The following is a 115,066-nucleotide window of genomic DNA, read 5'->3' on the forward strand; positions in this document are numbered from 1 at the left end:
TTCGCGGCCGCGGTCGTCGAGGCGGGCGCGGTCGCCGTGCTCGCCTCCCGCCCGGTGGGCGTGCCCGCGATCGTGGTGGACGACGTGCAGTCCGCCCTCGGCGCGCTCGCCCGGCACGTCGTCGAGCGACTCGGCGCCACGCTCGTCGCGCTCACCGGCTCGGCCGGCAAGACCAGCACCAAGGACCTCATCGCCCAGGTGCTCCAGCGCAAGGCGCCGACCGTCTTCACCCCCGGCTCGCTCAACAACGAGATCGGTCTGCCGCTCACCGCGCTCACCGCCACCGCGGAGACCAGGTACCTCGTCCTGGAGATGGGCGCCCGCGGCATCGGCCACATCCGGTACCTCACCGGACTGACCCCGCCGAGGATCGGCCTGGTCCTCAACGTCGGCTCCGCGCACATCGGCGAGTTCGGCGGCCGCGAGCAGATCGCCCAGGCCAAGGGGGAACTCGTGGAGGCGCTGCCGTCCGCCGAGGACGGCGGCACGGCGATCCTCAACGCGGACGACCCCTACGTACGGGCCATGGCCTCCCGTACGAAGGCGAAGGTCCTCCTCTTCGGGGAGTCCGACGAAGCGGACGTTCGGGCCGAGAACGTGCGACTCACGGACACCGGACAGCCCTCCTTCAGGCTTCACACACCCTCCGGTGCAAGCGATGTGACCATGCGCCTGTACGGTGAGCACCACGTGTCGAACGCGCTCGCCGCGGCCGCCGTCGCCCACGAGTTGGGCATGTCCGCAGACGAGATCGCCCTCGCGCTCTCCGAGGCGGGCTCCCTCTCCCGCTGGCGGATGGAGGTCACCGAGCGCCCGGACGGCGTGACGGTCGTCAACGACGCCTACAACGCGAACCCCGAGTCCATGAAGGCCGCACTGCGTGCGCTGGTGGCCATGGGCAAAGGGCGCAGGACGTGGGCGGTGCTCGGCAAGATGGCCGAGCTCGGGGACGAGGCGCTCGCCGAGCACGACGCGGTCGGACGGCTCGCCGTCCGGCTCAACGTCAGCAAGCTCGTCGCGGTCGGGGGCAGGGAAGCCGCCTGGCTGCAACTGGGCGCATATAACGAGGGTTCGTGGGGTGAGGAGTCGGTGCACGTGTCCGACGCACAGGCGGCGATCGACCTGTTGCGCAGCGAGCTGCGCCCGGGGGACGTCGTACTCGTGAAGGCGTCCCGTTCGGTCGGGCTCGAGAGTGTGGCGCAGGCGCTGCTCGAGACCGGTGCCGAGGGTGAGGTCGCCGCCCGATGATGAAGCAGATCCTGTTCGCAGGAGTCATTGGCCTCTTCCTGACGCTGATCGGCACCCCCCTGCTGATCAAACTCCTGGCCCGCAAGGGCTACGGCCAGTACATCCGCGACGACGGACCGCGTGAGCACGCCAGCAAGCGCGGTACGCCGACCATGGGCGGTATCGCCTTCATCCTGGCGACGGTCGCCGCCTACTTCCTGTCCAAGGTGATCACCGGCTACACCCCGACCTACTCGGGTCTGCTGGTGCTCGGCCTGATGGTCGGCATGGGCATGGTCGGCTTCCTGGACGACTACATCAAGATCGTCAAGCGGCGTTCGCTGGGTCTGCGCGCCAAGGCGAAGATGGCCGGACAGCTGATCGTCGGTATCGCCTTCGCCGTGCTCTCCCTGCAGTTCGCGGACGCCCGCGGACAGACCCCCGCCTCCACGAAGCTGTCGTTCATCACGGACTTCGGCTGGACGATCGGCCCGGTGCTGTTCGTCGTCTGGGCGCTGTTCATGATCCTCGCGATGTCGAACGGCGTGAACCTCACCGACGGTCTGGACGGTCTCGCCACCGGCGCCTCGGTCCTCGTCTTCGGCGCCTACACCTTCATCGGCGTCTGGCAGTTCCAGGAGTCCTGCGCCAACGGCGAGACCCTCACCAACCCCAACGCCTGCTTCGAGGTGCGCGACCCGCTCGACCTCGCCGTGGTCTCCTCCGCGCTGATGGGCGCCTGCCTGGGCTTCCTGTGGTGGAACACCTCACCGGCCAAGATCTTCATGGGGGACACCGGTTCGCTGGCGCTCGGCGGTGTGCTCGCGGGCCTCGCGATCTGCTCGCGCACCGAGCTGCTGCTCGCCATCCTGGGCGGTCTGTTCGTCCTCATCACCATGTCGGTGGTCATCCAGGTCGGCTCCTTCCGGCTCACCGGGAAGCGGGTCTTCCGGATGGCGCCGCTCCAGCATCACTTCGAACTCAAGGGCTGGTCCGAAGTCCTTGTGGTGGTCCGCTTCTGGATCATCCAGGGCATCTGTGTGATTGTCGGACTGGGCCTCTTCTACGCGGGATGGGCAGCGGAAAAGTGACCTCCTCGGTGCCTGGGGAATTCCAGGGCAAGCACATCACCGTCGCCGGGCTCGGCGTCTCCGGCGTCCCGGCGGCCAAGGTGCTGCACGGCCTCGGCGCGAAGGTCACCGTCGTCAACGACGGCGACGACGCACGCGCGCGTGAGCAGGCCGCCGAGCTCGAGGCGCTCGGCGTCACCGTGCGCCTGGGTGACGGCGACACGCTCCCCGACGGCACCGAGCTGATCGTCACCGCCCCCGGCTGGAAGCCGGACAAGCCGCTGTTCGCCGCCGCAGAGCAGGCCGGCGTCCCCGTCTGGGGCGACGTCGAGCTGGCCTGGCGGCTGCGCGGGCGGGACGGCAGAGAACCCGCCCCCTGGCTGGCGGTCACCGGCACCAACGGCAAGACCACCACGGTCCAGATGCTCGCCTCCATCCTGAAGGCGGCCGGCCTGCGCACCGCCGCCGTCGGCAACATCGGCGTCTCCCTGCTCGACGCGGTACTCGGCGAGGAGAAGTACGACGTGCTCGCCGTGGAGCTGTCCAGCTACCAGCTCCACTGGGCGCCCTCGCTGCGCGCCCACTCCGCCGCCGTGCTCAACCTGGCCCCGGACCACCTCGACTGGCACGGCTCGATGGAGGCGTACGCACGCGACAAGGGCCGTATCTACGAGGGCAATCGGGTCGCCTGCGTCTACAACGTCGCCGACAAGGCCACCGAGGACCTGGTGCGCGAGGCCGACGTCGAGGAGGGCTGCCGCGCCATCGGCTTCACCCTCGGCACCCCCGGACCCTCCCAACTCGGCGTCGTGGACGACCTCCTGGTCGACCGTGCCTTCGTCGAGAACCGGCAGAAGAACGCCCAGGAGCTCGCCCAGGTCTCCGACGTCAACCCGCCCGCCCCGCACAACATCGCCAACGCCCTTGCCGCGGCGGCCCTCGCGCGTGCCTTCGGGGTGCCCGCCACGGCGGTGCGCGACGGGCTGCGGGCCTTCACGCCGGACGCCCACCGCATCGCGCACGTCGCCGACGTGGACGGTGTCGCCTACGTCGACGACTCCAAGGCCACCAACACCCACGCCGCGGAAGCCTCGTTGGCGGCATACGAGAAGATCGTATGGATTGCGGGCGGTCTGGCGAAGGGGGCGACCTTCGACGAGCTGGTCGCCAAGTCGGCGAAGCGGCTTCGCGGTGCCGTCCTGATCGGCGCCGATCGCGCGCTGATCCGCGAAGCCCTCGCGCGACACGCGCCGGAAGTACCCGTCGTGGACCTCGAGCGGACCGACACTGGGGCGATGCTCCAGGCTGTCCAGGAGGCGCAGCGGCTCGCACGGCCCGGCGACACGGTCCTGCTGGCCCCGGCCTGCGCCTCGATGGACATGTTCGCCAACTACAACCGGCGCGGTGAGGCGTTCGCACAGGCGGTGCGTGAACTCGGCGCCTGACCCGGCCCGCCTGCGCCGGGCGACCTTGGGAGGGACGCGTGGGACCTAGGGGGCTGCTGACGGATCTCCGCGGCGTCGCGACGCCCGGCGTACCGCGGAGGTCATGATGTCCAGTAGCCGTACCGGCCGTCCGCCCGTGCAGCGGGCCGCGCGCAGGCCCACCGGAGTGCGCGCCCCGCGCGAGAACCCGGCCCTCGGCCTGGTCACCCGGCTGCGCCGGGCCTGGGACCGGCCGCTGACCGCGTACTACCTGATCCTCGGCGGCAGCGCGCTGATCACCGTGCTCGGTCTGGTGATGGTCTACTCGGCCTCCCAGATCACCGCGCTGCAGATGTCGCTGCCCGGCTCGTACTTCTTCCGCAAACAGCTGCTGGCCGCCGTGATCGGCGCCGTACTGCTGCTGGTGGCCTCCCGGATGCCGGTCAGGCTGCACCGGGCGCTGGCCTACCCCATCCTCGCGGGCGCCGTCGCCCTGATGGCCCTGGTGCAGGTGCCGGGGATAGGAGTCGCGGTCAACGGCAACCAGAACTGGATCGCCCTCGGCGGCTCGTTCCAGATCCAGCCCAGCGAGTTCGGCAAACTCGCCCTCGTGCTGTGGGGGGCCGATCTGCTCGCCCGCAAACAGGACAAGCGGCTGCTGACCCAGTGGAAGCACATGCTGGTGCCGCTGGTGCCGGCCGCCTTCATGCTGCTCGGGCTGATCATGCTCGGCGGCGACATGGGCACCGCGATCATCGTCACGGCGATCCTGTTCGGCCTGCTGTGGCTGGCCGGAGCGCCCACGCGGCTGTTCGTCGGCGTGCTGTCCGTCGCCGCCCTGCTCGGCGCCTTGCTGATCCGCACCAGCCCCAACCGCATGGCCCGGCTCGCCTGTCTCGGTGCCACCGAACCCCAGTCGGGGCCGGTGGACTGCTGGCAGGCGGTGCACGGGATCTACGCCCTCGCCTCCGGCGGAATCTTCGGTTCCGGACTCGGTGCGAGTGTGGAGAAATGGGGCCAACTCCCGGAAGCCCACACCGACTTCATCTTCGCCGTCACTGGTGAGGAACTGGGCCTCGCGGGGACGCTGTCGGTGCTCGCTCTCTTCGCGGCTCTAGGCTATGCGGGTATCCGCGTGGCCGGACGCACGGAGGACCCCTTCGTGAGGTATGCCGCGGGAGGCGTGACCACCTGGATCACGGCCCAGGCCGTGATCAACATCGGTGCGGTGCTCGGTCTGCTGCCGATCGCCGGTGTCCCGCTCCCGCTGTTCTCCTACGGGGGATCCGCCCTGCTGCCGACCATGTTCGCCATCGGGCTGCTGATCGCCTTCGCGCGTGACGAGCCCGCTGCGCGGGCGGCGCTTGCGATGCGGCAACCCCGCTTTGGTAGAAAGCGGAACGGGGGTTCTCAGCGGCCCCGGAGATGGAACACGATGCGACGGCGCGCCACGGTGGCGCGTACGTCCGGAGAGCGGTGAATTTCGGTGCATGTCGTACTCGCCGGCGGAGGAACCGCGGGCCATATCGAGCCCGCGCTCGCCCTCGCGGACGCCCTGCGCAGGCAGGATCCGACCGTGGGCATCACGGCCCTGGGCACGGAGCGCGGCCTCGAGACACGTCTCGTACCCGAGCGCGGGTACGAACTGGCGCTGATCCCCGCCGTACCGCTGCCACGCAAGCCCACCCCCGAGCTGATCACCGTCCCGGGCCGGCTGCGCGGCACCATCAAGGCCACCGAGCAGATCCTGGAGCGCACCAAGGCGGACGTCGTGGTCGGTTTCGGCGGCTATGTCGCCCTGCCCGGTTACCTCGCCGCCAAGCGCCTCGGGGTGCCGATCGTCGTCCACGAGGCCAACGCCCGCCCCGGCCTCGCCAACAAGATCGGCTCCCGGTACGCGGCCCAGGTCGCCGTCTCCACACCCGACAGCAAGCTGCGCAACGCGCGCTACGTCGGGATCCCGCTGCGCCGCTCCATCGCCACCCTGGACCGGGCCGCGATGCGGCCCGAGGCGCGCGCCGCGTTCGGGCTCGACCCCAACCTGCCCACGCTGCTGGTCACCGGCGGCTCGCAGGGCGCCCGCCGGCTCAACGAGGTGGTCCAGCAGGTCGCGCCCTGGCTGCAGCAGGCCGGCATCCAGATCCTGCACGCGGTCGGTCCGAAGAACGAACTGCCGCAGGTGCACCAGATGCCGGGAATGCCCCCGTACATCCCGGTAAGTTACCTGGACCGGATGGACCTCGCGTACGCCGCGGCCGACATGATGCTCTGCCGCGCGGGCGCGATGACCGTCGCCGAACTCTCCGCCGTCGGGCTCCCGGCCGCCTATGTCCCGCTGCCCATCGGCAACGGCGAACAGCGGCTCAACGCCCAGCCGGTGGTCAAGGCCGGCGGCGGTCTGCTGGTCGACGACGCGGACCTCACCCCGCAGTGGGTGCAGCAGAACGTCCTGCCCGTGCTGGCCGACCCGCACCGGCTGTACGAGATGTCCCGCGCCGCCGCCGAGTTCGGCCGCCGGGACGCCGACGAACTGCTCGTCGGCATGGTGTACGAGGCGATCGCCGCCCGTGCGCATCGTTAGACGCGTATGACGGAAGGCAGGAACGGTGGCCGGATCGACGACCGAAGAGCGTGCGCCACGCGGTGAACGCCGGCAGGAGTCGTCCGGCCCGCCGCCCGTACGGCGTCTCGGGCGGCGGCACCTTCGTGTGATCGTCGTCCTGGGCATCGCCCTGGCCTTCACGGGCAGCGGCGCCTTCTGGCTGCTGTACGGATCGGACCTGGTGCGCGCGGAGAAGGTGTCCGTCTCCGGCACCCGGATCCTCACGCCCGAGCAGGTCCGCGAGGCCGCCGACGTGCCCCTCGGGGAGCCGCTGATTTCGGTGGCCACCGACGCGATCGCGTCGCGCGTGAGCCGGAAATTGCCCCGAATTGACACGGTAGATGTGGACCGTTCCTGGCCCCACGGAATCGTGCTGAAAGTGACTGAGCGCACTCCGGTTCTTCTTGTGCAAAAGGGCGGAAAGTTCATCGAAGTGGACGAGGAAGGTGTCCGATTCGCTACGGTTTCTCGGGCTCCCAAAGGCGTTCCCACTCTGGAATTGACCGTCTCGCGAACCGGTTCCGCCGCCGCCGGCCTGCGCCGCTTCGGCGAGGACCGGCTGGTGCGCGAGGCGGTGCGCGTCGCCCGCGCCGTACCGGACTCCGTCGCCCGCACCACGCGCAGCGTCAAGGTCCGTTCCTACGACGACATCTCGCTGGAGTTGAAGGACGGCCGTACGGTCGCCTGGGGCAGCAGTGAGAAGGGCGCCGCCAAGGGCCGTACTCTCACCGCACTGATGAAAGCGGCGCCCCACGCGCGGCACTTCGACGTCAGCGTTCCCACCGCCCCTGCATCATCGGGGAGTTGACGGGCATCAGTGCAGGCCAGCACCCTGGTTGGGCAGCGCTACGCCTGATCACATAGGGTGAAAAGAAAAACGGGAGGTTCGGCGTGTTCGTTGAACGTGCGCCACTTGTCGACTTAGTGTCCTGTTCAGAAGACTCCAGGGAACAGACACACTGGTAACCCTAAACTTCAACGTTAGGGTTCGGGTCGGCGATACGGACCGTCCCATTCGGCATCAGTCGTCGGATCGCGGCAACGCCGTGAGGCGGCGACACGTAACTCGAGGCGAGAGGCCTTCGACGTGGCAGCACCGCAGAACTACCTCGCAGTCATCAAAGTCATCGGTGTCGGCGGCGGTGGTGTCAATGCCATCAACCGGATGATCGAGGTCGGTCTCAAGGGCGTCGAGTTCATCGCCATCAACACCGACGCGCAAGCTCTGTTGATGAGCGACGCCGACGTCAAGCTCGACGTCGGCCGCGAACTCACCCGCGGACTCGGCGCCGGAGCCAACCCGGCCGTCGGCCGCAAGGCCGCCGAGGACCACCGCGAGGAGATCGAGGAGGTCCTCAAGGGGGCCGACATGGTCTTCGTGACAGCCGGTGAAGGCGGCGGCACCGGCACCGGCGGCGCGCCCGTCGTGGCCAACATCGCCCGCTCGCTCGGTGCCCTCACCATCGGTGTGGTCACGCGCCCGTTCACCTTCGAGGGACGGCGCCGCGCCAACCAGGCCGAGGACGGCATCGCCGAGCTCCGCGAAGAGGTCGACACCCTCATCGTCATCCCCAACGACCGGCTGCTGTCCATCTCGGACCGCCAGGTCTCGGTCCTCGACGCCTTCAAGTCGGCGGACCAGGTCCTGCTCTCCGGTGTCCAGGGCATCACCGACCTCATCACCACCCCCGGCCTCATCAACCTCGACTTCGCCGACGTCAAGTCGGTCATGTCCGAGGCGGGTTCGGCCCTCATGGGCATCGGCTCGGCCCGCGGCGACGACCGCGCGGTGGCCGCCGCCGAGATGGCGATCTCCTCGCCGCTCCTCGAGGCCTCCATCGACGGCGCCCGGGGCGTGCTCCTGTCCATCTCCGGCGGCAGCGACCTCGGCCTGTTCGAGATCAACGAGGCCGCCCAGCTGGTCAGCGAGGCCGCCCACCCCGAGGCCAACATCATCTTCGGCGCGGTCATCGACGACGCCCTCGGCGACGAGGTACGGGTCACCGTGATCGCCGCCGGCTTCGACGGGGGCCAGCCGCCCTCCCGCCGGGAGAACGTGATCGGCTCGTCCTCCACCAAGCGCGAGGAGCCGACCCCGGCGCGGCCCGCCGAGAGCCGCCCGTCCTTCGGCTCGCTCGGCAGCGTCACGCCGAAGGAGGAGGCGGAGCCGGTCGCAGCGGAGCCCGTGGCCGACCTTCCGCCCGCCCAGACGCCGGTCCCGCCGTCGCGGACCTACGCGGACAGCGCGGCCGAGGAGCTGGACGTACCGGACTTCCTGAAGTGATAGGACAGCGCGAGTGCGTGAGCGGCGCGCACTTCGCCTTCACCGACCGGTGGGGCGGGGTGAGCGCCGCTCCGTATGAGGAGCTCAATCTTGGCGGGGCGGTCGGCGACGATCCCGACGCCGTGCGCACGAACCGTGAACTGGCCGCGAAGTCCCTCGGGGTGGACCCGGCCCGGGTGGTGTGGATGAACCAGGTGCACGGCGCCGACGTGGCCGTCGTCGACGAGCCCTGGGGAGACCGCCCGGTCCCCGAGGTCGACGCGATCGTCACCGCGCGGCGCGGTCTCGCCCTCGCCGTGCTCACCGCCGACTGCGTACCGGTGCTGCTCGCCGACCCGGTGGCCGGCGTCGCCGCCGCGGCCCACGCGGGGCGGCCCGGCCTGGTCGCCGGGGTGGTCCCCGCCGCCGTGCGGGCCATGACGGAACTCGGCGCCGATCCGGCCAGGATCGTCGCCCGCACCGGACCCGCCGTGTGCGGCCGGTGCTACGAGGTGCCGGAGGCGATGCGCGCCGAGGTGGCCGCCGCCGAGCCGACGGCGCACGCCCGGACGAGCTGGGGCACACCCGCGGTCGACGTGAGCGCCGGAGTGCACGCCCAGCTCGAACGGCTCCAGGTGTGCGACCGGGAGCAGGCGCCGGTGTGCACGCTGGAGTCGGACGATCACTTCTCGTACCGCCGCGACCGCACCACCGGTCGGCTCGCGGGCTATGTGTGGCTGGACTGATGGGGCATGACGGACCGTAAGGACGAACTCGCCGCGAATCTGGCGAGAGTGGAGGAGCGGATCGCCGCCGCGTGCGCCGCCGCCGGACGTACGCGCGACGAGGTCACCCTCATCGTGGTCACCAAGACCTTCCCGGCGAGCGATGTGCGGATCCTGTCGGAACTCGGTGTGCGCCACGTCGCCGAGAACCGCGACCAGGACGCCGCCCCCAAGGCGGCCGCCTGCTCGGATCTGCCCCTTTCCTGGCACTTCGTCGGTCAGCTTCAGACCAACAAGGTGCGCTCCGTGGTCGGTTACGCCGATGTCGTGCAGTCGGTCGACCGCGCCCGGCTGGTCACCACGCTGTCCAAGGAGGCGGTGCGGGCCGGGCGTGAGCTGGGCTGTCTCATCCAGGTCGCGTTCGACGCGGGAGTCGGCGGCCGGGGGGAGCGCGGCGGCGTGGCGCCCGAGGGGATCGCGGAGTTGGCGGACCTGGTGGCGCGGTCCGAGGGGCTGCGTCTCGACGGGCTGATGACCGTGGCGCCGCTCACCGGGGAGTACGCGGGACGCGAACTGGCGGTCTTCGAGCGGTTGATGGATTTGTCGACCGACCTGCGCAGGAACCATCCGGCTGCGAACATGGTCTCTGCGGGGATGAGTGCGGACCTCGAACAGGCCGTTGCCGCCGGAGCGACACATGTACGCGTCGGCAGTGCGGTACTCGGAGTCCGCCCCAGGCTCGGGTAACGTCGCCAAGAAGTCGGACCACAGCAGAAAATATGGTCATTGCCGCCGAAAGGTGGACATGAAGACCACGTGGATCGCGGGCACTTGGCGGTCGTCAGCGAATCCACCACAGAGCGGAGGACTCAGAGCATGGCCGGCGCGATGCGCAAGATGGCGGTCTACCTCGGCCTCGTGGAGGACGATGGTTACGACGGCCGCGGATTCGACCCAGACGACGACTTCGAACCGGAACTCGACCCGGAGCCCGAGCGGGACCACCGGCGGCACGAATCGTCCCACCAGTCCCACGGTTCGCACAGCGCCCACGGGGCACACCAGTCCCAAAGGGACGAAGAGGTACGAATCGTACAGCCGCCCGCGCCTCGCGAACCGGTCGCCCGTTCCGCTTCGCTTCCCGCGGAATCCGCCCGCCCGGCACGCATCGCGCCCGTGGCGTCCATCACACAAGAACGCGCAAGCCTGGAGAAGAACGCACCGGTGATCATGCCCAAGGTCGTGTCGGAACGAGAGCCTTACCGGATCACCACGCTTCACCCGCGGACCTACAACGAGGCCCGTACCATCGGGGAACACTTCCGTGAAGGCACCCCGGTGATCATGAATCTGACTGAGATGGATGACACAGACGCGAAGCGACTTGTCGACTTTGCGGCCGGTTTGGTGTTTGGTCTTCACGGCAGCATCGAGCGGGTGACGCAGAAGGTGTTCCTGTTGTCGCCTGCTAACGTCGATGTCACGGCGGAGGACAAGGCCCGCATCGCAGAGGGCGGGTTCTTCAACCAGAGCTGAAGACGCAGGACCGGATCGAGCAAGGCACAGGGGAGAGGGAAAGACAGACCATGAGCGTGTTCGCGCAGGTGATCTACATCGCGCTGATGGTGTTCCTCATCGTGCTCATCTTCCGTCTGGTCATGGACTACGTCTTCCAGTTCGCCCGCTCGTGGCAACCCGGCAAGGCGATGGTGGTCGTCCTGGAGGCCACCTACACTGTCACCGATCCACCGCTGAAGCTTCTGCGGCGGTTCATCCCGCCGCTGCGTCTCGGGGGCGTGGCGCTCGACCTGTCCTTCTTCGTACTGATGATCATCGTCTACATCCTGATCTCGATCGTGGGCAATCTCGCGAGGTGACTGTGGACGATACGGTCTTGCCGACTGCCGATGACTACGTTGAGGTGAAGAGATGCCGTTGACCCCCGAGGACGTGCGGAACAAGCAGTTCACGACCGTCCGCCTCCGAGAAGGCTATGACGAGGACGAGGTCGATGCCTTCCTCGACGAGGTCGAAGCCGAACTGACGCGCCTGCTCCGCGAGAACGAGGACCTGCGCGCCAAGCTGGCCGCGGCCACGCGCGCCGCCGCGCAGAACCAGCAGAACATGCGCAAGCCCCCGGAGCAGCAGGACCAGCAGGGCCCGCCCCAGGGCATGCCCCAGCAGGGCATGCGAGGTCCGGGCGCTCCGGTGCCCGCCGGGATATCGGGCCCGCCGCAGCAGCAGATGGGTGGCCCCATGGGTGGTCCGCCCCAGCTGCCGAGCGGTGCTCCCCAGCTGCCCGCCGGCCCCGGCGGTCAGGGCGGCCCGCAGGGTCCCGGCCCGATGGGTCAGGGTCCCGGGCCGATGGGCCAGGGTGGCCCGATGCAGGGGCAGATGGGCCCCGGTGGCCCGATGGGCGGCCCCATGGGCGGCCCCGGTCTTCCCGGTCAGGGCGGCCCCGGCGGCGACAGCGCCGCCCGCGTGCTGTCGCTGGCCCAGCAGACCGCCGACCAGGCGATCGCGGAGGCCCGTTCCGAGGCCAACAAGATCGTGGGCGAGGCGCGTTCGCGTGCCGAGGGTCTCGAGCGGGACGCCCGCGCCAAGGCCGACGCCCTGGAGCGGGACGCGCAGGAGAAGCACCGCGTCGCGATGGGCTCCCTGGAGTCCGCCCGCGCCACGCTGGAGCGCAAGGTCGAGGACCTGCGCGGCTTCGAGCGCGAGTACCGCACGCGGCTGAAGTCCTACCTGGAGTCGCAGCTGCGTCAGCTGGAGACCCAGGCGGACGACTCGCTCGCCCCGCCGCGTCAGGCGCCCTCCGCGCCGTCGCTGCCGCCGTCCCCGGCGCCCTCCATGGCGTCGGCCGGTGCCGGTGCGCCGTCCTACGGCGGCAACCAGACGATGGGCGGCTCGCCGAGCCAGTCCGGTCCGTCCTACGGCGGTCAGCAGCAGATGCAGCCGGCGATGACCCAGCCGATGGCGCCGGTGCGGCCGCAGGGGCCGTCGCCGATGGGGCAGGCGCCCTCGCCCATGCGGGGGTTCCTCATCGACGAGGACGACAACTGAGGCAGTCTGCGGCCTTCGTGGCCATGAGTACGGCGTAGCAGTCGGCAGCGTTCAGGGCGGGGCCCCGGGTGAGAATCCGGGGCCCCGCCCTTTTGCTGCGCCGGCTGTTCGAGAGTGGGTGGTGTGTCCGTAGGACACAACGCCGAAGGCCCGGGGCCACCAAGATTCTTGGTGGCCCCGGGCCTTCGGTGCCTGAGCGTCTGCCGGGCGGGGGCGTCGGGTGGCTGCGGGTGCGGTGTGGCTTGTCGCGCAGTTCCCCGCGCCCCTGGCGGTGTCAGGCCCTGCGGAGTCGGAAGGTGAGGGACAGGCCCTCGTCCGTGAACGGGCTGCCGTACGTGTCGTCCGCTTCACCCTGGGCGAAGTCCGTGGCCAGGACCTCCTCGGCGATCAGGTCCGCGTGCGCGGTGAGCGCAGCGACCGTCGCCTCGTCCGTCGCCGTCCAGCGCAGGGCGATGCGGTCCGCCACGTCGAGGCCGCTGTTCTTGCGGGCCTCCTGGATCAGGCGGATCGCGTCACGGGCCAGGCCCGCACGGCGGAGCTCCTCCGTGATCTCCAGGTCCAGGGCGACCGTCGCGCCGGAGTCCGAGGCCACGGACCAGCCCTCGCGCGGCGTCTCCGTGATGATCACCTCGTCCGGGGCCAGAGTGATCGTCTCACCGTCGACCTCGACCGACGCAGTGCCCTCGCGCAGGGCCAGGGACAGCGCGGCGGCGTCCGCGTTCGCGATGGCCTTCGCCACGTCCTGGACCCGCTTGCCGAACCGCTTGCCGAGCGCGCGGAAGTTGGCCTTCGCGGTGGTGTCCACCAGCGAGCCGCCCACCTCGGACAGGGACGCCAGGGACTCGACGTTCAGCTCCTCGGTGATCTGCGTGTGGAGCTCGGGGTGCAGGGCGTCGAAACCACCGGCCGCGATCAGCGCGCGCTTCAGCGGCTGGCGCGTCTTGACGCCCGACTCCGCGCGCGTGGCCCGGCCCAGCTCCACCAGGCGGCGCACCAGCACCATCTGCCTCGACAGCTCCGGGTCGATCGCGGACAGGTCCGCCTCCGGCCACGAGGACAGGTGCACCGACTCCGGGGCGCCCGGGGTGACCGGAACGATCAGGTCCTGCCAGACCCGCTCGGTGATGAACGGGGTCAGCGGCGCCATGAGCTTGGTCACCGTCTCCACGACCTCGTGCAGCGTGCGCAGCGCGGCCTTGTCGCCCTGCCAGAAGCGGCGGCGCGAGCGGCGGACGTACCAGTTGGACAGGTCGTCGACGAACGCGGACAGCAGCTTGCCGGCGCGCTGGGTGTCGTAGCCCTCCAGCGCCTGGGTCACCTGGTCGGTCAGCGCGTGCAGTTCGGACAGCAGCCAGCGGTCGAGCAGCGGGCGCTCGGCCGGGGCCGGGTCGGCCTCGGACGGGGCCCAGCCGGACGTACGGGCGTACAGGGCCTGGAAGGCGACCGTGTTCCAGTACGTGAGGAGCGTCTTGCGGACGACCTCCTGGATGGTGCCGTGGCCCACCCTGCGGGCCGCCCACGGCGAGCCGCCCGCCGCCATGAACCAGCGGACCGCGTCCGCGCCGTGCTGATCCATCAGCGGGATCGGCTGCAGGATGTTGCCCAGGTGCTTGGACATCTTGCGGCCGTCCTCGGCGAGGATGTGACCGAGGCAGACGACGTTCTCGTACGAGGACTTGTCGAAGACCAGCGTGCCGACCGCCATCAGCGTGTAGAACCAGCCGCGGGTCTGGTCGATGGCCTCGCTGATGAACTGCGCGGGGTAGCGGGACTCGAACAGCTCCTTGTTCTTGTACGGGTAGCCCCACTGCGCGAACGGCATCGAGCCCGAGTCGTACCAGGCGTCGATCACCTCCGGCACGCGCGTGGCGGTCTTGCCGCACCCGTCCTGCGGACAGGCGAAGGTGACCTTGTCGATGTACGGGCGGTGCGGGTCGAGGCCTGACTGGTCGGTGCCGGTCAGCTCGGTCAGCTCCGCGCGGGAGCCGACGACCGTGAGGTGGTCGTCCTCGCAGCGCCAGATCGGCAGCGGGGTGCCCCAGTAGCGGTTGCGGGACAGCGCCCAGTCGATGTTGTTGTTCAGCCAGTCGCCGTACCGGCCGTGCTTGACCGTGTCCGGGAACCAGTTCGTCTTCTCGTTCTCCTCGAGCAGACGGTCCTTGATCGCCGTGGTGCGGATGTACCAGGACGGCTGCGCGTAGTACAGCAGCGCGGTGTGGCAGCGCCAGCAGTGCGGGTAGCTGTGCTCGTAGGGGATGTGCCGGAAGAGCAGACCGCGCTCGTCGAGGTCGGCCGTGAGCTTCTCGTCGGCCTTCTTGAAGAAGACGCCGCCGACCAGGGGCACGTCCTCGGCGAAGGTGCCGTCGGGACGGACCGGGTTGACCACGGGCAGGCCGTAGGCGCGGCAGACCTTGAGGTCGTCCTCACCGAAGGCGGGGGACTGGTGGACCAGACCCGTACCGTCCTCGGTGGTCACGTACTCGGCGTTGACCACGAAGTGCGCGGGCTCCGGGAACTCCACCAGCTCGAAGGGGCGCTGGTACGTCCAGCGCTCCATCTCGGCGCCGGTGAAGGTCTGGCCGGTGCTCTCCCAGCCCTCGCCGAGAGCCTTCGCGAGCAGCGGCTCGGCGACGACGAGCTTCTCCTTGCCGTCGGTGGCGACGACGTAGGTGACCTCGGGGTGGGCGGCGACCGCCGTGTTGGAGACCAGGGTCCAGGGGGTCGTCGTCCAGACGAGCAGCGCGGCCTCGCCGGCCAGCGGGCCGGAGGTCAGCGGGAAGCGGACGTAGACGGACGGGTCCACGACCGTCTCGTAGCCCTGGGCCAGCTCGTGGTCGGACAGGCCCGTGCCGCAGCGGGGACACCAGGGGGCGACGCGGTGGTCCTGGACCAGCAGGCCCTTGTTGAAGATCTCCTTCAGGGACCACCACACCGACTCGATGTACTCGGGCTCCATGGTCACGTACGCGTCGTCGAGGTCGACCCAGTAGCCCATGCGGGTGGTCAGCTCGGCGAAGGCGTCGGTGTGGCGCAGCACGGACTCGCGGCACTTGGCGTTGAACTCGGCGATGCCGTACGCCTCGATGTCCTTCTTGCCGGAGAAGCCCAGCTCCTTCTCCACGGCCAGCTCCACGGGCAGGCCGTGGCAGTCCCAGCCGGCCTTGCGGGCCACGTGGTAGCCGCGCATGGTGCGGAAGCGGGGGAAGACGTCCTTGAAGACGCGCGCCTCGATGTGGTGGGCGCCCGGCATGCCGTTGGCGGTGGGCGGGCCCTCGTAGAACACCCATTCGGGGCGGCCCTCGGACTGCTCCAGGCTCTTGGCGAAGATCTTCTGCTCACGCCAGAACTCGAGCACCGCGTGCTCGAGGGCGGGCAGGTCGACCTGGGCGGGTACCTGGCGGTACGTCGGCGTTGTCATCAGCGAGCTTCCTCCGGCGGACTTGCTGCCTTCCGTCCGGAGGGACGAGAGCCGTGTCTTTCCGTACGCCGGTTTCGGCGCGCTCCCGCGGTACCACCCTCCTTGGCCCCCGGTGCGTCGTGTGCGCCGGTGAGCCCCCTCATTGAGGTCGCGATGCCGGTTCTACTCGCCGAGGTCCCCTGCGGGGCTCCTGCGGCTTTCTTCCGGCGGCTCCGGGGTGATCTTCACGTCGCGCTCGCCCCCGGGCTCACACCGTCCCCGGGTCGCTCTGGGCTGCGTACGCCGCTACTCGTCCCCATCCACGCTTTTCGCTCCGCCCAGTGTACGGCGAGGCGGGGACGGCGGCCGACCGGTTTTCGTGGGTGACATGCCCCGAATGGGGCGGTGGGCCGCATCGAGTGCAGCGACGTCCGGCTCGGCGGCATACCCGGCGGGGAGCTGGGCACAACGCATGCAGGTTGGCCGCGCGTCGTTCCGGGGCGAGGGAATCGGGCGGTGTGCCCCGTTGCCGCGGGACTCAAGTCGATTTATCGTCCCAGCACGATTCGCGAGCAAGATCACAATATGTGAAGGGGCCGCGGCCATGGTGGCGAAGAAGACCGCCGACCAGCAGTCGGCGTCCGGCAGGCCCGGACCCGTGCACGGCGGTGGGGCCAAGGGGGTGGGTGGGAAGAAGACGGCGGTGGCCGAGCGGGCGGCGGCGAAGAAGGCGACGGCAGCCGCGAGGAACGGTGTGGCGAAGGGCTCCGCCGGGAAGAAGACGCCGACGACGTCCGGGACGACGGCCCGCGGGAAGGCGGCCGGTGAGGAGGCCGCCGGCCAGGAGGCTGTCACCAGGAAGGCGGCCGGCAAGAAGGCCGCCGCGAAGAAGGCGGTCGACAAGAAAGCCGTCGCGAGAAGGGCGGCAGGCACGACAACTGCCGCGGGCGAGAGGACCGACGACAAGGAGACCGACGGCAGGAAGGCCGTCACCGAGAAGGCCGCCGGTGGGACGGCCGCCGGTGGGACGGGCGGCGCGGGCAAGAAGGCCGCGGCCAGGAAGGCGCCCCAGGGCAGGAAGGCCGCAGCGAAGACGGCGGCCGCGGCCGGGAAGCCCGCAGGCAGGAAGGCCGCTGCCAAGGACATGGCTGCGGGTGGGAAGGCCGCAGGCGAGACGGCGGCCCCGGGCAGGAAGGCCGCAGCCAAGACGGCGGCCCAGGGCGGGAAGGCCGCAGCCAAGACGGCGGCCCAGGGCGGGAAGGCCGCAGCGGAGACGGTGGCCGCGGCCGGGAAGCCCGCGGGCAGGACGGCCGTCGCGGGTGGGAAGGGTGCCGCGGGCAGGACGGCGGCCCCCGGCAAGAAGGCCGCGCGGAGCAAGGCCGCCGCGGGCAGGAGGGCGGCAGCCGTCGGTGAGGGAGCCGCCGGTGGTGGCGTAGGGGAGGTTCCTCAGCGGAGCGCGGGGGCGGGCAGCGCCGGGGACCGCGGGGGGACACAGGACATGGCCGGGCGTGGCACGGCCACTGGCGCGGACGCGGCCGAGGCCGCGACGCAGACGGGAGCGACGACGGTGGGTGCGAAGAAGACTCCTGGCACGGCCACGGCGGCGAAGGCGACCGCCGTACCCAAGGCACGGATCGCCGCGGCGGAGCCGGGCGATCTCGCGGTGCGCCCGGGCGAGGAGCCCTGGACGCCGGAAGAGGTCGAGGAGGCCAGGACCGAGCTGATGGCCGAGGTGATGCGGCTGCGCGAGGAGATCACCTCGTCCGAGCAGTCGCTGGCCGGGCTCATGCGGGACTCCGGTGACGGAGCGGGCGACGACCAGGCGGACACCGGCACCAAGAACATCACCCGTGAGCACGAGCTGGCGCTCGCCGCCAACGCACGCGAGATGCTCACCCAGTCCGAGCGCGCCCTGCAACGCCTGGACGCGGGCACCTACGGCCTGTGCGAGAACTGCGGGAACCCCATCGGCAAGGCCCGCATGCAGGCCTTCCCCAGGGCCACCCTCTGCGTCGAGTGCAAGCAGAAGCAGGAGCGCCGATACTGACCGGCCGACGTGCCGTACCCTCGTCCTCAGTCAAGCACCTAGGGCTGAGGGACTCACGTGGCAGAGGCGGAGCGCATCATCGGTACGCCGGACACCCCGGACGCGGACCGGGACGGGCAGGAGCGGGCCGACGCCCAGGCGGCCGAGGCCGCGACCGGTGGGTCCGGCGCCGAGGAGACGGCCGCGGCTGCGGAGCGCCCGCGCGGCAAGCGGCGGGTCTTCGTGCTGTTCGCCGTCGCCGCGCTGGCGTACGCCCTGGATCTGATCAGCAAGATGATCGTGGTCGCCAAGCTGGAGCACCACGAGCCGATCGAGATCATCGGGGACTGGCTGAGGTTCGAGGCGATCCGCAACGCGGGTGCGGCCTTCGGCTTCGGTGAGGCGTTCACCGTGATCTTCACGATGATCGCGGCCACGGTGATCGTGGTGATCGTCCGGCTCGCCCGCAAGCTGTACAGCCTGCCCTGGGCGATCGCGCTCGGCCTGCTGCTCGGCGGCGCCCTCGGCAATCTCACCGACCGGATCTTCCGGTCCCCGGGCGTCTTCAAGGGCGCGGTCGTCGACTTCATCGCGCCCAAGCACTTCGCCGTGTTCAACCTGGCCGACTCGGCGATCGTGTGCGGCGGCATCCTGATCGTGCTGCTGTCCTTCCGCGGCCTCGACCCGGACGGGACCGTCCACAAGGACTGAGTGCGGCGCCGACCGCCGTACTGAACGCGCGTACGGGGTTGTCCGGCCCGTCCGGCATACTCGACGGGTGAGCACGATTCCCGAGATCCGTACCCTGCCCGTGCCCGACGGCCTGGAGGGCGAGCGCGTCGACGCCGCCATCTCCCGCATGTTCGGCTTCTCCCGTACCAAGGCGGCCGAGCTGGCCGCGGCGGGGAAGGTCACGGTCGACGGATCGGTGGTCGGCAAGTCCGAGCGGGTCAGCGGCGGCGCCTGGCTCGAGGTGGAGATGCCGCAGGCGCCCGCGCCGGTGCAGGTGGTCGCCGAGCCGGTCGAGGGCATGGAGATCGTCCACGACGACGAGGACGTGGTCGTCATCGTCAAGCCCGTCGGGGTCGCCGCGCACCCGTCGCCGGGCTGGACCGGGCCGACGGTCATCGGCGGCCTCGCCGCCGCCGGGTACCGCATCTCGACCTCCGGCGCCGCCGAGCGCCAGGGCATCGTGCACCGCCTCGACGTCGGCACCTCCGGGCTGATGGTCGTCGCCAAGTCGGAGCGGGCGTACACCTCGCTGAAGCGCCAGTTCAAGGAGCGCACGGTCGACAAGCGCTACCACACGCTCGTCCAGGGCCACCCCGACCCGACCAGCGGCACCATCGACGCCCCGATCGGCCGCCACCCGAACCACGACTACAAGTGGGCGGTCACCGCCGACGGCAAGCCGTCCGTCACGCACTACGACCTCATCGAGGCCTTCCGCGCCGCCTCCCTGCTCGACGTCAAGCTGGAGACCGGCCGCACCCACCAGATCCGCGTCCACATGGCCGCCCACCGGCACCCCTGCGTCGGCGACCTGACCTACGGCGCGGACCCCACGCTCGCCAAGCGCCTCCGGCTCACCCGCCAGTGGCTGCACGCGGTGCGGCTCGGCTTCGAGCACCCCGGCGACGGCCAGTGGGCCGAGTTCTCCTGCGACTACCCCGAGGACCTTCAGGAAGCCCTCGACCAGGTGCGCGAGGAGACCTACGCATGAGCCGGTCCTACGTCGTACGGGAGGCGCGTGAGCCCGCCGACCGCGAGGCGTGCTTCGCGGTGCGCAAGGAGGTCTTCGTTGCCGAGCAGGGCGTCGACGAGGACATCGAGTACGACGCGTACGACGCCGGGGCCGTGCATGTGCTGGCGGTGCGGGAGGACGGCGTACCGCTCGGCACCGGGCGGCTGCTGCACGGCGAGGCCGCCGCCGCGAAGAACGGCGGGGACGCGTCGGTGGGCGCCCTGGGCCGGCTCGCGGTGACCCGGGAGGCGCGCGGGCTCGGCGTCGGGGCGGCGCTGGTGCGCGCCATCGAGGAGGCGGCACGCGCACGCGGGCTCACGGCCGTCGACCTGCACGCGCAGACCCACGCTCTGGGGTTCTACGAGCGGCTCGGCTACACGGCGTACGGGCCGGAGTTCCCGGACGCGGGCATACCGCACCGGGCCATGCGGCGCGTTCTGTAGCCGGGCGTTCGAACGCCCTGGTGAGGGCGGCGGCGTGGCAGGCTGGAGGTCGGCCGCCCGACCGTCGAACCTCCCGGAGCGCTGACCGTGGATCAGTTGGCCCTGCTGTTCGCCCTGTTGCTCGGGGCCGTGGTGAGCGTCCCGGTGGGGGACCGGCTGGGACTTCCGGCGCCGGTGCTGATGACGGTCCTCGGGATCGTGCTGGCACTGCTGCCCTTCGTCCCGAACGTCGACATCCCGCCCGATCTCATCCTGCCGCTGCTGCTGCCGCCCCTGCTCTACGCCGCCGTCCGGCGCACCTCCTGGCGGCAGTTCGCGGCGAACGTCAGACCGATCTTCCTGCTGGCGGTGGCGCTGGTCTTCGTCACCATGCTGTGCGTCGCCGCCGTCGCCCACGCGATCGTGCCGGGTCTGCCGCTCGCTGCCGCGCTGGCTCTCGGTGCGCTGGTCGCGCCGCCCGACCCGGTGGCGGCCACCGCGGTCGCCGGGAAGTTGGGGCTGCCGCGCCGGCTGGTGTCGATCCTCGAGGGCGAGGGGCTGTTCAACGACGTCACCGCCATCGTCCTGTACCACGTGGCGATCGCCGCCGCCGTGAGCGGCACGTTCTCCGTCTGGGACGCCGGGCTGGACCTGGTGCTCTCGGCGGTCGTCGCTGTCGTGATCGGGCTCGCGCTGGGCTGGGGCGCCAACAAGCTGATGGACGTGCTCGGCGACCCGACCCTGCAGATCGGGCTGAGCCTGCTCGTGCCGTACGCCTCGTACGTCCTGGCCGAGGAGCTGCACGGCTCCGGGGTGCTGGCGGTGCTCACCACCGCGCTGTTCCTGATGGAGTACGCCACCGACGCCGACGATGTGATGACGCGGCTGGCCGGGCACACGTTCTGGGACATCGTGGACACGCTCGTGACGGGCGTCGCGTTCGGGCTGGTCGGGCTGGAGCTGCACAACGCGATCCGGACCGCTTCGGGGCGGTGGGGCGAGCTGCTCGGCTGGGCGGCGGCGATCGTGGGCGTGGTGATCCTGGTACGGCTGCTGTGGCTGCTGCCGGCGACCTGGCTGACCAAGCGGCTGCACGCCGCGCGGGACGTCGACGAGGAGATCCCGGTCAGCTGGCGCGAGACGGTGGTCATGTGGTGGGCGGGGATGCGGGGGGTGGCCTCGGTGGCGCTGGCCCTGGCGATCCCGCTGGAGACGGACGCGGGGGAGGCCTTTCCGGACCGGAACGAGATCATTTTCATCGCCTTCGGCGTGATCATGACGACGTTGTTGCTGCAGGGGCTGACGCTGCCGTGGCTGGTGCAGCGGCTGGGGGTGGAGGCCGACACCGAGCGGGAGCAGGAGTTCGAACGGCAGCTGGCGGTGCGGGCCGCGAAGGCGGCGAAGCGGAGGCTGCGGGAGATCGAGCAGGTGGAGGAGCTGTCGGAGGAACTGTCGGAGCGGATGCTGCGGCGGGCCTTCGACATCGGTGTGCGGATCAGTCCGGAGCTGGCGGAGGACGAGCGGCGGGAGGCGTACCGGCAGCGGGCACAGCGGGTGAAGCAGGTGCGGCGGATCGAGGGGGAGATGCTCAGTGCCGCGCGGCACGAGGTGCTGGCGGCGCGGAGTGAGCCGGGGGCGGATCCCGAGGTGGTGGACCGGGTGTTGCGGCATCTGGATGTGCGGAGCTTGCGCTGACGTCGATCTCCCGCCCGCGCACCGTCCGTTTCCACTCGGCTGAGAGGTGGGCGTTTCCCGTGGGGCTTGAACGCCGTCGGCGGCTTTCTGTTCGTAGGGTCTGTTCATGACTCGGAACGTTGTGATCAGTGGGGGCGGTACCGGGATCGGGCTGGCCGCCGCTCAGATGTTCGCCGCCGATGGGGATCAGGTGTTGCTGATCGGGCGGCGGGGGGACGTGCTGGAGCGGGCCGGGGTGCCCGGGGCGCTGACCTACGCCGCCGATCTCGCCGATCCGGAGGCCGTGCGCGGGGTCGCCGGTTTCGTGGGACGGGAGTTCGGGGCCGTGGACGTACTGATCCACAGCGCCGGGGGCAACGGGTTGCTCGAGCCTGCTGTCGGCGGGGACGATCCGCTGGACGCCGTCGCCCGGCACTGGACGGTCAACTTCCGGCTGAATCTGCTGACCGCCGTCCTGCTCACCGAGGCCCTCAGGAACCGGCTGGCCGAACCGGGCGGGCGTGTGCTGTTCCTCAGCTCCATCGCCGCCTACCGCGGTTCCGGCCAGGTCGCCTACGCGGCGGCCAAGGCGGGGCTGCACCCGTACGCCCACGCCCTGGCCCGGCAGCTGGGCCCGCACGGCATCACCGTGAACGTCGTCGCACCCGGCTATGTCGAGGACACCGCGTTCTTCGGCGACGGCATCGACGAGGAGCGGCGGGCGCGGCTCGTCGCCGAGACCTCCGACAAGCGGGCCGGGACGCCCGGGGACATCGCCTCGACGCTGCACTGGCTGGCCTCCCCGGGCGCCGCGCACATCACCTCGCAGATCATCCAGGTCAACGGCGGCGCCGAGCGCGGTCACTGACGGTGCGTGGACTGCCTCACTGCTCCATGGGTGACCCCTGCGCGTGCCGCGCCGTCGGTACGCCGTCGGGGGAGGGGCCGTGTCCGTCGAGGCTCCGCCGCAGGACCGCGTCCGCCGTGTTGATGCGGGGCAGGGCGTAGGGGTGCTCGTCGGCCAGCCAGCGGATCATCTGCTCGCGGACCGTGACCCGTACCGTCCAGATATCGTCCGCGTCCTTCGCCGTCACCAGGGCCCGCACCTGCATGGTGTGGGGGGTGGTGTCCGTGACGGTGAGGTCGTAGGCGCGGCCGTCCCAGGCCGGGCACTCGCGCACGATGTCGCGGAGCTTGTCGCGCATCGCGTCCAGCGGGGCGGTGTGGTCGAGGTGCCAGTAGACGATGCCGGTCATCTGCGGTGTGCCGCGCGACCAGTTCTCGAACGGCTTGGACGTGAAGTACGACACCGGCATGGTGATCCGGCGTTCGTCCCAGGTGCGGACGGTCAGGAAGGTCAGGGTGATCTCCTCGACCGTGCCCCACTCGCCGTCCACGACCACCGTGTCCCCGATGCGCACCATGTCGCCGAAGGCGATCTGCAGCCCGGCGAACATGTTGCTCAGCGTCGACTGGGCGGCGACACCGGCGACGATGCCGAGGATGCCGGCCGAGGCCAGCAGCGAGGCGCCGGCGGCGCGCATCGCCGGGAAGGTCAGCAGCATCGCGGCCACCGCCACCACGCCGACGATCGCCGAGACCACCCGCCTGATCAGCGTCACCTGGGTGCGCACCCGGCGGACCCGCGCCGGATCGCGGTGGGCGCGGGCGCTGGCGTAGCGCGTGTACGACGTCTCGACCACGGCCGCGGCGATACGGATCACCAGCCAGGCGGCCGAACCGATCAGCACCAGGGTCAGCGTCTGGCCGATGCCGACCCGGTGCTCGGGAAACACGCGCGCCTCGACGTACGACCCTCTGAGCAGGGCCGCGCACAGGACCAGCTGGTAGGGGATGCGACCGCGGCGCAGCAGCCCCCACAGGGGGGTCTCGGGGTGCCGTTCGTCGGCCTTGCGCAGCAGCATGTCGGTGGCCCAGCCGAGCAGCAGCGTGAGCACGACCGAGCCGCCGACCACGATCAGCGGGCGAAGCACGTCATCCATGCCTGCGAACCTAACCGGCCCCGGGCGGGTATGAACATGTGACTTCCGCGGGGCGGGGGGTAGTGCCGCGCACCCGGCACTGTCACACCCGGCTGGCACCATGGTCGGCATGAACATCATGCTCTTTCACTCGACCTACGGTCTGAGGCCCGCGGTGCGGCAGGCCGCCGACCGGCTGCGCGCGGCCGGACACGAGGTGTGGACGCCCGACCTCTTCGAGGGCCGCACCTTCGAATCGGTCGAGGAGGGCATGGCCCACAAGGACGCGATCGGCAAGGACGAACTGCTGAAGCGGGCCGTGCTGGCCGCCGCTCCCTACTCGGAGAGAGGGCTGGTGTACGCCGGATTCTCCTTCGGTGCCTCCGTCGCCCAGACGCTGGCCCTCGGCGACGACAAGGCACGCGGCCTGCTGCTTCTGCACGGCACGTCGGACATCGCGGCGAACGCCCAGGTGGACGAGCTGCCGGTGCAGCTGCATGTCGCCGAGCCGGACCCGTTCGAGACCGACGACTGGCTGAGCGCCTGGTATCTGCAGATGCGCAAGGCCGGAGCGGACGTCGAGGTGTACAGATACGCCGGGGCCGGTCATCTCTACACCGACCCCGACCTGCCGGACCACGACGCGGAGGCCGCCGAGGCCACCTGGCGGGTGGCGCTCGGCTTCCTCGACTCGCTGGACTGATCCGGGGAGGGATCAGACCGGGTCGTAGCTGCGCTCGACCTTCTGGGTGCCGCTGCGGGTGCGGTAGGAGCGGGCCCAGGTGGCGGTGGCGCCCGCCGTACGGCCGGACAGCACGTAGTAGTCCATCTGCGCCCGCTCGGCGGTGATGTCCAGCACGCCGTAGCCGTGGCGGTCGGTGTCGACCCAGTGGACGTGCCGGTTGGCGGCCTTGATCAGCGGCGAGGCGACGGCGGAGACCGTGCCCTCGGGGACCTTCACGATGTCGTCCAGGTTGTCGGAGGTGACCGACGTGACGACGAACTCCGTGGCTGCGGAGGCGGACAGCGGGTACGTGCCGGCGTTGACGGGCACGTCGTTGGCCCAGGCCATGTGGATGTCGCCGGTGAGGAACACCGTGTTGCGGATGGCGTTGGCCCGCAGATGCGCGAGGAGTTCGCGGCGGTCGTCGGTGTAGCCGTCCCACTGGTCGGTGTTGAGGGCGAGGCCCTCCTGGGGGAGCCCCAGGAGCTTCGCGAGCGGCTTGAGCAGGCTCGCGGGGAGGGAACCGAAGGCGAGCGGCGAGATCATCACCGAGGTGCCGACCAGTCGCCAGGCGGTGTCGGAGGCCGTGAGGCCCGCCTTCAGCCAGTCGAGCTGGGCGCGGCCGGTGAGCGTGCGGTCCGGGTCGTCGACCTCGCCGTCGCCGAGGGAGACCTGCTGGGAGCGGAAGGAGCGCAGGTCCAGCAGCGACAGGTCGGCGAGCTTGCCGAAGCGCAGCCGGCGGTAGGTGGTGCCCTCGACCGCGGGGCGCACCGGCATCCACTCGAAGTACGCCTGCTTTGCGGCGGCCTGACGGGCTGCCCAGGCGCCCTCGGCGCCCTCGGTGTGGTTCTCCGCGCCGCCCGACCAGGTGTCGTTGGCGAACTCGTGGTCGTCCCAGATCGCGACGACCGGTGCCTTGGCGTGCAGGGCCTGAAGGTCGGGGTCCGTCTTGTACGTGGCGTGACGGAGGCGGTAGTCGGCGAGGGTGACGATCTCGTGGGCGGGCGTGTGCGGGCGGACGACCGTGCCGCGGGTGCCGTACTCGCCGGTGCCGTACTCGTAGATGTAGTCGCCGAGATGCAGCCAGGCGTCCAGGTCGCCGCGGGCCGCGAGATGGCGGTACGCGGCGAAGTGGCCGGCCTCCCAGTTGGCGCAGGAGACCACGCCGAAGCGCAGACCGGTCACCGCGGCGTCGGCGGCCGGGGCGGTGCGGGTGCGGCCGACGGGGGAGTCGGTGCCGCCGGCGGAGAAGCGGAACCAGTAGTCGGTGGCCGGGCGCAGGCCGCGTATGTCCGCCTTGACGGTGTGGTCGGAGGCGGCGGTGGCGAGGGTGGACCCCTTCGCGACGACGTCGGTGAACGCTTTGTCCCGGGCGACGGTCCAGCTCACCTCGGTGTCCGGGCCGGTCCCCGAGCCCGGGGTCGCCTCCGGGACGGGCGTCACCCGGGTCCACAGCAGGATGCCGTCCGGCAGCGGATCGCCGGAGGCCACGCCGTGCAGGAAGGCGGGGGCCTCGGTGGTGGCGGCGCGGGCGGGCAGGGCGGCGGCGAGCGGTCCGGCCAGCACCGCGGTGGCGGCGGCTGCCTTGACGACCGTACGGCGGCGCGGCGAAAGGGAGTTGGCGTCCGCGGTGGCGGAGACGGCGCTCTCGGATGATCTGTATCGACTGGTCACAGCCGATCAGGTTACTGGCAGGTACATGCAAGAGCGGGCGAACTCGCCAAAGTTCGCCCGCTCGTTCGCCGTCCTTCTGTCCGACGTCACCCGCCGACGCGGGTCACTTGGTGACGCCGGCGTCCTTCAGTGCCTTCTGCCACTCGGCGACGGTGCCCGGGTTCTCGATCACCTTGTCGTTGATCTTGATGGTCGGGGTCGACTGGACGTCATCGGTGTTCTGGAAGGAGTCGCTCATCTTCATCGCCCAGGCGTCGTAGGTGCCCTTCTTCACGGCGTCCTGGAACTTCTTGTTGTTCTTCAGCGCGTCGACCGTGTTCGCCACCTTGATCAGGTAGTCGTCCTTGGCGAACTCGTCGGTCGACTCCGAGGGGTGGTACTCGGCGGAGTAGAGCGCGGCCTTGTAGTCGAGGAACGCGTCCGTGCTCACGTTCAGCGCGGCGCCGAGCGCGCTGAGGGCGTTCTTCGATCCCTCGCCGCCCAGGTTGCCGTCGAGGAACGTGCCCAGCGTGAAGGACAGCTTGTAGTCGCCGTCCTTCATGCCCTTGTTGACGGTCTCGCCGATGTTCTGCTCGAAGGAGGCGCAGGCGGGGCAGCGAGGGTCCTCGTAGAGGTGGACCACGTTGTCGGTCCCGGACTCGCCGATGGTGACCGTGGTGCCGTTCTTGCCGGAGGTGTTGGCGGGGGCCACCACCTTGGCCTCGGCGGCCTTCTCCCAGCCCGAGGGCTCGTTGCCCTGGACGACCGCGTAGCCGATGCCGCCGGCTATCGCCAGGACGGCGACGATCGAACCGGCGACGATGATCTGGCGCTTGGCCTTCTCCCGCTTGGCCTGGCGTTCGCGCTCCGCGCGCAGGCGCTCTCGGGCCGCGGACTTGGCTGCCTGGCTGTTTCGCTTGCTCATGGGTGTTCTCCACGGGGACGCACACGTGAGACGTGTGGGATGTGTACGGGGGGACTGTCGTGCTCGGGTCAGGTCACGCGAAGGTGAGCGAGCACGGGGGTCCCCGGCGTCCCAGGGAGTGCGACAGGAGGAGCCGGCGGGCCGTCGGCGTGTGGACCGCGGGGCGCGACGGGCGGTGGACGCGGGGCGCCTGCGGCGCGGAGACCGCCGCCACCGCCAGCAGGAGCGGGCGGAACGTCGTCGCCGCGACCGCTCGCAGCAGCTGGGCCAGTGCCCGCTCGCCCCGGCGCAGCCATGCCGCCGCGAACAGGCCGACCCCGATGTGCGCGCCGAGCAGCAGCCAGGCGGTGCTCGGGTCGGCCTGCGCGAGCAGGCCCGCCAGCCGGTCGCCGCCGGTGTCCGCGGTGCCGGTCATCCGGGCGAGCGGCGTGCCCACGCTGGTGCCGTCACCGCACAGCACGTCGAAGCCGACCGAGCGCAGCGGACCCGCGACGGGCCCGCCCGCCCGGCCGTAGCAGACGTGCTGGCCGGTGGTGAAGACCGTGTCGGCGGCCAGCTCCAGCGGGATCAGCAGCGCCGCGATGTGCCCGAAGGAACGCTCCCGGCCGGCCAGCGCGTACGCCAGGACGAACACGGCGGCGGCGATCGCGGCCACCGTGTTCAGCGGCAGGGGAGCCCCGGACAGCAGCACGTGCGACGCGGTGCTGAGCGTCACGACCACTGCCGTGAACAGTGCCGCGCGGACGGCTCTGAGCTGGGTTCCGGATATGTCCATGGCGGAGAAAGTGTGTCACGTGCTCCGGTAAGGGATCCCTAAAGGGTTTCTGTGAGGGTGCGCGACCTCACAGACCCGGGATCCTGCCGTTGCGGAACAGGTCCAGGAAGATCTGGTGGTCGCCGCGCGCGCGTGCGCCGTAGGTGTGGGCGAAGTCGACCAGCAGCGGGGCCAGGCTCTCCTCGTCGGCGGCGATGGCCGCGTCGATGGCGCGCTCGGTGGAGAACGGCACCAGCGACTCGCCCGAGGTGTCGTCCGCCGCCGCGTGCATCGTGGCCGTGGCCCGGCCGAGGTCGGCCACCACCTGCGCGATCTCCTCCGGCTCGTCGATGTCGCCCCAGTCCAGGTCCACGGCGTACGGCGAGACCTCGGCCACCAGCTGCCCGGCGCCGTCCAGCTCGGTCCAGCCCAGCCACGGGTCGGCGTGCGCCTGCAGGGCGCGCTGGGAGATCACCGTGCGGTGCCCCTCGTGCTGGAAGTAGTCCCGGATCGCCTCGTCCGGGATGTGGCGGGAGACCGCCGGGGTCTGCGCCTGCTTGATGTAGATCACCACGTCGTTCTCCAGGGCGTCGCTGTGGCCCTCGAGGAGGATGTTGTACGACGGCAGCCCGGCCGAGCCGATGCCGATGCCGCGGCGGCCCACCACGTCCTTCACGCGGTAGGAGTCCGGGCGGGCCAGCGAGGCGTCCGGCAGGGTCTCCAGATAGCCGTCGAAGGCGGCGAGCACCTTGTAGCGCGTGGCCGCGTCCAGCTCGACCGCGCCGCCGCCGGAGGCGAAGCGGCGCTCGAAGTCGCGGATCTCCGTCATCGAGTCCAGCAGCCCGAAGCGGGTCAGCGAGCGGGCGTCGCGCAGCGCGTCCAGCAGCGGACCCTGCGCGGTGTCCAGGGTGAACGGCGGGACCTCGTCGCTCTTCGCGCCCGTGGCCAGCGCGTGGATGCGCTCGCGGTACGCGCCCGCGTAGATCTGCACCAGCTCGGTGATCTGCTCGTCGCTGAGCGCCTTCGCGTAGCCGATCAGCGCCACGGAGGCGGCGAAGCGCTTGAGGTCCCAGGTGAAGGGGCCGACGTAGGCCTCGTCGAAGTCGTTGACGTTGAAGACCAGGCGGCCGTTCGAATCCATGTACGTGCCGAAGTTCTCCGCGTGCAGATCGCCGTGGATCCACACGCGCGAGGTGCGCTCGTCCAGGTACGGTCCGGTTCGCTTCTCCGCGTCCAGGTCGTGGTAGAAGAGGCACGCCGTCCCCCGGTAGAAGGCGAAGGCCGAGGCCGCCATCTTCCGGAACTTCACGCGGAACGCGGCCGGGTCGGCGGCCAGGAGCTCGCCGAAGGCGGTGTCGAGGACGGCGAGGATCTCCTCGCCGCGGTGCTCGTCGTTGAGCTGCGGGACCGACATCGCTGGGTGCCTCCTGGTGCGGGACGTCTCGTCGGACGGCTCGGGCCGTCCGGGGGTCTAACGTGTGACGGTTCGCGGGAGTGCCCGTGACCCCCGCTCGAAGGTACGCGTGGACCGGCCCACCCGTCTCCCGACCACCGCCCCCCACGGAGGCGCTTCGCGCCGCAGAATGCATTCGGAGTGTCAGTGCCGGGGCATAGACTTCGACGCTGACCACAAGACTCGCCGCCCGTCCGTCACCGGCTGTTCTCCTTGGAGGCCGCACCGTGTCAAAGCCGCCGTTCACGCACCTGCACGTCCACACCCAGTACTCGCTGCTGGACGGTGCCGCGCGGCTGAAGGACATGTTCAACGCCTGCAACGAGATGGGCATGACGCACATCGCCATGTCCGACCACGGCAACCTGCACGGGGCGTACGACTTCTTCCACTCCGCGCAGAAGGCCGGAATCACCCCGATCATCGGGATCGAGGCGTATGTCGCCCCCGAGTCGCGCCGCAACAAGCGCAAGATCCTCTGGGGCCAGCCGCACCAGAAGCGCGACGACGTCTCCGGTTCCGGTGGCTACACCCACAAGACGATGTGGGCGGTGAACAAGACCGGCCTGCACAACCTCTTCCGCCTCTCCTCCGACGCGTACGCCGAGGGCTGGCTGCAGAAGTGGCCCCGGATGGACAAGGAGACCATCGCCCAGTGGTCCGAGGGCATCGTCGCCTCCACCGGCTGCCCCTCCGGCGAGGTCCAGACCCGGCTGCGCCTCGGCCACTTCGACGAGGCCCTGAAGGCCGCCGCCGACTACCAGGACATCTTCGGCAAGGACCGCTACTTCCTGGAGCTGATGGACCACGGCATCGACATCGAGCACCGGGTCCGCGACGGCCTGCTGGAGATCGGCAAGAAGCTCGGCATCCCGCCCCTGGTCACCAACGACTCGCACTACACCTACGCGCACGAGGCGGGCGCCCACGACGCGCTGCTGTGCATCCAGACCGGCAAGAACCTCTCCGACCCCGACCGCTTCAAGTTCGACGGCACCGGCTACTACCTCAAGTCCACCGACGAGATGTACGCCATCGACTCCTCGGACGCCTGGCAGCAGGGCTGCGCCAACACCGCCCTGATCGCCGAGATGGTCGACACCACGGGCATGTTCGAGAAGCGCGACCTGATGCCCAAGTTCGACATCCCGGAGGGGTACACCGAGGTCAGCTGGTTCCGCGAGGAAGTCCTGCGCGGCATGCACCGCCGCTTCCCCGACGGCATCCCGGACGACCGCATGAAGCAGGTCGAGTACGAGATGGACACCATCATCTCGATGGGCTTCCCCGGGTACTTCCTCGTGGTCGCCGACTTCATCATGTGGGCCAAGAAGCAGGGCATCGCGGTCGGCCCCGGCCGAGGCTCCGCGGCCGGCTCGATCGTCGCCTACGCCCTCGGCATCACCGACCTCGACCCCATCCCGCACGGCCTGATCTTCGAGCGCTTCCTCAACCCCGAGCGCATCTCGATGCCCGATGTCGACATCGACTTCGACGAGCGCCGGCGCGTCGAGGTCATCCGGTACGTCACGGAGAAGTACGGCGCCGACAAGGTCGCCATGATCGGCACCTACGGCACCATCAAGGCCAAGAACGCGATCAAGGACTCCGCGCGCGTGCTGGGCTACCCGTACGCGATGGGCGACCGCATCACCAAGGCCATGCCCGCCGACGTCCTCGGCAAGGGCATCCCGCTGTCCGGCATCACCGACCCCAGCCACCCCCGCTACTCGGAGGCGGGCGAGGTCCGGGCGATGTACGAGAACGAGCCGGACGTGAAGAAGGTCATCGACACCGCGCGCGGCGTGGAGGGCCTGGTCCGGCAGATGGGTGTGCACGCGGCCGGCGTGATCATGTCCAGCGAGACCATCACCGAGCACGTCCCGGTCTGGGTCAGGCACACCGACGGCGTGACCATCACGCAGTGGGACTACCCGAGCTGTGAGTCGCTCGGCCTGCTGAAGATGGACTTCCTGGGCCTGCGCAACCTCACGATCATGGACGACGCCGTCAAGATGGTGAAGGCCAACAAGGGGATCGACATCGATCTCCTCAGCCTCCCGCTCGACGACCCCACGACCTTCGAACTGCTCCAGCGCGGCGACACCCTGGGCGTGTTCCAGTTCGACGGCGGCCCGATGCGCTCCCTGCTCCGGCTGATGAAGCCGGACAACTTCGAGGACATCTCCGCCGTGTCGGCCCTGTACCGGCCGGGCCCGATGGGCATGAACTCCCACACCAACTACGCCCTGCGCAAGAACGGCCAGCAGGAGATCACGCCGATCCACCCCGAGCTGGAGGAGCCGCTCAAGGAGGTCCTGGACGTCACCTACGGCCTGATCGTCTATCAGGAGCAGGTGCAGAAGGCCGCCCAGATCATCGCCGGCTACTCGCTCGGCGAGGCCGACATCCTCCGCCGCGTGATGGGCAAGAAGAAGCCGGAGGAGCTGGAGAAGAACTTCGTCATCTTCCAGGCCGGCGCCCGCAAGAACGGCTACAGCGACGAGGCCATCCAGGCGCTGTGGGACGTGCTGGTGCCGTTCGCCGGCTACGCGTTCAACAAGGCGCACTCCGCCGCGTACGGACTGGTCTCGTACTGGACCGCCTACCTCAAGGCGAACCACCCCGCCGAGTACATGGCGGCGCTGCTCACCTCGGTGAAGGACGACAAGGACAAGTCGGCCGTCTACCTCAACGAGTGCCGCCGCATGGGCATCAAGGTGCTCCCGCCGAACGTCAACGAGTCCGAGGCCAACTTCGCCGCCCAGGGCGACGACGTGATCCTCTTCGGCCTGTCCGCCGTGCGCAACGTCGGCACCAACGTCGTCGAGTCGATCATCAAGTGCCGCAAGGCCAAGGGGAAGTACACGTCCTTCCCGGACTACCTCGACAAGGTCGACGCGGTCGTCTGCAACAAGCGCACCACCGAGTCGCTGATCAAGGCCGGCGCCTTCGACTCCATGGGGCACACCCGCAAGGGGCTCACCGCCCAGTACGAGCCGATGATCGACAACGTGGTCGCGGTCAAGCGCAAGGAGGCCGAGGGGCAGTTCGACCTCTTCGGCGGCATGGGCGAGGAGGAGGCCGGCGAGCCCGGATTCGGGCTGGACGTGGAGTTCACCACCGAGGAGTGGGACAAGACCTACCTGCTGGCCCAGGAACGGGAGATGCTGGGCCTCTACGTCTCCGACCACCCGCTGTTCGGCCTGGAGCACGTGCTGTCCGACAAGGCCGACGCGGGCATCTCCCAGCTCACCGGCGGCGACTTCGGCGACGGCGCGGTGGTCACCATCGGTGGCATCATCTCGGGCCTCCAGCGCAAGATGACCAAGCAGGGCAACGCCTGGGCGATCGCCACGGTGGAGGACCTGGCGGGCTCCATCGAGTGCATGTTCTTCCCGGCGACGTACCAGCTGGTGTCGACGCAACTCGTCGAGGACGCAGTGGTGTTCGTCAAGGGCCGCCTCGACAAGCGGGAGGACGTGCCGCGGCTGGTGGCGATGGAGCTGATGGTCCCCGACCTGTCCAACGCGGGGACGAACGCACCCGTGGTGCTCACCATCCCGGCGACCCGCGTGACCCCGCCGATGGTCAGCCGCCTCGGCGAGATCCTCAGCCACCACAAGGGCGACAGCGAGGTCCGCATCAAGCTCCAGGGGCCGACGAAGACCACGGTGCTGCGGCTCGACCGGCACCGGGTCAAGCCCGATCCGGCCCTGTTCGGTGACCTGAAGGTCCTCCTCGGGCCGTCCTGCCTGGCCGGCTGACCGCACAAGCGCGCGAGGGGCGCTCCCGATGCCGGGGGCGCCCCTCTTGATGTGCCTGGGTCTCAACAACCCGTTATGAAGGTGTCAGTTGTGGCCGAAGCGCTTCTGCCGGCCCTTGCCCCGGGCGACCTCGCCGGGGGCGGCCTGCGTGGTGCGCTGCTCGTCCGGCGTCTCGATCGCGGACGGCTGCGGTGCCTGCTGGGCGCGCTGGCTCTGCGGCTGCTTGCGGTCACGGTTCTTGTTCTTGGCCATGGTGATGCCTCCTGTGGGGGATCTAGGGGCCAGGGCCGGAACCAGATTCACATAGTCGTATAACCGGCGCATGTCGGACAATTACCGTGTGTGACAGGGGTGGTCGGAGGAGGAAGTGTGGAAACGCCACGCCGAAGATCGAGTTCGGGCCGTTAACCCCGGCGTGGTCGGGCAGACTCGAAGCAAGCCCGAAGCAAACCTCCCGGAAAGAGGGTGGATCGCGTGGACCGCTGCATCGTCCTGGTGGATGCCGGGTATCTGCTGGGGGCCGCCGCCAGTCTCCTCGCCGGGGAGCCCTCGCGGTCCCGCATCACCGTCGATCACGCCGCCCTCATCCAAGGGCTGCGCGAACGCGCCGAGTCCGACACCCAGCAGCCGCTGCTGCGCATCTACTGGTTCGACGGTGCCCCCGACCGCGTCCCGCAGCCCGAGCACCGCCGGCTGCGCGTCATGCCCCGCGTCACCGTCCGGCTCGGCGCCCTGACCCGCAGCGACGGCCGCTGGGCGCAGAAGGGCGTGGACGCCGCCATGCACGCCGAACTGACCGAACTGGCCCGCAACCGCGCCTGCTCCGACATCGTGCTCGTCACCGGCGACGGCGACCTGCTGCCGGGCATGATGGCCGCCAAGGAGCACGGCGTCGCCGTCCATCTGTGGGCCGTACAGGCGGCCGACGGCGACTACAACCAGTCCGAGGATCTCGTCGCCGAGGCCGACGAGCGCCGGGTGCTCGACCGCGCGTGGATCATCAAGGCGGTACGGGCCAAGGAGTTCACCGGCGTGTGCGCGCCGCCGCCCGCCGCCCGGCCCGAGATCGCCGCGATCCTCTCCGCCCCGCTGCCCGAGTCCGCGCTCACGGCGACACCCGACCGCACCGCCCAGGAGACAGCGCACCCGGCCGACGCCGCGCCGAACGGCACGGCGGAGCGGACACCGGCGGCCAAGGGTGTGCCCACGCCGAAGGACCTGGCCGCCCTGCGCGCCCCCGGCACCGCGGCGCCGCCCGCGCCGCCGGCCTCCGCCACGCTGCGCTGGTCCTCCGACAAGGGATGGGTCGACCGGCCCGTCGCCGAGCCCCCCGACGCCGCCTCCATGCCGACGCTCGCGCAGCTGACCACGGCGGAGCAGCGGTGGGCCGACCGCGAGGAGGACATCACCACCGTCGGCGGCGACCCGTACGAGGTGGGGCAGGTCTTCGCCCGGCGCTGGGTGGAACGCCTCGGCGACCAGAGCCATCTGCAGAAGCTCTCCGGGATGTATCCACGCATCCCGCACCGCATCGACGGTGAGCTGCTGCGGTACGCCGCGCGCTTCGGTCTTCTCGCCCACAAGGACGACCAGATCGACGAGCGCGACCGGTACGCCATTCGAGCGGGGTTCTGGCGGGAGGTCGATGTGCGGACGGGGACGGAGCGGGCGGCTGCCGCCGAGTGAGCGTGGGCGCTGTGTCTGGTTGGGGCGCCGTGTGCTTGGTGGCTGACCCTCGTGAGTGCTGGGCGGGGGTGGGTCGCGCAGCCCGGCGCTGACGGGGCACCGTCCGCGCCCACCCTCCCCCACTCTCGGCTTCGCTCGAGCGGGGGGACCCCCATCGCCCCTGCGGCACGACTGCCCGCGGGAGGGGCGGGTACGGCTGTCCGCGGGAGGGCCCGGGGTGCGGCTGCTCGCGGGAGGGCCGAGGTGCGGCTGGTCGCCGTAGCGGCGGGTGGGGTGGGGTCTTGGGGTGGACGATTTGCCGGGTACGGGCGCCCCGGGAGTGGGGTGGGCGTGGGGACCCCGTAGTCTCGTGCCTTGTGAGTACGCGCGCGGCACAGGGATTTCGGCACGGCGGTGATGTCGTGTGTGCGGTGCGCGGGCTGACCAAGACCTACCCGGCGGTGCGCGGACGGCGCGGGGTGCCGGCGACGCCCGAGGTCAGAGCCACCGACGATGTACGGCTCGACATCCGGCGCGGCGAGATCTTCGGACTGCTCGGACCGAACGGCGCCGGCAAGTCCACCCTCGTGCGCCAGCTCACTGGCCTGATGCGGCCCGACCACGGCACCGTGGAGATCCTCGGCCACGACATCGTCCGCCACCCCGAGCGGGCCTCGCGCATCCTCGCCTACCTCGGCCAGGAGTCCACCGCCCTGGACGAACTGACCGTGTCCCTCGCCGCCGAGACCACCGGGCGGCTGCGCGGCCTGGACGTACGGCGGGCGCGGGCCGAGCGGGACGCCGTGCTGGAGGAGCTGGGGCTCACCGCGCTCGCCGGCCGCCCGCTGAAGAAGCTGTCCGGCGGCCAGCGACGGCTCGCCTGCTTCGCCGCCGCACTGGTGGGGGAGCGGCCCCTGCTCGTCCTCGACGAACCCACCACCGGCATGGACCCGGTGGCGCGGCGTGCCGTGTGGTCCGCCGTCGACCGGCGCCGCGCCGAGCACGGCACGACCGTGCTCCTGGTCACCCACAACGTCATCGAGGCCGAGACGGTCCTCGACCGCGTCGCCGTGCTCGACCGCGGCAAGGTCATCGCCTGCGACAGCCCCGCCGGACTGAAGGAGCAGGTCGCGGGCGAGGTCCGGGTCGAGCTGGTGTGGCGCGAGGCGGCGCCGCTGCACGTCCCCGAGGTCGCCGCGCTGCGGGACCGGGCGGTCGAGTCGGGCCGCCGCTGGACACTGCGGCTCGGGCCCGAGGAGGCCCGTACGGTCGTCGCCACCGTCACCGGCGGGGCCGCCTTCGCCGCCCTGGACGACTTCACGCTCGCCACGCCCAGCCTCGAGGACGTCTATCTGGCGCTCGGCGGTGCCGTACGGCAGGGGCTGGTGAAGGCGTGAGCGGCACGGTGAGCACGCGGGACGTGGCATCCGTACGGAACAGGGCGACCCAACCTCCGAGCGAAGGGGAGCAGCACGACGTGAGTGTCGTACCCGCCGATGTTCTGCCGGGCGGCGTCCTGGCCGTGGAGGAGACCGCCGCCCCGCCGGCCGAGCTCGGCCCGCGGGCCCGGCTGTGGCCCTCGCTCGCGGCCGTGTACCGGGCGCAGCTGTCCCGGGCGCGGGTGGCGCGCATCCCGCTGCTGTTCGTGGCGACCTTCCAGTCGATCGGGATCATGATCCTGATGCGCGGGGTCGTCGACGGCGGCGGTGAGGCGCAGGCGGTGGTCGCCGGGTCGTCGGTCCTGGTCGTCGCCTTCGTCGCGCTCAACCTGCTCGCGCAGTACTTCGGCCAGCTGCGCGGGAGCGGCGGGCTCGACCACTACGCCACACTGCCGGTGCCGCCGGCGGCGGTGGTGCTGGGGGCCGCGGGCGCCTACGCGTCGTTCACCGTGCCGGGGACCGTGGTCACCGCCGTCTTCGGCTGCGTGCTGTTCGGGCTGCCGCTGGCGCACCTGTGGGTACTGGCCGCGGTGATCCCGCTCGCGGGGGCTGCGCTGGCCGGGCTGGGCGCGGCGCTGGGGCTGCTCGCGCCGCGGCCGGAACTGGCGACGCTGCTCGGGCAGCTGGGCATGTCGGCGGCGCTGCTGCTGGGTGTGCTGCCGGCCGAGCGGATGCCGGAGGCGGTGCGCTTCGCGCGGGATCTGCTGCCGTCGACGTACGGGGTCGAGGCCTTCGCGCGGACGTTCGGGGCGGATCCCGACTGGGCGTTCGTGCTCGGTGACCTCGCGGTGTGCGGGGCGGTCGGGGTGCTCTCGCTGGGCGTCGCCACGTGGGCGTACCGCAGGGCCGCCGTCCGGTGACGCGTCGCCGGACGGTGCCTGGCACGATGGCAGGGTGAGCGCACCTCTGACACCACCACCGCCTCCGCATGAACACTCCTCGCACGACGGGTGGCGGCAGCAGCCGCCGTCGTCTCCGTCCGCCGGGCCCGTCGCGGCTGCGTCACCGAAGGACGCCGGGGCGGGGTACCCCGGGCAGGCCGGGCATGCCGGGCACGGCTGGTACGGGCAGGACGGTCCCGGGATGAAGACGGAGCTGCGGGAGGCCGCCGTGACGGCGGTGTCGGTGGCGCTCGGCGGGGTGCTGCTGGGGGTTCTGTGGTGGTGGCTGGCGCCGCGCGTGCCGTTGGTGGGGGACGTGACGGGCGACAACTGGGTCGTCTACCTCAAGGACACCGAGGGTGAGCAGGCGGTGGGCGTCGACGGGACGTTCACGCTGCTGGCGCTGGGGTTCGGTGCGGTGAGCGCGCTGGTGGTGTTTCTGCTGCGGCGGCGTGGGGGTGTGCCGCTGGTGGTCGGGCTGGCGGTCGGGGCGCTGCTGGGGTCGCTGCTGGCGTGGCGGGTCGGGGTGTGGCTGGGGCCGCCGGAGGATGTGATCGCGCAGGCGCGTGAGGTCGGCAAGGGGGTCACCTTCGACGCGCCGTTGAAGCTGGGGGCGAAGGGGGCGCTGCTGGCGTGGTCGTTGTCGGCGCTGGTGCTGCACCTGGGGTTGATGGCGCTGTTCGGCCCGCGGGACCCGGAGCACTTTCCGCCGCCGGAGCCGTACGTTCACCGACCGGAGGCCTGACCGGTCACCCGGGGTAGGTGTCGGTCGGGGGCAGGTCGCGCAGCCCGGCGCTAGCGGGGCACCGTCCGCGCCCACCCGTGCCGCCCTGCGGCACGTCTGCCCGCGGGAGGGTCGCGGGATGGCGGGCGCGGTTGCCCCGGGATGGGTGGCGTGCTGCCGGCGTCCGCGCCCCGCCGCCGACCCTGGGACACCTCCCAGGTCCTAAGGCTCTGGGGGAGGCGCGGCTGTCCGCGGGATGGACGCGGGGATGGGCGGGCGCGGCTGCCCGCGGGATGGGTGGGGCCGGCTGTTTGCGGGGAGCGGGCCCGCGGTGGGCGTGGCCGTCCGGGGGAGCGCGGATATGGCCGGCGTGCCGCGCTGCGGTCGCCGGGGAAAGCGCCCTACGCCGGGCGGCGGCCGTGGTTCGCTCGGCCCTTTTTCGTGCGCCACCTGCGTTTGCGGGTCCTCTTCGACATGTTCTTTCTCATTAGTCGAGGAAGAGGCCGGCGTCGAGGGGTTACGCGCGGGCGACGGGGGCGAGGACCGCCGAGGTCAGCTTGGCCAGTGTGTCCGGGGCCAGTTCGACCTCCAGGCCCCTGCGGCCCGCCGAGACGCAGATGGTGGTGTGGGACAGTGCCGACTCGTCCAGGACCGTCGGGAGCTTCTTGCGCTGGCCCAAGGGTGAGATGCCGCCGCGGACGTAGCCAGTGGTGCGTTCGGCCAGCGCCGGGTCGGCCATCGCGGCGCGCTTGCCGCCCACCGCCGCCGCCAGCGCCTTCAGATCCAGCTGGCCCGCGACCGGGACCACCGCCACCGTCAGGCCGCCGTCGACGTCCGCCACCAGCGTCTTGAAGACGCGGTCCGGGGAGACGCCCATCGCCTCGGCCGCCTCCTCGCCGTAGGAGGGGTGGGAGGGGTCGTGGTCGTACGAGTGGAGCGTGAACGGGACCCCCGCGGCCGTCAGGGCCACCGTCGCGGGCGTGCCGCCGGACTGCTGCTGCTTCTTGGACTTCTTCGCCATCGGGGCAGACCTCAGTTGAGACTCGTCGGGCCGCGCGTCAGCTCGAACGCCGGCAACGACGGCAGGCTACGGATGATCGCGGTCTCCGTGCGAAGGAGTTTCAGCTCGTCGCGGAGCCGGGACGCGGTGTCCGGGGCCTGCAGCAGCCGCTGCTTCGTCGGCGTGTCGAGCATCATCGCCGCGGCGACCAGATAGGACACGACGCCCGGCTCGTCCGGCAGGTCCGCGCCCGTCGCCAGCGACCGCTCCCGCGCGCCCGCCAGCCGCTTCTGGTACTGCCGGAACGCCCGCAGCACCCCCTCCGCGAGCGCCCCGGCCTCCTCACCGGGCTCCTCGGCCACCGGCTCCAGCTCCGCCGTGAGAAACGGCCCGGAGGCGTCCACCGACAGCAGCCGCACCCGGGTCGTCCCGGTGGCGAGCACCTCGAACGTGCCGTCGGCCCGCTCCCGGATCGTCGCCGCGTCGGCCACACAGCCCACCTTGTAGAACGCCTTGCCGGGGTCCGTGCCGAAGCCCGCCGCCGGGCCGCGCTCGGGCAGGGCCGTCGGATCGGGCATGCCGGGGGAGCTCGGCGCGACCTCGTGGCCGTCACGGATCGCCACGACGGCGAACCGGCGTGGTTCGTCGTCGGGCGTCTTCAGCAGCTCGCGCATCATGGCGCGGTAGCGCTCCTCGAAGACGTTGAGCGGAAGCACGAGCCCCGGGAACAGCACCGAGTTCAGGGGGAAGAGCGGGAGCCGGACGGTGGTCACGACGCAAAAGCCTAATGGTCGCCGAAGCGGACGCGTCCGCCCTGTTCACTGAGTGGATGGCCCGGGGTGCGGCCGGAGGCCACCGCCGCCCCCACCTCCCGGCGCACGTCCAGGAACCGGCCCAGCGGATCGTCGGCGTCCCGGTCCCAGGGGAAGGACGTGGCGTACGGGCCGGTCAGGCGCAGCTGTTCCAGCGCGTCCGGCCGGCGGTCCAGCCGGACCAGGACGTACGTCAGCAGATTGCGCAGTTCGGCCGGCCAGGGGTGGCTCGCCGGAAGCCGCGCGGACAGAGCGGCGGCACGGTCGGCCGCCGCCCCCAGCCGTTCGAGCGGCACCCGGGGGCCGCAGCCGTCGGTGAGATAGCCGAAGGCGGCCCGCAGGGGCAGCGCCTGGGTGAGCGAGTCGTCCGGCGCGTCCTGGGCGGCCAGGTCGGCGAAGTCGAAGCACTCGCGGTGCGAGCCGTGCCAGGAGGACGCTAGATACCGCAGGGCCGCCACGTGACAGCCGTAGTGGTGCGGGGCGCGGCGGACGGCCGCCGCCCACAGCTCCTCGAAGTACGTGTGGCCGGCGCGTGCGCCACGGGCGTGGTCCAGGGCGAGCCGCCAGGGCACCGGGTCGCGGTTGTCCGCCTTGGCCGCCGCCGTGATCAGCGGGCTCACCTCGCGCAGCAGCTCCGCCCGCGCGGGGGAGTCCCAGGCGCGGTCCACGGCCACCTGGGCATGGACCAGCAACCCGTCAGGGTCGTGCGGGGCGAGGCTCCGCCAGGCGTCCAGCCAGTCGGGCCGCGAGCGTGCGAAGGCGGCCAGCCGCCGTACGTACCGGTCGCGGTGCTCCCAGGCGCCGGTGTGCCGGGTGGCGGCGAGCAGGTCGGCGGCGGGGGCGTGGTCGCCGTGCGCGGCGCCCACCAGCGCCGGGCCCAGCGCGTCGTCGGGCGCGTCGAGCAGCACCTCGTCGTCGGCGGGCAGCACGGCGGTGACGACGGGCGCTGTGGCCGTCTTTCCTCGCCCCCGGGATGTGCGGGTGAACGCGTGCAGCAGAGCCATGGTGCCGACCATTGAAAGTCCGCTGGTCACAGCCACGCCAGAGGCATCGCGGAAGTCATGGAAAGTTGTACGGCGGCCGGTCAAGGGCGAGTAAAACAACATCGCCGGGGCGGGCCTGCCGCCCGGGACACCGGAGACCGGGACACCCGACACCGGGACACCCCCTAGCTAGTTCCGCCGCAGCGTTCGCGTCGCCCCCGCCGCCACCGTCGTCGCCAGGATCCAGCCGAGCAGGACGAAGGCCGCCGAGAGCCACTGCCAGCCGCCGCTCAGCTGCCAGAAGCCCACCTGGCCCAGGTCGATGACCGGCAGCAGCAGGTCCAGGGCGAACAGGGACGGGTTCCAGGCCGGGTGCTCGCCGGCCTTGAGCGGCGGATGGTCGGCGCGGGCGAAGGCCACCGACCCGGCGGCCCACAGCACCGCCATCCACACCGCCGCCCGGCCCGGCCGGTACCCGTAGGCGACGGTCCAGTCCTGGACGTAGCCCCACAGCTTGGCCGCGAGCGGCAGGCTCTCGCGGCGGCGGCGCTGCTTGGCCAGCAGGACCTCGCGGGCGTCCTCGTCCTCCCCGCCCGCCCGGAGCACGGCGGCCAGCCGCTCGTAGGGCTCCGGGTGGTACTCGGCGCTCGCCGCCGCCACCCACTCCAGGCGCTCGGACAGCGGGAACGGCCCGCGCGGCACCAGGTTCTCGTAGGTGAAGCCGCCCATCTGCAGCCGGCCGGGGCCGGGCCAGCTGTCCGCCCGGTCCATCAGGTTGACCACCCGCGCCCCCGACAGGACCACCTGGCCGCGCGCCGGCCGCTCCCCGAGGAAGCGCAGCTCGGGCGTCTGCACCCGGCGCAGCGACAGCTCCTGGTCGTCGGTGAAGGTGAACCGGGCCCGCTCGAAGTCGACCGCGTCCCCGAACCGCCCGTCGTCCAGGCGCACCCCGCCCTGGCACTCGAAGCGCTGGATCCGGGTCCCGCGGGCCGGGGTCATTCCGCTTCTGGCCTGCGCGCCGAGCCCCGCCGGGGTCAGATACAGCGAGCGCTCCACGGTCAGCTGCGGCGCGTTCAGCGCGTGCCGGGTGTGCGTGTTGAGCAGGCGGGCGCCGCGCAGGCTCAGCGAGACGCCTATCGTGGCGCTGCGCAGGCTCAGCTCGCCGTGCGACTGCAGCAGCTCAGCCTGGAGGTCCTGGCCGACGGTCATGCCGTCCCCGGCGATCGAGCGGCCGCTGCGGTCGCGGTGCACGACCGCCTGGTTGAGCAGCAGGTCCGTGCCGATCCGGGCGTCGGTGAGGCGTATGCCCCCCAGGAAGCGGCAGCGCGGCAGATGCAGATCGCCCTCGGTGTGCAGCCGGGCGGCCTCCAGACGCGGCACCGAGCAGTCCACCAGCCGCACCGTGGTGAAGCGGGCCTCCGGCAGCAGCACGTCCCGCTCGAAGCGGCAGCCGCGCATCTCCACGTACGGCACGACGGTGCCGCCGGCCAGGTCCAGCGTGCCGCTGACGAGCACACCGACCAGCTTCAGGGAGGAGACCCGGCCGGCCAGCGCGGGCGGGCCGTCCAGGAGCAGCCAGCACACGACACGCGCCCGCACGGTCCGCTCGGGCCCCCAGGGGTGGCCCCCGTGCGGATCGTCGACGACCGTGTCCCCGCTGCTCAGGTCGTACACGCTGCCGTCGCGGAACGCCTCCCACATCCCCGCCTCCACGGCGGTCAGGTCCCGCGGCGGCTCCCCGGCGCCCGGTCCTGCCCCTGCGGCCACGGCTTCCCCCTCCTCCCCAGATACCCGCGGGTTCATCTCTTCGTACAGCCGTTCTGCCCCGTGCGGTGACCGCTTGAACACGGAAAGTGAAGTCGATCGGGCCGGCATGCGCGGACGGTCACCGGCGGCGCGCGTATCAGCCATTGGAACGGGCGGACGGCACACCGCACGGGTCTGAGAGAATTGAGCACGTGATCTCCCGAATCGATCTGCGCGGCGACGCCCTCCCCGAGGGCCCCGCCCTGCGCGACCTGCTGCCCCGAGCCGACTTCGACGTCGCGGCCGCCCTGGAGAAGGTGCGTCCCATCTGCGAGGCCGTGCATCATCGTGGCGACGCGGCGCTGATCGACTTCGCCGAGAAGTTCGACGGCGTACGGCTGGAATCCGTCCGTGTCCCGGCGCAGGCCCTCGCCGACGCCCTGGAGCAGCTGGACCCGGCCGTGCGCGCGGCCCTGGAGGAGTCGATCCGCCGGGCCCGGCTCGTCCACCGCGAGCAGCGCCGCTCCACCCACACCACCCAGGTCGTCCCCGGCGGCACGGTCACCGAGAAGTGGGTGCCCGTCGACCGCGTGGGCCTGTACGCGCCCGGCGGCCGGTCGGTCTACCCGTCGTCCGTGATCATGAACGCCGTTCCGGCCCAGGAGGCCGGGGTCCCGTCGATCGCGCTGGCCTCCCCGGCGCAGGCCGAGTTCGGCGGACTGCCGCACCCGACGATCCTCGCCGCGTGTGCCCTGCTCGGCGTCGACGAGGTGTACGCGGCCGGTGGCGCCACCGCCGTCGCGATGTTCGCGTACGGCACCGAGTCCTGCCCGCCCGCCACCATGGTCACCGGCCCCGGCAACATCTGGGTCGCCGCCGCCAAGCGCTACTTCACCGGGAAGATCGGGATCGACGCCGAGGCCGGCCCCACCGAGATCGCGATCCTCGCGGACTCCACGGCCGACCCGGTGCACGTCGCCTCCGACCTGATCAGCCAGGCCGAGCACGACCCGCTGGCCGCCGCCGTCCTCGTCACCGACTCCGTCGAGCTCGCGGACGCGGTGGACAAGGAGCTGGAGCCGCAGGTCGCGGCCACCAAGCACATCGAGGACCGGATCGTCCCGGCCCTCAAGGGCCAGCAGTCCGCCGTGGTGCTCGTCGACGGCATCGAGGAGGGCCTGCGTGTGGTCGACGCCTACGGCGCCGAGCACCTGGAGATCCAGACCGCCGACGCCGCCGCCGTCGCCGACCGGGTGCGCAACGCGGGCGCGATCTTCGTCGGCCCCTGGGCCCCGGTGTCGCTCGGCGACTACGCGGCCGGCTCCAACCACGTCCTGCCCACCGGCGGCTGCGCCTGCCACTCCTCGGGCCTGTCCGTGCAGTCCTTCCTGCGCGGCATCCACATCGTCGACTACACCGAGGACGCCCTGGCCGACGTCGCGCACCATGTGGTGACGCTGGCGGAGGCGGAGGATCTGCCGGCGCACGGCGCGGCGATCAAGGCGAGGTTCGGCTGGAAGGTACCCGAAGGCAAGTGACAGGCATTGACGATCTCCCCGTACGGGACGAGCTGCGCGGCAAGTCCCCCTACGGCGCGCCCCAACTCGACGTGCCCGTACGGCTGAACACCAACGAGAACCCCTACCCGCTGCCCGAGCCGCTGGTCGAGCGGATCGCCGAGCGGGTGCGCGAGGCCGCCCGCGGTCTCAACCGCTACCCCGACCGGGACGCGGTGGAGCTGCGCACGCGCCTGGCCGAGTACCTGACGAAGACCTCCGGTCACCGGGTCGGCGTCGAGAACGTCTGGGCGGCCAACGGCTCCAACGAGGTCATCCAGCAGCTGCTGCAGACCTTCGGCGGGCCGGGCCGTACCGCCATCGGCTTCGAGCCCTCGTACTCGATGCACGGCCTCATCGCGCGCGGCACCGGCACCGGCTGGATCTCCGGACCCCGGAACGACGACTTCACCATCGACCTCGCCGCCGCCGAGAAGGCGATCGCCGAGAACCAGCCCGACGTCGTCTTCATCACCACCCCCAACAACCCCACCGGCAACGCGGTCCCGCCCGAGACGGTCCTCGCGCTGTACGAGGCCGCGCAGGCGGCCAAGCCGTCGATCGTGGTCGTGGACGAGGCGTACATCGAGTTCAGCCACGGCGACTCGCTGCTGAGGCTGCTCGAGGGCCGCCCGCACCTCGTCGTCTCGCGCACCATGTCGAAGGCGTTCGGCGCGGCCGGGCTGCGCCTCGGCTATCTCGCCGCGCACCCGGCGGTGGTGGACGCCGTCCAGCTGGTCCGGCTGCCCTACCACCTCTCGGCGGTCACCCAGGCGACCGCGCTGGCCGCCCTCGAACACACCGACACGCTGCTCGGCTACGTGGAGCAGTTGAAGGCCGAGCGGGACAGGCTGGTCGCCGAACTGCGCGCGATCGGCTACGAGGTGACCGAGTCGGACGCCAACTTCGTGCAGTTCGGCCGGTTCGAGAACGCCCACGAGACCTGGCAGCAGATCCTCGACCGGGGCGTCCTGGTCCGGGACAACGGCGTACCGGGGTGGCTGCGGGTCACCGCCGGCACCCCGGAGGAGAACGACGCGTTCCTCGACGCGGTACGGGACATCAAGAAGGAGCAGAGCGCATGAGCCGCACAGGACGCGTGGAGCGCATCACCAAGGAGACCTCGGTCCTGGTCGAGATAGACCTCGACGGGACCGGGAAGACGGAGATCTCCACCGGGGTCGGCTTCTACGACCACATGCTCGACCAGCTCGGCCGGCACGGTCTGTTCGACCTGACCGTGAAGACCGAGGGCGACCTGCACATCGACTCCCACCACACCATCGAGGACACCGCCCTCGCGCTGGGCGCCGCCTTCAAGCAGGCGCTCGGCGACAAGGTGGGCATCTACCGCTTCGGCAACTGCACGGTCCCGCTGGACGAGTCCCTCGCCCAGGTCACCGTCGACCTGTCCGGCCGCCCCTACCTCGTGCACACCGAGCCCGAGAACATGGCGCCGATGATCGGCGAGTACGACGTGACGATGACCCGGCACATCCTGGAGTCCTTCGTCGCCCAGGCCCAGATCGCGCTGCACGTGCACGTGCCCTACGGGCGCAACGCGCACCACATCGTGGAGTGCCAGTTCAAGGCCCTCGCCCGCGCCCTGCGCTACGCGTCCGAGCGCGACCCGCGAGCGGCCGGCATCCTCCCCTCCACGAAGGGTGCGCTGTGAGCGACGCACGCGCGGCCGCCGGGCCGCGGACGACGACGATGGCCGGGCCTCTGCGGCGCGCGGGCGGAGAAGCGAACGGAGGGACACGGTGAACGGGCTGTCGACCGTACTGATCGTGGTCGGGCTGTTCTTCGTCGGCGGGATCATCTCCTTCGTCAAGCAGAAGATGCCCACGAGCCTGATCGTGCTGCTGTCCATCGGCGCCGCGATGTGCCTCGTCGCGGGCGTCCTCAGGCTGGAGGTGTGAGGTGAGCAGCACCAAGAAGGTCGTGGTCTTCGACTACGGCTTCGGCAACGTCCGTTCCGCCGAGCGTGCCCTCGCCCGCGCGGGAGCCGACGTCGAGATCACCCGCGACTTCGACAAGGCCATGAACGCCGACGGCCTGCTGGTGCCCGGCGTCGGCGCCTTCGCCGCCTGCATGCAGGGGCTCAAGGAGGCGCGTGGCGACTGGATCGTCGACCGCCGGCTGGCCGGCGGCCGCCCGGTGATGGGCATCTGCGTCGGCATGCAGATCCTGTTCGCCCGCGGTATCGAGCACGGCGTCGAGACCGAGGGCCTGGACGAATGGCCCGGCACGGTCGGCCCGCTCGAGGCCGACATCGTGCCCCACATGGGCTGGAACACCGTGGACATCGCGCCCGGCTCCGAGCTGTTCGCCGGCCTGGACGCCGACGCCCGCTTCTACTTCGTGCACTCCTACGCCGTCCACGACTGGCAGCTTCAGGCGCACAACCCGGCGATGCAGGCGCCCAAGGTCACCTGGTCCACGCACGGCAAGCCGTTCGTGGCGGCCGTGGAGAACGGCGCCCTGTGGGCCACCCAGTTCCACCCCGAGAAGTCCGGCGACGCCGGTGCCCAGCTGCTGACCAACTGGATCGGAACCCTCTGATGCCCGACTCGATGTCTTCCGCCAAGCTCGAACTCCTGCCCGCCGTCGACGTCCGCGACGGCCAGGCCGTCCGCCTGGTGCACGGCGAGTCCGGCACCGAGACCTCCTACGGTTCCCCGCTCGAGGCCGCCCTCGCCTGGCAGCGCTCGGGCGCGGAGTGGCTGCACCTGGTCGACCTGGACGCCGCGTTCGGCACCGGCGACAACCGGGAACTGATCGCCGAGGTGACCCGGGCGATGGACATCAAGGTGGAGCTGTCCGGCGGCATCCGCGACGACGAGACCCTCGCCGCCGCCCTCGCCACCGGCTGCACCCGCGTCAACCTCGGCACCGCCGCCCTGGAGACCCCCGAGTGGGTCGCCAAGGTCATCGCCGAGCACGGCGACAAGATCGCCGTCGGCCTGGACGTCCGCGGCACCACCCTGCGCGGACGCGGCTGGACCCGTGACGGCGGCGACCTCTACGAGACGCTGGAGCGCCTCAACTCCGAGGGCTGCGCCCGCTACGTCGTCACCGACATCGCCAAGGACGGCACCCTCCAGGGCCCCAACCTGGAGCTGCTGAAGAACGTCTGCGCCGCCACCGACCGCCCGGTCGTGGCCTCCGGCGGCGTGTCCTCGCTGGACGACCTGCGCGCCATCGCGGAGCTGGTGCCGCTCGGTGTCGAGGGCGCGATCGTCGGGAAGGCCCTGTACGCGAAGGCGTTCACCCTGGAAGAGGCCCTGGAGGCTGTGTCGTCATGACGTCCGATGCCGTACGGCGCGTGCAGAGCGAGAACCCCTGGGAAGAGTCGTTCGGTTTTGCACGTGCCGTCGCGGCGGGGGACCGTGTCCTGGTGGCGGGCACGACCGCGTTCAAGGGCGATGTGCTCCACGGCGACGGCGACCCGTACGAACAGGCCAAGGTCGCCTTCACCAACGCGCTGGAGGCCATCGGCGAGTTCGGGCTCGGCATCGAGTCCGTGATCCGCACGCGCGTGCACCTCGCCCACGCCCGGGACGTCGACGCGGTCGGCCGGGCCCACAAGGAACTGTTCGACCGGGTGCGTCCGGTCACGACCGTGCTGGTGGTCGAGGGCTTCGTCGACTCCCGCGTACTGGTCTCCGTCGAACTCGAAGCATTCCGAGGAAACCCCTAAGGAGCCGTGACCTCATGACCCTGGCGGTCCGAGTCATCCCCTGCCTGGACGTGGACAACGGCCGGGTCGTCAAGGGCGTCAACTTCCAGAACCTGCGCGACGCGGGCGACCCCGTCGAGATGGCCAAGGTGTACGACGCCGAGGGCGCCGACGAGCTGACGTTCCTGGACATCACCGCCTCGTCCGGCAACCGGGAGACGACCTACGACGTGGTGCGCCGCACCGCCGAGCAGGTCTTCATCCCGCTGACCGTGGGCGGCGGTGTACGCACCGCCGAGGACGTCGACAAGCTGCTGCGCGCGGGTGCCGACAAGGTCGGCGTCAACACCGCGGCGATCGCCCGTCCCGAGCTGATCCGCGAGATCGCGGAGCGCTTCGGGCGGCAGGTGCTGGTCCTGTCGGTCGACGCCCGCCGCACCGAGGGCGGCACCTTCGAGGTCACCACCCACGGCGGCCGGCGCGGCACCGGCATCGACGCGGTCGAGTGGGCGCACCGGGCCGCCGAGCTGGGGGCGGGCGAGATCCTGCTCAACTCCATGGACGCGGACGGCACCAAGGACGGCTACGACCTGGAGATGATCACCGCGGTCCGCAAGCACGTCACGGTCCCCGTGATCGCCTCCGGCGGCGCCGGCAAGCTCGCCGACTTCCCGCCCGCGGTCGCCGCGGGCGCCGACGCGGTCCTGGCCGCCTCCGTCTTCCACTTCGGCGACCTGCGCATCGGCCAGGTGAAGGACACCCTGCGCGAGGCGGGCCACCCCGTGCGCTGACGCCAGGGCCTCCTAACCCACCGGCTGGGCCAGCTGGACCAGGTTGCCCACCGTGTCGTCCAGGACGGCCGCGAGCACCGGCCCCCGCTCCTGGGGGTCCTGCACGAAGTGGACGCCCTCCCCGCGCAGCCGTTCGTACTCCGCGCGCAGGTCGTCCACGGAGAAGACGATGGCGGGCAGCCCGGCCTCCCGCACCGCCCTGCGATACGGCTCGGCGATGGGCCCCTGGCCGGGCTCCAGCAGCAGCTCCAGATCCGGCTGCGCCCCGTCCCGCGCGCCCACCGTGACGAACAGCGTGCCCCCGCCCAGATCCATCCGGGTGCGGGTCTCGAAGCCGAGGACATCGGTGTAGAAGGCGTGCGCCTTGGCCACGTCGTCCACGTACACGCTGGTCATGGCGACCTTGATCATGAGGGGGCCTTTCGGGTCGTACGGCGATCAGATCCCGAGCTGCTTGGTCTCGTGCAGCTTGGCGATCGCGTCCTCGTCGCCCTCCAGCTCGACCTTGGCCGCGCTCTGCCGGCCATAGGCGAACAGCACCAGCTCCGACGGCTCACCGGTCACGGTGACCACCGGGGTGCCCCGGCGGGCCACCGCCGTCTGCCCGTCCGGGCGGCGCAGCACCAGGCCCGTCGGCACACCCCGGCCCATCAGGCGGGCCGTACGCTCCAGCCGCGCCCACAGCGCGTCCTGGAACACCGGGTCCAGCTCCCGCGGAGACCAGTCGGGCTGGGCCCGGCGGACGTCCTCCGTATGGACGTAGAACTCGACGATGTTGGACAGCTCGTCGACCTGCTTCAGGGAGAACGGCGAGAAACGCGGCGGGCCGGTACGGATGAGCTGGATCAGCTCCTCGTACGGCTTGTCGGTGAACTCCGCCATGACACGGTCCAGGCGCGGCGCCAGCTGCTTGATCAGCATGCCGCCGGCGGCGTCCGGGCGGCGCTCACGCACCACCACGTGCGCCGCGAGATCCCGGGTTGTCCAGCCCTCGCACAGGGTCGGGGCCTCGGGGCCGGCGGTCTCCAGCAGATCGGCCAGGAGAAGTCGTTCACGCTTCGCATGGGTCGACATGCCTGCCAGCCTACGGCCGCCCCACCGGTCCGGACAGTGGACGCGATCCGGGCAGACCCGCCCGGCGCGGCACAATGGTCCGCATGACCAGCACGCCCGCCCGTCGCCCGGCCACCGCCCCTCACGGAGGCGCTTCGCGCCACAGTGCTCCATCCAGCGGCCTCGATCCGGAGATCGCCGCGCGGCTCAAGCGCAGCCCCGACGGCCTCCTGCCCGCCATCGCCCAGCAGTACGACACCGGGGAGGTGCTGATGCTGGGCTGGATGGACGACGAGGCGCTGCACCGCACGCTCACCACCGGCCGCTGCACCTACTGGTCGCGCAGCCGCCAGGAGTACTGGGTCAAGGGCGACACCTCGGGCCACGTCCAGTGGGTGAAGTCCGTCGCCCTGGACTGCGACGCGGACACCGTGCTGGTCAAGGTCGACCAGACCGGCGCCGCCTGCCACACCGGCGCCCGCACCTGCTTCGACGCCGACGTGCTGCTGAAGGACGCCGGTACCGGCGTATCCGACCCGGATCAGTAAGGTCTGCCGCCATGGACCTCGAGACGTTCCGCAAGCTCGCCACCGACCGCCGGGTCATCCCGGTCACCCGCAAGCTCCTCGCCGACGGCGACACCCCGGTCGCGCTCTACCGCAAGCTCGCCGCCGAGCGGCCCGGCACCTTCCTGCTGGAGTCGGCGGAGAACGGGCGTTCCTGGTCCCGCTACTCCTTCGTGGGCGTACGGTCCGCCGCCACCCTCACCGAGCGCGGCGGCGAGGCCCACTGGCAGGGCGCCCCGCCGGTCGGGGTGCCCACGGACGGCGACCCGCTCGCCGCGCTGCGCGCCACCCTCGAGGCCCTGCACACCCCCCGCGACCTCGCCCACGACCTGGGCCTGCCGCCCTTCACCGGGGGCATGGTCGGCTACCTCGGCTACGACATCGTGCGCCGACTGGAGAAGATCGGCCCCGGCGAGCGCGACGACCTGCGGCTGCCCGAGCTGACCATGCTCCTCACCAGTGACCTCGCCGTCATGGACCACTGGGAGGGCGCCGTCTGGCTGATCGCCAACGCCATCAACCACAACGACCTGGAGACCGGCGTCGACGAGGCCTACGCGGACGCCGTGGCGCGCCTCGACGCCATGGAGGCCGACCTCACCCGCGCGGTCGCCCAGCCCCCTGCCGTGCTGCCGCCCTCCGAACTGCCCGACTACACCGCGCTGTGGGGCGGCCCCGACTTCCGGGCGGCCGTCGAGGACATCAAGGAGCGCATCCGCGCCGGCGAGGCCTTCCAGGTCGTCCCCTCGCAGCGTTTCGAGACCCCGTGCACGGCCACCGCGCTGGACGTCTACCGGGTCCTGCGGGCCACCAACCCGTCGCCGTACATGTACCTGTTCCGGTTCCCCTGCGGGGACGACGGTGTCTTCGACGTCGTCGGCTCGTCCCCCGAGGCCCTGGTGAAGGTCGAGGACGGGCAGGCCATGGTGCACCCCATCGCCGGCACCCGGCACCGCGGCGCCACCCCGCAGGAGGACCAGGCCCTCGCCGACGAACTCCTCGCCGACCCCAAGGAGCGCGCCGAGCACCTCATGCTGGTCGACCTCGGCCGCAACGACCTCGGACGGGTCTGCGAGCCCGGATCGGTCGAGGTGGTCGACTTCATGTCCATCGAGCGCTACTCGCACGTCATGCACATCGTGTCCACGGTCACCGGCAGGGTCGCCGCCGACCGCACGGCCTTCGACGTGCTCACCGCCTGCTTCCCGGCCGGCACCCTCTCCGGCGCGCCCAAGCCTCGCGCCATGCAGATCATCGACGAGCTCGAACCGTCCCGGCGCGGCCTGTACGGCGGCTGCGTCGGCTACCTCGACTTCGCCGGCGACTCCGACACGGCCATCGCGATCCGCACCGCCCTCCTGCGCGACGGCACCGCGTACGTGCAGGCCGGCGCCGGGATCGTCGCCGACTCCGACCCGGTCGCCGAGGACACCGAGTGCCGCAACAAGGCGGCCGCGGTGCTGCGGGCCGTTCACACCGCGAACCGGCTGGGAAAGGCCTGACATGAACCCCGGGTGACGGTTCGCCCGGGGTTCAGGCGATAGTGGATGACGTGACTGCCGTACCTCACCCCCGTTCCGAAGCCGCAGGAGCCGCCCGCGCCGGGCGGCTCAGCCTCGCCGCCGCCCTGCTGAGCGGCGCCCTGGGCGCGGCCGTGGCCCTGCTCGCCACCCGGCAGCAGTGGTCCGAGGGCACCGCGACGGTGGCCGGCGGCGCGTTCCCCCTGACCGCCAAGGGCAGCGACGTCACCGGCGTCCCCGCCGCCCTGGCCATAGTCGGCCTCGCCGCGCTCGTCGCCGTCTTCGCCGTCCGCCGCGCCGGGCGCGTCGCCGTCGCCGCGCTGCTCGCCCTCTCCGGGGCGGGCACGATCGCGGCGGCCCTGCTCGGCGCCTCCGACAGCTCCGCGCTCGACGAGAAGGCCGCCGAGGCCGCCGGCGACACCTCCGCCACGGTCGACGTCCTCAGCCACACGGCCTGGCCCTACGTCGCCGCCGTGGGCGGACTGCTGCTCCTCCTCGCCGGCCTGCTCGCCCTGCGCTACGGCCGCCTGTGGCCCGCCATGTCCGGCCGCTACGAACGAGGCGGCGCCCCGCGCCCCCGCCGCAGGCCGGCCCCCACGGACCCGGACCGCCCCGAGGAACTGTGGAAGGCCCTCGACCGCGGCGAGGACCCCACCAGCGCCTGAGCGGCCGGGAGCCGGGAAGGGCCGACGCGGGGCGCGGCAGACCCGGCGGGACGAACCGGCGTGCCCCATGCGGCCCAACCCCCGTCGCTCCGCCGGAAGCCACTGGCAGTCAGGCGTTCCGGCCCGTGGAGCGCGGCGGAGCGCACCCCCGGTCACGGCGCGCGTGTGGGTGCGGGACAATGTGCGGGAGCATCCTGCTCAGACACGCACACAGCAACGAGGAGCAAGCAATGGCGGGCAGCAGCCACGGTCACACCCCGGCCGCCTGGACCGGTGTCACTATCGCCTTCATCGGTTTCTGCGTCGCGGGCGCGTTCATGGTGATGGACCAGCCGGTGGGCTTCTGGGCCGGCATGGGCGTCGTGCTCCTCGGCGGCGTCGTCGGCTGGATCATGCGCTCGATGGGGATGGGGCAGCCGAAGAACGCCCACCCCGTGCACCAGGTCACCGGCGACCGCGCACCGGCCCGCGCCGAGGGCTGAGCACCGCGCACCACCGAAGGACAGGGGCGGCCGGCACGAACGGGTGCCGGAACCGCCCCTGACGCGTGTGCGAGGCGCGCCCGGCGCCCGGACGGGCACAATGCACGGGTGAACGCACGGGTGAACGCCGCCAGCAGCCCGCCCGCGACCCGCCGAGCCAGGGCCGCCCGGCTCGCCGTCCCCACCGGGATCCTCGCGGCCGTCGCCGGCGCCTTCGCCTACGTCGGGGCCGTCGACCCCAACGAGCCCGGCCACTACCCCGCCTGCCCGCTGCTGCGGCTCACCGGCCTGTACTGCCCCGGCTGCGGCGGCCTGCGCAGCGCCCACGCCGTCGTCCACGGCGACCTCCTGACCGCCCTCCAGGCCAACGCCCCCGCGGTCCTCGGCTACGCGGCCTTCGCCGTCCTGTGGACCGTATGGGTGGTCCGCACCCTGCGCGGCAGAGCCTTCCGTCTCGACCCGCCGCCGTTGCTCCTGTGGTCCCTCGGAGCATTGCTGCTGGTCTTCACCGTTGTCCGGAACCTTCCGTTCGGCGGCTGGCTGCACCCTTGATCGACACCCGAATGTCCAGGTAGTGGGACCGGCGGTCAACCGGATGCGAGGCATACGCCCTGCTGCGGATACCATCGCAGTGACCATCGGTTTCGTCCGACGAACCGACCGAAGACCGACCGTCTGGAAGGGGGCCGCTCGCGTGAGTGTGCTCGACGAGATCATCGACGGAGTCCGTGCCGACCTCGCGGAGCGGCAGGCGCGCGTCAGCCTCGACGAGCTCAAGGAGCGCGCGGCGAAGGCCCCCGCGGCCAAGGACGGCGTGGCCGCCCTGCGCGGCGAGGGCGTCAAGGTCATCTGCGAGGTGAAGCGCTCCAGCCCCTCCAAGGGCGCGCTCGCCGCGATCGCCGACCCCGCCGGACTCGCCGCCGACTACGAGGCGGGCGGCGCCGCCGTCATCTCCGTCCTCACCGAGCAGCGCCGTTTCGGCGGCTCGCTGGCCGACCTGGAGGCGGTCCGCGCGCGCGTCGACATCCCCGTGCTGCGCAAGGACTTCATCGTCACGTCGTACCAGCTCTGGGAGGCCCGCGCCTACGGCGCCGACCTCGCGCTGCTGATCGTCGCCGCCCTCGACCAGCCGGCCCTGGAGTCGCTGATCGAGCGCGCCGAGTCCATCGGCCTCACCCCGCTCGTCGAGGTGCACGACGAGGAGGAGGTCGAGCGCGCCGTGGACGCGGGCGCCAAGGTCATCGGCGTCAACGCCCGCAACCTCAAGACCCTCGAGGTCGACCGCGGCACCTTCGAACGCGTCGCCCCCGAGATCCCCGCCCACCTCGTGAAGATCGCCGAGTCCGGCGTCCGCGGCCCGCACGACCTCATCGCCTACGCCAACGCCGGTGCCGACGCCGTCCTGGTCGGCGAGTCCCTGGTCACCGGCAAGGACCCCAAGACGGCCGTCGCCGACCTGGTGGCCGCGGGCGAACACCCGGCACTCCGCCACGGCCGCGGCTGAGACCCCGCTAGGCTTGGCCCCGATGACCCTCCCGATCACCCTGGCGACCAGGGACCCGTACGCCCGCCTCGCGCGCGGCTGCCGTCCCCGAGGCTGCCGTGCCCCGGCCCGCCGGGTCCACGGCCGCCGCGTCCGCTACGTGATCGGCGACGAACCCGGCCAGGTGAACGGCCGTCGATGGCAACGCGCCCTCTAGGGGCGCGGGGAACTGCGCGACCAGCCACAAACGGCCCGCAGCCAACAAACGATCTCCGCCCCCACGGCGAATAGTGTCTTTCCACGCACTCACCGTGAGGTTTCCGCATGCCCAGCACCTTCTTCATCCCCGACCCGGAGGGTCAAGTCCCCAACCGGGAAGGCTACTTCGGCGTCTTCGGGGGCAAGTTCATCCCCGAGGCCCTCGTCGCCGCAGTGGACGAGGTGGCCGTCGAGTACGACAAGGCCAAGAACGACCCGGAGTTCGCCCGCGAGCTGGACGACCTGCTCGTCAACTACACGGGCCGTCCGTCGGCGCTCACCGAAGTCCCCCGCTTCGCCGAACACGCCGGCGGAGCAAGGATCTTCCTCAAGCGCGAGGACCTCAACCACACCGGCAGCCACAAGATCAACAACGTTCTCGGCCAGGCCCTGCTCACCAAGCGCATGGGCAAGACCCGCGTCATCGCCGAGACCGGCGCCGGCCAGCACGGCGTCGCCACCGCCACCGCCTGCGCCCTGTTCGGCCTCGACTGCACCATCTACATGGGCGAGATCGACACGCGGCGCCAGGCCCTCAACGTGGCCCGCATGCGCATGCTCGGCGCCGAGGTCATCGCCGTGAAGTCCGGCAGCCGCACCCTGAAGGACGCCATCAACGAGGCGTTCCGCGACTGGGTCGCCAACGTCGACCACACGCACTACCTCTTCGGCACCGTCGCCGGACCCCACCCCTTCCCGGCGATGGTCCGCGACTTCCACCGCGTCATCGGCGTCGAGGCCCGCCGCCAGCTCCTGGAGCGCGCCGGCCGCCTCCCCGACGCCGCGATCGCCTGCGTCGGCGGCGGCTCCAACGCCATCGGCCTCTTCCACGCCTTCATCCCCGACACGGACGTACGCCTCATCGGCTGCGAGCCCGCCGGGCACGGCATCGAGACCGGCGAGCACGCGGCCACCCTGTCCGCCGGCGAGCCCGGCATCCTGCACGGCTCCCGCTCCTACGTCCTGCAGGACGACGAGGGCCAGATCACCGAGCCCTACTCGATCTCGGCCGGCCTGGACTACCCCGGCATCGGCCCCGAGCACTCCTACCTCAAGGACTCCGGCCGCGGCGAGTACCGCGCGGTCACCGACGACGCGGCGATGCAGGCCCTGCGCCTGCTGTCGCGCACCGAGGGCATCATCCCGGCCATCGAGAGCGCCCACGCCCTCGCCGGCGCTCTGGACGTCGGCAAGGAGCTGGGCAAGGACGGGCTGATCGTCGTCAACCTGTCCGGCCGCGGCGACAAGGACATGGACACCGCCGCCCGCTACTTCGGCCTGTACGACACCGACGCGGAGGTCGCCGAGGACGCCTCCGGCACCGCCGAGATCGAGGGGGACGCCAAGTGAGCGGGAACATCAAGCTGCTGACCGACACTCTCGCCGGCGCGAAGGCCGAGGGACGCTCCGCGCTCATCGCCTACCTCCCGGCCGGGTTCCCGACGGTCGACGGCGGCATCGAGGCGGTCAAAGCCGTCCTGGACAGCGGCGCCGACATCGTCGAGGTGGGCCTGCCGCACAGCGACCCGGTCCTCGACGGACCGGTCATCCAGACCGCCGACGACATCGCCCTGCGCGGCGGCGTGAAGATCGCCGACGTGATGCGCACGGTCCGCGAGGCGCACGCGGCCACCGGCAAGCCGGTCCTCGTCATGACCTACTGGAACCCCATCGACCGCTACGGCGTGGAGCGCTTCACCGCCGAGCTGGCCGAGGCGGGCGGCGCGGGCTGCATCCTGCCCGACCTGCCGGTGCAGGAGTCCGCCCTGTGGCGGGAGCACGCCGAGAAGCACGGCCTCGCGACCGTGTTCGTCGTGGCGCCCAGCAGCAAGGACGCACGGCTCGCCGAGATCACCGCGGCGGGCAGCGGCTTCGTCTACGCCGCCTCCCTCATGGGTGTCACCGGCACCCGCGCGTCGGTCAGCTCGCAGGCCGAGGACCTGGTGCGGCGCACCCGGGCCACCGGCACCGACCTGCCCGTCTGCGTCGGCCTCGGCGTCTCCGACGCCACCCAGGCCGCCGAGGTGGCCGGTTTCGCCGACGGGGTCATCGTCGGCTCGGCCTTCGTCAAGCGGATGCTGGACGCCCCGGACGAGGCCGTCGGCCTGGAGGCGATCCGGGAGCTGGCGGGCGACCTCGCGAAGGGCGTGCGCGGACAGGCGTAGCCGACCGCGTAGCAGCAGCCAGTCATACGGGTCCCTCGTACGGGTGGACCTGGGGCCGGGGAGGCGCGGTGCGCCTCCCCGGTTCGTTCTGCGGGGTGTGAGCGAGAAGAACCGTGACGGAAAGCGCACCGCCCGGGAGCGGCTGGCGGTCGAGCGTGAGAAGCAGAAGGCCGCCGAGAAGCGGCGCCGCACCCTGATCGTGGGCGCGAGCGTGGTCTGTGTCCTGGGGCTCGCGGCGGTGATCGGCGTGGTCGCAGCCAACGCGGGCAAGGACGAGGGCAGTGACTCCGCGGGCCCGGTCGTGGCGCCCTCGGGCGCCCTCGGCGAGGACGGCCTCGCCATCCCGGTCGGCAAGGAGAACGCCAAGGCCACGCTCACGGTGTGGGAGGACTTCCGCTGCCCGGCGTGCAAGTCCTTCGAACTGGCCTACCGCCCGACCATCCACGAACTGACCGAGTCGGGCGATCTGAAGGTCGAGTACCACCTGGTCACCCTCATCGACGGCAACCTGGGCGGCACCGGCTCGCGCAACTCCGCCAACGCCGCGGCCTGCGCCCAGGACGCCGGGAAGTTCGCCGCGTACCACGACGTGCTGTTCGACAACCAGCCGCCGGAGACCGACGACGCCTTCGCCGACAACGCCGAGCTGATCGACCTGGCCGGCAAGGTGCGGGGCCTCGACACGCCCGCCTTCCGCTCCTGCGTGGAGGACGGCAAGCACAACAGCTGGGTGGTCAAGTCCAACGACGCCTTCCAGAAGGGCGGCTTCTCGGGCACGCCGACCGTGCTGTTCGACGGCAAGAACATCTACGAGGACCGGTCGATGACCCCCGAGAAGCTGAAGAAGATGGTGCAGGAGGCGAACCAGTAGGCGCGCCCGGGGGCGGCCCCGACCGCCCCCTGTTATGGAGCCGTAGCCGGGCTGCCTGCCGTGTGCCGGGTCCGGCACGGTAGCGTCGACCTTGCCATGGAACTTGCCTACATTCCCAGCCCGTCGAGCGGGGTGCTGTACCTCGGCCCCATTCCGCTGCGCGGCTACGCGTTCTGCATCATCATCGGCGTCTTCGTTGCCGTCTGGCTCGGCAACAAGCGCTGGATCGCCCGGGGCGGGCGGGCCGGCACGGTGGCCGACATCGCTGTCTGGGCCGTCCCCTTCGGTCTGGTCGGCGGCAGGCTCTACCACGTGATCACGGACTACGAGCTGTACTTCAGCGAAGGCCGTGACTGGGTGGACGCCTTCAAGATCTGGGAGGGCGGCCTCGGCATCTGGGGTGCCATCGCCCTCGGCGCGCTGGGCGCGTGGATCGGCTGCCGGCGCCGGGGCATCCCGATGCCCGCGTACGCCGACGCGGTCGCGCCGGGCATCGCCCTCGCCCAGGCGATCGGGCGCTGGGGCAACTGGTTCAACCAGGAGCTGTACGGGCGGGCCACCGATCTGCCGTGGGCCGTGGAGATCACGTCCTCCGCGGACGGGCGGGTCCCGGGCACGTACCACCCGACGTTCCTGTACGAGTCGCTGTGGTGCATCGGTGTCGCGGTGCTGGTGATCTGGGCCGACCGCAGGTTCCGGCTCGGGCACGGGCGGGCGTTCGCCCTGTACGTCGCCGCGTACTGCGTGGGCCGGTTCTGGATCGAGTACATGCGCGTCGACGAGGCCCACCACATCCTGGGTCTGCGGCTGAACAACTGGACGTCGATCCTGGTGTTCCTGCTGGCGGTGCTGTACATCGTGCTGTCCGCCAGGAAGCGGCCGGGGCGGGAGGACGTCGTCGAACCCGGGGCCTCCGAGACCAAGGGGGAGGCGGTGGAGGCTGCCGACGCGGATGCCGGCGCCGAGGACGAGGTGTCGCTGACCAAGACCAAGACCAAGACCGAGGCCGAGACCGACGCCGAGGCCGAGTCCACGGACAAGGACGGGGCCGGGTCGGCGAAGAAACGCTGAGGGTCCGTCGTACGACGAGGGCGCCCGGGTTTTCCTGGGCGCCCTCGCCGTTGCGGGGTCAGGTTCTCCTGGCCAGGGACAAAGTGCGCTGGGCCGTCGCCACCACCGCCGCGTCGATGAACGTGCCGTTGGGGAGGGCCTGGGCGCCCTCGGTGGTGGCCGCTGCCTTGATGATGGTCTCCGCCTCCTCGATCTCCCTCTCCGTCGGGAGGTAGACGCGCTCGATCACCGGCAGCTGGCGCGGGTGGATGGCGGCGCGGCCGAGAAAGCCGAGGGTGCGGCCGTGAATGCAGGACGCGGTCAGGCCCTCCAGGTCACGGGTGTCCGGGTGGACGGACTGGGCGGGTGGCGGCAGGCCCGCCGCCCGTGCGGCCACGACGACGCGGGAGCGGGACCAGTCCAGGCCGGCGTCGTCCCGTACGCCCAGATCGGCCCGTAGATCCGCCTCGCCGATCGCGATGCCGCGCAGGGCGGGGTGGGCGGTGGCCACGGAGTGGGCCTGTTCGATGGCGAGGGCCGACTCCAGGAGGGCGTACAGGGGGAGCGTGGGGGTGGTGAGCCGTGCGACGTGCACGACGTCCGCCGGTGCGGACACCTTGGGCAGGCGCAGGCCGGACAGGCCGGGCGACGGGGCGATGGCGGCGAGGTCGGCCTCGGCCCAGGGCGTGGTCAGGGCGTTGACGCGGACGTGCACCGGGACCGGCTGCGGCTCGCTGAGCAGCTCGGCGGTGGCCGAACGGGCGTAGGCCTTGCGGTCCGGGGCGACCGCGTCCTCCAGGTCGATCACCACCACGTCCGCCCCCGAGACGAGCGCCTTCGCCACCACGTGCGGGCGGTCGCCGGGGGCGTACAGCCAGGTGAGCGGGAAGCCCGTCACAGGGCGTCCTCCGCGCGCAGCGCCGCGAGCTCGGCCGGGGTGAGGCCGAGCTCGGTGAGGACCTCCTCCGTGTCGGCGCCGTGCGGGCGGCCCGCCCAGCGGATCGAGCCGGGCGTGGCGGAGAGCCGGAACAGGACGTTCTGCATGCGCAGCGGGCCCAGCTCGGGATCGTCGACGGTGGTGATGGTGTTCAGGGCCTGGTACTGCGGGTCCTCCATCACGTCCCGCACGTCCTGGATGGGCGCCACGGCGGCCTCCGCCTTCTCGAAGGCCGCGAGGACCTCCGTGCGGGTGCGCTCGGCGATCCAGCTGCCGACCGCCTCGTCGAGGATGTCCGCGTGCTCGGCGCGGTCGGCGCCCGTGGCGAACCACGGCTCGTCGATCAGCTCCGGGCGGCCCACCAGGTGCATCACGCGTTCCGCGACCGACTGGGCGGAGGTGGAGACGGCCACCCAGGTGCCGTCGGCGGTGAGGTAGGTGCCGCGCGGGGCGTTGTTCTGGGAGCGGTTGCCGGTGCGGGGCTGGACGTGGCCGAGCTGGTCGTACCAGGTGGGCTGGGGGCCGAGGGCGGTGAGAATCGGCTCGATCAGCGCCATGTCGACGACCTGGCCCTCGCCGGTGCGGTCGCGGCCGGCCAGCGCGGTGAGCGTCGCGTACGCCGTGGTCAGCCCGGCGATGGAGTCGGCCAGGCCGAACGGCGGCAGGGTGGGCGGCGCTCCGGGTTCGCCGGTGATCGCGGCGAAACCGCTCATCGCCTCGGCGAGGGTGCCGAAGCCGGGGCGGTGGGCGTACGGGCCGAACTGGCCGAAGCCGGTGACCCGGACCAGGATCAGGCGCGGGTTGGCGGCGGACAGCTCGGGCCAGCCGAGGTCCCACTTCTCCAGGGTGCCGGGGCGGAAGTTCTCGATGATCACGTCGGCGGTCCCGGCGAGCTTGAGGAGGGTGGCGCGGCCGCCGGGCGTGGACAGGTCGAGGGTGATGGTGCGCTTGTTGCGGCCGAGCATCTTCCACCACAGGCCGATGCCGTTCTTCGAGGGGCCGTGGCCGCGGGAGGGGTCGGGTCTGCGGGGGTGCTCGACCTTGACGACGTCCGCGCCGAAGTCGCCGAGCAGGGTCGCGGCGAGAGGGCCGGCGAAGAGGGTGGCGAGGTCGAGGACACGCAGGCCGGTGAGGGGAGGAGGGGGTGTGGGGTCGGGATCGGGGGTGCGGGCGGTGCTGGTCATGGGCGGGAGGCCTCCTGGTGGGTGAGCTGGGCCAGGGTGTCGAAGCCGGTGCCGTCGAAGTCGCCGACGGAGGTGGCGAGGCGGTTCTTGAGCGGGGCCGTCCAGCGGTCGGGCAGGGCGGCGGGGCTGCCGGTGAGGAGGGCGGCGATGGAGCCGGCGGTCGCGCCGTTGGAGTCCGTGTCCCAGCCCCCGGAGACGGCGCGGCAGATGGAGCCGGTGAAGTCGCCGTCGGCGTGGGTGAGGGCGGCGGTGATGAGCGCCGTGTTGGGGATGGCGTGGACCCAGTGGTGGGTGGCGGCGTAGATGGCGTGGAGTTCGTCCACGACGGTGGTGAAGTCGTCGTGCTGGTGGGCCAGTTGTACGGCGTGGTGGACGGCTCGGGCGAGGCGGGAGCGGGGCGGGACGACGGTGAGGCCGGTGCGGAGGCAGGCGTGGATGTCGTGCGTGCCGGTGGCGGCCGTGGCGATGACGGCCGCGATGAACATGGCCGCGTAGACGCCGTTCGCGGTGTGGGTGAGGGTCGCGTCGCGGTGGGCCTGTTCGGCGGCTGCGGCCGGGTCGCCGGGGTTGGTCCAGCCGTGCACGTCGGCGCGGATCAGGGCGCCGATCCACTCGCGGAAGGGGTTGCGGTGGCGGGCGGTGTGCGGGGGTTCCAGGCCGGTGAGGAGGTTGCGGTAGGCGATGCGTTCGGCGGTGAAGGTGCGGCCGGCGGGGAGTTCGTCGAGCCAGAGGCGGGCCAGGTCGGTGGGGGTGAACGATCTGCCGTGGCGCTGGAGGAGAAGGAGGTTGAGGAGGGGGTAGTTGAGGTCGTCGTCCTCGGGCATGCCGTCGATGTTCTCGGCGAGGGAGGTGGGGGCCGAGCGGCGGTTCCAGGGGTATGCGGTGAGGAGGTCTTGGGGGACTCCTGTGGCTGTGAAGTACGTGGTGAGGGGCCAGTTGCCGGTTGCTGTGGCTAGCCGGCGGATGCCGTGGAGGGGGAGCTTCTCCACCGGTTTGCCCAGGAGGCAGCCCACTGCTCTGCCCAGCCAGGCGGCTTCCAGGTGCTCCTGGTTGGGTGCTGGGCGGGGGGTGGTGTCGCTTGTCCGCGCCGGCGGGGGAGGCCAGTCCGGGCAGCGGGCCTTGATGCGGTCCAGGTCTGTGGGCTCGTCGTCTGCCAAGTTGCTGGGCAGGTCCGCCAGTTCGTCGAGGAGGTCTTCTGCCAGTTGGCGCAGGTATCTGGAGGCGGGGTGGGCGGAGGCTCCTGCTCGTTCCGGGGCTGTTGGGCCGCCCGCTGCTTTCCATCTTCTTGCGATCGCCGAAGGCTCCCGGCCGTCCAGCCTCGCCTGGTGGAGTTCGTGGCCGATGAGGTCTTCCGGTTGGACCCAGGTCAGGCGGAGCATCCCCGGCCTCCCAGAGCGGTGAAGGCCTGTTCGTGGGTGCGGCGGCGTCGGAGGTCGTTCGCGAAGATCTCCTGCGTGACCTCCGTGAGGGTTGTCGCCGGCTGCCACAGGTCCAGCCGGCTGGCCTCCGCGACTGCCTTCGCCCAGTCCTCCGGGGGCGGCGAGCCCAGGGCTCCGGCCATCGCGCCGGCCATGGTGGCGATGGAGTCGCAGTCGCGGCCGTAGTTCACGGCGCCGAGGACCGCGTGGCGGTAGTCGCCGCGGGCGACGATCAACAGGGCGAGGGCGACAGGGAGTTCCTCGATGGAGTGGAGGCGGGAAGGGCGGCGGGCGCCCAGGGACGGGGAGCGGTAGTCGTCGCCCACCGTGTCGTAGGGGGCCACCGCCTCCCGCAGGGGGCGCAGGGCCGACTCGAAGTCCGTGTGGCGGGCGGCGACTTCGCAGACCCGCTCGATCGCGGCCCGTGTGCCGTCCTTCGCCAGGGACAGGCAGGCCGCAACCACCGAGTCCGGGGTCGCGCCCGGCGTGCAGGCCGCCGCCACGCCCGCCGCGAGGACGCCGGCCGCCTCTCTGCCGTACGACGACTGGTGGGCGCCCGCGATGTCCAGGGCCTCGGCGTAGGCGGCGGGCGGGTTGGCCGCGTTGACCAGGCCGACGGGGGCCATGTACATCGCGGCGCCACAGTTGACGATGTTGCCGACGCCTGCCTCGCGCGGGTCGACGTGGCCGTAGTGGAGGCGGGCCACCAGCCACTTCTCCGCGAGGAAGACGCGGTGGAGGGGGAGTGCCTCGGACTCCAGTTCCGGGATCCAGCGGGGGTTGGTCATGAGGTCCGGGACTAGGTGGTCGGCGATCGCGTACGCGTCCAGGTGGTCGCGGACCGTGGCGTAGACCCGGATCAGGGCGTGGGTCATCAGGGTGTCGTCGGTGACGTGGCCGTCGCCCTTGTGGTACGGGGCGAGGGGGCGGGCGGTGCGCCAGGCGTCGCCGTTCCAGGGGCCGACGATGCCGTGGACCCGGCCGCCGTGGCGTTCGACGATCTGGTCGGGGGAGTAGCCCTCGACGGGGCCGCCGAGTGCGTCGCCGACGGCGGCGCCGACGAGGGCGGCGGTGATGCGTTCGTCCAGGGGCGGGCCCGGGGGGAGCTTCGTCGCGGTTTGTTGTGTCATGCCGGAATCATCCTTCCGGTGGGGTCGGGTGTGTGGCTGCCAGGAGACCGGCGAGTTCCACCAGGTCCGTTCCGGTGAGCCGGGGGAGGACGCAGCCGGAGAGGGTGCGGCAGCTCTCCCTCCAGGACGCCGGGATCGCCGTGCCGCCGCCGAGGGCGCCGGTGAGTGCTCCGGTGAGGGCCGGGGCCGAGTCCGCGACCCGGGACAGGCAGGCCGCCGCGGGGACCGCTTCCGCGATCCGGCCGGCGGCGACGGCCAGGGCGAGGGCGACGGGGACGGTCTCGGCGGCGGCGATGCCGTAGCTGTAGACGTGGTCGATGATCTGGTGCTCGAGCGGCGGTACGAGGGCGAAGGCGCTGTCGGCTGCCGCGGCGAGGGTGAGGGCGTGGCGGGCGTTGCGGCCGATCTCCGTCTCCTCGGGGAGCTCGGCGAGGGCGGCGTTCACGCAGGTGTGGACGTCCTTGCCGGCCAGCGCGAGGGAGAGGGCGGCGGCCATGGCGCGGGCGCCGTGGACTCCGTCGCCGTCCTGGGTGTAGTGGGCGTCGAACTCGGCGAGGTCGGCGGCGCGTCGCGGGTCGCCGGGGTGAGCGACGGCGAGGACGCAGGCGCGGACGCAGGCGGCGTCGTCGAAGTAGTGCGGGTTGTCGTGGCCGGTGGCGGGCGGGCGCAGGCCGGTGGCGAGGTTGCCGAGGCCGGCGCGGACGGAGATGCGGGCGCGCAGGGGGAGGACGGCGGACTCGATCTCGGGGGCCCGTTCGGTGGCGGCGGCGACCTCGCTGGCCACGGCGTTCCAGGTGAGGTCGATGGCGGCGCGGGTACGGCGTTCGCGGCTCAGGTCGGCGAGGGCGGTGTCGTCGCCGGCGCGGAGGATGGCCTCGGCGGCGAAGACGGCCCACTCGGCGTCGTCGGAGGGGCCGAGGTGGAGGGGCTCCGGGGGCTGATTGAGGGCGATGGGGACGGGGAGGGTGGTGGTGGCGTTCTGTTCGGCGAAGGTGTCGAGTTCGCGGGTGAGGCGGCGGGTCCACTCGGGCATGCGGGCGGCGCGGTGGCGGGCGGCGGGCCAGCCGGCGGCGTCGCCGAGTGCGAGGCCGAGGAGGAGGCCGGTGATGGCCTCGGCTCCGCCATCGGCCTTTTGTTTCCCACCCGCACCACCCGTGCGGCTTTCGTGGACAGGTGCGGGTGGCCCCTGTGGGGCGGTTTCGGCGTCGGCGGGTGCGGGTGGGGAGGGGGGTGTGCGGGGTTCCTGGTCGGGTGGGGGTGGTTCTTGTGGGGCGGTTTCGGCGTCGGCGGGTGCGGGTGGGGAGGGGGGTGTGCGGGGTTCGTGGTCGGGTGGGGGTGGTTCTTGTGGGGCGGTTTCGGCGTCGGCGGGTGCGGGTGGGGAGGGGGGTGTGCGGGGTTCGTGGTCGGGTGCGGGGGGTCCTTGCGGGGCGGATTCGGCGTCGGCGGTTGCAAGGGGGGTCTGTGGGGGGTGTTCGGTGTCGGTGGCTGTCAGTCCTGGGGAGTTCATGACGGGGCCTCCGTGGTGTCGTCTGCTGCCAGGACGAAGGTGTCCGGGGGCGGGGCGTCGGGGAGGAGCAGCTCGCGCGGGGTGCAGTCGGGGGCCGTCAGCAGGTCCGCGATGTCCAGGACGTGGTGGCCTGCCATCGCCGGCAGGCAGCTGCCCCTCGTCGGGCCGATGGGGGAGCTCCACGCGGCCGGGATCGCGGCCGCGCCCCCTGTCGCGCCGGACAGCGCGCCGGCCACCGCTGCCGTGGTGTCGGCGTCGCGGCCCATGTTGACGGCCATCAGGACCGCCTGTTCGAAGTCGCCGTCGGCCGCCGCGTACGCGCCGAAGGCGAGGGCGACCGCCTCGGGGGCCAGGTCGGTCCAGGGGTAGCCGCCGATGACCACGGCGGAGCGCACCGCGCGTTCGCCGAGGTGGGCGGCGGTGACCGCGCGGCGCAGGGAGCGGGCGGTCCAGGAGTCCTCGGGGACCACGGCGAGGGCGGAGGCGACGACGGCCACCACCGGCGCTCCCGCCATCGCCGCCGCGACGCCCGCCGCGACCGCCTGGCCGCCGTAGATGCCCTCGCCGTCGTGGCTGACCGAGCCGTCGATCGCCGCGAGCCGGGCCGCTTCGGCGGGGCGGCCCGCCGCGAAGACCCCGTGGGGAGCGGCGCGCATGGCCAGGCCGTCGCTCCACGCGTGGCGGTGCTGCGCGGAGACCGGGGCGGCGAGGCCCCGCCGGAGGTTTTCCAGCGTGCCCCGCTCGCTGAAGCCCGCGCCCCGGAAACGGCCCTCGGACCGGTCGGCGATCAGCTCGTGCCAGGCCGCCTCCACCAGCGCCGGCGTCAGCGCGCTGCCGTGCCGCGCGAGCAGCAGGCCCGAGAAGATCGCGTACTCCGTGTCGTCCGTGCCCGCCGGATGGTCCGTGACGTAGCCGGTGATGCGGCCCCAGCGCGCCCGGATCTCGGAGGGCTTGAGGTTCTCCGCCGGGGCGCCCAGCGCGTCGCCGACGGCCAGGCCGAGCAGCGCGCCGCGCGCCCGGTCGCGCAGCCCGACGGCGTCCCCGGGCGCCGGGACCGAGGGGATGCGGGCGGTCGATGCCATGGCGCGGCTCTCCTCTCAGGGGCGCCCCGAAAGGCGCGGAGCCCTTTGCGGAACTGTCCCCGGTGCGGTGTCCGGTGCAGCCTCACCGGTCCCAGCGTCACCCGGTCGACATCTGTGCGGCCATCTACACGGATGAGCGAAAACCGCAAAAGCGCAGGTTAGCCCAGCCTTTCCTTGCTGGCGGCGGGGAATGAGGAGGCGTAGATTTGGTGTTGTCGAAAAGTAGAACTTGTCCAAACAGCACACGTCTCAGCACCTCTGGGGGACCGCATGGCCATCATCGAGACCGAAGCCGCGCTGCACGAGGCGCACCGCGACAACCACACGCACCGGGATGTGAACGGAGGCTGGCTGCGCCCCGCGGTGTTCGGCGCGATGGACGGCCTGGTCTCCAACCTCGCCCTGATGACCGGTGTCGCCGGCGGCTCGGTCAGTCAGCAGACCGTCGTGCTCAGCGGACTCGCGGGCCTCGCCGCCGGTGCCTTCTCCATGGCCGCCGGCGAGTACACCTCCGTCGCCTCCCAGCGCGAGCTGGTCGAGGCCGAGCTGGACGTCGAGCGGCGCGAGCTGCGCAGACACCCCAAGGACGAGGAGGCCGAGCTCGCCGCGCTGTACGAGGCCCGGGGAGTCGAGCCCCGGCTGGCACGAGAGGTCGCCCGGCAGCTGTCCAAGGATCCCGAGCAGGCGCTGGAGAACCACGCCCGGGAGGAGCTGGGCATCGACCCCGGTGACCTGCCGTCGCCGACCGTCGCCGCCGTGTCGAGCTTCGGCTCCTTCGCACTGGGCGCCCTGCTGCCCGTACTGCCGTATCTGCTCGGCGCGAGCAGCCTGTGGCCGGCCGTGCTGCTGGCGCTGCTCGGACTGTTCCTGTGCGGTGCGGTGGTGGCCAAGGTGACGGCGCGGACCTGGTGGTACAGCGGGCTCCGGCAGCTCGCCCTCGGTGGCGCCGCGGCCGGTGTGACGTACGCCCTGGGCTCCCTGTTCGGAACGGCCGTAGGATGATCGGGCTCGGCACCTATGCGGAGGTCCGCATAAATAGTCGTTACTCGCTGGTTTCGACCGCGTGACCACCGGGCATGAGCCGTAAGCGCTGTGGGCAATGAGGCCCGCGGCGTGACAGCGGAGCGGGCGACGGCGCCCTCTCCGCCCCTCGGGCCGGCGGACATCGATCTGTCCGACTCGGTCCCCATAGCTTCCACCGCCAGGCGCGGAACCCCGCCGCGACCTCATGCGGTGTCCGCATGTTGGAACGGATTATCCCGGTTCCCGAGAACCGCTCCATCATGTAACCTGCACGAAATTTCGCATCCACGCAGAGGGCCAACGTCGTCCCTCGGCACTTGCACATGCCACATGACGACGACGGGAGAGCCGATGCGTACGCCGCGCCAGCCGTCCCAGCATTCCGCGAATGGCCAGAACTGGTCCTTCATGGATGCTCGCCCTGCTGCGCAGGGTATGTACGACCCCCGCAACGAGCACGACGCCTGCGGCGTCGGCTTCGTCGCCACCCTCACCGGCGAGGCGTCCCACACCCTGGTCGAGCAGGCCCTCACCGTCCTGCGCAACCTCGAGCACCGCGGTGCCACCGGCTCCGAGCCGGACTCCGGTGACGGTGCCGGCATCCTCTCCCAGGTCCCGGACGCCTTCTTCCGTGAGGTGGCCGGATTCGAGCTGCCCGAGGCCGGCGGCTACGCCGTCGGTATCGCCTTCCTGCCCACGGACGGCACCGACGAGGCCGCTGCCCGGATCGACGCGATCGCCGCCGAGGAGGGCCTGAGCGTCCTCGGCTGGCGCGAGGTGCCGGTCGCGCCCGAACTGCTCGGCGCCACCGCCCGCTCCACCATGCCGGTCTTCCGCCAGATCTTCGTCACCGACGGGGCGAGCCAGGGCATCGACCTCGACCGCAAGGCGTTCGCGCTGCGCAAGCGCGCCGAGCGCGAGGTCGGCGTCTACTTCCCCTCGCTGTCCGCGCGGACGATCGTCTACAAGGGCATGCTGACCACCGGCCAGCTCGAGCCGTTCTTCCCGGACCTGTCCGACCGCCGCTTCGGCTCCGCGATCGCGCTGGTGCACTCCCGGTTCTCCACGAACACCTTCCCGTCGTGGCCGCTCGCGCACCCCTACCGGTTCGTCGCGCACAACGGTGAGATCAACACCGTCAAGGGCAACCGCAACTGGATGGCGGCCCGCGAGTCGCAGCTCGTCTCCGACCTGTTCGGCGACCAGGAGAAGATCGACCGGATCTTCCCGATCTGCACGCCGGACGCCTCCGACTCCGCGTCCTTCGACGAGGTGCTCGAACTGCTGCACCTCGGCGGGCGTTCGCTGCCGCACTCGGTGCTGATGATGATTCCGGAGGCGTGGGAGAACCACGACTCCATGGACCCGGCCCGGCGCGCCTTCTACCAGTACCACTCCACGATGATGGAGCCCTGGGACGGCCCGGCCTGCGTCACCTTCACCGACGGCACCCAGGTCGGCGCGGTCCTCGACCGCAACGGCCTGCGCCCCGGCCGCTACTGGGTCACCGACGACGGCCTCGTCGTCCTCGGCTCCGAGGTCGGCGTCCTCGACATCGACCCGGCGAAGGTCGTCCGCAAGGGCCGCCTCCAGCCCGGCCGCATGTTCCTCGTGGACACCGCCGAGCACCGGATCATCGAGGACGACGAGATCAAGGCCCAGCTCGCCGCCGAGCACCCCTACGCGGAGTGGCTCGAGGCCGGCGAGATCGAGCTGAGCGACCTGCCCGAGCGTGAGCACATCGTGCACACGCACGCCTCGGTCACCCGCCGCCAGCAGACCTTCGGGTACACCGAGGAGGAGCTGCGCGTCATCCTCGCGCCGATGGCCAAGGCCGGCGCCGAGCCGATCGGCTCGATGGGCACCGACTCGCCCATCGCCGCGCTGAGCGAGCGCCCGCGCCTGCTGTTCGACTACTTCACCCAGCTGTTCGCGCAGGTCACCAACCCGCCGCTGGACGCGATCCGTGAGGAGCTGGTCACCTCCCTGCGCAGCTCGCTGGGCCCCGAGGGCAACCTGCTGGAGCCCACGGCAGCCTCCTGTCGCTCCGTCGTGCTGCCGTTCCCGGTGATCGACAACGACGAGCTGGCCAAGCTCATCCACATCAACGCCGACGGCGACATGCCCGGCTTCAAGGCCGCGACCCTGTCCGGCCTGTACCGGGTGCACGGCGGCGGTGACGCGCTCGCCGCGCGCATCGAGGAGATCTGCGCCGAGGCCGACGCCGCCATAGAGAACGGCGCCCGCCTGATCGTCCTCTCCGACCGGCACTCCGACGCCGAGCACGCGCCGATCCCGTCGCTGCTGCTCACCGCGGCCGTCCACCACCACCTCATCCGCACCAAGCAGCGCACCCAGGTGGGCCTGCTGGTCGAGGCCGGGGACGTCCGCGAGGTCCACCACGTCGCCCTGCTGATCGGCTACGGCGCCGCCGCCGTCAACCCGTACCTGGCGATGGAGTCCGTCGAGGACCTGGTCCGCGCCGGCACCTTCCTGCCCGGCATCGAGCCCGAGCAGGCCATCCGCAACCTGATCTACGCCCTCGGCAAGGGCGTCCTGAAGGTCATGTCCAAGATGGGCATCTCCACCGTCGCCTCCTACCGCGGCGCCCAGGTCTTCGAGGCCGTCGGTCTCGACGAGGCCTTCGTGGAGAAGTACTTCAACGGCACCGCCACCAAGATCGGCGGCGTCGGCATCGACGTCATCGCCAAGGAGGTCGCCGCCCGCCACGCCAAGGCGTACCCGGCCTCCGGCATCGCTCCGGCGCACCGCGCCCTGGAGATCGGCGGCGAGTACCAGTGGCGGCGCGAGGGCGAGCCGCACCTGTTCGACCCGGAGACGGTCTTCCGTCTCCAGCACTCCACGCGCACCGGCCGCTACGACATCTTCAAGAAGTACACCGAGCGCGTGAACGAGCAGTCCGAGCGGCTGATGACGCTGCGCGGCCTCTTCGGCTTCAAGAGCGACCGCGGACCCATCCCGATCGAGGAGGTCGAGCCGGTCTCCGCGATCGTCAAGCGGTTCTCCACGGGCGCCATGTCGTACGGCTCCATCTCCCAGGAGGCGCACGAGACCCTCGCCATCGCCATGAACCAGCTGGGCGGCAAGTCCAACACCGGTGAGGGCGGCGAGGACCCGGAGCGCCTGTACGACCCGGCACGCCGTTCGTCGATCAAGCAGGTCGCCTCCGGCCGCTTCGGTGTGACCAGCGAGTACCTGGTCAACTCCGACGACATCCAGATCAAGATGGCCCAGGGCGCCAAGCCCGGCGAGGGCGGCCAGCTGCCCGGCCACAAGGTCTACCCGTGGGTCGCCAAGACGCGTCACTCGACGCCGGGCGTCGGCCTCATCTCGCCGCCGCCGCACCACGACATCTACTCCATCGAGGACCTCGCCCAGCTGATCCACGACCTGAAGAACGCCAACCCCGAGGCGCGCATTCACGTCAAGCTGGTCTCCGAGGTCGGCGTCGGCACCGTCGCCGCGGGTGTCTCCAAGGCCCACGCGGACGTCGTGCTGATCTCCGGCCACGACGGCGGCACGGGCGCCTCGCCGCTCACCTCGCTGAAGCACGCCGGCGGTCCCTGGGAGCTCGGTCTGGCCGAGACCCAGCAGACGCTGCTGCTCAACGGCCTGCGCGACCGGATCGTGGTGCAGACCGACGGCCAGCTCAAGACCGGCCGCGACGTGGTCATCGCCGCGCTGCTCGGCGCCGAGGAGTTCGGTTTCGCGACCGCGCCGCTCGTCGTCTCCGGCTGCGTCATGATGCGCGTCTGCCACCTGGACACCTGCCCGGTCGGCATCGCCACCCAGAACCCGACGCTGCGCGACCGGTTCTCCGGCAAGGCCGAGTACGTGGTGAACTTCTTCGAGTTCATCGCGCAGGAGGTCCGCGAGCTGTTGGCCGAGCTGGGCTTCCGCTCCATCGAGGAGGCCGTCGGCCACGCCGAGGTCCTCGACGTCACCCGCGCGGTGAACCACTGGAAGGCGCAGGGCCTGGAGCTCGCCCCGCTCTTCCACGTGCCCGAGCTGCCCGAGGGCGCGGTCCGCCACCAGGTGATCGCCCAGGACCACGGCCTGGAGAAGGCGCTCGACAACGAGCTGATCAAGCTCGCCGCCGACGCCCTGTCCGCCGCGGGCGCCGAAGAGGCCCAGCCGGTGCGCGCGCAGGTCGCCATCCGCAACATCAACCGCACGGTCGGCACCATGCTCGGCCACGAGGTGACCAAGAAGTTCGGCGGTGCGGGCCTGCCCGACGACACCATCGACATCACCTTCACCGGCTCCGCCGGCCAGTCGTTCGGCGCCTTCATCCCGCGCGGTGTCACGCTGCGCCTGGAGGGCGACGCCAACGACTACGTCGGCAAGGGCCTCTCGGGCGGCCGGATCGTCGTCCGCCCGGACCGCGGCGCCGATCACCTCGCCGAGTACAGCGTGATCGCGGGCAACACCCTCGCGTACGGCGCCACCGGCGGCGAGATGTTCCTGCGCGGCAAGGTCGGCGAGCGCTTCTGCGTCCGCAACTCCGGCGCGCTGGTCGTCTCCGAGGGCGTGGGCGACCACGGCTGCGAGTACATGACCGGCGGTCACGCGGTCGTCCTCGGCGAGACCGGGCGGAACTTCGCGGCCGGTATGTCCGGCGGCATCGCGTACGTCATCGACCTCGACCGGGACAACGTCAACGTCGGCAACCTGGACGCCGTGCACGCCCTGGACGAGGCCGACAAGCAGTGGCTGCACGACGTCGTCCGCCGGCACCAGGAGGAGACCGGCTCCACCGTCGCCGAGAAGCTCCTGGCCGAGTGGGACACGGCCGTCGAGCGCTTCAGCAAGATCATCCCCAGTACGTACAAGGCAGTGCTCGCCGCCAAGGACGCCGCCGAGCGAGCCGGTCTCTCCGAGTCCGAGACCCACGAGAAGATGATGGAGGCGGCGATCAATGGCTGACCCGAAGGGCTTTTTGAACCACGGCCGCGAGGTCGCCAAGTCCCGTCCGGTCGAGGAGCGCGTCAAGGACTGGAACGAGGTCTACGTCCCCGGCTCCCTGCTGCCGATCATCAGCAAGCAGGCCAGCCGGTGCATGGACTGCGGCATCCCGTTCTGCCACAACGGCTGCCCGCTCGGGAACCTCATCCCGGAGTGGAACGACTACGCCTACCGCGAGGACTGGGCGGCGGCGTCCGAGCGCCTGCACGCCACCAACAACTTCCCGGAGTTCACCGGCCGCCTGTGCCCGGCTCCGTGCGAGTCGGCGTGCGTGCTCGGCATCAACCAGCCGCCGGTCACCATCAAGAACGTCGAGGTCTCGATCATCGACAAGGCGTGGGAGACCGGTGACGTCGAGCCGCAGATCCCCGAGCGCCTGTCCGGCAAGACCGTCGCGGTCGTCGGCTCGGGCCCCGCGGGCCTGGCCGCCGCGCAGCAGCTGACCCGGGCCGGCCACACCGTCGCCGTCTACGAGCGCGCGGACCGCATCGGTGGCCTCCTCCGGTACGGCATCCCCGAGTTCAAGATGGAGAAGCGGCACATCAACCGCCGCATCGAGCAGATGCGGGCGGAGGGCACCAAGTTCCGCACGGGCATCGAGATCGGCCGCGACATGCCGGCGACGGCGCTGCGCAAGCGGTACGACGCCGTGGTCCTCGCGGTGGGCGCCACGACCGCGCGGGACCTGCCGGTGCCGGGCCGTGAGCTCAAGGGCATCTACCAGGCCATGGAGTACCTGCCGCTGGCCAACAAGGTGCAGGAGGGCGACTACGTCTCCCCGCCCGTCTCGGCCGAGGGCAAGCACGTCGTGGTGATCGGCGGCGGCGACACCGGCGCGGACTGCGTGGGCACCGCCCACCGCCAGGGCGCGGCGTCGGTGACCCAGCTGGAGATCATGCCCCGTCCCAACGAGGAGCGGGACGCGGTCTCCCAGCCGTGGCCGACCTTCCCGATGCTCTACAAGGTCACCAGCGCCCACGAGGAGGGCGGTGAGCGGGTCTACTCCGTCTCCACCACCCACTTCGAGGGCGACGAGGACGGCAACGTCCAGTGGCTGCACCTGACCGAGGTCGAGTTCGTCGACGGCAAGCTCACGCAGAAGCCGGGCACCGAGCGCAAGATCCCGGCGCAGCTCGTCACTCTGGCGATGGGCTTCACCGGTACGGACCGGGAGAACGGGCTGGTCGAGCAGTTCGGCCTGGAGCTGGACGAGCGCGGTAACATCGCCCGCGACGCCGACTTCCAGACCAATGTGCCGGGTGTGTTCGTCGCCGGTGACGCGGGGCGCGGTCAGTCGCTCATCGTGTGGGCCATCGCCGAGGGGCGCTCCGCGGCTCGGGGGTGCGACCGGTTCCTCACGGGTGCGAGTGATCTGCCGGCGCCGATCCGGCCGACGGACCGGGCGTTGACTGTCTGACACATCCTCATATACGTCCCGCACAAAGGCGTGCGGAACACTGACGGCGCCTGCCGGCTGTCCCCGACCGGACCTTGGCAGGCGCCGTCGCATGTGCGGGTTGTCTGTGGCTTGTCGCGCCCACGCGGCGGAGCCGTATATCAGCAGAGCCCCGCGCCCCTAACGGGGCGCTGTTGTTGCCGTAGGGTGCCGGCATGGCCGCGATCAGTCTGAGCAAGGTCGAGGAGACGGCGCCCGCGCTCGTCAGTCTCTACAAGACCGCCGGGGTTTCCCTTGCCAAGCACGGGATGGACGGGGTGCGGGCCGCGGTCTATCTCGTGGTCGACTACTCCGGGTCGATGAAGCCGTACTACAAGGACGGCAGTGTGCAGGCTCTTGCCGATCGGGTGCTGGGGCTGTCCGCGCACCTCGATGACGACGGGACCGTGCCGGTCGTCTTCTTCTCGACCGATGTGGACGCCGTCACCGACATCGCGCTGGCCGACCACCGAGGGCGCGTCGAGCGGATCGTGGCCGGGCTCGGGCACATGGGGAAGACCAGCTATCACCTGGCCATGGACGCCGTCATCGACCACTACCTGGACAGCGGGTCCACGCAGCCGGCGCTGGTCGTCTTCCAGACCGACGGCGGGCCCATCAACCGGCTCGCCGCGGAGCGGTATCTGTGCAAGGCGGCGCGGCTGCCGCTGTTCTGGCAGTTCATCGGGTTCGGCGACCCGGGCAGCCGGCAGTTCGACTATCTGCGCAAGCTGGACGAGCTGGCCGTGCCGGACAAGCGGGTCGTCGACAACGCCGGCTTCTTCCACGCCGGTTCGGACCCCCGGAAGGTCTCGGACGCCGAGCTGTACGACCGACTGGTGGGCGAGTTCCCCAAGTGGCTGGTGGCGGCGCGGGCGCAGGGGATCGTGCGGAGTTAGCCGATGCCGGCGACCATCGCCCGGCACTCCTGCGGTGTGCCCCACGCCGTGCGCAGGGCGCGCGCCTTGGTGAGCCACAGGGACAGGTCGTACTCCGCCGTGTAGCCGAGCGCGCCGTGCAGCTGGAGTGCCGTGCGGGCCGTGGTGTACGCCGCGTCGCATGCCGCCGCCTTCGCCGCGGCCACGTCCGCCGGGGCCAGCGTCAGGGCCGCTCCGAAGACCAGCGGGCGGGCGAACCCCAGGGCGATCGCGGCGTCCGCGAGCCGGTGCTTGACCGCCTGGAAGGAGCCGACGGGTACGCCGAACTGCGTGCGCTGCCCGACGTACGCGACCGTGCGGTCGAGCAGGGCGAGGCCCACGCCGAGAGCCTGCGCCGCCGTGGCGAGGCGGGCCCAGCTCAGGGCGAGGGGCAGGGACGGGTCGGGGGTGAGGAGTTCGCCGCCGGGGGAGAGCCGGGTGAGCCTGCGGGCGGGGTCGAGCGAGGCGTGCACGGGGCCGTGGCCCGGGGCGAGGCTCAGGCCCTCGGGGGACCAGGTGAGGCGGATCGCCGCCGCGTCGCCGTCCAGGGCGTACGCCCCCTCCGGCGCCGCCGTCGCCATCGCCTCACCGGAGAGCAACGCCGGCAGAAGGTGCTTGGCGGGCGCCGGTTCGCTGAGCAGGACCGCCGCCATGGCCGTCTCCACCAGCGGGCCCGGCACCGCGTGCCGGCCCAGCTCCACGAAGGCGACCGCCAGCTCGGCGGGGCGTCGGCCCAGCCCGCCGTACGCCTCCGGAACGGCCAGCGCGAAGACACCCGCCTCCGCGACACGGCCCCACACCTCCCGGCCGCGCGCCCGCGCACCCCGGCTCCAGTCGCGTATCACCGCCGGGGTGCCGGCCGCGGTGAGCATGGCGTCCAGCGAGGCGGCGAAGGCACGTTGCTCGGCGTCCGGCAGGAAGCGCATCAGCGGCGTCCCTTCGGCAGGCCGAGCAGCCGCTCGGCGATGATGTCGCGCTGGATCTCGTTGGTGCCCGCGTAGACCGGCCCGGCGAGCGCGAAGACATAGCGCTCGGCCCAGTCCCCCGCCGCCAACTCGCCCTCCGGGCCCAGCAGATCGAGCGCCGTCTCCTGCAGGGCGAGGTCGTACTCCGACCAGAAGACCTTGTTCACGCTGGCCTCCGGGCCGAGCGGCTCGCCGTCCAGGAGGCGGGAGGCCGCCGCGTAGGCGAACAGCTGATACGCGCGGGCGCCGATCAGGGCGTCCGCCACCCGGTGCTCCGCCCAGGACGGGCTCCCCCGCGACCGCCACAGCTCCCGCAGGGCCCGCGCGGCGGCGAGATAGCGGCCGGGGGAGCGGAGCATCAGCCCGCGTTCGTTGCCCGCGGCGGCCATGGCGATCCGCCAGCCCTCGCCCGGCGCCCCGATCACGTCCCGGTCCGGCACGAACACGGCGTCCAGGAGGAGTTCCGCGAACGCCGGTCTCCCGTCGAGGCGCGCGATCGGGCGCACCGTGACGCCGGGCGCGCGCAGGTCGAACATGAGGTACGTCAGGCCCTGGTGGGGCCGCGGGGTGTCCGGATCGCTGCGGAACAGGCCGAAGGCCCGGTCGGCGAAGGCCGCGCGGGACGACCACGTCTTGTGCCCGTGCAGCAGCCAGCCGCCCTCCGTGCGCACGGCTCTGGAGCGCAGGGCGGCGAGGTCGGACCCGGCCCCGGGCTCCGACCACGCCTGCGCCCAGACGACGTCCCCGCGCGCCATCGGCGGCAGCACGCGCGCCCGCTGCTCCGCCGTGCCGTGGTCGAAGAGCGTGGGCGCGAGCAGGCTGATGCCGTTCTGGCCGACCCGGCCCGGGGCGCCCGCCGCGTAGTACTCCTCCTCGAAGAGCAGCCAGCGGACCAGGCCCGTGTCCCGTCCGCCGTACACGGCCGGCCAGTGCACCACCGACCAGCGGTCCGCGGCCAGTTCGGCCTCCCACGCGCGATGCTCCCGGAAGCCCTCCTCGGTCTCCAGGGAGGGCAGCGGTGCGGCCGGCACATGCGCGCGGAGCCAGGCGCGCGCCTCGGCCCGGAAGGCGTCCTCCTCCTCGGTGAAGGCGAGATCCATCGCTACCCCCGGCTCCTGACGACGCCTTCCCTAACAACTGTTTGGTAGGTTAGCGTGCCTCCATGACAGGCGTCGAGAGCCCTGCGTACGTCCCCGGCCACGGGCTGCTGGCGGGCCGCACCGCCGTGGTCACCGCCGCCGCGGGCGCGGGTATCGGCGGTGCCACCGCCCGGCGGTTCCTGGAGGAGGGCGCGCGGGTGCTGATCAGCGACGCGCACGCGCGGCGGCTGAAGGAGCACGAGAGCGAGCTGGGCCGGAGCTTTCCGGGAGCGGTGGCGGCCGTCGGCTGTGACGTCACCGACGAGACACAGGTGGGGGCGCTGTTCGACGCGGCCGTCCGGCTGCACGGGCGGCTCGACATCGTGGTCAACAACGCCGGTCTCGGCGGCACGTCGGCGCTCGTCGACATGACCGACGCGCAGTGGACGAAGGTGCTGGACGTGACGCTGAACGGCACGTTCCGCTGCACTCGCGCAGCCCTGCGCCGGATGCGGGAGACCGGCGGCGGCGTGATCGTCAACAACGCCTCCGTCGTCGGCTGGCGCGCCCAGGCGGGACAGGCCCACTACGCCGCCGCGAAAGCGGGCGTGATGGCGCTGACCCGGTGCGCGGCGGTGGAGGCGGCCGAGTACGGGGTGCGGGTCAACGCGGTCGCGCCGAGCCTCGCCCTGCACCCCCACCTGGCCAAGGTGACGACGCCCGGACTGCTGGAGGAACTCACCGCCCGCGAGGCGTTCGGGCGGCACGCCGAGCCGTGGGAGGTGGCCAACGTGATCGTGTTCCTGGCGTCCGGCTACTCCTCGTACATGACCGGCGAGGTCGTCTCCGTCAGCAGCCGGCACCCCTAGGGCGGGGCGACCACCACAATGGATGCCGTGCCGACCAAGAAGAAGCCCCAGGTGACCGCGGCGCCCGCACGGCGCGGTGAACTCCTCGCCACCGCCGCCGAGGTGTTCGCCGAGCAGGGCTACAAAGCCACCACCGTCCGCAGGATCGCCGACCACGCGGGCATGCTCGCGGGCAGCCTCTACTACCACTTCGACTCCAAGGAGTCGATGCTGGAGGAGATCCTGCGCACCTTCCTCGACGAGCTCTGGGACGGGTACGACGCCGTGCTCGGCGCCGGGCTCGGGCCGCGGGAGACCCTGGAAGCCCTCGTCACCGAGTCGTTCCGGGAGATCGACCGGCACCGTGCCGCCGTCGCGATCTACCAGAAGGAGTCCAGGCAGCTCGCGGCGCAGGAGCGGTTCGCCTTCCTCGCCGAGTCACAGCGCAGGTTCGAGAAGACGTGGCTCGCCACGCTGGAACGCGGGGTCACCGAAGGCGCCTTCCGTGACGATCTCGACGTCCGGCTGACCTACCGGTTCGTGCGCGACACGGTGTGGGTCGCCGCGTCCTGGTACCGGCCGGGCGGGCAGCACAGCCCCGAGGAGATCGCGCGGCAGTACCTGTCGATGGTCCTGGACGGAATCGCCGTACGCGAATGACCCTTCCGCCACGAGGGAGTTGCCATGGCCGAGGCCTACATCGTCGAAGCGGTCCGTACGCCCGTGGGGCGGCGCGGGGGAGGGCTGAGCGGGGTCCACCCGGCCGATCTCGGCGCGCTGGTGCTGAAGGAGCTGATCTCCCGTGCGGGCGTCGATCCGGCGGCCGTCGAGGACGTGGTGTTCGGCTGCCTGGACGCGGTGGGGCCGCAGGCCGGGGACATCGCGCGGACCTGCTGGCTGGCGGCCGGACTGCCCGAGGAGGTGCCGGGCGTGACGGTGGACCGGCAGTGCGGATCCTCGCAGCAGGCGGTGCACTTCGCCGCGCAGGCGGTGCTGTCCGGCACGCAGGACCTCGTGGTCGCCGGGGGCGTGCAGAACATGTCGCAGATCCCGATCGCCTACGCCACCCGGCAGGCCGCCGAGCCGCTGGGCTTCACGCAGGGGCCGTTCGCGGGCAGCGCGGGCTGGCGGGCCCGCTACGGGGACCGGCCGGTGAACCAGTTCGCCGGGGCCGAGATGATCGCCGCGAAGTGGGGGATCGGCCGGCGCGAGCAGGAGGAGTTCGCGCTGCGCTCGCACCGGCGGGCGGTGCGGGCGATCGACGAGGGCCGATTCGAGCGGGAGACCGTGCCCTGCGGTGACGTCACGACCGACGAGGGCCCGCGCCGGGACACCTCCCTGGAGAAGATGGCCGCGCTGGAACCGGTCCTCGACGGCGGCACCGTCACCGCCGCCTGCTCCTCCCAGGTCTCCGACGGCGCGGCGGCCCTGCTGCTGGCCTCCGAGCGGGCGGTACGCGACCACGGGCTCACCCCCCGGGCCCGCGTGCACCACCTCTCGGTGCGCGGCGAGGACCCGATCCGCATGCTCACCGCCCCCATCCCCGCGACCGCCCACGCCCTGAAGAAGACGGGACTGTCCCTGGACGACATCGACCTCGTCGAGATCAACGAGGCCTTCGCACCGGTCGTCCTGGCCTGGCTGAAGGAGACCGGCGCGGACCCGGCCAAGGTCAACGTCAACGGCGGCGCGATCGCCCTCGGCCACCCGCTGGGCGCGACCGGCGCCAAGCTGATGACCACCCTCCTCCACGAACTGGAGCGCACCGCCGGCCGCTACGCCCTCCAGACCATGTGCGAGGGCGGCGGCCAGGCGAATGTGACGATCATCGAACGGGTCTGAGTGAAGCGGGCGCCGGGTGGTGACCGGCGAGTGAGTCAGACCGTCCGGTAGACGTCGCGCCGGTTGCCGACCTTCACGGGCGGTCAGGATGCGCATCACGCTGGTCCGGTCGATGGCTCGAAGCTGCCGCTGAGCCCTGGCGGTGAACTTCTGAGCCGTGTACACGCGTCGGTGTACACGGCTCAGAGGTTGCTTCTCGCCCCCAGCGCGCCGGCGATTCCCTCGGCCTGGGTCATCACCCGCTCCACCAGCTCCGCGCAGGACGGCAGGTCCTCGATCACCCCGGTGACCTGGCCCGCCGCCATCACGCCCGCGTCCGTGCGGCCGTCCACCATGGCGGACTTGAGCAGCATCGGGGTGTTCGCGGACAGGAGCACCTGGGGCCAGGTGAGGGACTTGCCGTGCTTCGTGGTGAGGCCGTCACGGATCAGCTGCCGCCAGGTGAGGCCCGAGAGCCTGCGGAAGCCGGACGCGTGGCGCACGGCACGGGTCAGCGCGCGTGCCCGGCCGGAGCGCTCCAGGGCGGCGACCAGGTCCGTGCGCAGCATGCGGTGGGGCAGGCCGTCGACCGCCGTGGTGACCGTGACGTCCGTGACCGTCGCCGCCAGATAGCGTGCCTTCACCGCGTCCGGGACCGTCGAGTCCGAGGTCAGCAGGAAGCGCGTCCCCATCGCCACCCCCGCCGCCCCGTACGCCAGCGCCGCGACCAGGCCCCGCCCGTCGAAGAAGCCGCCCGCCGCCACGACCGGTATCCGCACCGCGTCCACCACCTGCGGCAGCAGCACCGTCGTCGCCACCTGCCCGGTGTGCCCGCCGCCCTCCGCGCCCTGCACGATCACCGCGTCCGCGCCCCAGGCCGCGACCTTCTCGGCATGGCGCCGGGCGCCGACGGTCGGGATGACCACGACCCCGGCCTCCTTCAGCTCCGTGATGAGCTCGGGAGCCGGGGCCAGGGCGAAGGAGGCGATCCTGACGCCCTCCTCGACGAGGATGCGCACCCGGTCCCCGGCGTCCGCCGCGTCCGCTCGCAGATTGACCCCGAACGGCGCCTCGGTCCGGGACTTGACCTCCCGGATCGCCTCGCGCAGCCCGTCCGTCGTCATCGTCGCGGAGGCCAGGATGCCGAGTGCGCCCGCGTTCGCCGTGGCGGAGACCAGGCGGGGCCCGGACACCCATCCCATGCCGGTCTGGACGAGGGGGTGGCGGACCCCGGTCAGCCGGGTGAGCGCGGTCTCCATCAGTCCGGGACCTCCCGGGCGCGGGCGTTCTGCGGATCGAGCACCGTACGGATCAACTCCAGCTCCCGCGCCGTCGGTTCACGGGTGTGCGGAACGGCGTCGGGGACCGTGAGCGTGAACCCGGTCGCCTCCCGCACCTCCTCCGCCGTCACCCCCGGATGCAGCGACGCCAGCCGCAGTGAGCGGTCGGGGGTGGCGAAGTCGAGGACGGCGAGGTCGGTGACGACCCGGTCCAGGTGGTGGTAGCGGGCGTCGCCGGCCCGGTCGTGTCCGACTCCGCACACCAGGTCGACCCGCTCCACGAACACCCGCCGGGAGTGTCTCGGCACCCAGTAACTGGTCCGGTTGTTCAGCGTGTTGACCGGAGCCCCGCGCACCCCCAGCAGTTGCCGCCGGGGTCGCTCCCAGTTGCCGATGCAGGAGATGTTCTGGTTGCCGTACCGGTCGAGCTGGCTCGCGCCCATCATCACGTGCCGCCGGCCGCCGGTGACGAGGTCCAGATGGCGCCGGTAGGGCAGCCAGCCCTCGACGGTGCCGTCGGCGTCGACCAGCATCGCCTCACCGTCGGTCAGCAGCAGCTCCGGCGCGAAGGTGAGCCGGGCGAGCCGGGCACCCAGGGCGGGGATCGTGCCCATGGGGCTCGCGAGGATCTCCCCGGCTCCGCGCCAGACCTCGGCGCAGGCGATCACGCAGTGCTCGGCGCGGGTGGGTGCGGGAAGGGCTGCCCGGGTGGCCGCCGTCATCGCCGGTCCCCTCCGCGCCACGCGGCCACGGCTGACCGGTACTCCCGCTCGCACCCGCCGAGGAACCGCCCCGCGAACTCCTCCCACCCCGCCGACGCGTAGTACCTCTGGAACCCCTCGTCCCGCCCGTAGTCCGGCGCACACGACGTGAAATGCGCCCCGTTCGGCGCCTCCACCACCCCCGTCACCCGGTGCCGCGGGATCAGCAGCGTCTGCGGAGCCGCCTGATCCGTCAGCTCGGCCGTCTCGACGATCCGCTCGCAGGAGACGTACGCGGTGTCCGCCGCCGCGCAGAAGAGGTCGTCGAAGTACGGATCCGGGCCCAGATACTGGCCGTTGCCCGCACGGTCCGCACGGTTCATGTGCACCAGGGCCGCGTCCAGGCGCAGCGCGGGCATCGCGACGAACGTCTCCCCGTCGTCGTACGGCGAGGTCACCGTCCGCAGGTCCGGGTTCACCCGCATCACGTCCGAGCCGATCCCCGCCCGCACCGGCAGGAACGGCAGCCGGTGCGCCGCCGCCCGCAGCCCCCACAGCAGCATCGCCTCGTCGACCTCCGTCAGCGCCAGGGCACCGCGCTCGCGGGCCGCGCGGTAGTGCGGTTCGAGGGGGATCGAGTCGAGCGTGACAAAGGCCGTGACCAGCCGGCGGATCCGGCCGGCGGCGGCCAGCAGACCCACGTCCGGACCGCCGCACGAGACCACCGTCAGGTCTCCGACATCCGACCGCAGCAGCGCCCTGACCAGCGCCATCGGCTTGCGGCGCGAACCCCAGCCGCCGATGCCGAGCGTCATGCCGCTGGACAGCCGGGCGACGACCGCGTCGGCGGTCATGGTCTTGTCGGCCACGCCCGCCATCTAGCCGCCCTGCTTCCCGAAGCCGTCCCGCACCCGCCCGCCGGTCCCGCTGAGTTCGGCCTCGAAGGTGAAGCCCTGCTCGAAGCGGTAGGAGCGGCGCACGTCGACGGGATCGATGCCGTTGAGTGCGGCCTTGGCCAGCCGCAGCAGCCGCCCGTCCTTCGCCGCGATCCGCCCGGCCAACTCCAGTGCGGCGGCGCGCAGTCCGTCGCGCGGCACGACCTGCCACACCGCTCCGTGCGCGTGCAGCTCGGCCGCGCTCACCGTGCGCGCGGTGTAGTACAGGGTCCGCATCAGGTGCGGGGGGACCAGCCGGGCCAGATGGGTGGCCGCGCCGAGCGCTCCCCGGTCCAGCTCCGGCAGGCCGAAGACGGCGTCCTCGCTCGCCACGAGCGCGTCCGCGTTGCCCACCAGGCCGATGCCGCCGCCCAGGCAGTGGCCCTGCACCGCCGCCACCACCGGCACCTCGCACTCGTACACCGCCGCGAACGCCTCCGCGCAGCCGCGGTTGGCGCCGATCAGCGCGGCCGGGCCGCCCGCCCGGATCTCCTTGATGTCCACGCCCGCGTTGAAGCCCCGCCCCTCCGCCGCCAGCACCACGCACCGGACCTCGGGATCACGTCCGGCCTCGCACACCGCACCGGCCAGGGCCGACCAGCCGGCCACGGGCAGGGCGTTGACGGGCGGGAAATCGACCGTGACGAGAGAAATCCCCTTCGCCGGGGACGAGGTGGAGACACTCATGGGCGCATCAGCTACCTTTCCACCAAACGTTTGTTAGGGAGGGTAGCGGCGAATGGAGCAGGGCGGGAGGGTCGTGGTGGTCACGGGCGGCACCCGGGGCGTCGGTGCCGGCATCGCGCGTGCCTTCGCCGACGCCGGTGCGCACGTCGTGACCTGTGCCCGCAGACCCCCCGAAGCGGCCCTGTCCGGCACCGAGTTCCGGCCCCTCGACCTGCGCGACCCCGACGCCGTACGGGACTTCTTCGCCGCGCTGCCCCGCGTCGACGTCCTCGTGAACAACGCGGGCGGCACACCGCACCGCCTCCTGGCCGACGCCGGCGCCGAGCGTCACAGGCGCGTGGTGGAGCTCAACCTCCTCGCACCGCTGACGGCCACCCTCGCCGCGTACGAGCATCTGCGGCGGGCCCGGGGCTCGGTCGTCATGATCGGCAGCGTCAGCGGTACCCGTCCCTCGCCCGGCTCGGCGGCCTACGGCGCGGCCAAGGCGGGACTGGAGAACCTGGCCCGCTCCATGGCGGCGGAGTGGGCGCCGGACGTCCGGGTCAACACCCTGGTCGTCGGCATGGTCCGCACCGAGCGGTCCCACCTCCACTACGGCGATGCGGACGGCCTCGTCGCCGTCGCCCGCACCGTCCCGCTGGGCCGGCTCGCGGAGCCGTCCGACGTCGGCGCCGCGGCCGTGTTCCTCGCCTCGGACGCCGCCGCCTACATCACCGGGGCGAGCCTGCACGTGCACGGCGGCGGGGAGCGGCCCGCGTTCCTCGACGCGTCGACGGTCACGAAGGAGCGGTGAGATGAGCGGGATCTGCGACGGACGGGTGGTCGTGGTCACCGGCGCCGGACGCGGGCTCGGCCGGGCCCACGCGCTCGCGTTCGCAGCCGAGGGCGCCCGGCTGGTCGTCAACGACCTCGGCGTGGGCCTCGACGGCACACCGGGCCCCGACAGCCCCGCCGCCCGCGTCGCCGCCGAGATCCGCGCGGCGGGCGGCGAGGCGGTGGCTCACGGCGCCGACATCGCCACGACCGACGGCGCCGCGTCCCTCGTACGCACCGCGCTGGAGACGTACGGGCGGCTCGACACCCTCGTCAACAACGCCGGTTTTCTGCGCGACCGGATGCTGGTCAACCTCGACGAGGACGACTGGGACGCGGTCGTGCGCGTGCACCTCAAGGGGCACTTCCTTCCCCTGAAGCACGCCGCCGCCCACTGGCGGGCCGAGACCAGGGCCGGGCGCCGGCCCGTCGCCCGGATCGTCAACACCACCAGCGGGGCGGGACTGCTGGGCTCGGTGGGGCAGGGCAACTACAGCGCCGCGAAGGCCGGGATCGTGGCCCTCACCCTGGTCGCGGCGGCGGAACTCGGCCGCTACGGCGTCCAGGTCAACGCCCTCGCACCCGCCGCCCGCACCCGGATGACGGAACGCGCCTTCGCCGACGCCATGGCCGCACCGGCCGCCGGCTTCGACGCGATGGCCCCGCAGAACGTCTCCCCGCTGGTGGTGTGGCTCGGCTCGGCCGCGAGCGAGGGGGTCACCGGCCGCGTCTTCGAGACGGAGGGCGGACGCATCACCGTGATGGAGGGCTGGCGGCCCGGGCCGACCGCCGACAAGGGGGCACGGTGGAGCCCCGCGGAGGCGGGGGAGACGGCGCGCGGGCTGGTGATGCAGGCGGGCGAGCCGGGGGCGGTGTACGGGGCGTAGGCGGGCGGGGCACCACGGGTCCTTCCGGGCGGGGCAGCTGGGGTGGGGCCGGTGCACGGCGGAGAGCGACCGTCGGAGGAAGTGCCGTCCACGGCCCCCGCGCGTAGCGTGAGGCGGGTACGTCCGGACCGCGCCCTCAGGGCGTGATCGTGTCGGTCCCGCGTGTCCCCGCCCCTTTCGTGCCGCTGGGGCACGCACGGCGAGCGGAGGATCAGCGATGGGTACAGTCACCACCGACGACGGCACGACCATCTTCTACAAGGACTGGGGTCCGCGCGACGCTCAGCCGATCGTCTTCCACCACGGCTGGCCCCTGAGCGCCGACGACTGGGACAACCAGATGGTGTTCTTCCTGGCGCACGGCTACCGGGTCATCGCCCACGACCGCCGTGGCCACGGACGTTCGAGCCAGAGCGCCACCGGCCACGACATGGACACCTACGCCGCCGACGTGGCCGCCCTCACGGACGCGCTCGACCTGCGGGGAGCTTTCCATGTCGGGCACTCCACCGGGGGCGGCGAGGTCGCACGCTACGTCGCACGCGCCCAGCCGGGCCGCGTCGCGAAGGCGGTCCTGGTGGGCGCCGTCCCGCCCATCATGGTCAGGACGAGCACCAACCCGGGCGGCCTGCCCATCGAGACCTTCGACGCCTTCCGCGACGCACTCGCCGCCCATCGCGCGCAGTTCTACATCGACGTTCCCTCAGGGCCGTTCTACGGCTTCAACCGCCCCGGTGCGAAGGTGTCGCAGGGACTGATCGACAACTGGTGGCGGCAGGGCATGATGGGCGCGGCCAACGCCCACTACGAATGCATCAAGGCGTTCTCCGAGACCGACTTCACCGAGGACCTCAAGCAGATCGACGTACCGGTCCTCGTCTGCCACGGCACCGACGACCAGGTCGTCCCGTACGACGACTCGGCACCACTGACGGTCGAACTGCTGAAGAACGGCACGCTCAAGAGCTACGAGGGCCTTCCCCACGGCATGCTGTCCACCCACCCCGACACCATCAACCCGGACATCCTCGCGTTCCTGCAGCAGTAGAGCACCGGGTGCCGGCACTAGGTGTCGCACTCCAGCACCGTCCGGCACAGTCCGCACCGCGCCCGGACCCGTCCCCGTACCGGCACGCGGATCCGCTGGTGGCAGGTCGGGCAGGGGAAGGACACCCGCAGCGGGCCGTGATTGTCCGGGGTGAAGGCGTACGGGACGTCCGCGCGGGCCGGGACCGGGGCCGTGGCGTGGGGGTCCTGGGCGTGGCGGCGGTCGCGGGCGTAGCGGCGGCGGCCCGCCCAGCCCGCCGCCGTCAGCGGTGGCTGCTGCTCGTCCCGGCGGGCCAGCGCCATGCCCTTGCCGTACGCCTCGTACGCCTGCGGACTGGTGAACCACACCGCCGGATCCTCGCCGAACAGCAGCGACCGCTTGGCCAGGACGTACCCGAACTCCTCCGGTGTGAGGTACCCCAGCTTCTGCGACGACGCCCCGTCCTCCCGGAACGCGTCCAGCAGCAGCCAGCCCGCGCCGAGATACGTCGCCGCCGTGTCCGTCAGGATCTCGTTGTCCCTCGTCCCGGGGAACGACAGGTCCAGGCGATGCAGATACACATGCATCACCTCGTGCGCCAGAGCCGCCCCGATGTCCCGCCGATGCGTCCGGAACCGGTCGTTCAGCTCCACGAAGTACTCAGGACCCGCCGTGAGTTCGATGTTCGCCGCATGCGTCATCTCACGGAAGCAGACGACGAGCCGCGCGTCCGGCAGCCGGTAGTGCCGCACCATCTCCCGCGCCACCCGCTGCGCGCCCAGATGGAGATCGTCCACGTCGGAGAACGCCACATCGGCCGGGGCCACACTCGTCGCGAACGTCCGGATCGTGTCGTACGACAGACGCCGGTACAGCGCGGTGACGGCTTCCCGCACCGTCTCCAGGTGGGGGAAGCCGTGCTCGACCGGACCGCCGTTCGCCACGCCTCACCCCCGACGCCTGAACCCGGGATCCACTGCCCTGAACCCGGTTCCACTGTACGGTCCGCGCCCGGCACCGGCCCGTGAGCGCGGCGCAAAACCGGCTGCCGGACACACAACCGGTCGGCACCGCGCCGGGCGCCCGGGCAGAATCCCCGGGTGACCGGCGAACAGCACATCGTCGTCCCCGCCGCCGTGCGGGTGGGCGGGCAGGACGACGATCTCGAACAGCGACTCGACGACGAGCTCACCGCCTTCAACACCGCGGCCGCGGGCGGGGCGACGACCGAGCCCCTGACCGTCCGCGTCACCGGCGAGGACGGCGAACTGCTCGGCGGGCTCACCGCCTGGACCTGGGGCAGCCTGTGCTCCGTGGACATGCTGTGGGTGCGCGAGGACCAGCGGCACGCCGGCTGGGGGAGCCGGCTGATGCGCGCGGCGGAGGAGGAGGCCGTCCGGCGTGGCTGCACCGACATGATCGTCTCCACGTACAGCTTCCAGGCGCCCGGCTTCTATCCGAGGCTCGGCTTCCGGGAGCGGGGACGCATCGGGGGCGTGCCCGGCGGGCACGAGGACGTGTACTTCCACAAGCGCATCGAACCGGCTTCCGCCGACACGTCCGGCCCTGCGTCCGCCGGCGCGTCCGGCCCCGCGTCCACCGACGCGTACGTCCCCGCGCCCGGCGGGCACGAGGACGTGTACTTCCACAAGCGCATCGGACCCGCTTCCGCCGACACGTCCGGCCCCGCGTCCGCCGACACATCCGGTCCCGCGTCCGACGACGCGTCCGGCCCCGCTTCCTCCGGCGCATCCCACACCGCCGAGGTGTGAGACGGCCGGCCCTCGCGGGACCCGCGCACCGTAGGCTGACGCACCATGACCACCAGCAACACCGGTACCGGAGCCGACGCCGTCGACCCGGACGTGCGTGCGGAGCTCGCCCGGCTGCGCGACAGCATCGACAACATCGACGCGGCCGTCGTCCACATGCTCGCCGAGCGCTTCAAGTGCACCCAGCAGGTCGGCCGGCTCAAGGCCGAGCACCGGCTGCCGCCCGCCGACCCGGCCCGCGAGGCCCGCCAGATCACCCGGCTGCGCGCCCTCGCCGAGAACGCCAAACTCGACCCGGCCTTCGCGGAGAAGTTCCTGAACTTCATCATCGCGGAGGTGATCCGCCACCACGAGCGGATCGCCGACGACACCGTCAACGGCTCCGCCCCGGCCGGCGACCGCCCCCGCACACCGGCCCCGGGGGAGTGACAGGGCGCCCGGCGCGCGGCATGCTGCCCTGTGCACTCCTTGTCAGCTGACGAGCACCCGGCGTCAGCTCCCGGACAGCACACCCGGTCCACACCCGGACAGCACATCCCGGTCCCTTTACGAGGAGGGACGGTCCGCCATGCCGCCGGATGCCCGCATCCTCATCGTCGACGACCACAAGGACAGCCTCTACGCGCTGGAGAGCGCCCTGGCCCCGCTCGGCCACCTGCTGGCCCGTGCCACCAGCGGCGACGAGGCCCTCAAGCAGATCCTGCGCGGAAACGTCGGCCTGCTCCTCCTCGACGTCCGCATGCCCGGCGCCGGCGGCCTGGAGGTCGTGCGCTACATGCGGCGCCTGGAACAGACCCAGCACATCCCCGTCGTCCTGCTCACCGGCTTCGGCCGCGACCCGGAACTCAGCGCCGCCGCCTACGCCCTGGGCGTCGCCGATCTCGTCACCAAACCCGTCGACCCCTGGACCCTCCGCATCAAGATCAGTCACCTGTACGAGGCGCACCAGCACCGGCGCGCCCTGGAACGCGAGATCCGGGAACTGCGCGCCCGGCTGCACGCGGCGCACCCCGCCGAGCTCGAACGCGACCGGACATAGGGGGCGAACCGATCCGCCTCTGTGCCAGGTCAGCCGCATCAGGCAGCATGGCCTGCATGTCCGTACTGACGCGCGACGAAGCGCAGAACCGTGCACAGCTCCTCGACGTCCACCGCTACACCGTCGAACTCGATCTGACCACCGGGGACGAGACCTTCGGCTCCCGCACCCTGATCCGGTTCACCGCGCGTACGGACGCGGACACCTTCGTCGAGGTCAAGCCCCATGAGCTGCGCTCCGTCACCCTCGACGGCGAGCCCCTGGACGCCGAGACCCTCGACGGCAACCGGCTCCCGCTGAAGAACCTCACCGCGGGTGAGCACGAGCTGCGCGTCGACGCCGTCATGCGCTATTCCCGCACCGGCGAGGGCATGCACCGCTTCACCGACCCCACCGACGGCGAGACCTACGTCTACACCCAGCTGTTCATGGACGACGTGCAGCGCGTCTTCGCCGCCTTCGACCAGCCCGACCTCAAGGCCGTCTTCGAGCTGTCCGTCAAGGCCCCCGAGCACTGGACCGTCCTCGCCAACGGCAGTACCGAGCACACCGACGGCGTGTGGCGGGCCGCACCGACGCCGCTGATCTCCACCTACCTCGTCGCCGTCGCCGCAGGCCCCTGGCACAGCGTGCGCACCGAACACCGTGGGCTGCCCTTCGGCATCCACTGCCGCCGCTCGCTGGCCCCCTACCTCGACGCCGACGCCGACGAGATCCTCGACGTCACGCGAGCGTGCTTCGACCGCTACCACGAGAAGTTCGAGGAGCCCTACCCCTTCGACTCCTACGACCAGGCGTTCGTCCCCGAGTTCAACGCGGGCGCCATGGAGAACCCGGGCCTGGTCACCTTCCGCGACGAGTTCGTCTACCGCTCCGCCGTCACCGACACCGAACGCCAGACCCGCGCCATGGTCATCGCCCACGAGATGGCCCACATGTGGTTCGGCGACCTCGTCACCCTCAAGTGGTGGGACGACATCTGGCTGAACGAGTCCTTCGCCGAGTACATGGGCTACCAGACCCTCACCGAGGCCACCCGCTTCGCCGACACGTGGACCGACTTCGGCGTCGCCCGCAAGGCCTGGGGCTACGACGCCGACCAGCGGCCCTCCACCCACCCCGTCGCACCCGAGGCCGTCGAGGACACCGCCTCCGCGCTCCTCAACTTCGACGGCATCTCCTACGCCAAGGGCGCGAGCGCGCTGCGGCAGCTGGTGACCTGGCTCGGCGAGAAGGACTTCCTGGCCGGCATCAACACCCACTTCACCCGCCACAAGTTCGCCAACGCCACGCTCGCCGACTTCATCGACTCCCTCGCCGCCGCCACCGCACGCGACGTCCACGCCTGGGCCGACGCCTGGCTGCGCACCACCGGCGTCGACACCCTCACCGCGTCCGTCGACGCCGTGCCCGGCCGGTGGACGCTCACCCTCGACCGCGACGGCAGCCGCCCGCACCGCGTGACCGTCGGCGTGTACGACCGCGACCTCAGCGACGGGCGCACGCTCTCCCTGCGCGAGCGCTACGAGACCGACGTACCGCACGACGCCGCCCCCGAGCCGCGTCCCGGCACCCGCCCCGCCCTGGTCGTCCCCAACGACCTGGACCTGACCTACGCCAAGATCCGTCTCGACGAGACCTCCCTGGAGACGGTCCTGCGCGGTCTGTCGGGCATCCCCGACGCGCTGACCCGCGCCGTCGTCTGGAACAGCCTGCGCGACATGGTCCGCGACGGCGAACTGAGCCCCTCCGACTACCTGGCCACGGCGTCCGCGCACCTGCCCGAGGAGACCGACCTCGCCCTCGTGCAGGGCGTCCTCGCCTTCGCCTCCGTGCACATCGCCGACCGGTACCTGAGGCCCGAGGAGCGTCCCGCGGCGCTGGCCGCCCTCGCCTCCCTGTGCCGTGACGTGATCCGCCGCACCGAGGACGGCGACAATCCCGGCCTGCGGCTGATCGCCGTACGTCACCTCATCGACGTCGCCGCCCACCCCGAGACCCTGGCCGCCTGGCTCGCCGACGGCACCGTGCCCGGCGGCCCGGAACTCGACCCCGAGCTGCGCTGGCGGGTCCTCGGCCGGCTCGCCGTGCTCGGCGCCGTCGACGAGGCCGACATCGCCGCGGAGCTCGACCGCGACCCCAGCGCCACCGGCCAGGAGGGCGCCGCCCGCTGCCGCGCCGCCCTGCCCGACGCGGACGCCAAGGCCCGCGCCTGGGACGCCATGTTCCACTCCGACGACCTGTCCAACTACCTGTTCACCGCGACCGCCCAGGGCTTCTGGCAGCCCGAACAGGCCGACCTCGTCCGCCCCTACGTGGCGCGCTACTACAAGGACGCCGTGAAGCTCGCCGCCCGCCGCGGCCCCGCCATCGCCGAGGCCACCGGCCGCTGGGCCTTCCCGGCCCACGAGGTCGACTCCGACCACCTCAAGCTCGGCGAGAAGTGCCTGCGCAAGGCCGACCCGATCCCGGCCCTGCGCCGGAAACTGGTCGACCAACTCGACGACCTGTCCCGCGCGTTGCGCGTCAGGGAGGCGTAACGAGAACAGGGGTACGTCCCCGCGCCGGGACGTACCCCCGCACGGGTCTGCTCGTTGGGCTGATCGGGCGCGGTACCCCCGTCCGCGTACCCGCGGGGGCTCCTCCCCGCGGACCTCCCCGCACCGCGCCCCGGAGGGCAGCCCATGAGCACGTCGCCGAGCCTCGCCTCCGGTCCGCGAGGACCCCGGGAACTGGGGGCGTCGGTCACCGTCGTCCTCGACGCCCTGCGCACCGGCACACAGGCGCGCGGCGGCCCCCTGCCCGCCGGCGGACCCGAGGCGGTCACCGGGCGCGTGCGCGACGCCCTCGGTGACGTCCTCCCCGAGCACGGCGACCCCGGCGCCCTGCGCGACCTCGTGCACGCCGTCGCCGCCGGTTCCGCCGACCCGGCGCACCCCCTGTGCGCGGCCCATCTGCACTGCCCGCCCCTCGCCGTGGCCGCCGCCGCCGATCTCGCCGCGTCGGTGCTCAACGCCTCCCTCGACTCCTGGGACCAGGCCCCGGCCGCCTCCGCGCTGGAAGCCCTCGTCACCCGGGCGGTCGCCCGCGAGACCGGTCACGCCGACGGTCTCGTCACCAGCGGCGGCACCGAGTCCAACCTGCTCGCGCTGCTGCTCGCCCGCGAGGCACACGGCGGCGCCCTACGGCTCGTGCACGGCGCGAACGCCCACCACTCGCTGCCCCGCGCCGCCTGGCTGCTCGGGCTGCCGGACCCCGTCGTCGTGCCCGCCCCCGCCGGCGTCCTGAGCCCCGGCGCACTGGACGAGGCCCTCACCGAACTGTCCGGCGGCGGCCCGGTGCTGGTCGCCGCCACCGCCGGGACCACCGACACCGGCGCCATCGACCCCCTGCCCGCGATCGCCGCCGTCTGCGCCGCCCACCGCGCCCGCCTGCACCTCGACGCCGCCTACGGGGGCGGGCTGCTGTTCAGCGACCGGCACCGGGCCCGGCTCACGGGCCTCGACGCCGCCCACACCGTCACCCTCGACCTGCACAAGCTCGGCTGGCAGCCGGTGCCGGCCGGCCTCCTCACCGTCCGCGACCCGGACGACCTCACCGCGCTGCGCCACCACGCCGACTACCTCAACCCCGCCGACGACACCGACGCCGGCCTCCCTGACCTCCTCGGCCGCTCCCTGCACACCACCCGCCGCGCCGACGTCCTCAAGATCGCCGTCACCTTCAGGACCCTCGGCCGCGCCGGACTGGGCGCCCTCGTCGACCAGGTCTGCGACCTGGCTCAGCAGCTCGCCGACCTCATCGACGGCGACCCCCGCCTCGACCTCCACGACCGGCCCGCCATCAGCACCGTCCTGTTCCGCCCGGCCCACACCACCGACCCCGCCGTCGCCGCTCTCCGGCGCCGCCTCCTCACCACCGGCCGGGCCGTCCTCGGCCGCGCCCACGCCGACGGCCGGCTCTGGCTCAAGGCCACCCTCCTCAACCCCGCCACCCGCCCCGGCGACCTGGCCGCCCTCCTCCGCGAAGTCCACCGCACCCACCAGGAAGGAAACCCCCGTTGACCGCCACACCCCGCGACCTCGTCGGCATCGGCATCGGCCCCTTCAACCTCTCCCTGGCCGCCCTCGCCCACCCCCTGACCGAACTCGACGCGGCCTTCTACGACCAGCGCCCCCACTTCACCTGGCACCCCGGCCTGCTCCTGGACGACGCCACCGTCCAGGTCCCCTTCCTCGCCGACCTGGTCACCCTCGCCGACCCCACCAGCCCCTGGACCTTCCTCAACCACCTCAGGGCCCGCGAACGCCTCTACCCGTTCTACTTCGCCGAGCACTTCCACATCCGCCGCACCGAGTACGACGCCTACTGCCGCTGGGTCGCCGACCAGCTCCCCGCCCTGCACTTCGGCCACCACGTCGACGCCGTCCGCTGGAACGCCGAACGCGAGCTGTTCGAGGTGGACTTCACCCAGCTCGACGCCGACGGCGAGGCCGAGGCCCTCGGCCGCACCCTCGCGAAGAACATCGTCCTCGGCGTCGGCACCGAGCCCTTCGTCCCCGACCCGCTGCGACCCCTCGTCGACACCCCCGGCGTCCCGGTGATCCACTCCGACGACTACCTCACCCACCGCGACACCCTCCTCGCCGCGGACCACATCACCGTCGTCGGCACCGGACAGTCCGGCGCCGAGGTCTTCCTCGACCTGCTCCGCCGGCGCCCCGCCGGCCGTGAACGGCTGCACTGGATCGGCCGCACCGAGGCCTTCGCGCCGATGGAGTACTCCAAGCTCGGCCTGGAACACTTCACCCCGGACCACACCCGCTACTTCCACGCCCTGCCCGAGGCCGTCCGCGACCGGCTCGTCCCCGCCCAGTGGCAGCTCCACAAGGGCATCGACGCCGCCACCATCGCCGCGATCCACGACGAGCTCTACCGGCGCACCCTCGCCGGAGGCTGGCCCGACACCGTCCTCACCCCCGGCGTCCGGGTCCGCACCGCGGGACGCCTCGGCACCGCCCGGATCGAACTCCACCTGGAACACACCCGGCAGGACACCCGCTCACGCCTCACCACCGACGCCGTGGTCCTCGCCACCGGCCACCGCCCGCGCCCCCTCGACCGCCTCCTCGCCGGCCTCGACCCCTACCTGCGCCGTGACAACAGTGACCGCTTGCGCGTCGACGAGAACTTCCGCCTGGACCTGGACCCGTCCGTCACCGGCGCGGTCCACGTCCAGAACGCCGAGACGCACACCCACGGCGTCGGCGCCCCCGACCTGGGCCTCGCCGCCTGGCGCAGCGCGACCATCCTCAACTCCCTCACCGGAAAGGACACCTACCCGCTCCCCGGCCGCACGGCCTTCACCACCTTCGGCCTCGAACCGCACACACGGCAGGTCCCGCCCGCCCGGGACCGAGCCACCCGGCTCACCCCCTTGGCGGACGGGACCTGAGACGGACCCCGCGCGGAACGTCAGAACACCGGGGTGCCCTCCCGCGTCAGCCGCCAGTCGACCGACGCGAAGTCCTTCGGGTCCAGCACGCCCTTCGCCGTCACCCACTCCGCGATCCTGGTCCGGATCTCCGTCGACTCCGACCACAGCTCCTTCGCCGACGCCACATGCGGGAACGCGCCACCGCCGTTCGCCCGGTAGTTGTTCACCGCGAACACGAACTGCTGCGCGTCGTCCAGCGGGGCACCGCCGTGGCTGAGGTTCTTGATCCGCGAGCCGGCCGGCTGGGCGATGTCGATGTCGTACGTCAGCCCGGACACGTAGTCGTAGTTGTAGTCCGGCCGGCCGTTCGCGTTCGTCAGCTTCGCCACGTCCACCGGCGCACCGGCCGCCGTCTGCACGAAGTACTCCGCCGAGTACTCCAGGTACGCCCGCAGCTGCGCGCCCGTCATCAGCTTCGCGACCAGCGTGTTGTCGTACACGTACAGGCTCGACAGGTCCCGGATCGTCACCTCGCCCGCCGGGATCTCGGAGGTCCGCGAGAACGGTGACGCCTGCGACAGCACCGGCAGCGAGGCGTGTTCCGTGCCGGCGAGGGCCGCCCTGACCACGTCCTCCTGCACCTTGTTGATCAGGTCGATGATCGGCGCGTCCTTGTAGCGCGCGTCCACCGTCGTCAGGGTCTCGGTCGCGGTGCCGACCACCTGGTTGACGTACGCGACGACCTTCTCGTGCTCGTCCGTGAGCAGCTCGGTGATCCGCGGGTCGTCCTCGACCGTTCTGGAGTCCCGCAGGGACGCCTTCACCGACTCGACCTGCCACCGGCCCCGCTCGAGGACCAGCTCGATGTCGAAGAGGGTCAGCCGCTCGGCGTAACACAGCGGCTCCGACAGCACGACGTCCTTGCCGGTCTTCTCGTTGGTCACCCGCAGTTCGGGGATCTCCACATGCGCGTGCCCGACCAGGATCGCGTCGATCCCGGGCACCTGCTTCGCCACGTTCGCCGCCGCGTTCTCCACGTACGGCAGCTGATCCCCGTACGACGAGGTGCCCGACGACCCCGAGTGCGCCGACACCACCACCACGTCCGCGCCCATGGACCGCAGTTTCGGCACCCACTTCGCCGCCTGCTCCTCCAGACCCGGGAACGTCAGCTTCCCCTGCACGTACGCCTTGTCCCAGATCGCGATGCCCGGGTTCGTCAGGCCCAGCACCGCCACCCTCACGGGCGGCGCGCCCTTCACCCGGAACGTCTTGATGAAGTACGGCGGGAAGGCGGGCTTCAGCGTCTTCGCGTCCAGCGCGTTCGCGCCGAGCAGCGGGAAGTCGCACTGCTCCTCGAACTTCCGCAGCGTCTCGATGCCGTAGTTGAACTCGTGGTTGCCGAGCGCCACCGCGTCGTACCCGATCGCGTTCATCGCCTGCGCCATCGGGTGCACCGGCCCGCCCTCGGCGGTGATGGGGTCGACCTTCGCGTAGTAGTACGTCAGCGGGGTGCCCTGGATGGTGTCGCCCGCGTCCAGCAGGAGCGTGTTGTGCCGGCCCCTCTCCTCGCGGATCCGGTTCACCAGCGTCGAGATCCGGGCGAGGCCCTGCGCGTTGCCGGCCGGGTCGGTGTACTCCGCGTCCTTGAAGTAGTCCCAGTTGAAGACGTGCCCGTGCAGGTCGGTCGTCCCCATCACGGTCAGCGCGTACCGCTTCGGCCGCTTCTTCCCGTGCCCCGCCTCGGCGGCCGTCGCCGCGGGAGCCGTCACCGCGCCCGCCAGCGCCACCCCCGCTCCCGTCACGGCGGACCTCTCCAGGAACTTCCGGCGGTTCAACGGCATATCAGATTCCCCTCACAGTGACTCGGACAGCCCACGCAGCAACGCGCGTAGAGCGGCCCGCTGATTCTGACCTGAACACGCCCAACGGCAACAGTCCCCCCACGTTGCGATCCGGTGACCGGCACACTGTCCGTATGACGGCCACCCCCTACGGCACCCCCGACGTCCCCCACCTCACCGTCCGCGGCGAGGCCCACCTCGACGTGGCCCCCGAGATCGCCCGCATCGGCGTCACCCTCACCGCCCGGGGCCGTGACCGCCGCGGCACCCTCGACGACCTCACCCGCCGCAACGCCTCGGCCCTCGACCTGATCAAGGGCTACGGCGACGCCGTCGAACGCCTCGAGACCGGCGCCCTCACCGTCGCCCCCGAACTGACCAAACACGGCCGCGGCGAACGCGTGCGCACCTACCGCGGCACCGTCCACCTCACCGCCGAACTGGGCGACTTCACCGCGCTCGGCGAACTGGTCACCCGTCTCGCCGACCTGGAGCTCAGCCGCGTCGACGGTCCCTGGTGGGCCCTGCGCCCCGACTCCCCGGCCTACGGCGAAGCCCGCCGGCAGGCGGTGCGGGAAGCCGTCCGGCGCGCCCGCGCCTACGCCGAGGCCCTCGGGACCTCACTCGCCGCCCTCATCGAACTCGCCGACACCGGCACGGAACTGCCCCATCCGCCGGAGTACGCCGCCCGCAGCATGGCCTTCGCCGCGTCCGCCGAGGACACCGCCCCCGCGCCCCTCGACCTCGAACCCCGGCAGCAGCACCTCCACGCCGAGGTCAACGCCCGGTTCACGATGCTGCCGCCGAGCCTGTGAACGTGCCCCGGCACCCCCACCCGTAGAACCGTCTTTCGAATTCAATTCTTGTCAACGGCCCTTCATCGTCCGTCCGTTGAGTCGTCACGCCCAACCACCTGACTACCCATCGGTAAGCCCTAGGCTCGACCCATGCGCCGAGCGAAAATCGTCTGCACACTGGGGCCCGCCACCGACTCCTACGACCAGATCAAAGCGCTGGTCGACGCGGGGATGGACGTCGCCCGATTCAACCTCAGCCACGGCACCCACGCCGAACACGAGGCGCGTTACCAGCGCGTTCGGAAGGCCGCCGACGAGACCGGCCGCAGCGTCGGCATCCTCGCCGACCTTCAAGGTCCGAAAATCCGGCTCGGCCGCTTCGCCGAAGGTCCCGTACTCCTTGAACGCGGCGACACCTTCACCATCACCGTCGAGGAGGGCGTCGAGGGCGACCGCCACCTCTGCGGCACCACCTACGCCGGACTCGCCGAGGACGTCACTCCCGGTGAGCGCATCCTGGTCGACGACGGCAAGGTCACCCTCGAAGTCACCGCCGTCGACGGCCCGCGGGTCCGCACCACCGTCCTCGAGGGCGGCGTGGTCTCCGACCACAAGGGCCTCAACCTGCCCGGTGTCGCCGTCTCCGTCCCCGCCCTGTCCAAGAAGGACGAGGACGATCTGCGCTGGGCGCTGACCACCGGGTTCGACCTCGTCGCCCTGTCGTTCGTCCGCTCCGGACGCGACATCAGGGACGTCCACCGGATCATGGACGAGGAGGGCCGCCGCCTCCCCGTCATCGCCAAGATCGAGAAGCCGCAGGCGGTCGAGAACATCGACGACATCGTGGCCGCCTTCGACGCCCTGATGGTCGCCCGCGGGGACCTCGGCGTCGAGATGCCCCTCGAACAGGTCCCCATCGTCCAGAAGCGCGCGATCAAACTCGCCAAGCGCAACGCCAAGCCGGTCATCGTCGCGACCCAGATGCTCGACTCGATGATCGACAGCGCCCGGCCCACCCGCGCCGAGGCCTCCGACGTCGCCAACGCGGTCATCGACGGCACGGACGCGGTGATGCTCTCCGGCGAGACCAGCGTCGGCAAGTACGCCGTCGAGACGGTCCGCACCATGTCCCGCATCGTGGCGGCGGCCGAGGAGGACATCCTCGCCAAGGGCCTGCCGCCCCTGACCGAACGCAACAAGCCCCGCACGCAGGGCGGGGCGGTGGCCCGCGCGGCGGCGGAGATCGGCGACTTCCTGGGAGCGAGGTTCCTGGTCGCCTTCACCCAGTCCGGAGACACGGCCCGCCGGCTGTCCCGCTACCGCTCCCCGATCCCCCTGCTGGCGTTCACCCCGGAGCCGGCCACCCGCTCGCAGCTCAGCCTGTCGTGGGGCGTGGAGACCTTCCTCGGACCGCACGTGGACTCGACGGACGCGATGGTCGACCAGGTGGACGAGCTGCTGACGGAGTACGGCCGCTGCGACAGGGGCGATGTCGTGATCATCACGGCTGGCTCGCCCCCAGGCGTCCCGGGCTCGACCAATCTGGTCCGGGTTCACCGGATCGGCGAGGACGACAGTCTCAAATGACGACCTTGGAACCGGAGGAAAAGTACCCCGGGTCGGATTCGAACCGACGCTGTATGGTGTTTGAGACCATTGCCTCTACCGCTGGGCTACCGGGGCTCCCTTTGAAATGAAGGTCGGCGGTCACCCGCCGTGCCCCCACCTTACCGCAGCTGGGTACGCTCTTGTCAGCAGTACCGGTCTGCCCCGCACCAAGGAGCCCACGTGAGCGCCCCCGAGTCGCACCAGCCTGTAGACGTGCCCGATGACGACAAGTCGCACGTGCCTCCGATGACGACCCGCGTCGTGATCGCCGAGGACGAGGCGCTGATCCGGCTCGACCTCAAAGAGATGCTGGAGGAGGAGGGCTACACCGTCGTCGGCGAGGCCGGTGACGGTGAGCAGGCCATCGAGCTCGCCCGTGAGCACCAGCCCGACCTGGTCATCCTCGATGTGAAGATGCCGAAGCTGGACGGCATCTCCGCGGCCGAGAAGATCGCCGAGGAGCGGATCGCCCCGGTGCTGATGCTGACCGCGTTCTCCCAGCGCGACCTGGTGGAGCGGGCGCGGGACGCCGGCGCCATGGCGTATCTCGTCAAGCCGTTCAGCAAGAGCGATGTCGTCCCGGCGATCGAGATGGCCGTCTCCCGGTTCACGGAGCTGAAGGAGCTGGAGCGCGAGGTCGCGGACCTGAGCCAGCGGCTGGAGACGCGCAAGCTGGTGGACCGCGCGAAGTCGGTGCTCCAGACCCAGTACGGGCTGACCGAGCCGGCCGCGTTCCGGTGGATCCAGAAGACGTCCATGGACCGGCGGATGTCGATGCAGCAGGTGGCGCAGGCGGTCATCGACGACGCGGAGGAGAAGAAGGCGTCGAAGGGCTGAGCCCTCCCTGCACGTACAGAGCCCCGCGACACACGTACAGAGGCCCGCGCCCCCGGAGAAGGGGACGCGGGCCTCGTCGTACGCGGCTGCCGCGCCGGCTCAGTCCTCGCCGAGGTACGCCTTGCGGACGGACTCGTCGTGCAGGAGGTCCTGGCCCGTGCCGGACAGGACGATGCTGCCGACCTCCATGACGTGGCCGTGGTCCGCGAGGGACAGCGCCGCCTGGGCGTTCTGCTCGACGAGCAGAATGGTGGTGCCCTGGGACTTGAGCTCGGCGATGGTCGCCATGATCTTCTGCATCATGATCGGCGACAGACCCATGGAGGGCTCGTCGAGCATGAGCAGCTTGGGCTGGGACATCAGCGCCCTGCCCATGGCGAGCATCTGCTGCTCACCGCCGGAGAGGGTTCCCGCGGCCTGCTTGCGGCGTTCCCCGAGGATGGGGAAGAGGTCGTAGGCGCGCTGGATGTCCCGCTCGATGCCCGCCTTGTCGCTGCGCAGGAAGGCACCGAGGCGCAGGTTGTCCTCGATGGTCATGCGCGGGAAGATGTGCCGCCCCTCGGGGGAGTGGGCGAGACCGTGGGAGACGATCTCGTGGGCGGGGATCTTCTTCAGCGACTTGCCGTTGAACTTGATCTGGCCGCCGACCGGCTTCAGCAGCCCCGACAGGGTGCGCAGGGTGGTCGTCTTGCCGGCCCCGTTGGTGCCGATGAGGGTGACGACCTCGCCGGCCTCGACCTTGAAGGAGATGCCCTTGACGGCTTCGATCTTGCCGTAGGCGACCCGGAGGTCTTCGACTTCGAGGAGTGCGGTCATCGGTCGTTCTCCTTGCCGGGCGCGGAGTCCGTGGTGGTCTCGGCCGCGGCTTCGGCGGCCTCGACCTCGGCTGCTTCCTCGGCGCCGGGGTCGTTCTCGAGGGGTTCTCCGAGGTAGGCGGCGATGACGCGCTCGTCGCCCTGGACGGTGGCCGCGTCGCCCTCGATGAGCTTCTGGCCCTGGACGAGGACGGCGACGCGGTCACACAGGTTGAAGATGAACCGCATGTCGTGCTCGATGACGAGGACGGCGATGCCCTTGTCGCGGATGGCGAAGACCAGTTCCTCGGTGGCGCGGGTCTCCTGCGGGTTCATACCGGCGGTCGGCTCGTCGAGGAGCAGCAGGCCCGGCTCGCTCGCCAGGGCCCGCGCGATCTCCAGCTTGCGCTGCTCGCCGTAGGGCAGGTTGCGGGCGAGGTGCTCGGCCTTGTCGGCGAGACCGACGAAGGCCAGCAGCTCCATGGCCCGCTCGCGGCTGGCGGCCTCCGCCCTGTGGAACCCGGGCAGGCGCAGCAGCGCCGACCACAGGCCCTCCTTCGTGCGGGTGTGCCGGCCGACGAGCACGTTCTCCAGGACCGTCATGTTGGCGAACAGACGGATGTTCTGGAAGGTGCGCGCGATGCCGGCGGCGGTGACCTTGAAGGACTTGGGCGGCAGGACCTGGCCCTTGTAGCGGACCTCGCCCTCGGTGGGGATGTACAGGCCCGTGAGGCAGTTGAAGAAGGTCGTCTTGCCGGCGCCGTTGGGCCCGATGAGGCCGACGATCTCCCCGGCGCTGACGGTGAGGTTGACGTCGCTGACGGCCGTGAGGCCGCCGAAGCGCATGGTCACGCCGCGGGCGTCGAGGACGGTCTCGCCGGGGGCGGCGCCGGTGGGCGCGCTCTTGGTGGTGGTGTCGGTGGTCATCGTCTGTCAGGCCCCTGCCTTGCTGAGGACTGTGGGCGCTTCGGCCTCTTCGTGGAATTCGAGCTGGCGGCGCCGGTTGGGGATCAGGCCCTCCGGCCGGAAGCGCATCAGGAGCACGAGCGCGAGGCCGAAGGCGAAGAGCTGGTAGTCGCCGAGGAACTGGAGCTTGGCGGGGATCAGGTAGAGCAGCGCCGCGCCGACCAGAGGTCCGCTGATGGTGCCCATGCCGCCGAGGACGACCGCGGCGAGCAGGAAGGCGCTGTTGGGCGGGACGACGTGGGCGAACTGGTACTGCTCGGGCGTCACGGTGTAGGTGACGTGTGCCTGGACGGTGCCGGCGAGACCGGCGAGCGCGGCGCCGAGAGCGAAGGCGATCAGCTTGACGCGGAAGCCGTTGATGCCCATGGCGAGCGCGGCCGTCTCGTCCTCGCGGATCGCGACCCAGGCGCGGCCGATGCGGGAGTCGCTGCTGCGCCGGAAGACGATGACGACGACCAGCGTGATGAGCAGCATCAGCAGGAAGTAGTTGGCGAACCGGGCGATGGTGAACCCGGCGATGGTGTGCTCCTGGCCGAAGTCGAACCCGAGGATGTTCAGGTTCGGGATCGAGGAGATGCCGTTGGAGCCGTTGGTGATGTCCGGTCCGGAGGTGCCGTCCATGTTCAGGACGGCGATACGGAAGATCTCACCGAAGCCCAGGGTGACGATGGCGAGGTAGTCGCCGCGCAGTCGCAGGGTCGGGGCGCCGATGATCACGCCGAAGACCATGGCGACGGCCGCGCCGAGCAGGGCGCTGGCCCAGAACGGCAGGTGGATGTCGAACGGGCTGGACGGGCTTCCGGAGACCATGGCCGCCGTGTAGGCGCCGACACCGAGGAAGGCGACGTAACCGAGGTCGAGCAGGCCGGCCAGGCCGACGACGATGTTCAGGCCCAGGGCGACGGTGGCGAAGATCAGGATGTAGACGCCGATGGTGGCGTACTGGTCGTCGGACTGGGTGAAGGGGAACGCGGCGGCAGCGACGAACGCACCGATCATGGTGACCGTGCGGTGCTTGGAGGTGATCGCCGAGACCCGGTTGATCAGCCCGGACTTGGCGATCGCGGCGAAGCCGAAGCCGGCGGTGATCAGGAAGCCGACGAACAGCTCGTCGTACTCGGTGCCGATGCCGTAGGTGAAGACCAGGAGGCCGACGGCGAGGGCGGCGACGATGACGAGGATCTCGGCGTACGAGGGGAGCTGCCGGGCCGGGGCCTTGGTGGTGCCGCTCGCGAAGGCCGCCTTGATGACGGCGCCCTGGTGGCGCGCGTTGTGGCGGAACTGCTCCCAGCCGGTGTCGTCGGGGTCGTGCGGGTCGGGCGCCGGCCGCTCGAACGGCAGGGCGAGCGCGCCGACGAGGGCGAGCAGCGTCACGACGGCCACGATGTAGCCGCCGGGCTCGAGGTTGACGACGCCGCCCAGCTTCACGCTGATCGCGATGACCGTGTACCAGGCGGTGACGAACGTGCCGAGCGCGGCGAGCTTGATGGCGCTGTCGGCGCCGGCGGGGACGAGCCAGCGCAGGCCCTTGACGCCGTAGGAGGCGAGGCCGAACAGCGCGGTGAGGGCGCCGCCGACGAGGACGAGCACCTGCAGGCCGCCCGGGTAGCCGTAGACGGTGAGGTCGCCGGGGAACTCCGAGGTCCAGGTCCAGGCGAGGAAGGTGGAGACGACGGCGAGGACGCCGCCGGCGGTGGCCAGGGCGCGGCCCACGTTCTCGGGGAGGCCGACCAGGCCCTTGGGGGCGTCGGCCGCGGGGGCGCCGGTGGTCTTGGCTGCTGTGGTCTGTGTGGTCATCGGTGTCACGCCCTGTCCGCGACTCGCTCACCGAGCAGACCCTGGGGCCTGAACAGGAGCACGAGGATGAGGAGAACGAAGGCCCAGACGTTGGCCCAGGACTGGCTGCCGAACTGGTCCATGCCGGGGATGTCGGCGATGTAGGCCGTGGACAGCGCTTCGGCGACACCGAGGACGAGACCGCCGAGCATGGCCCCGTAGATGTTGCCGATGCCGCCGAGGACGGCGGCGGTGAAGGCCTTCAGGCCCAGGATGAAGCCCATGCGGAACTGGACCTGGCCGTATTTCAGGCCGTAGGCGACGGCACCGACGGCCGCGAACACGGCGCCGAGGGCGAACGCGATCACGATGATGCGGTCGGTGTTGATGCCCATGAGCTTGGCGGTGTCGGGGTCCTGGGCGGTGGCCTGCATGCCGCGTCCGGTGCGGGTCTTCATCACGAACCAGGCGAGGACGGCCATGCTGAGGGGCGCGACGACGAACAGGAAGACGTCGCCGGTCTGGATGGTGACGCTGCCGATCTCGAAGGGGCCGCCCTCGATCTGCGGGAAGTTCAGGGAGTCCTCACCGCCGGGGTACCAGGCCCAGATGGCCTGCTGCAGGGCGAGGGAGAGACCGATGGCGGTGATGAGGGGGGCGAGACGTGGGGCGCCTCGCAGGGGGCGGTAGGCGAACCGTTCCGCTCCCACGGCGACCAGGACGGCGACGATGACGCCCGCGAGGAGCATCAGCGGGAGGGCTATCCACATGGATGTGCCGTCGGGCAGCACATAGAGATAGACGGTGAGGGCACCGAAGCCGCCCACCATGAAGATCTCGCCGTGGGCGAAGTTGATGAGCTGGACGATGCCATAGACCATTGTGTAGCCGATGGCGACCAGCCCGTACATGGATCCCAGTAGCAGGCCGTTGACCAGCTGCTGCGGCAGTTCGTTCACCGCATGTCCTCCGAGACGTTCGGAATGTTCGACGGATGGGGCCGGATGTGAGTCCGCGCGGGGCGCCAGTGGTGCAGCGCCCCGCGCGGCTTCAGGTGATGCGGGTGTGGGTCAGCCGGTGTAGGTGCCGGACTTGACGTCCTTCCAGTCACCGTTCTCCACGGCGTAGACGGTGAGCTGCTTGTTGGTGGCGTCACCGAACTCGTCGAACGAGACCTTGCCGGTGACTCCGTCGAAGGACACGTTCTGCATGGCAGCCGTGACCTTCTCGCGGGCGTCGTCGGGCAGCTTGCCGTCGTTGTCCTCGACGACCGACTTCACGGCCTCGATGATCGCCCACGCCGAGTCGTAGGAGTAGCCGCCGTAGGCCTCGTAGGCGTCCTTGTAGCCGGCCGCCTTGTAGTTGGCGACGAACTCCTTGGCGGACGGGATCTTCTCGACCGGGGCGCCGACCGAGGTGGCGAGGTCACCGGTGCCGCTGGCGCCGGTCAGCTTGATGAAGTCGGCGCTGTAGATGCCGTCACCGCCGACCAGCGGGATCTTGGCACCGGCGGCCTTGATCTGCTTGCTGAGCGGGCCGGCCTGCGGGTACTCGCCGCCGTAGTAGACGACGTCGGCGCCGGAGTTCTTGACCTTGGTGGCGACCGCGGAGAAGTCCTTGGTGTCCGGGTCGATGTGGTCCGTGCCGACGACCTTGCCGCCGAGCTTCTTGAACTCCTCGCTGAAGGTGGCGGCCAGACCGGCGCCGTAGGTCTTCTTGTCGTCGATGACGAAGACCTTGCGCTTCTTGGAGTCGTTGTACAGGTACTGCGCGGCGAACGGGCCCTGGATGGCGTCCGTGGTCGCGGTGCGGAAGTACGACTTGTACTGGCGCGCCTTCTTGGTCTGCCAGTCCGGGCCCTGGGTGAGGGCCGGGTTGGTGTTGGCGGGCGAGACCTGGACGAGCTTGGCGTCGTCGAAGACCTTCTGCATCGACTCGGCGACGGAGGAGTTCAGCGGGCCGACGACGCCGAGGACGTCCTCGTTGGCGACGAACTTGGTGGCGTTGGCCTGGCCGGAGGAGGGCTGCGCCTGGTCGTCGAGGGCCTCGATCTTGAAGGTGACGCCGTCGACGTACTTCTCCTTGTTGGCGGTCTTGGCCGCGAGGTCCACGGAGTTCTTGATGCCGAGGCCGAGCGCGGACAGGTCGCCGGTCAGTGGCGCGTCGACGCCGATGACCACGGTGGTGCCACCGTTGCCCGAGTCCGAGCCGCCGCCGTTGTCGTCGCGCGAGCCGCAGGCGGTGAGGGTGAGTGCTCCCGCCGCCAGCGCGGCGGTGATGGCGATGAGCGAACGTTGACGCACGATCCAGTCCTTTCCCCTGACAGCCGCTTCCCGGTGGAAACGGCCGAGTCGAGCGCTGGGCCGAAGTGACAATCGGGCTCCGCGGTGACTGGCCGTGACTCTAAGCGTGTGTGGGGAACGTGGAGGAGAGTCTGGCCAAGGCTGTGACGCTCTTGTTATGACACGACGTATTGCAGAGCGGTACTGAGTGGGGGGAACGGAGGAATTCTCGCCGTTTTGCCCTGTCCGCATGATGAGAAACCGCAGGACTCGCAGGGGTGTGTTCAGGCGTCTCAGGGGTTTTGGTGATTACCTGGAATCGTTGCTACAGGCGACCTGTAGGGCCTGGGAGAGGTCCTGGGCGTAGCGGGACCCCAGGATGAAGCTGTGCACCTGCATTGCGCGTGTATTACGTAGAGTTACGTCCAGGAAAGGCAGCCCGGCACTTCCCGGCACTTTCCCGCATTCCGTCACCCGGAGGGTGATCATGATCTTGCGGGGGGCGCCTGCTTTTGTCCGGAAAGGCGTGCGTGGGCTGGAGATCACGGAAAGCCCCTCGTACGGCTGGGATATCCGGGTGACGGTGACGGGAGGGCCGGATTCCACGCTGAGCTCGGCCGTGAACCGGAAGTTCCGTTTTTCTGTTCCAGGGGGTGTGGCCTGCGGTTTCAGGTAGGTGATGACGGTGACCTGGGACGGGTACGGCGGCGGTACGGGCGCGGGTTGCTCGGGCCGGGTGGCGTAGAGGTAACCGGTGCCGGCGAGGACGGCCGCGGTGGTGAGAGTGGCGAGCGCGGCCCGTCGGTGGCGGCCGTACAGCGCGCTGAGCGGCCCGAGTTGGGGCCCGCGGGGGAGCGGCGGGGCGGTGTCCCGGGCCTGCGTGCCGTCACCCGGCTCCACGGGACCGATGCCGCTCACTGCCACGGCCCTTCACTCGGCCCGCCACCGCGATACCGCTCGGCGCAGCCCTGTTGTACGTGACGGTCCATCACCTCATGGGCGGCGCGGGTGCCTTGCCGCTTCTCGACGGGCCGTGCCGCGGCGACGGCCGCACGCAGGATCTCGTACTGGCCGTTGGACAACCCCATCGACTGGTAGTCGCCGTACGCGGTCCCGGCCAGCACCTCACGGGACCAGTGCGTCACGACCTCGACGCAGACCGCTTCGGCGGAGGTGGCGGACGGTGAGGGGGAGGAGGGGGACGCGGGGGAGGAGGAGCCGGGGACGGGGGCGGCTCCGGAACCGCCCGCACCGCACCCGCTCGTCAGGACGCCGACGAGAAGCAGCGCGGCGGCGAGGCGCGGGTCACGCGCCCACGCCGGGCGGCCGGCCCGGCCCTTCGGTCGACAAGGGCCTCCCCGTTTCATGGAACGAACGCTAAGGCGCCCGCCGTCCGGCGGCAATGGCGGTGCGGGCGACGGCGGGTGCCGCCTCGGCGGGCGCGGCGGGGGTGCGCGGTTTGGCGGTGCGGGGCGGTGGGTGCCGTCTCGGCGGGGGCTGCGCGGGTGGGCGGTTTGGTGGTGCGGGGCGGCGGTGGGTGCCCGCCTGGGCGGGGGCTGCGCGGGTGCGTGGCCTGGTGGTGCGGGGCGGCGGTGGGTGCCGCCTGGGCGGGGGCTGCGCGGGTGCGTGGCCTGGTGGCGTGGGGTGATGGACCGTACCGCTCGGCGGGGGCCGCACGGGTGTGCGGCTTGGTGGTGCGGGGCGATGACAGGCGCCGCCTCGGAGGGCGCGGCGCGGGTGCGTGGGCTGGTGGTGCGGGGCTGTGGCGTGTGCCACTCGGTGGCCCCGCACCGGTTGCGGCGCGGGGTCAGCCGGTCGTGCCCATGCGCTCCACGTCCTGCGGGTTCACGTCCCGCAGCAGGCACGTCAGGCGTGCGGTGCACACCCGCTTGTCCGCCTCGTCCGAGATGACGATCTCGTACGTCGCCGTGGACCGCCCCCGGTGCACCGGCGTGGCGACGCCGGTGACCAGGCCGGAGCGCACCCCGCGGTGGTGCGTGCAGTTGAGGTCGACGCCCACGGCGATCTTGGAGCTGCCGCCGTGCAGCATCGAGCCCACCGAGCCGAGCGTCTCGGCCAGCACCGCGGACGCGCCGCCGTGCAGCAGCCCGTACGGCTGGGTGTTCCCCTCCACCGGCATCGTCCCGACGACCCGCTCGGCCGACGCCTCCAGGATCTGCACGCCCATCCGCGTGCCCAGATGGCCCGCCGAGAACAGCGCCTGCAGGTCGACGCCGAGCGCGGCGTACTCGTCGATGACCTCCTGCGGGAACTTCACCTGCTGCTGCTCGCCCATGGGCCCGGCTCCGTTTCGTCGTGATCGCTCTCGGCGCTGCCTCGACTGAGCAAACGCTCAGTCGGTCGCCGATTGTTCCAGACGGACCACCACGGACTTGCTGGCCGGGGTGTTGCTGACGTCCGCGGTGGCATCCAGCGGCACCAGCACGTTGGTCTCCGGGTAGTACGCGGCGGCGCAGCCGCGGGCCGTCGGATAGTGCACGACACGGAAACCGGGTGCCCGGCGCTCCACCCCGTCCCGCCACTCACTCACCAGGTCGACGTACGAGCCGTCCGCGAGCCGCAGCTCCCGCGCGTCCTCGGGGTTGACCAGCACCACGCGCCGCCCGCCCTTGATGCCCCGGTAGCGGTCGTCGAGGCCGTAGATCGTGGTGTTGTACTGGTCGTGCGAGCGCAGCGTCTGGAGGAGCAGCCGGCCCTCGGGAAGCTCCGGGTACTCCACCGGCGCGGCGGTGAAGTTGGCCTTCCCGGTGGCGGTCGGGAAGCGGCGCTCGTCGCGCGGGGCGTGGGGGAGCGCGAACCCTCCGGGCCGGGCCACGCGCGCGTTGAAGTCCTCGAAACCGGGGACCACGCGGGCGATGCGGTCCCGGATCGTGGCGTAGTCCCGCTCGAACTCCTCCCACGGCACCTTGCTGTCCGCGCCGAGCACCCGCCGGGCCAGCCGGCACACGATCGCCGGTTCGGACAGCAGCCGCGGGCTCGCCGGTTCCAGCCGCCCGCGCGAGGCGTGCACCATGCCCATGGAGTCCTCGACGGTGACGAACTGCTCGCCGCCCGCCTGCACATCGCGTTCCGTACGGCCGAGGGTCGGCAGGATCAGCGCCCGCGCGCCCGTCACCGTGTGCGAGCGGTTCAGCTTGGTCGACACATGCACCGTCAGCCGGGCCCGGCGCATCGCGGCCTCGGTGACCTCCGTGTCGGGCGAGGCGGAGACGAAGTTGCCGCCCATGGCGAAGAAGACCTTCGCCTCGCCGTCACGCAGCGCGCGGATCGCCCGCACGACGTCGAGGCCGTGCTCGCGCGGCGGGGCGAAGCCGAACTCCTTCTCCAAGGCGTCCAGGAACGCGGGAGCGGGCCGTTCGAAGATCCCCATGGTGCGGTCGCCCTGCACATTGGAGTGGCCGCGCACGGGGCACACGCCGGCGCCCGGGCGGCCGATGTTGCCGCGCAGCAGAAGGAAGTTGACGATTTCCTTGATGGTCGGCACCGCGTGCTTGTGCTGGGTGAGGCCCATCGCCCAGCACACGATGGTGCGCCGCGAGGCGAGCACCATGCGCAGGCACGCCTCGATGTCCCCGCGCGTGAGCCCGGTGGCGGCGAGCGTCTCGCCCCAGTCGGCGGCGCCTGCGGCTGCGGCGAACTCCTCGAAGCCGTGCGTGTGTTCCCGTACGAAGTCCTCGTCGACGGCGCCCTCCGTCTCGAGGATCAGCTTGTTGAGGAGGCGGAACAGCGCCTGGTCGCCGCCGATGCGGATCTGCAGGAACAGATCGGTGAGCGCGGCGCCGGTGGTGAGGCCCTTCGGGGTCTGCGGGTTCTTGAAGCGCTCCAGGCCCGCCTCCGGCAGCGGGTTCACGCTGATGATCCGCGCGCCGTTCGCCTTGGCCTTCTCCAGCGCGTTCAGCATGCGCGGATGGTTCGTCCCCGGGTTCTGGCCGGCGACGATGATCAGATCGGCCTTGTGGAGATCGTCCAGCAGCACGCTGCCCTTGCCGATGCCGATGGTCTCCGACAGGGCCGAGCCGGAGGACTCGTGGCACATGTTGGAGCAGTCGGGCAGGTTGTTGGTGCCGAGCTCCCGCGCGAACAGCTGGTACAGGAACGCGGCCTCGTTGCTGGTGCGCCCCGAGGTGTAGAAGACGGCCTCGTCGGGGGAGCCGAGCGCGGCGATCTCCTCGGCGACGATGTCGAAGGCCCGCTCCCAGGTGACCGGCTCGTAGTGCGTGCCGCCCTCGGGCAGATACACGGGGTGGGTCAGCCGGCCCTGCTGCCCCAGCCAGTACCCGCTGCGGCCGGCCAGGTCGGCGACCGGGTGCTCGGCGAAGAACTCCGGCGTGACCCGGCGCAGGGTGGCCTCCTCCGCCACCGCCTTCGCGCCGTTCTCACAGAACTCCGCCCGGTGCCGGTGCTCCGGCTCCGGCCAGGCGCAGCCCGGGCAGTCGAAGCCGTCCTTCTGGTTCACGCTGAGCAGCGTCAGCGCGGTGCGCTTCGCGCCCATCTGGCGCTGGGCCGCGCGCAGGGTGTGCCCGATCGCCGTGAGGCCCGCGGCCGCGTGCTTCGGCTCGGCGACCTGCGGCGCGTCCTGCACCGGATCGGCCTTCGGCGGCTTCCTGGCCATCGCGCACCCTCCTTCGCGTACACGTGTGAAGTACGTCTCCGATCCTCGCACGCGCCACCGACAGCGATCAGCCCCGTCCGCCCTCTTTTCCCGTCCCCTTGCCCGGCCGTGGCGCAGCCCTCCGCCGTCCTGATGGCGACCCGTTGTCAGTGGGCCGTGGCAGGATCGGGGACGTGGCAGAGACAGCATCGAAGAAGACCGAGACCACCCCCGCCGGCGACCGCCCACGCCTGATGCTCATGGACGGGCACTCGCTGGCCTACCGCGCGTTCTTCGCGCTGCCCGCGGAGAACTTCACCACCGCGACGGGCCAGCCGACGAACGCGATCTACGGCTTCGCGTCGATGCTGGCCAACACGCTGCGCGACGAGGCGCCCACGCACTTCGCGGTGGCGTTCGACGTGTCCCGCAAGACCTGGCGGTCCCAGGAGTTCACCGAGTACAAGGCGAACCGCTCCAAGACCCCCGACGAGTTCAAGGGACAGGTCGAGCTGATCGGCGAGCTGCTCGACGCGATGCACGCCGAGCGCTTCGCCGTCGACGGGTACGAGGCGGACGACATCATCGCCACCCTCGCCACCCAGGCCGAGGCCGAGGGCTTCGAGGTGCTGATCGTCACCGGTGACCGCGACTCCTTCCAGCTGGTCTCCGAGCACACCACGGTCCTCTATCCGACGAAGGGCGTCTCCGAGCTGACCCGGTTCACCCCGGAGAAGGTGTTCGAGAAGTACGGGCTGACGCCCGCGCAGTACCCCGACTTCGCGGCGCTGCGCGGCGACCCCTCCGACAACCTGCCCGGCATCCCCGGCGTCGGCGAGAAGACCGCCGCGAAGTGGATCAACCAGTTCGGTTCATTCGCGGAGCTCGTCGAGCGCGTCGAGGAGGTCAAGGGCAAGGCCGGGCAGAATCTGCGCGACCACCTGGAAGCGGTCAAGCTCAACCGCCGGCTCACCGAGCTGGAGCGCCAGGTCCCGCTGCCCAAGGCCGTCACCGCCTTGGAGCGGACCGCCTACGACCGCAAGGCCGTGGCGATGATCCTCGACACCCTGGAGATCAGGAACCCCTCGCTGCGCGAGCGGCTGTTCGCCGTCGACCCCGGAGCCGTGGAGGCCGAGGCCACCCCGGTCGTCGCGGACGGCGTGGAGCTGGACGGCACCGTGCTGCGCACCGGCGAGCTGGCCGGCTGGCTCACCGAGCACGGCGCGGGCCCGCTCGGCGTCGCCACGGTCGACACCTGGGCGCTGGGCACCGGCTCGGTCGCCGAGGTCGCGCTGGCCACGGCCGGCGGACCGGCGGCCTGGTTCGACCCCTCCGAGCTGGACGAGGCCGACGAGCGGGCCTTCGCCGCCTGGCTCGCCGACCCGGCCCGGCCGAAGGTCTTCCACAACGTCAAGGGCGCGATGCGGGTCTTCGCCGAGCACGGCTGGAGCGTCGAGGGCGTGACCATGGACACCGCGCTCGCCGCCTACCTGGTCAAGCCGGGCCGCCGCTCCTTCGACCTCGACGCGCTGTCCATGGAGTATCTGCACCGCGAGCTGGCGCCCCCGGCGGCGGCCGACGGCCAGCTGGCCTTCGGCTCGGACGACGGCGCCGAGGCGGAGGCGCTGATGGTGCAGGCCCGCGCCGTCCTCGACCTGGGGGAGGCCTTCGAGGGCCGGCTCGAGCAGGTCGGCGCCGCGGAACTGCTGCGGGACGTCGAGCTGCCGACGTCCGCGCTGCTGGCCCGCATGGAGCGGCACGGCATCGCGGCGGACCGGGCCCACCTGGAGGCCATGGAGCAGATGTTCGCGGGCGCCGTGCAGCAGGCGGTGAAGGAGGCCCACGCGGCGGCGGGGCACGAGTTCAACCTGGGCTCGCCCAAGCAGCTCCAGGAGGTCCTGTTCGGCGAGCTGGGCCTGCCGAAGACGAAGAAGACGAAGACCGGCTACACCACGGACGCGGACGCCCTGGCCTGGCTCGCCGGCCAGACCGACAACGAACTGCCGGTGATCATGCTCCGGCACCGTGAGCAGGCGAAGCTGCGCGTCACCGTCGAGGGCCTGATCAAGACGATCGCCGCGGACGGCCGGATCCACACCACGTTCAACCAGACGGTCGCCGCCACCGGCCGGCTGTCCTCGACCGACCCGAACCTCCAGAACATCCCGGTCCGCACGGACGAGGGCCGCGCCATCCGCCGCGGCTTCGTGGTCGGCGAGGGCTACGAGTCCCTGCTGACCGCCGACTACAGCCAGATCGAACTGCGCGTGATGGCCCACCTCTCCGAGGACGCGGGCCTGATCGAGGCGTTCACCTCGGGCGAGGACCTGCACACCACGGCCGCCGCGCAGGTGTTCTCCGTGGAGCCGTCCGCCGTGGACGCGGAGATGCGCCGCAAGATCAAGGCCATGTCGTACGGCCTGGCGTACGGTCTGTCGGCGTTCGGGCTCTCCCAGCAGCTGAACATCGAGGCGGCGGAGGCGCGGGCCCTGATGGACGCGTACTTCGAGCGCTTCGGCGGTGTGCGGGACTATCTCCAGCGGGTCGTCGGCGAGGCACGGGCGACCGGGTACACGGCGACGCTGTTCGGCCGCCGCCGGTACCTGCCCGACCTCAACAGCGACAACCGCCAGCGTCGCGAGGCGGCGGAGCGGATGGCGCTGAACGCGCCGATCCAGGGCACGGCGGCGGACATCGTGAAGATCGCCATGCTGAACGTGGACAGAGCGCTGCGCGAGGCGGGCCTGAACTCCCGCATGCTCCTCCAGGTCCACGACGAGATCGTCCTGGAGGTGGCTCCCGGCGAGCGTCCCACGGTGGAGACCCTGGTCCGCGACGAGATGTCCAGGGCAGTCCAGCTCCGAGTCCCCCTGGGCGTCTCGGTGGGCTCGGGCCCGGACTGGGAATCAGCGGCCCACTAGCGGCCCAGGAGAGAACCGGGAGGCGCCCGGGGCAGGTGCCCCGGGCCGGCGACGAAGCGGCCGGGCGGGAACGACAGGGCGCGCGTCCCGGGCTCCCTCTCCCGCCGCAACGGGCGATCAGCCACCGCGCTGGAGCCCGGCGGTGCCGAGCCGTCCTTCGCCCTGCCGGCCCCCTGCCGGGACTTCTCCGTGCCGGCCCCCGCCCTGCCGGCCCCCTGACGGCCGTACCGTGTCTCACCCGCCTGGCCCCCGTAAAAACGCCCCCGCTCTCGTCGGCGGCCAGGATGCGGGGCATGGGTATACGCATGCTTCACCGCAGAGCGGCACCCCCGCGGAGTGGCGTCGGCGGGCCCCGGCCCGAGGCGTCCGGTTCCGTACCGGTCTTCGCGGACGCCGCAAGTACCGCCCGCATCCCCACCCCGCTCGCGACCACGCTGCGGCACGCCCTCGCCGGCAGACAGTGGACCCTCGGCCGCGCCGGAGGCACCGGCGCCCCCACCATCCCCTGGCGGCTGTGGGCCGAGCTGGCCCGCGGCTACCTCACCCTCGTCCTGACCCTGCTGCCCCGGCCCCGCCCGGTCCGCACCGTCACCGTGTTCGTCGCGGCCGGTGAGACCCTCAGCGTGCGGCCGTACGGCGCGGCCGCTCCGTTCCCGCGTCTGCAGGGCCCCGCGTGGCCGGGGCGGCCGGACGCCACGCCCTGACGGCCACGGCGTACAGCGGCAGCGCGAGGACGAGCCCGGCACCCGCGCCGAAGCACACCGTGGGGATCAGTTCCCAGGGCTTCGCGGTCGACCCCCAGGAGGCCCACCACCGCGAGGCCCGCTGCACCGCCCCCGCCAGCGCACAGCCCCCCAGCAGCGCGACCGCCGCCCATCGATCCGCCACCGACAGCACCGGCACCCCCACAGGCCGGCCCGGATCCGCGCGCCGCAGCGCCCGCGCCACGAAGACGGCGATCACCACCGCCGCCACCGCCGAGCCCCCGTACTGCAGGTACCAGTACAGCGGTGAGCCCGCGATCTCCCGCCCCAGCGCCGGGAACACCCGCATCCCCCACCGGTCGAGATGCGTGAACGCGTCCCACACCACGTGGGTCAGTGCCCCGAGCGCCGCGGAGACGTACCAGCGCGCCACCAGGGACGCCCGCACGCGGGCGCGTGGCGCCCCGCAGCGCGACAGCGCGGCCACCCGCCCCTGCCGGTCCCGCGGCAGCAGCGCCACCAGCGGTTCGCGCACCAGCAGCCACAGCCCCACCAGTGCCCAGGCGATGAGCACATCGACCGTGAACACGCCCCAGAACGCGTGCGTGACGTCCCCGAACCGCATCGCCCCGGACAGGACACTCGCCGCGTAATAGGTCATGTCGGGAGCGAAGCTGCCCGCGACGAGCACGGCCGGCACCAGGCCGCCCCGGCCGCTGCCGTCGGTACGTACGGCGGGCAGCACCGCCGCCGCATGGCTGAGCGTGAACGGCAACTCGGCTCCTCCCGCCGTGGAAAGCACCCAGTATGCGTGATGCCGTACCGCACGATCGCTCAACACCGAACATGGCCAACCGGTGAATAACGGTCAGGAACGGGTGTCCGTGCAAAGGAAGTTGTCGTAGGGTCGCGAGGGTCGCCGTGCCGCCGCGCAACCGGCGGGGCGGGCCGATCGTCACAACAGGGCGAACGCAGCAGACGTTGACGGACGCTCCGGCGTCCACGGGAGGGGTTCACTCTATGGCGGCGCATTTCGGCAGGAGGCTGCGCAAGGGAGCGGCAACCACCGCAGTGGCCGCGGCGGCGGTGGCTGCCCTGTCCGCGTCCCAGGCTCCGGGCGTGACCGTCGACGACCACGGCAGACAGACCAGCGCGGACACCACCCCCTCGCCCGACGAGGCGGCCTCCAGCGCCACCGGCAACTCGCCGTACTACACCGACCTGCCGCCGCTGAAGAGCCCGAACCCCTCACCGTCCGCGAGCGCCGACCCGGACACACCGGCCGGCGCCGCCGAGGCGGGCATACCCGCGACCGTCCTCGACGCCTACAAGAAGGCCGAGGCCGCGCTGCGCGCGAAGAAGCCCGCCTGCAACCTGCCCTGGCAACTCCTCGCCGCCATCGGCCGGGTGGAGTCCGGCCAGGCCCGCGGCGGACGCGTCAGCGCCGACGGCACCACGCTCAGCCCGATCATCGGCCCCCAGCTCGACGGCAACGGGTTCGCGCTCATCAAGGACACCGACAACGGCGTCTACGACGGCAACAGCCGCTACGACAACGCCGTCGGCCCCATGCAGTTCATCCCGTCCACCTGGGCCTGGGCGGGCCGCGACGGCAACGGTGACGGCCGCGAGGACCCCAACAACATCTACGACGCCGCGCTCGCCGCCGGCCACTACCTGTGCCGCAACGGCTGGGACCTGTCCGACCAGAGCGACCTGAACAGGGCGATCCTCAGCTACAACAACTCCACGGACTACCTGAACACCGTCCTGAGGTGGCTGGAGTACTACCGCAAGGGCACCCACGAGATCCCCGACGGCACCGGCACCCTCCCGTCGGACCGCAGCGACGACGGCACGCGGCGCCCCGGCACCACTCCGAGCCCGTCCACGCCCGGCACCGGCAACGGCACCAAGCCCGAAAAGCCGTCCGGCAACAGCCCCAGCCCCAAGCCGCCCACCTCGCCCGGCGGTAGCCCGAGCAAGCCGCCCACGTCGCCGTCGACGCCGCCCGAGACCCCCCAGACGCCCACCGACACCGTGGACCACCTGGAGGACGCGGGCACCGCGAAGCTCACCGCGATGGCGGGCGACGCCTTCACCAAGAGGATCAGCACCCGCGCGGAGACCGAGTCCGGCAAGTCCGTGGCCAAGGTGCGGATCCGCTTCACCCTGGTCGGCGACACCGACACCACCTTCGCCGGCGGCGAGCGGGTGGCCACCGTCGTCACCAACAGCTCCGGTGTGGCCGTCGCACCCGCGCTCCAGGCGGGCGAGAAGACCGGGACCGTCACCGTCCGTGCCACCGTCGCAGGCCGCACGGTGCCGGGCCTCGACTACAGGGCCACCGTCACCGAGCGCGCCGCCGACACCCTCGTGCGCACCGACGACACGAAGCTGACCTGCGTGCCGGGCGGCGAGTTCGCCGACCCGGTCGTCGTGAAGGCCACCTACGACGGTGCCGTCGCCGACAAGGTCGCGGCCACCGCCACCCTCGTCAAGTCCGCCGACGACCCGACGGCCAACGACAAGGGCCCGTACTTCAAGGACGCCGACGGCAAGCCCGTACGCACCCTCGGCGGTCTGACCACCGACGCCGACGGTCTGCTGAAGCTGCCTCAGCTGTACGCGGACGACACCACCGGCACGTTCCTGCTCCGCATCACCACCGCGGGCGGCGCCACCCTCACGGTCGAGCTGACCGTGGCGGCGGCGGAGACCTCCTCCC

General features: G+C 71.6%; 102 protein-coding genes and 1 tRNA gene (2 of these 103 cut by a window edge). 65 read left to right on the forward strand and 38 right to left on the reverse strand.

The window, feature by feature from the left end:
* From murF to AB0412_RS02845, 12 genes are all read left to right on the forward strand, one after another.
* On the forward strand, nt 1–1,248 hold the 3' portion of the coding sequence (gene murF, locus AB0412_RS02790) for a UDP-N-acetylmuramoyl-tripeptide--D-alanyl-D-alanine ligase (protein ID WP_366400631.1). It extends 168 nt beyond the left edge of the window; the window shows 1,248 of its 1,416 coding nt (coding positions 169–1,416); the start codon falls outside the window, past its left edge; it ends in the stop codon at nt 1,246–1,248.
* Nucleotides 1,248–2,318, forward strand: coding sequence for a phospho-N-acetylmuramoyl-pentapeptide-transferase (gene mraY / locus AB0412_RS02795; RefSeq protein ID WP_343999720.1), 1,071 nt, complete (start codon nt 1,248–1,250; stop codon nt 2,316–2,318). The genes murF and mraY overlap by 1 nt, the downstream gene beginning before the upstream one ends.
* A gap of 8 nt (nt 2,319–2,326) precedes the next feature.
* Nucleotides 2,327–3,742: a UDP-N-acetylmuramoyl-L-alanine--D-glutamate ligase gene (gene murD / locus AB0412_RS02800; protein WP_366400632.1), complete on the forward strand. Its 1,416-nt coding sequence runs from the start codon at nt 2,327–2,329 to the stop codon at nt 3,740–3,742.
* Nucleotides 3,743–3,848: 106 nt separating this feature from the next.
* A complete protein-coding gene (gene ftsW, locus AB0412_RS02805) occupies nt 3,849–5,201 on the forward strand; it encodes a putative lipid II flippase FtsW (RefSeq protein ID WP_366400812.1) in 1,353 nt (450 codons plus the stop codon).
* Nucleotides 5,202–5,207: 6 nt separating this feature from the next.
* Nucleotides 5,208–6,302: an undecaprenyldiphospho-muramoylpentapeptide beta-N-acetylglucosaminyltransferase gene (murG, locus tag AB0412_RS02810; RefSeq protein WP_260827697.1), complete on the forward strand. Its 1,095-nt coding sequence runs from the start codon at nt 5,208–5,210 to the stop codon at nt 6,300–6,302.
* 25 nt (nt 6,303–6,327) lie between these two features.
* A complete protein-coding gene (locus tag AB0412_RS02815) occupies nt 6,328–7,131 on the forward strand; it encodes an FtsQ-type POTRA domain-containing protein (RefSeq protein WP_366400633.1) in 804 nt (267 codons plus the stop codon).
* Between the two features lie 279 nt (nt 7,132–7,410).
* The gene (ftsZ, locus tag AB0412_RS02820; protein WP_366400634.1) at nt 7,411–8,607 is read left to right on the forward strand and encodes a cell division protein FtsZ; all 1,197 of its coding nucleotides are present in this window, start codon (nt 7,411–7,413) and stop codon (nt 8,605–8,607) included.
* Complete coding sequence (gene pgeF, locus AB0412_RS02825; protein ID WP_366400635.1) at nt 8,604–9,332, forward strand: peptidoglycan editing factor PgeF; 729 nt, start codon at nt 8,604–8,606, stop codon at nt 9,330–9,332. The genes ftsZ and pgeF overlap by 4 nt, the downstream gene beginning before the upstream one ends.
* A 6-nt stretch (nt 9,333–9,338) precedes the next feature.
* Nucleotides 9,339–10,058 carry a YggS family pyridoxal phosphate-dependent enzyme gene (locus AB0412_RS02830; RefSeq protein WP_366400636.1) on the forward strand — a complete coding sequence of 240 codons (720 nt, stop codon included), beginning with the start codon at nt 9,339–9,341 and terminating at the stop codon, nt 10,056–10,058.
* Nucleotides 10,059–10,187: 129 nt separating this feature from the next.
* Nucleotides 10,188–10,847, forward strand: coding sequence for a cell division protein SepF (gene sepF, locus AB0412_RS02835; protein ID WP_366400637.1), 660 nt, complete (start codon nt 10,188–10,190; stop codon nt 10,845–10,847).
* Between the two features lie 50 nt (nt 10,848–10,897).
* Entirely contained in the window at nt 10,898–11,188 is a 291-nt protein-coding gene (locus AB0412_RS02840; protein ID WP_004932337.1) for a YggT family protein, read from the forward strand.
* A 52-nt stretch (nt 11,189–11,240) separates the two neighbouring features.
* The gene (locus AB0412_RS02845) at nt 11,241–12,374 is read left to right on the forward strand and encodes a DivIVA domain-containing protein (protein WP_366400638.1); all 1,134 of its coding nucleotides are present in this window, start codon (nt 11,241–11,243) and stop codon (nt 12,372–12,374) included.
* Nucleotides 12,375–12,648: 274 nt separating this feature from the next.
* Here AB0412_RS02845 and ileS read toward each other — a convergent pair whose 3' ends face one another.
* Nucleotides 12,649–15,792 (reverse strand): isoleucine--tRNA ligase, encoded by a 3,144-nt coding sequence (ileS, locus tag AB0412_RS02850; protein ID WP_366400639.1) that lies wholly within the window; start codon nt 15,790–15,792, stop codon nt 12,649–12,651.
* A 583-nt stretch (nt 15,793–16,375) separates the two neighbouring features.
* Here ileS and AB0412_RS02855 point away from each other — a divergent pair.
* The 6 genes from AB0412_RS02855 (at nt 16,376) to AB0412_RS02880 (ending at nt 22,505) form a co-directional block, all read left to right on the forward strand.
* On the forward strand, nt 16,376–17,818 hold the full coding sequence (locus AB0412_RS02855; RefSeq protein WP_366400640.1) for a TraR/DksA family transcriptional regulator: 1,443 nt from the start codon (nt 16,376–16,378) through the stop codon (nt 17,816–17,818).
* 57 nt (nt 17,819–17,875) lie between these two features.
* Nucleotides 17,876–18,508 (forward strand): signal peptidase II, encoded by a 633-nt coding sequence (lspA, locus tag AB0412_RS02860; RefSeq protein ID WP_366400641.1) that lies wholly within the window; start codon nt 17,876–17,878, stop codon nt 18,506–18,508.
* A 67-nt stretch (nt 18,509–18,575) separates the two neighbouring features.
* Nucleotides 18,576–19,520, forward strand: a complete 945-nt coding sequence (locus AB0412_RS02865; protein ID WP_366400642.1) for an RluA family pseudouridine synthase — start codon at nt 18,576–18,578, stop codon at nt 19,518–19,520.
* On the forward strand, nt 19,517–19,984 hold the full coding sequence (locus tag AB0412_RS02870) for a GNAT family N-acetyltransferase (RefSeq protein WP_366400643.1): 468 nt from the start codon (nt 19,517–19,519) through the stop codon (nt 19,982–19,984). The genes AB0412_RS02865 and AB0412_RS02870 overlap by 4 nt, the downstream gene beginning before the upstream one ends.
* A gap of 87 nt (nt 19,985–20,071) precedes the next feature.
* Nucleotides 20,072–21,658: a Na+/H+ antiporter gene (locus AB0412_RS02875; RefSeq protein WP_366400644.1), complete on the forward strand. Its 1,587-nt coding sequence runs from the start codon at nt 20,072–20,074 to the stop codon at nt 21,656–21,658.
* Nucleotides 21,659–21,764: 106 nt separating this feature from the next.
* The gene (locus AB0412_RS02880; RefSeq protein ID WP_366400645.1) at nt 21,765–22,505 is read left to right on the forward strand and encodes an SDR family oxidoreductase; all 741 of its coding nucleotides are present in this window, start codon (nt 21,765–21,767) and stop codon (nt 22,503–22,505) included.
* A 16-nt stretch (nt 22,506–22,521) separates the two neighbouring features.
* Here AB0412_RS02880 and AB0412_RS02885 read toward each other — a convergent pair whose 3' ends face one another.
* Nucleotides 22,522–23,640 carry a mechanosensitive ion channel domain-containing protein gene (locus AB0412_RS02885; protein ID WP_366400646.1) on the reverse strand — a complete coding sequence of 373 codons (1,119 nt, stop codon included), beginning with the start codon at nt 23,638–23,640 and terminating at the stop codon, nt 22,522–22,524.
* A gap of 109 nt (nt 23,641–23,749) precedes the next feature.
* Between AB0412_RS02885 and AB0412_RS02890 the strand changes: the two genes are divergently transcribed.
* Nucleotides 23,750–24,322, forward strand: a complete 573-nt coding sequence (locus AB0412_RS02890) for a dienelactone hydrolase family protein (protein WP_366400647.1) — start codon at nt 23,750–23,752, stop codon at nt 24,320–24,322.
* A 12-nt stretch (nt 24,323–24,334) separates the two neighbouring features.
* On the opposite strand, the gene AB0412_RS02895 is transcribed toward AB0412_RS02890, so the two are convergent.
* The 4 genes from AB0412_RS02895 to AB0412_RS02910 form a co-directional block, all read right to left on the reverse strand.
* Nucleotides 24,335–26,017 (reverse strand): alkaline phosphatase D family protein, encoded by a 1,683-nt coding sequence (locus AB0412_RS02895; protein WP_366400648.1) that lies wholly within the window; start codon nt 26,015–26,017, stop codon nt 24,335–24,337.
* Nucleotides 26,018–26,120: 103 nt separating this feature from the next.
* Complete coding sequence (locus tag AB0412_RS02900) at nt 26,121–26,921, reverse strand: thioredoxin domain-containing protein (RefSeq protein WP_366400649.1); 801 nt, start codon at nt 26,919–26,921, stop codon at nt 26,121–26,123.
* Nucleotides 26,922–26,994: 73 nt separating this feature from the next.
* Complete coding sequence (locus AB0412_RS02905) at nt 26,995–27,696, reverse strand: hypothetical protein (RefSeq protein WP_366400650.1); 702 nt, start codon at nt 27,694–27,696, stop codon at nt 26,995–26,997.
* Between the two features lie 67 nt (nt 27,697–27,763).
* On the reverse strand, nt 27,764–29,089 hold the full coding sequence (locus tag AB0412_RS02910) for a DUF2252 domain-containing protein (protein ID WP_366400651.1): 1,326 nt from the start codon (nt 29,087–29,089) through the stop codon (nt 27,764–27,766).
* A gap of 266 nt (nt 29,090–29,355) precedes the next feature.
* Between AB0412_RS02910 and dnaE the strand changes: the two genes are divergently transcribed.
* Nucleotides 29,356–32,895, forward strand: coding sequence for a DNA polymerase III subunit alpha (dnaE, locus tag AB0412_RS02915; RefSeq protein ID WP_366400652.1), 3,540 nt, complete (start codon nt 29,356–29,358; stop codon nt 32,893–32,895).
* A gap of 84 nt (nt 32,896–32,979) precedes the next feature.
* Here the strand turns inward: dnaE and AB0412_RS02920 are convergent, their stop codons facing one another.
* Nucleotides 32,980–33,147, reverse strand: coding sequence for a hypothetical protein (locus AB0412_RS02920; RefSeq protein ID WP_366400653.1), 168 nt, complete (start codon nt 33,145–33,147; stop codon nt 32,980–32,982).
* A 222-nt stretch (nt 33,148–33,369) separates the two neighbouring features.
* Here AB0412_RS02920 and AB0412_RS02925 point away from each other — a divergent pair, with 222 nt between their 5' ends.
* The 4 genes from AB0412_RS02925 (at nt 33,370) to AB0412_RS02940 (ending at nt 37,625) form a co-directional block, all read left to right on the forward strand.
* A complete protein-coding gene (locus AB0412_RS02925; RefSeq protein WP_366400654.1) occupies nt 33,370–34,581 on the forward strand; it encodes an NYN domain-containing protein in 1,212 nt (403 codons plus the stop codon).
* A 401-nt stretch (nt 34,582–34,982) separates the two neighbouring features.
* Nucleotides 34,983–35,957 carry an ABC transporter ATP-binding protein gene (locus AB0412_RS02930; RefSeq protein WP_366400813.1) on the forward strand — a complete coding sequence of 325 codons (975 nt, stop codon included), beginning with the start codon at nt 34,983–34,985 and terminating at the stop codon, nt 35,955–35,957.
* 80 nt (nt 35,958–36,037) lie between these two features.
* Entirely contained in the window at nt 36,038–36,859 is an 822-nt protein-coding gene (locus AB0412_RS02935) for an ABC transporter permease (protein ID WP_366400655.1), read from the forward strand.
* Nucleotides 36,860–36,893: 34 nt separating this feature from the next.
* Nucleotides 36,894–37,625 carry an AAA family ATPase gene (locus AB0412_RS02940; protein ID WP_366400656.1) on the forward strand — a complete coding sequence of 244 codons (732 nt, stop codon included), beginning with the start codon at nt 36,894–36,896 and terminating at the stop codon, nt 37,623–37,625.
* Nucleotides 37,626–38,121: 496 nt separating this feature from the next.
* On the opposite strand, the gene ybaK is transcribed toward AB0412_RS02940, so the two are convergent.
* The 4 genes from ybaK to AB0412_RS02960 form a co-directional block, all read right to left on the reverse strand.
* Nucleotides 38,122–38,625: a Cys-tRNA(Pro) deacylase gene (ybaK, locus tag AB0412_RS02945; protein WP_366400657.1), complete on the reverse strand. Its 504-nt coding sequence runs from the start codon at nt 38,623–38,625 to the stop codon at nt 38,122–38,124.
* Between the two features lie 11 nt (nt 38,626–38,636).
* Nucleotides 38,637–39,377, reverse strand: coding sequence for an LON peptidase substrate-binding domain-containing protein (locus tag AB0412_RS02950; RefSeq protein WP_366400658.1), 741 nt, complete (start codon nt 39,375–39,377; stop codon nt 38,637–38,639).
* Nucleotides 39,378–39,388: 11 nt separating this feature from the next.
* Nucleotides 39,389–40,432 carry a hypothetical protein gene (locus tag AB0412_RS02955; RefSeq protein ID WP_366400659.1) on the reverse strand — a complete coding sequence of 348 codons (1,044 nt, stop codon included), beginning with the start codon at nt 40,430–40,432 and terminating at the stop codon, nt 39,389–39,391.
* A gap of 156 nt (nt 40,433–40,588) precedes the next feature.
* On the reverse strand, nt 40,589–42,166 hold the full coding sequence (locus AB0412_RS02960) for an oxidoreductase (RefSeq protein ID WP_366400660.1): 1,578 nt from the start codon (nt 42,164–42,166) through the stop codon (nt 40,589–40,591).
* Nucleotides 42,167–42,357: 191 nt separating this feature from the next.
* Here AB0412_RS02960 and hisD point away from each other — a divergent pair, with 191 nt between their 5' ends.
* The 8 genes from hisD (at nt 42,358) to hisF (ending at nt 48,174) form a co-directional block, all read left to right on the forward strand.
* Nucleotides 42,358–43,683, forward strand: coding sequence for a histidinol dehydrogenase (gene hisD, locus AB0412_RS02965; protein WP_366400661.1), 1,326 nt, complete (start codon nt 42,358–42,360; stop codon nt 43,681–43,683).
* Entirely contained in the window at nt 43,680–44,786 is a 1,107-nt protein-coding gene (locus AB0412_RS02970) for a histidinol-phosphate transaminase (protein WP_366400662.1), read from the forward strand. Before hisD ends, AB0412_RS02970 begins: the two co-directional genes overlap by 4 nt.
* Nucleotides 44,783–45,376, forward strand: coding sequence for an imidazoleglycerol-phosphate dehydratase HisB (gene hisB, locus AB0412_RS02975; RefSeq protein WP_260829293.1), 594 nt, complete (start codon nt 44,783–44,785; stop codon nt 45,374–45,376). Before AB0412_RS02970 ends, hisB begins: the two co-directional genes overlap by 4 nt.
* Before the next feature lie 88 nt (nt 45,377–45,464).
* Complete coding sequence (locus AB0412_RS02980; protein ID WP_366400663.1) at nt 45,465–45,623, forward strand: hypothetical protein; 159 nt, start codon at nt 45,465–45,467, stop codon at nt 45,621–45,623.
* A 1-nt stretch (nt 45,624) separates the two neighbouring features.
* On the forward strand, nt 45,625–46,266 hold the full coding sequence (hisH, locus tag AB0412_RS02985; RefSeq protein ID WP_366400664.1) for an imidazole glycerol phosphate synthase subunit HisH: 642 nt from the start codon (nt 45,625–45,627) through the stop codon (nt 46,264–46,266).
* Nucleotides 46,266–47,009, forward strand: coding sequence for a bifunctional 1-(5-phosphoribosyl)-5-((5-phosphoribosylamino)methylideneamino)imidazole-4-carboxamide isomerase/phosphoribosylanthranilate isomerase PriA (gene priA / locus AB0412_RS02990; RefSeq protein WP_366400665.1), 744 nt, complete (start codon nt 46,266–46,268; stop codon nt 47,007–47,009). Before hisH ends, priA begins: the two co-directional genes overlap by 1 nt.
* A complete protein-coding gene (locus tag AB0412_RS02995) occupies nt 47,006–47,404 on the forward strand; it encodes a Rid family hydrolase (protein WP_366400666.1) in 399 nt (132 codons plus the stop codon). Before priA ends, AB0412_RS02995 begins: the two co-directional genes overlap by 4 nt.
* Before the next feature lie 14 nt (nt 47,405–47,418).
* Nucleotides 47,419–48,174, forward strand: coding sequence for an imidazole glycerol phosphate synthase subunit HisF (gene hisF, locus AB0412_RS03000; RefSeq protein ID WP_366400667.1), 756 nt, complete (start codon nt 47,419–47,421; stop codon nt 48,172–48,174).
* 12 nt (nt 48,175–48,186) lie between these two features.
* On the opposite strand, the gene AB0412_RS03005 is transcribed toward hisF, so the two are convergent.
* Both AB0412_RS03005 and AB0412_RS03010 read right to left on the reverse strand, forming a co-directional pair.
* The gene (locus tag AB0412_RS03005; RefSeq protein ID WP_366400668.1) at nt 48,187–48,585 is read right to left on the reverse strand and encodes a VOC family protein; all 399 of its coding nucleotides are present in this window, start codon (nt 48,583–48,585) and stop codon (nt 48,187–48,189) included.
* Nucleotides 48,586–48,612: 27 nt separating this feature from the next.
* A complete protein-coding gene (locus tag AB0412_RS03010; RefSeq protein ID WP_366400669.1) occupies nt 48,613–49,248 on the reverse strand; it encodes a TIGR03085 family metal-binding protein in 636 nt (211 codons plus the stop codon).
* 83 nt (nt 49,249–49,331) lie between these two features.
* Between AB0412_RS03010 and hisI the strand changes: the two genes are divergently transcribed.
* The 11 genes from hisI to lgt all read left to right on the forward strand — a co-directional run bounded on the left by hisI (nt 49,332) and on the right by lgt (nt 58,308).
* Nucleotides 49,332–49,775, forward strand: a complete 444-nt coding sequence (gene hisI, locus AB0412_RS03015; RefSeq protein ID WP_366400670.1) for a phosphoribosyl-AMP cyclohydrolase — start codon at nt 49,332–49,334, stop codon at nt 49,773–49,775.
* 11 nt (nt 49,776–49,786) lie between these two features.
* Nucleotides 49,787–51,295 (forward strand): anthranilate synthase component I, encoded by a 1,509-nt coding sequence (locus tag AB0412_RS03020; RefSeq protein ID WP_366400671.1) that lies wholly within the window; start codon nt 49,787–49,789, stop codon nt 51,293–51,295.
* Nucleotides 51,296–51,336: 41 nt separating this feature from the next.
* Nucleotides 51,337–51,978: a TIGR02234 family membrane protein gene (locus AB0412_RS03025; protein WP_366400672.1), complete on the forward strand. Its 642-nt coding sequence runs from the start codon at nt 51,337–51,339 to the stop codon at nt 51,976–51,978.
* A 230-nt stretch (nt 51,979–52,208) separates the two neighbouring features.
* On the forward strand, nt 52,209–52,460 hold the full coding sequence (locus AB0412_RS03030) for an HGxxPAAW family protein (RefSeq protein WP_366400673.1): 252 nt from the start codon (nt 52,209–52,211) through the stop codon (nt 52,458–52,460).
* A 108-nt stretch (nt 52,461–52,568) separates the two neighbouring features.
* A complete protein-coding gene (locus AB0412_RS03035; RefSeq protein WP_366400674.1) occupies nt 52,569–53,012 on the forward strand; it encodes a DUF2752 domain-containing protein in 444 nt (147 codons plus the stop codon).
* A gap of 142 nt (nt 53,013–53,154) precedes the next feature.
* Nucleotides 53,155–53,964: an indole-3-glycerol phosphate synthase TrpC gene (gene trpC, locus AB0412_RS03040; RefSeq protein ID WP_366400675.1), complete on the forward strand. Its 810-nt coding sequence runs from the start codon at nt 53,155–53,157 to the stop codon at nt 53,962–53,964.
* 22 nt (nt 53,965–53,986) lie between these two features.
* Nucleotides 53,987–54,160 carry a hypothetical protein gene (locus tag AB0412_RS03045; protein WP_289934484.1) on the forward strand — a complete coding sequence of 58 codons (174 nt, stop codon included), beginning with the start codon at nt 53,987–53,989 and terminating at the stop codon, nt 54,158–54,160.
* 107 nt (nt 54,161–54,267) lie between these two features.
* The gene (trpB, locus tag AB0412_RS03050) at nt 54,268–55,551 is read left to right on the forward strand and encodes a tryptophan synthase subunit beta (RefSeq protein WP_366400676.1); all 1,284 of its coding nucleotides are present in this window, start codon (nt 54,268–54,270) and stop codon (nt 55,549–55,551) included.
* The gene (trpA, locus tag AB0412_RS03055; protein ID WP_366400677.1) at nt 55,548–56,366 is read left to right on the forward strand and encodes a tryptophan synthase subunit alpha; all 819 of its coding nucleotides are present in this window, start codon (nt 55,548–55,550) and stop codon (nt 56,364–56,366) included. Before trpB ends, trpA begins: the two co-directional genes overlap by 4 nt.
* A gap of 97 nt (nt 56,367–56,463) precedes the next feature.
* Nucleotides 56,464–57,237, forward strand: a complete 774-nt coding sequence (locus AB0412_RS03060) for a thioredoxin domain-containing protein (RefSeq protein WP_366400678.1) — start codon at nt 56,464–56,466, stop codon at nt 57,235–57,237.
* 96 nt (nt 57,238–57,333) lie between these two features.
* Entirely contained in the window at nt 57,334–58,308 is a 975-nt protein-coding gene (gene lgt / locus AB0412_RS03065; RefSeq protein ID WP_366400679.1) for a prolipoprotein diacylglyceryl transferase, read from the forward strand.
* A gap of 58 nt (nt 58,309–58,366) precedes the next feature.
* On the opposite strand, the gene AB0412_RS03070 is transcribed toward lgt, so the two are convergent.
* The 6 genes from AB0412_RS03070 to AB0412_RS03095 all read right to left on the reverse strand — a co-directional run bounded on the left by AB0412_RS03070 (nt 58,367) and on the right by AB0412_RS03095 (nt 65,545).
* A complete protein-coding gene (locus AB0412_RS03070; RefSeq protein WP_366400680.1) occupies nt 58,367–59,185 on the reverse strand; it encodes a CoA ester lyase in 819 nt (272 codons plus the stop codon).
* On the reverse strand, nt 59,182–60,408 hold the full coding sequence (locus tag AB0412_RS03075; RefSeq protein WP_366400681.1) for a CoA transferase: 1,227 nt from the start codon (nt 60,406–60,408) through the stop codon (nt 59,182–59,184). The genes AB0412_RS03070 and AB0412_RS03075 overlap by 4 nt, the downstream gene beginning before the upstream one ends.
* Nucleotides 60,405–61,787: an ADP-ribosylglycohydrolase family protein gene (locus tag AB0412_RS03080; protein WP_366400682.1), complete on the reverse strand. Its 1,383-nt coding sequence runs from the start codon at nt 61,785–61,787 to the stop codon at nt 60,405–60,407. The genes AB0412_RS03075 and AB0412_RS03080 overlap by 4 nt, the downstream gene beginning before the upstream one ends.
* Entirely contained in the window at nt 61,775–62,956 is a 1,182-nt protein-coding gene (locus AB0412_RS03085) for an ADP-ribosylglycohydrolase family protein (RefSeq protein WP_366400683.1), read from the reverse strand. Before AB0412_RS03085 ends, AB0412_RS03080 begins: the two co-directional genes overlap by 13 nt.
* 7 nt (nt 62,957–62,963) lie before the next feature.
* The gene (locus AB0412_RS03090; RefSeq protein WP_366400814.1) at nt 62,964–64,064 is read right to left on the reverse strand and encodes an ADP-ribosylglycohydrolase family protein; all 1,101 of its coding nucleotides are present in this window, start codon (nt 64,062–64,064) and stop codon (nt 62,964–62,966) included.
* A 395-nt stretch (nt 64,065–64,459) separates the two neighbouring features.
* Nucleotides 64,460–65,545 carry an ADP-ribosylglycohydrolase family protein gene (locus AB0412_RS03095; protein ID WP_366400684.1) on the reverse strand — a complete coding sequence of 362 codons (1,086 nt, stop codon included), beginning with the start codon at nt 65,543–65,545 and terminating at the stop codon, nt 64,460–64,462.
* A gap of 270 nt (nt 65,546–65,815) precedes the next feature.
* Here AB0412_RS03095 and AB0412_RS03100 point away from each other — a divergent pair, with 270 nt between their 5' ends.
* The 4 genes from AB0412_RS03100 to AB0412_RS03115 all read left to right on the forward strand — a co-directional run bounded on the left by AB0412_RS03100 (nt 65,816) and on the right by AB0412_RS03115 (nt 73,888).
* Entirely contained in the window at nt 65,816–66,547 is a 732-nt protein-coding gene (locus AB0412_RS03100; RefSeq protein ID WP_366400685.1) for a VIT1/CCC1 transporter family protein, read from the forward strand.
* A 372-nt stretch (nt 66,548–66,919) separates the two neighbouring features.
* A complete protein-coding gene (gltB, locus tag AB0412_RS03105) occupies nt 66,920–71,515 on the forward strand; it encodes a glutamate synthase large subunit (RefSeq protein ID WP_366400815.1) in 4,596 nt (1,531 codons plus the stop codon).
* Nucleotides 71,508–72,971, forward strand: a complete 1,464-nt coding sequence (locus tag AB0412_RS03110) for a glutamate synthase subunit beta (RefSeq protein WP_366400686.1) — start codon at nt 71,508–71,510, stop codon at nt 72,969–72,971. The genes gltB and AB0412_RS03110 overlap by 8 nt, the downstream gene beginning before the upstream one ends.
* A gap of 194 nt (nt 72,972–73,165) precedes the next feature.
* Nucleotides 73,166–73,888 carry a VWA domain-containing protein gene (locus tag AB0412_RS03115; RefSeq protein ID WP_366400687.1) on the forward strand — a complete coding sequence of 241 codons (723 nt, stop codon included), beginning with the start codon at nt 73,166–73,168 and terminating at the stop codon, nt 73,886–73,888.
* Here AB0412_RS03115 and AB0412_RS03120 read toward each other — a convergent pair.
* A complete protein-coding gene (locus tag AB0412_RS03120) occupies nt 73,885–74,832 on the reverse strand; it encodes an acyl-CoA dehydrogenase family protein (protein ID WP_366400688.1) in 948 nt (315 codons plus the stop codon). The two genes, AB0412_RS03115 and AB0412_RS03120, sit on opposite strands and share 4 nt — an antisense overlap.
* Nucleotides 74,832–75,971 (reverse strand): acyl-CoA dehydrogenase family protein, encoded by a 1,140-nt coding sequence (locus tag AB0412_RS03125; protein WP_366400689.1) that lies wholly within the window; start codon nt 75,969–75,971, stop codon nt 74,832–74,834. Before AB0412_RS03125 ends, AB0412_RS03120 begins: the two co-directional genes overlap by 1 nt.
* Nucleotides 75,972–76,033: 62 nt before the next feature.
* On the opposite strand from AB0412_RS03125, the gene AB0412_RS03130 reads away from it, so the two are divergent.
* From AB0412_RS03130 to AB0412_RS03140, 3 genes are read left to right on the forward strand one after another with little or no spacing between them, the layout of a single operon-like run.
* The gene (locus AB0412_RS03130) at nt 76,034–76,819 is read left to right on the forward strand and encodes an SDR family oxidoreductase (protein ID WP_366400690.1); all 786 of its coding nucleotides are present in this window, start codon (nt 76,034–76,036) and stop codon (nt 76,817–76,819) included.
* Nucleotides 76,820–76,846: 27 nt separating this feature from the next.
* Nucleotides 76,847–77,458, forward strand: coding sequence for a TetR/AcrR family transcriptional regulator (locus tag AB0412_RS03135; RefSeq protein WP_366400691.1), 612 nt, complete (start codon nt 76,847–76,849; stop codon nt 77,456–77,458).
* A gap of 24 nt (nt 77,459–77,482) precedes the next feature.
* On the forward strand, nt 77,483–78,640 hold the full coding sequence (locus tag AB0412_RS03140) for an acetyl-CoA C-acetyltransferase (protein ID WP_366400692.1): 1,158 nt from the start codon (nt 77,483–77,485) through the stop codon (nt 78,638–78,640).
* Between the two features lie 182 nt (nt 78,641–78,822).
* Here AB0412_RS03140 and AB0412_RS03145 read toward each other — a convergent pair whose 3' ends face one another.
* The 4 genes from AB0412_RS03145 to AB0412_RS03160 are packed head-to-tail and all read right to left on the reverse strand — an operon-like array spanning nt 78,823 to nt 82,222.
* Nucleotides 78,823–79,878 carry a nitronate monooxygenase gene (locus AB0412_RS03145; protein WP_366400693.1) on the reverse strand — a complete coding sequence of 352 codons (1,056 nt, stop codon included), beginning with the start codon at nt 79,876–79,878 and terminating at the stop codon, nt 78,823–78,825.
* Nucleotides 79,878–80,621: a CoA-transferase gene (locus AB0412_RS03150; RefSeq protein ID WP_366400694.1), complete on the reverse strand. Its 744-nt coding sequence runs from the start codon at nt 80,619–80,621 to the stop codon at nt 79,878–79,880. The genes AB0412_RS03145 and AB0412_RS03150 overlap by 1 nt, the downstream gene beginning before the upstream one ends.
* Nucleotides 80,618–81,469: a CoA-transferase gene (locus tag AB0412_RS03155; RefSeq protein ID WP_366400695.1), complete on the reverse strand. Its 852-nt coding sequence runs from the start codon at nt 81,467–81,469 to the stop codon at nt 80,618–80,620. Before AB0412_RS03155 ends, AB0412_RS03150 begins: the two co-directional genes overlap by 4 nt.
* Before the next feature lie 9 nt (nt 81,470–81,478).
* A complete protein-coding gene (locus AB0412_RS03160; protein ID WP_366400696.1) occupies nt 81,479–82,222 on the reverse strand; it encodes an enoyl-CoA hydratase family protein in 744 nt (247 codons plus the stop codon).
* Nucleotides 82,223–82,274: 52 nt separating this feature from the next.
* On the opposite strand from AB0412_RS03160, the gene AB0412_RS03165 reads away from it, so the two are divergent.
* The 3 genes from AB0412_RS03165 (at nt 82,275) to AB0412_RS03175 (ending at nt 84,970) form a co-directional block, all read left to right on the forward strand.
* A complete protein-coding gene (locus AB0412_RS03165; protein WP_366400697.1) occupies nt 82,275–83,015 on the forward strand; it encodes an SDR family oxidoreductase in 741 nt (246 codons plus the stop codon).
* A gap of 1 nt (nt 83,016) precedes the next feature.
* Nucleotides 83,017–83,922 carry an SDR family oxidoreductase gene (locus AB0412_RS03170; RefSeq protein ID WP_366400698.1) on the forward strand — a complete coding sequence of 302 codons (906 nt, stop codon included), beginning with the start codon at nt 83,017–83,019 and terminating at the stop codon, nt 83,920–83,922.
* Between the two features lie 217 nt (nt 83,923–84,139).
* Nucleotides 84,140–84,970 (forward strand): alpha/beta hydrolase, encoded by an 831-nt coding sequence (locus AB0412_RS03175; RefSeq protein WP_366400699.1) that lies wholly within the window; start codon nt 84,140–84,142, stop codon nt 84,968–84,970.
* Between the two features lie 17 nt (nt 84,971–84,987).
* Here AB0412_RS03175 and AB0412_RS03180 read toward each other — a convergent pair whose 3' ends face one another.
* On the reverse strand, nt 84,988–85,893 hold the full coding sequence (locus tag AB0412_RS03180; protein WP_366400700.1) for a hypothetical protein: 906 nt from the start codon (nt 85,891–85,893) through the stop codon (nt 84,988–84,990).
* Nucleotides 85,894–86,049: 156 nt separating this feature from the next.
* Between AB0412_RS03180 and AB0412_RS03185 the strand changes: the two genes are divergently transcribed.
* The 6 genes from AB0412_RS03185 to AB0412_RS03210 all read left to right on the forward strand — a co-directional run bounded on the left by AB0412_RS03185 (nt 86,050) and on the right by AB0412_RS03210 (nt 93,215).
* Nucleotides 86,050–86,721 carry a GNAT family N-acetyltransferase gene (locus tag AB0412_RS03185; protein ID WP_366400701.1) on the forward strand — a complete coding sequence of 224 codons (672 nt, stop codon included), beginning with the start codon at nt 86,050–86,052 and terminating at the stop codon, nt 86,719–86,721.
* A gap of 45 nt (nt 86,722–86,766) precedes the next feature.
* Nucleotides 86,767–87,150 (forward strand): chorismate mutase, encoded by a 384-nt coding sequence (locus tag AB0412_RS03190; protein WP_366400702.1) that lies wholly within the window; start codon nt 86,767–86,769, stop codon nt 87,148–87,150.
* 139 nt (nt 87,151–87,289) lie between these two features.
* Nucleotides 87,290–87,760 carry a response regulator gene (locus AB0412_RS03195; RefSeq protein ID WP_366400703.1) on the forward strand — a complete coding sequence of 157 codons (471 nt, stop codon included), beginning with the start codon at nt 87,290–87,292 and terminating at the stop codon, nt 87,758–87,760.
* Nucleotides 87,761–87,807: 47 nt separating this feature from the next.
* Entirely contained in the window at nt 87,808–90,300 is a 2,493-nt protein-coding gene (gene pepN / locus AB0412_RS03200) for an aminopeptidase N (protein ID WP_366400704.1), read from the forward strand.
* Nucleotides 90,301–90,444: 144 nt separating this feature from the next.
* A complete protein-coding gene (locus AB0412_RS03205) occupies nt 90,445–91,824 on the forward strand; it encodes a pyridoxal-dependent decarboxylase (protein ID WP_366400705.1) in 1,380 nt (459 codons plus the stop codon).
* Nucleotides 91,821–93,215, forward strand: a complete 1,395-nt coding sequence (locus AB0412_RS03210; protein WP_366400706.1) for a SidA/IucD/PvdA family monooxygenase — start codon at nt 91,821–91,823, stop codon at nt 93,213–93,215. Before AB0412_RS03205 ends, AB0412_RS03210 begins: the two co-directional genes overlap by 4 nt.
* A gap of 20 nt (nt 93,216–93,235) precedes the next feature.
* Here AB0412_RS03210 and AB0412_RS03215 read toward each other — a convergent pair whose 3' ends face one another.
* Entirely contained in the window at nt 93,236–95,041 is a 1,806-nt protein-coding gene (locus AB0412_RS03215; RefSeq protein ID WP_366400707.1) for a 5'-nucleotidase C-terminal domain-containing protein, read from the reverse strand.
* Between the two features lie 134 nt (nt 95,042–95,175).
* Between AB0412_RS03215 and AB0412_RS03220 the strand changes: the two genes are divergently transcribed.
* Nucleotides 95,176–95,856, forward strand: coding sequence for an SIMPL domain-containing protein (locus AB0412_RS03220; protein ID WP_366400708.1), 681 nt, complete (start codon nt 95,176–95,178; stop codon nt 95,854–95,856).
* Nucleotides 95,857–95,988: 132 nt separating this feature from the next.
* Nucleotides 95,989–97,425, forward strand: coding sequence for a pyruvate kinase (gene pyk / locus AB0412_RS03225; RefSeq protein ID WP_366400709.1), 1,437 nt, complete (start codon nt 95,989–95,991; stop codon nt 97,423–97,425).
* A gap of 23 nt (nt 97,426–97,448) precedes the next feature.
* On the opposite strand, the gene AB0412_RS03230 is transcribed toward pyk, so the two are convergent.
* Nucleotides 97,449–97,521: transfer RNA gene (locus AB0412_RS03230), tRNA-Leu, on the reverse strand.
* Between the two features lie 105 nt (nt 97,522–97,626).
* Here AB0412_RS03230 and AB0412_RS03235 point away from each other — a divergent pair.
* Nucleotides 97,627–98,283, forward strand: coding sequence for a response regulator (locus tag AB0412_RS03235; RefSeq protein ID WP_366400710.1), 657 nt, complete (start codon nt 97,627–97,629; stop codon nt 98,281–98,283).
* 99 nt (nt 98,284–98,382) lie between these two features.
* Here AB0412_RS03235 and AB0412_RS03240 read toward each other — a convergent pair whose 3' ends face one another.
* The 9 genes from AB0412_RS03240 to AB0412_RS03280 all read right to left on the reverse strand — a co-directional run bounded on the left by AB0412_RS03240 (nt 98,383) and on the right by AB0412_RS03280 (nt 108,734).
* A complete protein-coding gene (locus tag AB0412_RS03240) occupies nt 98,383–99,099 on the reverse strand; it encodes an ABC transporter ATP-binding protein (RefSeq protein ID WP_366400711.1) in 717 nt (238 codons plus the stop codon).
* Nucleotides 99,096–100,004, reverse strand: a complete 909-nt coding sequence (locus tag AB0412_RS03245) for an ABC transporter ATP-binding protein (RefSeq protein WP_366400712.1) — start codon at nt 100,002–100,004, stop codon at nt 99,096–99,098. Before AB0412_RS03245 ends, AB0412_RS03240 begins: the two co-directional genes overlap by 4 nt.
* Nucleotides 100,005–100,010: 6 nt before the next feature.
* Nucleotides 100,011–101,840 (reverse strand): branched-chain amino acid ABC transporter permease, encoded by a 1,830-nt coding sequence (locus AB0412_RS03250; RefSeq protein WP_366400713.1) that lies wholly within the window; start codon nt 101,838–101,840, stop codon nt 100,011–100,013.
* A gap of 5 nt (nt 101,841–101,845) precedes the next feature.
* Entirely contained in the window at nt 101,846–102,778 is a 933-nt protein-coding gene (locus AB0412_RS03255; protein ID WP_366400714.1) for a branched-chain amino acid ABC transporter permease, read from the reverse strand.
* A 111-nt stretch (nt 102,779–102,889) separates the two neighbouring features.
* Nucleotides 102,890–104,122 carry a branched-chain amino acid ABC transporter substrate-binding protein gene (locus AB0412_RS03260; RefSeq protein WP_366400715.1) on the reverse strand — a complete coding sequence of 411 codons (1,233 nt, stop codon included), beginning with the start codon at nt 104,120–104,122 and terminating at the stop codon, nt 102,890–102,892.
* 288 nt (nt 104,123–104,410) lie between these two features.
* Complete coding sequence (locus tag AB0412_RS03265; RefSeq protein ID WP_366400716.1) at nt 104,411–105,019, reverse strand: Tat pathway signal sequence domain protein; 609 nt, start codon at nt 105,017–105,019, stop codon at nt 104,411–104,413.
* A complete protein-coding gene (locus AB0412_RS03270; RefSeq protein ID WP_366400717.1) occupies nt 105,016–105,468 on the reverse strand; it encodes a hypothetical protein in 453 nt (150 codons plus the stop codon). The genes AB0412_RS03265 and AB0412_RS03270 overlap by 4 nt, the downstream gene beginning before the upstream one ends.
* 440 nt (nt 105,469–105,908) lie before the next feature.
* Entirely contained in the window at nt 105,909–106,397 is a 489-nt protein-coding gene (locus AB0412_RS03275; protein ID WP_366400718.1) for a hotdog fold thioesterase, read from the reverse strand.
* A 57-nt stretch (nt 106,398–106,454) separates the two neighbouring features.
* Complete coding sequence (locus tag AB0412_RS03280) at nt 106,455–108,734, reverse strand: FdhF/YdeP family oxidoreductase (protein WP_366400719.1); 2,280 nt, start codon at nt 108,732–108,734, stop codon at nt 106,455–106,457.
* A 173-nt stretch (nt 108,735–108,907) separates the two neighbouring features.
* Between AB0412_RS03280 and polA the strand changes: the two genes are divergently transcribed.
* The gene (polA, locus tag AB0412_RS03285; protein ID WP_366400720.1) at nt 108,908–111,634 is read left to right on the forward strand and encodes a DNA polymerase I; all 2,727 of its coding nucleotides are present in this window, start codon (nt 108,908–108,910) and stop codon (nt 111,632–111,634) included.
* Between the two features lie 293 nt (nt 111,635–111,927).
* The gene (locus AB0412_RS03290) at nt 111,928–112,338 is read left to right on the forward strand and encodes a hypothetical protein (RefSeq protein ID WP_366400721.1); all 411 of its coding nucleotides are present in this window, start codon (nt 111,928–111,930) and stop codon (nt 112,336–112,338) included.
* Here AB0412_RS03290 and AB0412_RS03295 read toward each other — a convergent pair.
* The gene (locus AB0412_RS03295; protein WP_366400722.1) at nt 112,253–113,113 is read right to left on the reverse strand and encodes a DUF4184 family protein; all 861 of its coding nucleotides are present in this window, start codon (nt 113,111–113,113) and stop codon (nt 112,253–112,255) included. The genes AB0412_RS03290 and AB0412_RS03295 overlap by 86 nt on opposite strands.
* Before the next feature lie 245 nt (nt 113,114–113,358).
* Between AB0412_RS03295 and AB0412_RS03300 the strand changes: the two genes are divergently transcribed.
* A protein-coding gene (locus tag AB0412_RS03300; protein WP_366400723.1) for a lytic murein transglycosylase crosses the window boundary here: on the forward strand, nt 113,359–115,066 show its 5' portion. 23 nt of this gene lie beyond the right edge of the window; 1,708 of the gene's 1,731 nt are visible here — the first part of the coding sequence; its start codon is at nt 113,359–113,361; the stop codon falls past the right edge of the window.

The sequence above is a fragment of the Streptomyces sp. NPDC052012 genome (genome assembly GCF_040689265.1).
GTDB lineage: Bacteria > Actinomycetota > Actinomycetes > Streptomycetales > Streptomycetaceae > Streptomyces.

What these genes read in the sequence shown, in the direction of transcription:
- AB0412_RS03250 (WP_366400713.1), bottom strand. Translation starts at nt 101,840, where the DNA reads ATGACCACACAGACCACAGCAGCCAAGACCACCGGCGCCCCCGCGGCC.
- gltB (WP_366400815.1), top strand. Translation starts at nt 66,920, where the DNA reads ATGCGTACGCCGCGCCAGCCGTCCCAGCATTCCGCGAATGGCCAGAAC.
- ileS (WP_366400639.1), bottom strand. Translation starts at nt 15,792, where the DNA reads ATGACAACGCCGACGTACCGCCAGGTACCCGCCCAGGTCGACCTGCCC.
- AB0412_RS03195 (WP_366400703.1), top strand. Translation starts at nt 87,290, where the DNA reads ATGCCGCCGGATGCCCGCATCCTCATCGTCGACGACCACAAGGACAGC.
- AB0412_RS03020 (WP_366400671.1), top strand. Translation starts at nt 49,787, where the DNA reads ATGGACCTCGAGACGTTCCGCAAGCTCGCCACCGACCGCCGGGTCATC.
- AB0412_RS03240 (WP_366400711.1), bottom strand. Translation starts at nt 99,099, where the DNA reads ATGACCGCACTCCTCGAAGTCGAAGACCTCCGGGTCGCCTACGGCAAG.
- AB0412_RS03165 (WP_366400697.1), top strand. Translation starts at nt 82,275, where the DNA reads ATGGAGCAGGGCGGGAGGGTCGTGGTGGTCACGGGCGGCACCCGGGGC.
- AB0412_RS03160 (WP_366400696.1), bottom strand. Translation starts at nt 82,222, where the DNA reads ATGAGTGTCTCCACCTCGTCCCCGGCGAAGGGGATTTCTCTCGTCACG.
- pepN (WP_366400704.1), top strand. Translation starts at nt 87,808, where the DNA reads ATGGCCTGCATGTCCGTACTGACGCGCGACGAAGCGCAGAACCGTGCA.
- AB0412_RS03190 (WP_366400702.1), top strand. Translation starts at nt 86,767, where the DNA reads ATGACCACCAGCAACACCGGTACCGGAGCCGACGCCGTCGACCCGGAC.
- AB0412_RS02995 (WP_366400666.1), top strand. Translation starts at nt 47,006, where the DNA reads ATGACGTCCGATGCCGTACGGCGCGTGCAGAGCGAGAACCCCTGGGAA.
- ftsW (WP_366400812.1), top strand. Translation starts at nt 3,849, where the DNA reads ATGTCCAGTAGCCGTACCGGCCGTCCGCCCGTGCAGCGGGCCGCGCGC.
- AB0412_RS02955 (WP_366400659.1), bottom strand. Translation starts at nt 40,432, where the DNA reads ATGGTCGGCACCATGGCTCTGCTGCACGCGTTCACCCGCACATCCCGG.
- AB0412_RS02910 (WP_366400651.1), bottom strand. Translation starts at nt 29,089, where the DNA reads ATGTCGGTCCCGCAGCTCAACGACGAGCACCGCGGCGAGGAGATCCTC.
- AB0412_RS02855 (WP_366400640.1), top strand. Translation starts at nt 16,376, where the DNA reads ATGGTGGCGAAGAAGACCGCCGACCAGCAGTCGGCGTCCGGCAGGCCC.
- AB0412_RS03140 (WP_366400692.1), top strand. Translation starts at nt 77,483, where the DNA reads ATGGCCGAGGCCTACATCGTCGAAGCGGTCCGTACGCCCGTGGGGCGG.
- AB0412_RS03280 (WP_366400719.1), bottom strand. Translation starts at nt 108,734, where the DNA reads ATGGCCAGGAAGCCGCCGAAGGCCGATCCGGTGCAGGACGCGCCGCAG.
- AB0412_RS03075 (WP_366400681.1), bottom strand. Translation starts at nt 60,408, where the DNA reads ATGACCAGCACCGCCCGCACCCCCGATCCCGACCCCACACCCCCTCCT.
- trpB (WP_366400676.1), top strand. Translation starts at nt 54,268, where the DNA reads ATGCCCAGCACCTTCTTCATCCCCGACCCGGAGGGTCAAGTCCCCAAC.
- AB0412_RS03170 (WP_366400698.1), top strand. Translation starts at nt 83,017, where the DNA reads ATGAGCGGGATCTGCGACGGACGGGTGGTCGTGGTCACCGGCGCCGGA.
- AB0412_RS02870 (WP_366400643.1), top strand. Translation starts at nt 19,517, where the DNA reads ATGAGCCGGTCCTACGTCGTACGGGAGGCGCGTGAGCCCGCCGACCGC.
- AB0412_RS03145 (WP_366400693.1), bottom strand. Translation starts at nt 79,878, where the DNA reads ATGGAGACCGCGCTCACCCGGCTGACCGGGGTCCGCCACCCCCTCGTC.
- lgt (WP_366400679.1), top strand. Translation starts at nt 57,334, where the DNA reads ATGGAACTTGCCTACATTCCCAGCCCGTCGAGCGGGGTGCTGTACCTC.
- AB0412_RS03100 (WP_366400685.1), top strand. Translation starts at nt 65,816, where the DNA reads ATGGCCATCATCGAGACCGAAGCCGCGCTGCACGAGGCGCACCGCGAC.
- AB0412_RS03220 (WP_366400708.1), top strand. Translation starts at nt 95,176, where the DNA reads ATGACGGCCACCCCCTACGGCACCCCCGACGTCCCCCACCTCACCGTC.
- AB0412_RS03150 (WP_366400694.1), bottom strand. Translation starts at nt 80,621, where the DNA reads ATGACGGCGGCCACCCGGGCAGCCCTTCCCGCACCCACCCGCGCCGAG.
- priA (WP_366400665.1), top strand. Translation starts at nt 46,266, where the DNA reads ATGCCCGACTCGATGTCTTCCGCCAAGCTCGAACTCCTGCCCGCCGTC.
- AB0412_RS02885 (WP_366400646.1), bottom strand. Translation starts at nt 23,640, where the DNA reads ATGGATGACGTGCTTCGCCCGCTGATCGTGGTCGGCGGCTCGGTCGTG.
- hisB (WP_260829293.1), top strand. Translation starts at nt 44,783, where the DNA reads ATGAGCCGCACAGGACGCGTGGAGCGCATCACCAAGGAGACCTCGGTC.
- AB0412_RS02830 (WP_366400636.1), top strand. Translation starts at nt 9,339, where the DNA reads ATGACGGACCGTAAGGACGAACTCGCCGCGAATCTGGCGAGAGTGGAG.
- hisI (WP_366400670.1), top strand. Translation starts at nt 49,332, where the DNA reads ATGACCAGCACGCCCGCCCGTCGCCCGGCCACCGCCCCTCACGGAGGC.
- AB0412_RS03085 (WP_366400683.1), bottom strand. Translation starts at nt 62,956, where the DNA reads ATGACACAACAAACCGCGACGAAGCTCCCCCCGGGCCCGCCCCTGGAC.
- AB0412_RS02840 (WP_004932337.1), top strand. Translation starts at nt 10,898, where the DNA reads ATGAGCGTGTTCGCGCAGGTGATCTACATCGCGCTGATGGTGTTCCTC.
- AB0412_RS02900 (WP_366400649.1), bottom strand. Translation starts at nt 26,921, where the DNA reads ATGAGCAAGCGAAACAGCCAGGCAGCCAAGTCCGCGGCCCGAGAGCGC.
- AB0412_RS03130 (WP_366400690.1), top strand. Translation starts at nt 76,034, where the DNA reads ATGACAGGCGTCGAGAGCCCTGCGTACGTCCCCGGCCACGGGCTGCTG.
- AB0412_RS02890 (WP_366400647.1), top strand. Translation starts at nt 23,750, where the DNA reads ATGAACATCATGCTCTTTCACTCGACCTACGGTCTGAGGCCCGCGGTG.
- AB0412_RS03010 (WP_366400669.1), bottom strand. Translation starts at nt 49,248, where the DNA reads ATGTCGACCCATGCGAAGCGTGAACGACTTCTCCTGGCCGATCTGCTG.
- AB0412_RS03125 (WP_366400689.1), bottom strand. Translation starts at nt 75,971, where the DNA reads ATGGATCTCGCCTTCACCGAGGAGGAGGACGCCTTCCGGGCCGAGGCG.
- sepF (WP_366400637.1), top strand. Translation starts at nt 10,188, where the DNA reads ATGGCCGGCGCGATGCGCAAGATGGCGGTCTACCTCGGCCTCGTGGAG.
- AB0412_RS03245 (WP_366400712.1), bottom strand. Translation starts at nt 100,004, where the DNA reads ATGACCACCGACACCACCACCAAGAGCGCGCCCACCGGCGCCGCCCCC.
- hisF (WP_366400667.1), top strand. Translation starts at nt 47,419, where the DNA reads ATGACCCTGGCGGTCCGAGTCATCCCCTGCCTGGACGTGGACAACGGC.
- AB0412_RS02845 (WP_366400638.1), top strand. Translation starts at nt 11,241, where the DNA reads ATGCCGTTGACCCCCGAGGACGTGCGGAACAAGCAGTTCACGACCGTC.
- AB0412_RS03110 (WP_366400686.1), top strand. Translation starts at nt 71,508, where the DNA reads ATGGCTGACCCGAAGGGCTTTTTGAACCACGGCCGCGAGGTCGCCAAG.
- AB0412_RS03175 (WP_366400699.1), top strand. Translation starts at nt 84,140, where the DNA reads ATGGGTACAGTCACCACCGACGACGGCACGACCATCTTCTACAAGGAC.
- AB0412_RS03270 (WP_366400717.1), bottom strand. Translation starts at nt 105,468, where the DNA reads ATGAAACGGGGAGGCCCTTGTCGACCGAAGGGCCGGGCCGGCCGCCCG.
- ybaK (WP_366400657.1), bottom strand. Translation starts at nt 38,625, where the DNA reads ATGGCGAAGAAGTCCAAGAAGCAGCAGCAGTCCGGCGGCACGCCCGCG.
- AB0412_RS03080 (WP_366400682.1), bottom strand. Translation starts at nt 61,787, where the DNA reads ATGCTCCGCCTGACCTGGGTCCAACCGGAAGACCTCATCGGCCACGAA.
- AB0412_RS03095 (WP_366400684.1), bottom strand. Translation starts at nt 65,545, where the DNA reads ATGGCATCGACCGCCCGCATCCCCTCGGTCCCGGCGCCCGGGGACGCC.
- AB0412_RS03045 (WP_289934484.1), top strand. Translation starts at nt 53,987, where the DNA reads ATGACCCTCCCGATCACCCTGGCGACCAGGGACCCGTACGCCCGCCTC.
- AB0412_RS02880 (WP_366400645.1), top strand. Translation starts at nt 21,765, where the DNA reads ATGACTCGGAACGTTGTGATCAGTGGGGGCGGTACCGGGATCGGGCTG.
- pyk (WP_366400709.1), top strand. Translation starts at nt 95,989, where the DNA reads ATGCGCCGAGCGAAAATCGTCTGCACACTGGGGCCCGCCACCGACTCC.
- AB0412_RS02920 (WP_366400653.1), bottom strand. Translation starts at nt 33,147, where the DNA reads ATGGCCAAGAACAAGAACCGTGACCGCAAGCAGCCGCAGAGCCAGCGC.
- AB0412_RS03275 (WP_366400718.1), bottom strand. Translation starts at nt 106,397, where the DNA reads ATGGGCGAGCAGCAGCAGGTGAAGTTCCCGCAGGAGGTCATCGACGAG.
- mraY (WP_343999720.1), top strand. Translation starts at nt 1,248, where the DNA reads ATGAAGCAGATCCTGTTCGCAGGAGTCATTGGCCTCTTCCTGACGCTG.
- AB0412_RS03290 (WP_366400721.1), top strand. Translation starts at nt 111,928, where the DNA reads ATGGGTATACGCATGCTTCACCGCAGAGCGGCACCCCCGCGGAGTGGC.
- AB0412_RS03115 (WP_366400687.1), top strand. Translation starts at nt 73,166, where the DNA reads ATGGCCGCGATCAGTCTGAGCAAGGTCGAGGAGACGGCGCCCGCGCTC.
- AB0412_RS02905 (WP_366400650.1), bottom strand. Translation starts at nt 27,696, where the DNA reads ATGGACATATCCGGAACCCAGCTCAGAGCCGTCCGCGCGGCACTGTTC.
- AB0412_RS03205 (WP_366400705.1), top strand. Translation starts at nt 90,445, where the DNA reads ATGAGCACGTCGCCGAGCCTCGCCTCCGGTCCGCGAGGACCCCGGGAA.
- AB0412_RS03215 (WP_366400707.1), bottom strand. Translation starts at nt 95,041, where the DNA reads ATGCCGTTGAACCGCCGGAAGTTCCTGGAGAGGTCCGCCGTGACGGGA.
- AB0412_RS03005 (WP_366400668.1), bottom strand. Translation starts at nt 48,585, where the DNA reads ATGATCAAGGTCGCCATGACCAGCGTGTACGTGGACGACGTGGCCAAG.
- AB0412_RS03120 (WP_366400688.1), bottom strand. Translation starts at nt 74,832, where the DNA reads ATGCGCTTCCTGCCGGACGCCGAGCAACGTGCCTTCGCCGCCTCGCTG.
- AB0412_RS03030 (WP_366400673.1), top strand. Translation starts at nt 52,209, where the DNA reads ATGGCGGGCAGCAGCCACGGTCACACCCCGGCCGCCTGGACCGGTGTC.